Here is a 115011-nt window from a genome sequence, read left to right as displayed (position 1 = left end):
GGCCAGTAAAACCGCGCTCTTTGATCATCGCGATCAGGCTATCGCAGGACTGCTCGACCGTCTGACCCGAAGTGTCAAGCTGCGCCAGGGCGCGTCCATAAAGCGCTTCGCGGCTGGTCAGGATCGACCGTAGCTGTTCCATCGCCTCGGGGTTTCCAGCCATCGGGCGTTCGTCCCCTTGTGCGCGCACGCGGGCCATGTGCTCATCCGGGCGGGCCTTGACCCAGATGGTGTGAAAATGGGCTAGAACGTTGGCGTAGGTCTCAGGCTCGGCCACGATGCCACCGGCCACTGCCAGGATCAGGCTGTCGTGGGTCGCGATGATGCGATTGATCGCTTGCGCCTCCAGCTGGCGGTAGCCTTCCTGCCCGTAGAGAGCCATCAGTTCGGACACGGGCATGCCCGACTGGCTTTCGATCTCGCTGTTGAGTTCGACAAAGGGAATACCCAGAGTCTGTCCTGCCATGGCGCCAAGGGTAGACTTCCCGGCGCCGCGCAGGCCCACAAGGCAAACCCGGCCCGCACGTTGGGTTTCAGGGGGCTCGGGGGCCAGAAGATTCAGCACCGCTTGCTGCGTTGCACTGGTTGCCCCGCGATAGAGATCTGCAACCCGCAGCGCCTCCGATGTCCAGGGGTCTTCCTCCCCAATAAGCCACTCGATCCGGTGATCCAGCGCCACTGCAACCCGCTGCAAAAGCCCGATGGAGATATTGCCTTCACCCGCTTCAAGCTGGGCGAGATAACGCGGTGACACGCCCGAGCGATCCGACAGCACCCGGCGCGGAATACCTTTGCGTTCACGCGCCTTGCGCACGCGTTCACCAACCCGCGCAATCAGCGTCGGCACCGCATGGTCAATTTCGCCAGCAGTTTGTACCGGGCGTGTCTCGCCCCGGAAGTTGGTGATCTCACTCATTCGATGCCGCTTTGTGAAACATAATGCACAAACCTAAGGCGCTGGCGCATCTGGTTCAAATGAAAACCCGCAAGGTTCGGGCTTATCCATGCATTATCTTGCGGAACCCCGCGTCAGACGCGCAGGCGCCCCTTAGGCAGGACGCAACCGGGGCTCGATCACCGCGCGATAGTCATCTGGCGCGGCCTTTGAGGTGAAATTGGCAGGATCGATAAAGACGCAGGTAAAGGTACCTTCAAAGCACAACACCCCATCCTGACGCGCATCGACCCGGAAGGTGATCGATTTGGTGCCCAGCTTGCACGGCCAGACCTCGCACATCAGACGGTGGCGCGGCGTGACAGGAGAGCGGAAATCGATGCTCATATTGACAAATGGCGTGCCGGTGCCCCGGTCAAGCTCCATCTGGTACCAGCCGTCGCCATCGAGGTTATGCTCCCACCATGCGTCGATTGCTTCCAGCGCAAAGGCAGGCAGTCGGCCCGTATAGGCGATCTTGGCAGGATCGCAGTCCCCCCAGCCGACTCGAATTTCATGAACGAAGATGTCCTGTCCGGCATCGGATCCGGCGGGGGTGGTCTGATCTGTCATCCGGGATTTATCCTGCGGCTCAATAGGTTTCGACGTGATACCGTCCATCAGCGCGCATCGTATCCCGCAATTCTGCCCAGTTCAAACCATTGGCCCTGGCGATGTCGCGCAAGGCTTCCTCGACGCCTTGCTCCATCGCCTTGAGGCCGCAGATGTAGATATGGCCTGCAGGGCTTTTCATCAGATCAGCCACTCGGTCCGCCTCTTCGCGCAGACGATCCTGAACATATTGTTTGGGCGCATCTTCCTGCCGGGAAAAGGCAAAATGCTTTGCCATGAAGTCATCAGGTACCTTCTTGAGCGGGCCAAAGTATGGCAGCTCACCCGGACGGCGGGCACCGAAGACCAGAGTCATCTTGCCGGTCTCATGAGGCGCTTCGCGCAGGCGGCGCATCGTAAAGGCGCGGAACGGGGCCGATCCGGTGCCGGTGCAGATCATCATGATGTCCGCAGTCGGATCCGAGGGCAGCAGGAAGGTGGCGCCGAAGGGACCGGTCACCTGAACTTCGTCGCCCGCGTTCAGATCGCAGACGTAGTTGGAACACAAGCCCTGATCTTCGCGTTTCACGGTGAGCGAGATGTTGTGATAGCCGGGCCGCTCCCCGTCGCGGGGGCTGGAGACAGAATAAAGCCGGGGCAGGTGAGGCTTGCCGTCTGCATCAGTACCCGGGGGGATAATGCCGATGCTTTGCCCTTCAAGCACCGGAAAGGGCAGGCCTGCCGGGTCAAGGATGATGTGGCGCACATCGCTGTCGCTGTCCTTGTCGGTCAGCCGGTAGTTGCCCTGCACCTTGAGCGTGGCAGGCTTGCCGGGGGTGTACATGTTGATGACGGGCTTGCTGGCGCTGGCGGGGGCCACCGCCTTGCCGCCTGCACCGGCGTGGGCATCAGCCAAGAGAGCGGCGACCGCGTCATCCATGGCCTCCACATTGCCTTCGGCCGCATCGCCGCCGGAGATCTCTTCCTGTTCGGGCAGTTCCATCCATTCGAACTGTTCCTCCACCGAATAGGGGGTGTTCACCACCCGCCATTCGTCGATCGAGCCTGTCGGGCAGACCGGGATGCAGTCCATGCAAAAATTGCATTTCTCGGCATCGACGACGACGTTCATGTCGTCATGAATGATGGCCTCCTCCGGGCAGGTCATTTCGCAGGTGTAGCAGCGGATGCAGATCTCGGGATCGATCAGGTGCTGTTTTGAGGGCGCGATTGGGGCGTGGGTCATTCAGCTTCTCGGTGCTTTCTTGAGGATCGCATCGGGGACGGTCAGCGCATCGATCAGTGCGCGGCACATGCCCACGCAATCGGAACAGCCCACGCAGGGCCCTTTGAGGCCGTTGATCTGAACCGACACACGGTCGGCATTTGGCGTTTCAGCTTGGCTGCGGGTGATGTCCATTTCGTGATCCTCCGGTCTGGCTGGGATAAATCCGGCTGGGTAGTGCTCCGGTCTGGATGCCCGGCGCCTATCGGTCAGTGTGACAGGCGCCGGGAAAGAGAGGGTTAAGCTCTCATCGGCCTTTGGATCAGGCCATGTGCAGTTTGACGTATTCGAAATCGCCCGGCTTGTTGTCGATGCCAACCTTTGGCGGTGCGATCCAGCTGGCGTATTGGCCGGGCTCGTAGACCGGTTTCATCAGCGACTGGATGAAATCGCCATCCGCGTGGGTCGGCAGCCACTCCTGAATGCCCTTGTCGTATTCGGCGCCCGAAACGTGGTTGCCTTCGGGGTCGAAGTTCTTGTTGGCAAAGACGCCGATCTTGCGGTTGAAGGCCTGGTGGGGCAGCTTCATCTCGAACTCGATCCCGTACTTTTCGATTATCTTGTTCCAGCGGCCAACGCCCCCGGCCGCGTCTTTGACGTAATCGTCGCGCAGGCGCATGTTGATCGCGGTCAGGGCGGGAACTTCGCGTTCGACGATCGTGTCGCCTTCCAGATCCAGCACGTTGTAGGTATCGTTGGTCAGCTTGTGGTCGTCTTTCAGGCGCATCTCCATGTAGCGACCCTTGATGCCCGCGTTGAAGGCATTGGCGGCGTTGGTGGAGACTTCCTGGCCGAAGAGATCCAGCGACAGCGTGTAGTGCAGGTTCAGCTTTTTCTGGATGGTCGGCAGGTCGATCACGCCCAGATCACGGATCTTGTTGATGTCATAGGGATCGGTGATCCCGGCCTTCTTCATCGCCTCGCAGGTGGCCTGGATGGTGCGGCCCACCCCGGTTTCACCGACGAACATGTGGTGCGCCTCTTCGGTCAGCATGAAGCGGCAGGTGCGCGACAGCGGATCGAAACCGGATTGCGCCAGGCTTTCCAGCTGCATCTTGCCGTCGCGGTCGGTGAAATAGGTGAACATGAAGAACGACAGCCAGTCCGGCGTTTCCTCGTTGAAGGCACCCAGCATGCGTGGCGCCTCTTCGGAACCGGAAGAGCGGATCAGAAGATCGTTTGCCTCTTCGCGGCCATCGCGGCCAAAGTATTTCTGCAGCAGGTAGACCATCGCCCAGAGGTGGCGGCCTTCCTCGACGTTCACCTGGAACAGGTTGCGCATGTCGTAAAGCGAGGGCGCGGTCAGGCCCAGGAAGCGCTGCTGCTCGACCGATCCCGGCTCGGTATCGCCCTGGATCACGATCAGGCGCTTCAGCATGTTGCGGTATTCGCCGGGAACTTCTTGCCAGGCGGGCTCGCCATAGTGTTCGCCCATGGGAATGGTGCGGCCTTCGACCTGCGGCGCAAGCAGCACGCCCCAGCGGTATTCAGGCATCTTCACATAGTCGAACTTGGCCCAGCCTTTGGGATCCACCGACACGGCGGTGCGCAGGTAGACCATGGATTCCTGAAAGTTCTGCGGGATCAGGTCGTTCCACCAGTTGATGTAACCGGGGTGCCATTTTTCCAGCGCTTTCAGAACTTTCTTGTCGCTGGACAGGCCAACGTTGTTGGGGATCTGGGTGTCGTAGCTGACATTGATGAGATCAAGCATTTCGTTCCTCCGTCGTGCGGCGCCGCATTGGCCATCCGCTGAAAATCTTGGGTTACACGCGTTCCATGTTGTATTCGCCGCGCTGGCCGGTGCCGTAGCGCTGCAATGCACCGTCGCTGCCCACCGCGTTGGGGCGCTGGAAAATCCAGTTTTGCCAGGCGGTCAGACGGCCAAAGATACGGGTTTCCATCGTCTCGGGGCCGGCAAAGCGCAGGTTGGCCTCCATGCCGGTCATCGCATCGGGGCTGAAGCTGGCGCGTTCCTCCAGGAAGATGCGCACCTCGTCCTCCCAGTCGATGTCATCAAAGGCATAGGTGATGAGGCCCAGTTCCTCGGCCTTATCGGCCTCCAGTGCCTCACCCACGTGATCGCGCAGATCCTCGACCGCCTCAGGCGTGCCCAGGAAACGGGTTTGCAGGCGGGTCAGGTCGTTGCCCATCGGGTAGGTGCCAAAGTTTCCCTCGCTCAGGGTCACGGCGGCCAGCGGGCGATTGTCGCCTTCGAACTCTTCCAGCATCATGTAGGAGCGATCGACGGCCCACAGAAGCTCGGCCAGCGGCCCGGCAAAGCAGGAGCCATGTTCGACCACTGCCACCAGCGAACGCGAAGTCATGTCGATGCGTTTCAGCAGACGCTTCCAGTACATCAGGATTTCGTTTGCCAGCCAGTGATCGCGGTTGTTCAGCAGCAGGGCCTCATGGGCCAGCAGTTTTTCGCTTTCGCCTTGGGTCTGGAAGACCACGGTGCCCACCTCGCGCTCATTCAGGCGCAGATGCAGGATGGCGTCGTCCAGTTCGCGCGCCAGGCGCAGCATGTAGGTCTGATCGCCCTCGGCCTGCAGCGCTGCTGTATCCGCTGGGGCGTCGCCGTCGGGGCCTTTCAAGGTGATGGTGGCACGGCCACCGTCGCGGTCGATCTCGACCTCGACCAGCGAATAGGTGATGGCATTGTCACCAAAGCTGCGCGAAATCGGACCCAGGGTGATGCCGGTCAGCCCGTCTGCCTTGGTACTGGCTTCGGCAAACTCTTTGGCACGCTCGGCCACGGTGTCCGCGAACTTGGAGTTCGGCACCACCTCGTCCACCAGACGCCAGTCGACGGCGCGCTGGCCTTTCACGCCTTCCTCGATCGAGCAGAAGACATCCGCCAGATCGCGGCGCACCTTGCGTTTATCCGTGACGCGGGTCAGACCACCGGTGCCGGGCAGAACTGCCAGCAGCGGCACCTCGGGCAGCGCGACGGAGGACGTGCTGTCGTTGGTCAGCATGATGTAGTTGCAGGCCAGCGCCAGCTCGTAGCCTCCACCGGCGCAGGCGCCCTGCACGGCTGCGATGTATTTCTGGCCCGAGTCCGCCTCGGCGGCCTCAAATGTGTTGCGGGTCTCATTGGTGAATTTACAGAAGTTCACCTTGTGAGCGTGGCTGGCGCCGCCCAGCATGCGGATGTTGGCGCCCGCGCAGAAGACCTTTTCCTTGCCGGACTGCATGACCACCACCTTCACCTCGGGGTGTTCAAAGCGCATCCGCTGCACGATGTCGGCCAGTTCGATATCGACGCCCAAGTCATAGGAGTTGAGCTTCAGCTGGTAGCCGTCGAACAGACCGCCGTCTTCGTCCACGTCCATGTAGAGATTGGCGATGGGCCCATCATATTCCACCCTCCAGTGACGGTACTTGGAAGGGTCGGTCTGAAAATCGATCGCCTGGGACATATCGCGCTCCTGAGTTCTATTACTTGCAACTTACCGCACCTTTTTCATGTGGCAAAGAAAAAGATGCATAATAATGCCCAATATTGGTATAATAATGCAGGAAATCTGGTGGAAATCGACAAGTTCGGGTCGAAGAAATGCATTATATTGCACAATTCGAGTGTTCTGCATCTGATTTCTGTAGCTCGGAGATCCGGTGTCGAATCTTCGGCTCTTGTAACTCTGCCTGACTCCATATCGCCTGCGGCAGGTCATGCAGATGGCGAAGGCAGATGTCACATAGCCGCATAACAGCACGCGGTCGCTGCATCCGATGCTTCAGTTCGGCATTGGCAAGTTGGATCATCCCCTGAACAAGGCGTTTTTCCTCCGAGCCTTCGGGCAAGGCCATCCAGACCGCCTCCCAGACCTCATGGGCCTCCCAAAAGTATTTCGTCTCCAGGAATTGCAGTCCCGCGCGCCACGCATCCGACGCGAAAACAGCCCCGCAGGGCTGTTCAGGTCTGGCTGTTTCACACAGAGCATCAAATGTGCCTTCCGGATGCCGTGGCGTCTTTCCCGGAATGTGGGCATGGGGGGGATCCGGAAAGAGGGCCATGTCAGGCGATCTCGACCTCGGCGGCTTCGATCCGCGCCAAACGGCTGGTAAACTCCGCTACCGCCGCGATCACTTGGTCGGGCTGGTCCTGATGCGGGCTGTGCTTGCAGTCATCAAGCACCAGCATATCGCAGGGACAATAGGTGCGCTCCTCGATCACCTCGACCTGGGCGAGGCTGCCGTATTGATCTTCGCGGCCCTGGATCGCCAGCACGGGAATGCGCAGGTAATCGATGACATCCGCAACGTCCCAATCCCGGAACCCGTCGTCCAGCCAGACATCGTTCCAGCCGCGGAAGGCGCCGTCGGGATCCCTGTGGTATTTCCCCAGTTTTTCCTTCAGATCACCGCTGTCATAGGCCTCTTTCGCCTTGGCGATTTCGGCGAGGCCACCGGCTTCGGTGAAGAAATGCGGCGCCATCAGGATCAGACCGCGCACCCGGTGATCAATCACGCTGCCGCCATAGATCGCCGCGATGGTGGCGCCGTCGCTGTGGCCCAAAAGAACGCCATGTTCGAGCCCGATGGTATCGAGCAGCCCTGGCAGCACATCCTTGGCTTCGCGCGTCATGAAATCAAGCGGGCGGGGCAGGCTCACCGGATCGGACTGCCCATAGCCCTGGCGCGAATAGACAAAGACGCCCCAGCGGGTCGCCGCTGCCAGTTTTTCCGGGAAATCCCGCCACAAGGCGACGCAGCCCAGCCCTTCATGCAACAGAACCAGTGTCGGCGCCTTGTCAGGTGCCGGTCCATAGCTTGCGCATTCCAGAGTGGCACCGCCTGCATCGATTGTACCGCTAGAGCCCCATTCAAAAGCCATCATGCTTCCTTTCGCAGTTTGAAACGCTGGATCTTGCCGGTTGCCGTCTTGGGCAGATCCTCGGCAAAGACGATCCAGCGCGGGTATTTCCACTTGCCGATTTTCTCTTTCACAAATCCCTGAAGTTCATTTGCAAGCGCGTCGTTTCCGGTGCCTTCCTTCAGAACGATATATGCCTTGGGTTTCTCGAGACCGTCGTCATCGCGGGCAGGCACCACCGCAGCTTCGAGCACGGCAGGGTGCGAAACCAGTGCCTGCTCAACCTCGAAGGGCGAAAGCCAGATGCCGGAGACCTTGAACATGTCGTCTGTTCGGCCACAGTAGATGAGACGACCGCCGTCGCCACGTTCGTATTTGTCGCCAGTGCGGGTCCATTCGCCCTCGAAGGTGCCCCGGCTTTTGCCCCGCTGGTTCCAGTAGCCTTCGGCCGCTGAGGCGCCACGCACCAGAAGCTCGCCAATTCCGCCCTGCTCTGTCACCTCGTTGCCATCCTCATCCACAAGGCGCAGCTCGTAGCCCGGCACCGCAACACCGGAGGTGCCATAGACCACGTCACCAGGCGTATTGGACAGGAAGATGTGCAACATCTCGGTCGAGCCGACACCATCAAGGATCTCTACGCCCCAGATCTGCTCCCACTTGCGGCCAACCTCTTCGGGCAATGCTTCGCCCGCAGAAATGCAGCGGCGCAGGGGCGCATCCGGTTTCTTTGCGGTTTCCAGGGCCGCGACGGTTGCCGCGTAAAGGGTCGGTACGCCGCAATAGATGGTGGGCTTTTGCTCGTCGAGGATCGACAGGACGACGTCTGGAGTGGGGCGTCCATTGAACAGGATGGTCGTCGCTCCAACTGCCATTGGGAAGGTCATCCCGTTGCCAAGACCATAGGCAAAAAAGAGTTTTGCGGCGGAGAACACCACGTCGTCTTCAGCGATCTGCAGCACCTTGTCGCCGTAGGTTTCTGCCGTCGCGGCCAGAGCGCCGTGGACATGACGCACGCCTTTTGGCTGCCCGGTAGAGCCCGAAGAATAGAGCCAAAAGGCGGTCTCATCGGGGCAGCAGTCGATAGCTGGCTGTGGCTCGGCTCCTGCAAGGAAGTCGTCGTAGCGTATGCAGTCCTCGGGGGTGTCACCGCCAATAACCACGATTTTCCGAAGGTCTGGGCAGGCGCTTGTTGCGGGATGCACCACGTCCCAGAGTTCGGCGCTGACAAAAAGGATGGTCGCGCGGCTGTCTTTTAGGATGACTTCATAGACCGAGGTCGCAAGCAGGGTGTTCAATGGCACGGGCACCACACCCGCCTTGAGCGCACCCCAGAAGATCTGTGGGAATTCGATCTGATCGAGCACCAGCATCGCGGCGCGAGTCTCTCGTGCAATCCCGGCGCGGCGAAACGCGCCCGCAACACGGTCCGTTGCCTCCGCGAGGGCGCCGTAGGTGATCTGCCGCTTGGCCCCGGCGGCCTCCTTGAACGCAGGTTTGTCCGGGCGCTCAGCCCGGTGGCGGTCCACAAAATATTCCGCCGCATTGCCGCTGGGTATCATCCTTGCTCCTCCCTTGTCCGTCCTGCGGGCCGGTGAGGCCAGCGGACCTGCGCAGCCCTCCCCGGCGGCGCAGTGGTGTTCATGAGGCAGATTAATGCACTGGTCGCAGAATAATGCAACATATTGCGCAAGATAAATGCATTATTGTGCATAAATCGACCGAACGGCCCGCTTCACTGCGGTGCACTGTCAGGACGATGGCCCCGTTTGGAAGGCAAAGACGCAAAGAAGCCCCCGCCAGATGTCTGACAGGGGCCTTTTCTGTGTGTTGATTCTGATGCGGTTGTTAGTGCAGCCACATCAGCGGCAAAAGGGTGATAATCGGGAAGGCCACAAGGATGATCACCCGGATGATGTCGGAGGCGACAAAGAACATCACGGCCTTGTAGGTATCGACCATCTTGGTGGTGCGGTCCATTGCGTTGATGATGAAGAGGTTCATCCCCACCGGCGGGGTGATGAGGCCCACTTCGACCACGATCAGCACCAGAATGCCGAACCAGATGGCGACATATTCTGCTTCGATCCGGTTCACGCGGCCTTCGGTGACGCGAATGCCCAGTTCCTTCATCTGTTCGCGCGTCAGCTCCATGCCGCTTGCGATGGCCTCCTGGATCGAGGCCAGCATTTCGGCGCCCATGCCTTCGGGAACGCCGTTGCGCAGAACCTCCATCGCGGCGTCGGCCTGCATGGCGGGCAAGGACAACAGGCCGAAATCCATCGCGGAGATCACCGGGAAGAAGATCGGGATCGTCAGCAGGATCATAGACAGGCTATCCATCAGGCAGCCGAACAGCAGGTAGAAGGCCAGGATCAGGGCCAGCACCACCCACGGGCTAAGGCCCTGGCTAACGACGAAATCTGCCAGCTCCTGAGGGACCTGTGTAAGCGCAAGAAAGCCGTTATAGAAACCAGCGCCCAGAACAATGAAAAAGATCATTGCGGTGGAGCGTGCCGTGACAAGGAAGCTTTCGACCAGAGTGTCCCGATTCAAACCGCCATTCACCCAGGCGATGAAACCGGTGCCGAACGCACCTACGGCGGCCCCTTCTGTCGGGGTGAACCAGCCCGCATAGATACCGCCAACCACCAGGGCAAAGACAAGAAGAACAGGCCAGACCTTGACCAGGTTCTCAAACCTTTCGCTCCATGGAATTGCGGGGCGGGTTCCTGCGCTGTCAGGGAACATGCGCACATAGATCGAAATGGCAACGACATATCCGATGGCAGCCAGAATGCCGGGAATAAAGGCGGCCAGGAACAGCTTGGCGATGTTCTGTTCGGTCAGGATCGCATAGATCACCAGCACCACCGAGGGCGGTATGAGGATGCCAAGGGTGCCGCCTGCGGCAAGGGTCGCTGTGGAAAAGCCGCCCGCGTAGCCATAGGCGCGCAGTTCGGGCAGGGCGACACGGCCCATGGTCGCTGCCGTTGCCAGCGAGGAACCGCAGATCGCGCCAAAGCCGGCGCAGGCCCCGATCGAGGCCATGGCGACACCGCCTTTTCGGTGCCCCAAAAAGCCGGCTGCGGCTTTGAATAGGGCCGAGGACATACCGCCGAGCGTGGCGAAATGCCCCATCAAAAGGAACATCGGCACGATGGTCAGTGAATAGGATGAGAAGGTCGAATAGGTTTCGCTTTTCAACCGACCAAAGGCGACCTGGGTGCCTCCAGTGACCAAAATCAGCCCGACAAGACCAACCAGGAACATTGACAACCCGATCGGGACCCGCAGGAAGATCAGAACCATCAGGATGGGGAACGAGGTTATTCCGATTTCAAGAGCTGTCACTGCTCACCCTCCACACCGTCCCACACCTGGATGCGGCCGGTCATAAATTCAGTTGTGCGCACGATGGCCATGTAGATTCCAACAATGGCGGCCATGGTTGCGCCGAACAGGCTGGCGGCATAGGCCCACCAGGTCGGAAACTCGAGCAAGAACGAGGTTTCGCCATTGTGGTATTTTCCGATCATCCCGTCGGCGAGCTTGACCGTGATCAGCCCCAGAACACCGGCAAACAGGATGGCAATCACCATGCGCAGGAACCTGTTGACCTTGCGCGGGAACGCGTTGGCCACCACATCGACCGAGGCATGTCCCGAGGTAATCTGGCACAGGGGAATGAAGGCGAAGATCGCAAACGCGACCCCAGCTTCAACCATTTCAAAATCACCGTTGATTGGCCCGATGTAGTTGATCAGCCAGTTCGACAGATCCGGCGCCAGTCCTTGCATGAAGTCTCCGTGCAGAACGCCGTTCAGCAGACGACCGATGATAGACAGGCAGGTCAGGAGGATCAGGAGAACCAGGACCATACCGCCCAGAATGGCCATCTTTCTGGCCAACCCCATCATGAGCTTATGCATGGTGTTTACCTCTTTCTGAGTACACAAAGGGCCGCGGCACAAGTGCGCTGCGGCCCTTTGGCTATGCTATCGCTTACTTCACGTATTGCGGAGTGTATTTTTCGATCAGGTAGGTTGCTTCTTCAAGCAGTGCCTGTCCGTCGATACCTTTTTCCGCCATGTCAGCCAGCCAGTCGTTGTAGATCGGCTGTGCCAGTGCGCGCCATTCGTCGGTCTGCTCCTGGCTGAGAGTGATCACGTTGTTGCCGTTGTCCAGCGCGAATTCACGGGCCGGATCATCCGAGTCGGCCTGGGTGCCGCCGGCGAAAACCGAGAATTCGAGACCCGAGTTGTCGTCGATGGCTTTCTTCAGGTCGTCGGGCAGGCTCTCATACTTCTCTTTGTTCATAGCCAGAACGAAGGTCAGGGTGTAAAGCGCCTTGCCGGTGAACTCGGTGTGGTTTTCGACCAGCTCCGGAACCTTCAGGGCGGTGGTGACTTCCCACGGAATGGTGGTGCCGTCGATCACGCCTTTGGACAGACCTTCCGGGATGGCGGGAACAGGCATACCAACCGGGGTCGCGCCCAGCTGGGTCAGCAGTGCGTTGACTGAGCGGGAGCCGCCGCGGATTTTCATGCCCTGCAGGTCGTCTGCGGTTTCAACCGGGTCGGTGGTGTGGATCATGCCAGGGCCATGAACCCAGGTGCCGAGGATGTGAACGTCCTTGAATTCCGTATCCTTCATATGGCGCTCGAACATTTCCCAATAGGCGTGCGAGGTGGCGCGCGCATTGGTCATCATGAAGGGCAGTTCGAAGACTTCGGTCGAAGGGAAGCGGCCCGGCGTGTAGCCGACCACGGTCCAGACGATATCCGCAACGCCGTCGATTGCCTGGTCCATAAGCTCTGGCGGCTTACCGCCCAGCTGCATCGAGGGATACCGGTCGATCTTGATACGGCCGTTCGAGGAGGCCTCAACGTTGTCGGCCCAGACATCCAAGACCAGCTTCGGCACATTTGCCTGTGCCGGCAGGAACTGGTGAAGCTTCAGCGTCACCTCCTGAGCGAAGGCGGACGTAGCGCACATCGCGGCAATTGCCGCCGCGCCTGCTGCACCAAGAATCTTTCTGCGAGTGGTCATGTGATTCCTCCCTTTGACCCTATTTCCAAGCAACATAATGCCGTCAACTAAGAATATTGCAATATATTGCCTATTTCTTTCTGCTTTGGTCCCGTCCACACCCCTGCGGTTCACAAAACAAACCTTAGCGACCCTCTGCTATTTGGTGCATTTGTAACCATCAACAGCAGATCATGCATTTTTCACTCATGAATTGGCTGGTCCCAAATCAGCCACAGACCGTTTGCAGAAATGTTACAAAATTTCCACAACCTTGGACTGCGTGATACATTCCAGCATTTCGTTACGTGAAGATCAATCACTGATTGGCGTTTCAGCGTCGAAAAACGCCTTTCAGACCACTTGCCGAGTGGTTCACGTGATCTAATTTTAGACCGTCCCCCATTCTAACTCGTGCGATTTGCGCGCGCTTATGTAAGTCATAGGCGTAGTTGGATGGCGTCAGGAATGGACCCAGCGCACATCTTCTTGACGATATCGAACCTTTGGCAACGCGGGCAGTTACTCTGTGGCCTTTTGAGCTGGCAACAGGGTGAGCTTGACTGGCGAAAGGCCGTCGATTCCCCCTTCAATCACCTGTCCGGCCGTGACCGGACCAACTCCAGCCGGAGTGCCGGTCATGATTATGTCTCCCGGACGCAGATGATAATAACCTGACAGATGGCAAAGTATGTCCGTCACCGCCCAGATCATTTCATTCAGATTCGCATCCTGACGCGGCGCATTGTCCACGGTGAGCCAGATTCGTTTGTTGTCAGGGCCATCCCAGTCTGCGCTGCGGGTCAGGGGGGCAAAGACACTACCCTGTTCAAGGTCTTTTCCCAGATCCCACGGGCGGCGTTTGTCCTTCGCCTGTCCCTGTAGATCCCGCCGGGTCATGTCGAGCGCGCATCCATAGGCAAAGACCGCGGCCCGCGCCTGTTCCGGACTTGCCCGGAACAGGGAAGCGCCCAAGGCCACGGCCAACTCCATTTCATGATGGTAGTCTTCCGTCCCCGGTGGATAGGGAACCGAAGCGCCACTCAGCACCGCGTTGACGGCGGATTTGGTGAAGTAGAACGGCGCTTCGCGATCGACTTCATTGCCCATTTCGGCGGCATGGGCGGCGTAGTTGCGCCCAACGCAAAAAATCCGACCGATCGGGTAACTGCGTTCTTCGCCAATAACGGGAATCGCGGGAGGTTGAGGCAGGTCGAATAGGGGGGATGACATCCGGGGCGCTCCTTTGAGATCGCAGCAATGGCTGCGGATTGCAGCAGAGACGTAGCACAGGCAAGCGCCCGACCACAGCCCCCGGACCACGCCGAATGCCGGTGTGACGACCAACACGGTCGATTATTTCTCGTCTGTGTTTTGGGGATGGTGCCCAGGAGAGGACTCGAACCTCCACGTCCATACGGACACTAGCACCTGAAGCTAGCGCGTCTACCAATTCCGCCACCTGGGCAGGTGTCGTGCAGCGGCGTATACGCATGGGTGATCGGCCCGTCAAATGGATTCTCACTGAACCTCTGCAAGATCAAAGTGGTATCTGGTTGGCAAAAGAATTTGACGATGTCGCTTCAAGGGCGTGTGGCCTGGTCCATAAGCCATGATTTATGACGAAACTGCCGGTTGAAGAGCGATTTGCGCCTTGTTTGACAGCCTCTGGCCCGGTAGATCGGGACAAGAGCAAATTGCAGGAGCCAACAGATGTCCAAGCTGGTTACGATCTACGGCGGGTCCGGTTTTGTCGGTCGTTACATCGCGCGCCGCATGGCAAAGGAAGGCTGGCGCGTGCGCGTCGCCGTGCGTCGTCCGAACGAGGCAATGCATGTGAAGCCCTACGGGGTGCCCGGCCAAGTCGAGCCGGTCTTCTGCAACATCCGCGACGATGCCTCTGTTGCAGCGGTCATGCAGGGTGCAGATGCTGTGGTGAACTGCGTTGGAGTATTGAACGAGCTTGGCAAGAACACCTTTGACGCGGTTCAGTCTGATGGAGCGGGCCGGGTCGCACGGATCGCCGCCGAGCAGGGTGTGGAGCAGATGGTGCATATCTCGGCCATCGGCGCCGATGCAGAAAGCGATAGCGACTATGCGCGCAGTAAGGCTGCGGGCGAAACTGCCGTGCAAGAGGCATTTCCGGCAGCCGTGATCCTGCGTCCTTCGATCATTTTTGGCACCGAAGATCAGTTCTTCAACCGCTTTGCCGGGATGACTCGCCTCTCGCCGTTGTTGCCGATTGCTGGCGGCTCCACCCGTTTTCAGCCGGTCTATGTGGATGATGTGGCCCGCGCGGCAGTGGCGGGCGTGCTGGGCCAGGCCGAGCCGGGCGTTTATGAGCTTGGCGGCCCCGAGGTCAAAACTTTCGAAGAGCTGATGCAGGATATGCTGGCGGTAATTCACCGCCGCCGTATCGTTGTCTCGCTGCCGAATTTCGTGGCCAGTATCATCGCGCTTGGATTTGATATTCTGCAGTTTGTCAGCTTCCAACTGATCGAGAACAAGATGCTGACCCGCGATCAGCTCAAGAACCTTTCCCGCGACAACGTGGTGGCCGATGGCGCCAGGGGGTTTGCGGATCTTGGAATTGAACCCACACTGATGGGGCCTGTGCTGTCCGACTATCTGTGGAAATTCCGCCCCTCGGGACAGTATGACGAAATGACAGCCTCCGCCCGTAACCTGCGCGGCGACGTCTGACACCGAACAGGGCAACGGATATTGAAATGGCGCGGGGCATTGGCTCCGCGCTTTTTCTTTCGCCTGATGACTTGCTTCAGCTGTAGGCCACGACCAGCAGGATGACGCCAAGGATCACCCGATAGATCACATAAGGTGTGAAGCTGACTGAGTGCAAAAGGCGCATCATCAGGCTCAGCGCTGCAAGAGCCGACACAAAGGCAAAGCTGGCGGCGATCAGCCCGTCACGCATCAGCGCTGTATTGGCTTCGACCGCGACCTCTGCGCCCAGGAGGATGCCCGACGCAAGGATGGTGGGGATCGACATCAGCATGGCGATGCGTGCGCCTTCGGTTCGGGTATAACCAAGCTGCCGTGCGCCGGTGATGGTGATGCCCGACCGCGAGGTACCCGGGATCAGTGCGATCATCTGCCACAGACCCATGATCAGTGCATCGCGCAGGCCCCAGTCGCTGGCCGTCTTCACCTGCGCGCCTCTCTGGTCGGCAACATAAAGGACGATCCCAAAGATCAGCATTGTCCAGCCGATCACTGCGGTGGAGCGCAGCATATCGCTGAGGCCGGTGAAATGCAGAACAGCGCCCAGGATCACCGTGGGGATGGTGGCGATGACCAGGCCAAGGGCCAGGCGGGCGCCCTCGGTATCTACACGACCAACAAGAAGGCGCGGTAGCCCCAGCAAACCTGTGCGCACGTCCTGCCAAAAATACATGACGACAGCGGCCAGGGTGCCGACGTGGACGGCAACGTCGATGACCTGTCCTTGATCGTCCATCCCACTCAGGGCCGGTAGCAGAATCAGGTGACCGGAGGAGGAAATGGGCAAAAATTCCGTAATTCCTTGGATCAGGGCCACCAAGACGAGGTGAAACAAAGACATGGCAGGCAGCTCCTATGGGGGCCGGAAAGAACCTAAATATTCTTTTTCCTTATTGAATTTGCTCCTGAATGGGAAGGTGGCAGCTTAGGTCCGTTTCGGACCCAAAATTGCTGTACTTTTCCGCTGTGGCGAGTATCAGGAGTAAACCGCTGGCAAAATAGGTCAGCACAGTTGACTTTTAATCCGCCGCGCTTCGAACTATGACACTCGTAGCAAGCTAATAAGGGAGTCCACCCGTGGCCAAGCAACCGATGCTCAAATTCGTGAAAATCGAACGCGACATGCCCGAAAAACGGGCCGCTGAAGATCGCAAAGATGACTTTCACGAGATCTATGCGGAGTTCGCACAGGCAAAAGCGGAGGAGCAGGCGAGCCGCTGCAGCCAGTGCGGTGTGCCATACTGCCAGTCCCACTGCCCGCTGCACAACAATATTCCCGACTGGCTCCGCCTGACCGCAACTGGCCGTCTGGAAGAGGCCTACGAGACCAGTCAGGCCACCAACACCTTTCCTGAAATCTGTGGGCGCATCTGCCCGCAAGACCGCCTTTGCGAAGGCAACTGCGTGATTGAACAATCCGGCCATGGTACCGTCACCATTGGCGCGGTCGAGAAATACATTACCGACACCGCCTGGGACAAAGGTTGGGTCAAGCCCGTTGCACCGCTGCAGGAACGCAGCGAAAGCGTCGGCATCATCGGTGCGGGGCCTGGCGGTCTGGCGGCGGCGGACATGCTGCGCCGCGCTGGTGTGCAGGTCACGATCTATGATCGTTATGACCGCGCGGGCGGTCTGCTGACTTATGGCATTCCCGGCTTCAAGCTGGAAAAAGATGTGGTCATGCGCCGCAACAAGTTGCTTGAGGACAGCGGTGTCAAATTCGTCATGAACTGCAATGTGGGCGAGGACATCACGTTCGAGGAAATCCGCAGCAAGCATGACGCTGTGATCATTGCGACTGGCGTCTACAAATCGCGCGATCTGTCCATGCCGGGCAGCGGCGCTGCGGGTATTGTCAAGGCGATCGACTTCCTGACCGCGTCCAACAAGCGCAGCTTTGGCGACACGGTGCCCGAATTCGAAAGCGGTGAACTGAATGCCGAAGGCAAGAAGGTCGTGGTGATCGGCGGTGGGGACACAGCGATGGACTGCGTGCGTACCTCGATCCGCGAAGGCGCGACCTCGGTCAAATGTCTCTATCGCCGTGACCGTGCCAATATGCCCGGCTCGCAGCGGGAAACCCAGAACGCCGAAGAAGAAGGCGTGGTCTTTGAATGGCTGTCGGCTCCCAAGGGGTTTGTCGACGACGGTGGCAAGGTGTCCGGCGTGATGGTGCAGAAGATGCGTTTGGGCGCTCCGGATGCCACTGGCCGTCAGGCGCCCGAGGTGATCGAAGGTGCCGATTACGTGGAAGAAGCCGATCTGGTGATCAAGGCCCTAGGCTTTGAGCCCGAAGATCTGCCCACCCTCTGGGGCCAGCCGGAACTGCCGGTCACCCGCTGGGGTACAGTCAAGGCTGCGTTCAAGTCAGGCGCGACCGATCTGCCGGGTGTCTATGCGGTGGGTGACATCGTGCGCGGCGCCAGCTTGGTGGTCTGGGCCATCAAGGATGGTCGCGATTGTGCCGAAGCGATCCTGGAGCGCTTCAACGCCAAGGCTGTCGTGGCAGCGGAATAACAAAAGATTTGCATCCCACGCGGTTGCGCGCCCCTGACACAGGTGAGGTGCCACCGCCAGGCAAAGGAAAAACGATATGACAAAATATGATGCAGAATGGGTCCGCGCCGAGGAAGCCAAGCGCAAGTGGATGGCCGAAAACGGTCTCTATTCAGAGGAAGAAGAACATTCCTCCTGCGGTGTGGGTCTGGTTGTCTCTCAGGATGGCAGCGCTAGCCGCAAGGTCGTTGAGGCCGGTATCGATGCGCTGAAGGCGATCTGGCACCGCGGCGCGGTTGACGCCGACGGCAAGACTGGCGACGGCGCCGGTATCCATGTGCAGATCCCGGTTCCCTTCTTCTATGACCAGATCAAGCGCACCGGCCACGAGCCCCACAAGGATCAGTTGATCGCGGTTGGTCAGGTCTTCCTGCCGCGCACCGACTTTGGCGCGCAGGAGAAATGCCGGACTATTGTGGAAACCGAAGTACTGCGTATGGGCTATTACATCTATGGCTGGCGCCACGTGCCGGTCGATGTAACATGCCTTGGTGAAAAGGCTAACGCGACCCGTCCCGAGATCGAGCAAATCCTGATCTCCAACTCCAAGGGCGTGGACGAGGACACCTTTGAGCGCGAGCTTTATGTGATCCGTCGTCGGATCGAGAAGGCAGCCGCCGCCGCTGGCATTGGCGGGCTGTATATTGCTTCGCTGTCCTGTCGCTCGATCATCTACAAGGGCATGATGCTGGCCGAGCAGGTCGCCGTTTTCTACCCCGACCTGATGGACGAGCGCTTTGAGTCCGCCTTTGCGATCTATCACCAGCGCTATTCCACCAACACCTTCCCGCAGTGGTGGTTGGCGCAGCCCTTCCGCATGCTGGCTCACAACGGTGAGATCAACACCCTGAAGGGCAACATCAACTGGATGAAGAGCCATGAGATCCGCATGGCTTCTTCGACCTTTGGTGACTACGCTGAGGACATCAAGCCGATTATCGCGGGCGGCTCCTCCGACTCGGCGGCGCTGGATTCGGTGTTCGAAGTTCTGGTGCGGGCAGGCCGCTCTGCGCCCATGGCCAAAACCATGCTGGTTCCGGAAAGCTGGTCCAAGCAGGCAGTTGAATTGCCGCAGGCCTGGCGTGACATGTATTCCTACTGCAACTCGGTGATGGAGCCTTGGGACGGTCCGGCTGCGCTTGCCATGACCGATGGTCGCTGGGTCTGTGCCGGTCTGGACCGCAATGGTCTGCGCCCGATGCGCTATGTCGTCACCGGCGACGGGCTGGTGATCGCTGGCTCCGAGGCGGGCATGGTGCCGATCGATGAGGCCACCGTCGTTGAGAAGGGCGCCCTTGGTCCAGGTCAGATGCTGGCCGTGGACATGAAAAAGGGTAAGCTCTACCACGACACCGAGATCAAGGACAAACTCGCCGCTGCGCTGCCCTTCGGCGACTGGGTGCAGAAGATCAACGATCTGGACGAAACCCTGGCAACCGTCAACGAACAGCCTCTGTTCCAAGGTGAGGAGTTGCGCCGCCGTCAGATCGCAGCTGGCTACACCATCGAAGAGCTGGAGCAGATCCTGGCGCCAATGGCCGAGGACGGCAAGGAAACGCTGGCGTCGATGGGCGATGACACCCCATCTGCGGTTCTCTCGAAGAAATACCGCCCGCTGTCGCATTTCTTCCGTCAGAACTTCAGCCAGGTGACGAACCCGCCGATCGACTCCCTTCGCGAATACCGCGTGATGTCGCTGAAAACGCGCTTCGGGAACCTCAAGAACGTTCTGGATGAGGACAGCTCACAGACCGAGATCATCGTGCTGGAAAGCCCCTTTGTCGGCAATGCCCAGTGGGACAAGCTGATCGAGAACCTCAACGCGCCGCTGGTCGAGATCGACTGTACTTTCGCGTCCGGTACGGGTTCTCTGAATGCCGCGCTGCAACGGATCCGCGCCGAAGCCGAGGAGGCCGTGCGCTCGGGCGCTGGGCATATCGTGCTGACCGACCAGCATTCGAATGCGGACAAGATTGCGATGCCGATGATCCTGGCGACCTCGGCGGTGCATTCGCATCTGACCCGCAAGGGTCTGCGGACCTTCTGCTCGCTCAACGTGCGCTCGGCCGAGTGTATCGACCCGCATTACTTTGCGGTGCTGATTGGCTGCGGTGCCACCGTTGTGAACGCTTACCTCGCCGAGGATTCGCTCGCCGACCGGATCGAGCGTGGCCTCCTCGATGGCTCGCTGACCGAAAACGTGGCGCGCTACCGCGAAGCCATCGACCAGGGTCTGTTGAAGATCATGGCGAAGATGGGCATCTCGGTGATCTCCTCCTATCGCGGCGGTCTGAACTTCGAAGCCGTGGGCCTGTCCCGCGCCATGTGCGCCGAGTATTTCCCCGGCATAACCAGCCGGATTTCCGGCATCGGTGTCTCGGGTATCCAGGTCAAGGCCGAAGAGATGCACGCCGCCGCCTGGGGCGCGCAGCAGAACGTGCTGCCCATTGGCGGGTTCTACAAGGCGCGCAAATCGGGCGAGACCCACGCCTGGGAAGCGACCTCGATGCACATGCTCCAGATGGCCTGCAACAAGGCCTCCTACCAGATGTGGCAGCAGTACTCGAAGAAGATGCAGGCCAACCCGCCGATCCATCTGCGCGACCTTCTGGACATCAAGCCGCTGGGCAAGCCGGTGCCGCTGGAAGAGGTGGAAAGCATCACCGCGATCCGCAAGCGGTTCGTGACGCCGGGCATGTCCCTCGGTGCGCTGTCGCCCGAGGCGCACAAGACGCTGAACGTCGCGATGAACCGCATCGGCGCCAAGTCGGATTCCGGCGAAGGCGGGGAAGATCCGGCACACTTCGTGCCAGAGCCCAATGGCGACAACCCCTCGGCCAAGATCAAGCAGGTGGCCTCGGGCCGCTTTGGTGTGACCGCTGAATACCTGAACCAGTGCGAAGAGCTGGAGATCAAGGTGGCGCAGGGCGCCAAGCCGGGTGAGGGTGGCCAGCTGCCGGGAATGAAGGTCACCGACCTGATCGCGCGCCTGCGCCATTCGACCAAGGGTGTGACGCTGATCTCGCCGCCGCCGCACCACGATATCTACTCGATCGAGGACCTGGCGCAGCTGATCTATGACCTGAAGCAGATCAACCCGCGCTGCAAGGTGACGGTGAAACTGGTGGCCTCCTCCGGTGTCGGCACCATCGCAGCTGGCGTCGCCAAGGCGAAGGCAGACATCATCCTGATCTCGGGCCACAACGGCGGCACCGGGGCCTCGCCTGCGACCTCGATCAAATATGCGGGTCTGCCATGGGAAATGGGCCTGACCGAGGCACATCAGGTTCTGGCGATGAACAACCTGCGCGACCGTGTGACCCTGCGCACCGACGGGGGCCTGCGCACGGGTCGTGACATTGTCATGGCCGCGATGATGGGCGCCGAGGAATACGGCATCGGCACCGCTGCTCTGATCGCCATGGGCTGCATCATGGTGCGCCAGTGCCAGTCCAACACCTGCCCCGTGGGCGTCTGTACGCAGGACGAGAGCTTGCGCGCCAAATTCACCGGCAACGCGGACAAGGTGGTGAATCTCATCACCTTCTATGCGCAGGAAGTGCGGGAAATCCTTGCCTCCATCGGTGCGCGCAGCCTGGATGAGGTGATTGGCCGTGCGGATCTGCTGGCGCAGGTCTCGCGTGGGTCGGCACATCTGGACGATCTGGACCTCAACCCGCTGCTGATCACTGTCGATGGGTCTGCCAGCATTGTCTACAACCGCGACAAGGAGCGCAACGCGGTGCCCGATACGCTGGACGCGGAGATCGTGCGCGATGCGGCCCGCTTCCTGCAGGATGGTGAGAAGATGCAGCTGTCTTACGCGGTGCAGAACACGCATCGGACCGTGGGGACGCGCACCTCGAGCCATATCGTGCGCAACTTTGGTATGCGCAATTCCTTCCAGCCGGACCACCTGACGGTGAAGCTGCAGGGCTCGGCCGGCCAGTCCCTCGGTGCCTTTGCCGCGCCCGGTCTGAAGCTCGAGGTTTCGGGCGATGCCAACGACTATGTGGGCAAGGGTCTATCGGGGGGTACGGTCGTGGTGCGTCCGCCCATGGCCTCTCCGCTGGTGGCGAGCGACAATACTATCGTTGGTAACACCGTGCTTTATGGCGCGACCGATGGCTACCTCTTTGCGGCGGGCCGTGCAGGTGAGCGTTTCGCTGTGCGTAACTCTGGCGCCAAGGTGGTGATTGAGGGCTGCGGATCGAACGGTTGTGAGTACATGACCGGTGGCGTCGCGGTGATCCTTGGGTCGATCGGTGCGAACTTTGGCGCGGGCATGACCGGGGGTATGGCCTACCTTTACGACCCCGATGGCAAGGCCGAGACCATGATGAACATGGAGAGCCTTGTTACCTGTGCGGTGACCGTCGATCATTGGGAAGCTGAGCTTAAAGGCCTGATCGAACGCCATCTGCAGGAAACCGGGAGCCGCAAGGCAGCCGATATCCTGCAGCATTGGGAGACCGAGAAAGCCAATTTCGTGCAGGTCTGCCCGAAGGAGATGCTGGACAAGCTGGCCCATCCGCTGTCGCTGGAACAGGCCGCAGTACCGGCGGAGTAAGGTCTCTGTTGACGCTGTCAAATTGTCCCGCAGGCTGACCGCCTGCGGGGCTTTTTTGTTTGGTGGGACGCTTCCTGAGTCACCCGAGCAGCAAGCCCCGGCGCCCTCATCGCTTGATGCCCTGTCTGCCACGACCCACAGCCGGTTCAAGCACAATGGCGGTTTCCACGCCTGCGGCGCGGAGCCTCCGCAATTCTGCCTGAGCCGTCTGTCTGGTCCGCGCCTATACATGGGTAAGCGATGAGGGCTCCGGAGCAGCAGGCGTATTTCCATGTGGCGGCAAGGGTCTGCTCTGCCCTATAGAGGTGGTATGGCGAAGGCAGCAAAGAAGACGGCAGGCAAGAGCAGCCCATCCTTGATGCGCAGGATCACCTGGCCTCTCAGGTGGGTGCGCAAGTGGGTGCTGCGCGCCTGTCTGCTGGCTATCGTTCTTGCTGTTGCGCTGGTTGCTCTGTTTTCCGTGGTGAACCCGCCGATCACCCATACGATCTGGTCCGAACAGCGTCGTCTGGGCGAGGTGGACCGCGAATGGGTGCCGCTTGAGGATATTGCTCCGGTTCTTGCGCGCTCTGTGGTGGCCGCGGAGGATGCCCGGTTCTGTCAGCACTGGGGGATTGACGTCACCGCAATACGCGCTGCCATTGCCGAAGGCGGGCAACGGGGTGGGTCGACCATTTCTCAGCAGGTTGTGAAGAATGTCTTCCTTTGGCAGGAGCGCAGCTGGTTCCGCAAGGCGCTGGAGACCGCCCTGACCCCCTTGGTTGAGGCGATCTGGAGCAAGCGTCGCATTCTTGAAGTTTATCTGAATGTAGCCGAGATGGATGAAGGGATTTTTGGGGCCGAAGCGGCGGCTCGGCATTACTTTGGGGTTGGTCCGGATGCGCTGACGGCGCGGCAGGCCGCCCTGATCGCGGCGGTCTTGCCGAACCCGAAAGGACGGTCAGCTTCGCGCCCATCCAAGAGCCTGCGCCAGCGGGCTGTGCAAATTCAGGACGGGGCGGCCACCATCCGCGCAGATGGGCGTTCGGACTGTTTCGAGGATTGAAGTTTTTGCCACAAGCGGGCATTGCTGGTGTCATCCCGCACGCATCAGGAGCACCCATAAGCCAATGGCACGCCTGTATCACGTTCCCCTGTCTCCCTTCTGCCGCAAAGTTCGCCTGTCGCTTGCGGAAAAGAAGATCGAGGTCGAACTGGTCGAAGAACGTTATTGGGAAAAGGATCCCGATTTCCTGCGCCGAAACCCTGCGGCCAAGATCCCGGTGGTGCGGCTTGACGGTAAGATGATGTCCGAAAGCGCTGCGATCTGCGAATACCTTGAGGAAACCAGACCTGAGCCGTCGCTGATGCCGTCGGATCCCGATGGACGCTACGAGGTGCGCCGCCTCGTGACCTGGTTCGATGACAAGTTCCACAATGAGGTGACGTCAAAGCTGCTTTATGAGCGGGTGAACAAGAAAGTCACCGGAGAGGGTTATCCCGATAGCCGCAACGTCAAGGCCGGGGCGCGGGCGATCAAATATCACCTCGATTACATGGCCTGGCTGCTGGATCACCGGCGCTGGCTGGCCGGGGACAGCATGACGCTGGCGGATTTTGCCGCGGCGGCGCATTTGTCCTCTCTCGACTATATTTCGGACGTCGATTGGAACCGGTCGGCAACGGTGAAGGACTGGTACGCCAAGATCAAATCGCGCCCGGCGTTCCGGTCGATCCTTGCCGACCAGATCCCCGGCTTCCGCCCACCACCGCATTATGCCGACCTCGATTTCTGATTCTGTTTTGAAGGTGTGGTTATGAGCGCCGCGCTGAAGGAAAAGCTGGTTCGGCAGGCGCTGGCAGAAGGTTTCGTGGCCTGCCGCATCTGCCGCCCCTGGGATGTGCCCGAGGTGCCGGAACGGCTGCAGGCCTTCCTTGCGGCGGGCTATCACGGGCAGATGGGCTGGATGGCAGAGCGCAGCCATTGGCGCGGGGATCCTGCGCAGCTTTGGCCTGAGGCGCGTTCGGTGATCATGCTGGCCGAAAGCTATACGCCCGACGAGGATCCGATGGCTGCTGTCGGAATGGCGGACCGGGGCGCAGTGTCGGTTTATGCGCGCGGCAAGGATTACCACGATCTGGTCAAGAAGCGCCTGAAGCGCCTGGCGCGCTGGCTGATTGGCGAAGCACAGAAGGACGGTGATGCAGCCGAGGTGAAGGTCTTTGTCGATACAGCCCCGGTGCCGGAAAAGCCGCTGGGGCAGGCGGCGGGCCTTGGTTGGCAAGGCAAGCATACAAACCTTGTCAGCCGGGATTGGGGCAATTGGGCCTTTTTAGGCTCTGTTTTCACCACGCTGGAGCTGCCGGCGGATGCGCCCGAGGTTGATCATTGCGGTTCTTGCCGGTCCTGCCTTGATGCCTGTCCGACCGATGCTTTTCCGGCGCCCTATCAGCTGGATGCGCGGCGCTGCATTTCCTACCTCACGATTGAGTACAAAGGGCCGGTGGATAATGACCTGCGCGCCAAGATGGGCAACCGGATCTATGGTTGCGACGATTGTCTGGCCGCCTGCCCGTGGAACAAGTTTGCCGTTGCCGCCAGCGACATCCGCTATGCCGCGCGCGAAGGCTTGGTAGCGCCAAAGTTGGCGGATCTGGCCGCGCTGGACGATGCGGGTTTTCGCGAGAAATTCTCTGGCTCCCCGATCAAGCGCATCGGGCGGGATCGGTTCGTGCGCAATGTGCTTTATGCCATCGGCAACTCAAACGATCCCTCACTGGCCCCGGCAGCTGCGCGGCTGACCGAGGATCCCGATCCTGTGGTGGCCGAGGCCGCGCGCTGGGCGGTGCAGCGTCTGAGGAACGCCTAGCGCCCCTTCCAGACCGGATCACGTTTCTCGGCAAAGGCGCGCGCGCCCTCCATCTGATCCTCGCTGTCATAAAGCACATCGACCGACCGCAACTGCCGTTTGGTGATCCGGTTCATTGCGTCCTGAAATTTGGAATCCTCGGCATCGCGCACGATCTCTTTGATGGCGGCATAGACCAGTGGTGGGCCAGAGGCGAGAAGGCGCGCCAGCTCCCAGGCGCGGTCCATCAGTTGATCTGCGGGGACGATCTCGTTCACGAGACCCCAGCGGTTTGCCTCTTCCGCGTCGAACCATCGCCCCGTCAGCAAAAGCTCCATGGCGATGTGATAGGGGATGCGCTTGGGCAGCTTGATCGAGGCGGCATCGGCCACGGTGCCTGAGCGGATTTCCGGCAGGGCAAAGGTGGCGTGATCGGCGGCAAGGATCATATCGGCGGACAAGGCCAGCTCGAGCCCACCGCCGCAGGCGATGCCATTGACGGCGGCGATCACTGGCTTGTTCATGTCGCGCATCTCCTGAAGGCCGCCAAATCCGCCAACGCCATAGTCGCCGTCCACCGCATCGCCATCGGCAGCGGCTTTCAGATCCCAGCCGGGGCAAAAGAATTTCTTTCCTCCGCCGGTCAGGATGGCGACGCGCAGTTCGGGGTCGTCACGAAAGCCGCGGAACACCTCGCCCATGGCAACGCTGGTTTTGAGGTCGATGGCGTTGGCCTTGGGCCGGTCCAGCGTTACCTCAAGGATGGCACCCTCGCGGCGGGTTTTGACGGGGTTTTGAGCAGGTTCGGTCATATCACCAGTCCTTTCTGCGCATCAGCGCATCCGCTGCAATGGCATCCAGAGGGGTGCAAATCAGCGGGTTGATTTCAATCTCTTCCAGACCTTCGGCATGGTCCAGTACATAAGCCTCCACCGCGCGTATGGCGCGGAGGATGGCGGCGCGGTCCGCGGCGGGTTTGCCGCGATAGCCGTTCAGCACGGTATTGATGCGCAAGGAGGAGAGCGCCTCTTCGATCATCGCATCACTTGCGGGCAGCAGAAGTGATGCGCTGTCCTGCAGGATTTCGGTCAGGGTACCGCCGGCGGCGAGCGTCAGCACGAAACCATGGGCGGGATCCTTGACGACGCCGATCAGCAGTTCGGCGACGGTGCCGGTGATCATTTCTTCTACCAGGAACGATCTGGCGTCCATGTGGTTCGCCGCATCGCTGACTTCGCCGCCCGATTGCAGGCTGAGCACCACGGCTCCGGCTTCGGATTTATGCGCCAGACCTTCGCCCTTCAGCACCACGGGATAGCCGATATCAGCGGCGCAGGCACGGGCGGCGCCGGGGGTTCGGGCGCGGTGAGAGATCGGAATGCGAAGGCCATAGTCAGACAACCGCCGTTTGGCCTCTGCCTCTGGGATCAGATTTGGCTCGACCGTGGGGGTCGGTAGCAAGAGCGGCTCGGTGCTGGAGGCTGCGGGTCGACCTGCGGCTTCGCAGGCCTTGATCGCCTCGCTTAGGCCGCAGAAGGGCACGACGCCAGCTTGCATAAGCCGGGCTGCGACATCCTCGGGCAAAAGCTCGGGCAGGGTGGCGACCATCCCCACATTGGCGCCGGTCTGCTGGCGCGCCGCCACGGTGGCCTCGATGGCGCAGTCCCAATCGGCAGCCGAGCAGCGATCGGGGCGCGGGAAATCCACGATCAGCAGGGTCATGGCAAGGCTCGGGTCCATCATGGCGGCAAAGGCGCGGGTCATCGCGTCGACGTCGCGCCAGATATAGGTGTGGTAATCAAGCGGGTTTGCCAAAGCCACCATCGGCCCTAGGGAGGCGCGGAGGTTCTCGCTCTGGCGCGGGTTCAGGGGCGGGAAGATTATATCGCGCCCATGGGCGGTATCGGCGGCCAGGCTTGCCTCGCCCCCGGAACAGCTGATCGAGGCGATCCGGTTCGAGGGCAGCCACCCCGCCACATGCAGCAGCTTCAGGGTTTCTAGGAAGGTGGGCAGATCATCGACCCGCGCAATGCCTAGCCGCGCCAGCAGAGCGGCAGCCCCGGCATCGCCGCCGGCAACCGAGGCGGTGTGCGAAACAGTTGCCGCCCGCGCCTGGTCGGACTTGCCGACCTTCAGCGCCACGATGGGCTTTCCCAAGGCGCGGGCCCGGGCCGCCAGCGCTTCGAACGCGCGCAGATCCTTGATACCCTCGATATGCAGGCCAAGGGCTGAAACACGGTCATCTTCCAGCAGGGCTATTCCGATATGGGAGATATCTGCCTGCGCCTGGTTTCCCGCGGTGACGATATAGGCCAGCGGTAGGCTGCGCTGCTGCATGGTGAGGTTGATGGCGATATTCGAGCTTTGGGTGATGATGGCAACACCGCTGGAGCAACGCTGACCTCCATGCTGGTCTGGCCATAACAGTGCCCCATCCAGATAGTTGATCAGCCCATAGCAGTTCGGCCCCAGGATTGGCATTTCTCCGGCAGCCTTTAGCAGCCGGTTCTGAAGATCGGCGCCGTCGGCGTCTTCGGCCTGCGCTTCAAGGAAGCCCGAGGCGAAACAGACCGCGCCGCCAGCGCCCCTGTCAGAAAGTTGCTGGACCACATCGATGGTGGTCATGCGATTCACGCCGATGAACGTCGCGTCCGGCGCTTCGGGCAGATCCACAACGGAGGCAAAGGCGGGCAGACCCGCGATTTCTTCGGCCTTGGGGTGAACGGGCCAGATTTGCCCCTCGAATCGCATGGCCTGACACTGTTCGATCACCAGTCGGCACCAGTCTCCGCCACCGACAACTGCGATGTTTTTCGGCCGTAGCAGCCTCGAAAGGTCAGGTATCACCGTGAAACCCCGTGCAATTTCATGGAAAGTGGTTTTTCACTCGGTTTTTCTTCGAGTCGGTAACCTTTGGTTAACATTTTCAACCCTTTATGGTTGTGCGGAACGAGTAGGGATGCTTTAGACCGCACATTTAGGAGGCCCCCCGGACCGTAATGGTGCCGGGGGGTCGACTTTTTCAAGAGCACCGATTTTAAGGCCTCCATTGCACATATCAGCGGTCTCTTCAGGACAGGTGCGATGCGCGTGATCTCGCCGGGCACGACCGACAGGTATGCAAGGCTGACCAAATTGCACAACTCGCCTAAAACGCGCAGGGCTTTGCTATGGCCAAAGCCGCATTTGCATGTGTCTGGCACCATTTCGTTTACCCGCCAAGCGGGCGCAGCAGTTCGCGGCTGATGATGTGGCGCTGGATCTCGCTGGTGCCTTCCCAGATCCGTTCGACCCGGGCATCGCGCCAGATGCGCTCCAGTGGCAGCTCGTCCATCAGGCCCATGCCGCCATGGATCTGGATTGCCTCATCGGCGACCATGGCGAGCATTTCGGTCGCTTTCAGCTTTGCCATGGACATGTCGCTTTCGGTAACGGTGCCTTGATCGAACTTCCAGCCCGCCTCCCATGTCAATAGGTTCGCTGCCTTCAGCTCGAGCGCCATATCCGCCAGTTTGAAGGAGACACCCTGGAACTTGCCGATCTGCTGGCCGAACTGCTTGCGCTCGGCGGCGTACTCCACCGCGTGCTGCAAGGCGCGCTCGGCGCGGCCAAGGCAGGTGGCCGCCACTTGCAGGCGGGTGGCCCCCAGCCAGGTGTTCGCCACCTCGAAGCCCTTGTCCACTTCGCCCAGGATCGCCGATTTCGGCAGGCGGCAATCATCGAACTCAAGCACCGCGTTGGTATAGCCACGGTGGCTGACGTTCCGGTATCCGTCCCGCACGCTGAACCCCGGCGTTCCTTTGTCCACGAAAAAGGCAGTGATCTTCTTCTTCGGCCCGCGCGGCGTCATCTCCTCGCCCGTGGCCATAAAGACGATGGCGAAATCGGCAATATCGGCGTGGCTGATGAAATGCTTTGTGCCATTGAGGACATAATCATCGCCATCGATCCGTGCCGTCGCTGTCATGCCACGCAGGTCGGATCCAGCGCCCGGTTCAGTCATCGCCAGACAGTCCCACTTTTCGCCTTTCATGCAGGGGTAGAGGTACTTTTCTTTCTGCTCCTGCGTGCCGGCCAGTAGGATGTTCGACGGGCGCGCAACGCAGGTCCAATGCAGCGCATAATTTGCGCGGCCCAGCTCCTTTTCGTACATCAGCCAGCTGAGCGTATCGAGGCCCGCACCGCCGACCTCTTCGGGCATGTTGGCGGCATATAGCCCGGCCTCCATCGCCTTGGCCTGGATCTCCTTGATCAGCTCCATTGGCAGATGGCCGCTGCGCTCCACTTCCAGCTCGTGCGGGTAGAGCTCCTTTTCGACAAAGGCGCGGGTGGTGTCGACGATCATCGCCTGTTCTTCGCTCATGCCAAACTGCATTACGGGATCCTTCTTGCTCGCTTGCGGGAAAGCCTATGATGCTAGTAAGCTCACATCATGCAGTGACAGGCAAAACCGTGCAGAGATGGATTAAAGATACCGCCGCGCCGCAGCAAGTCGATCTGCTGCTGTTCGATGCCTTTTCCGGTCACTGCCTTGCCAATACGGTCGAACCCATGCGCGCTGCCAATACGCTGGCGGGGCGGCGGATCTACGGTTGGCGGTTCCTGACGTTGGATGGGGACACGGCAACTTCCTCGGCCGGGATGGAGGTCAAGGCCCACGCGCGCCTAGCCGATTGCAGCGGCGATATGCTGATCGCCATGCCGAGCTACGACTACCGCCGATTGGCGAGTGAGGCGACGGGCCGTGCCCTGCGGGCTGCCGCGCAACGCTATGGTGTGATGGCGGGGTTTGATGCGGGCGCATGGCTATTGGCGGCGGCGGGGCTACTGGATGGGTATCACGCCACGATCCACTGGGAGGAATTGCCGGGATTTGCCGAGGCATTTCCCTCTGTGGATGCGCAGCGCTTGCGTCATGTGCGCGACGGGGAACGGATCACCTGTTCCGGTGCGCTGGCGGCGTTTGAGCTGATGCTGGATCTGATCGCAGAACGGCACGGGCAGGCCCTGCGGCTTGAGCTTGCAGCCCTCTTCATGAGTCCTGAGGCCACGGGCGGGCAGGTTATCCCGCTGGCGCGCAGCCGGTCCTTGGTGCGGGCGATCGAGGCAATGCAGGCCAACCTTGAAGAGCCATTGACGATCGGCACCATTGCCCGGCAGATCGGACGCAGCCAAAAGGATCTTGAGGCGCGGATGAAAGCAGAACTCGGGGCCTCTCCGCAGACTGTTTATCGCAGGCTCCGGCTGATACAGGCGCGCAAGCTGGTTCTGGAGACGACGCTCACTGTGGCCGAGATCGCCTTTCGCTGCGGATATGAGGACCCCAGTGCCATGACCCGCGCCTTTCGCCGTGAGTTCGGGACCACGCCGCAGAAATTGCGGCGTGCCTAGCCGCTGTATTGCCGCGCGCTGATCCAGCCGTTTAGGCGCCAGATCCCCCAAGCAAGCGGAATGGCCGCAAGGCCCCCTATCACATAAGCCAGCGGCTCATCCGCGAAGCTCTCGAACAGTTGTGTGTAGGCATGGATCCCACCAAAGGTGAGCGAGGCATTGAACAGCCCGCGCTCGCCCCGCTGGGCGGACCAGATGACCATGCCCGCAAGAACCAGCGCCCAAAGAACGGAATAGAGCCCAGCAGTGAGCTCAAAGGCATGGTGGCGGAAGGCACTTCGTGCAGCGTCGAAACTCTCCCAATCCTCATAGGAGCTGTGGGAATAGCGCCCCGGTCCCCAGATGGTTTCACCCACGAAATCGCCCCAGAGCGAACCAACAAGCGCGCAGAGGTTGGCCACTACGAAGGCCAGCATCACAAGGGTCCGAAGGTGGCGGGAGATCCGCTCTGGCTGGCGGCGGGACAGCCAAAGGCACAGGGCAATGAGCAATGCCATCTGCAGGATCGAAAGCGTCGGCTCGGGCGAATAGAACACATAGGCTGCGTGAAAATAGGCGCTGCCGGTTTCAAGCGCCTGCGCAAAGGGCGCCAGGGCCAGCGCCGTGATCAGCCGCACATCGATCAGCACGCCGATACCTGCCAGCAGTGCTGCATAATAGAGCATCTCGAAATTGCGCAGGGGGGAGCCAATGTCGTTCTGATGGCTCAGCGCCTCGATCCCGATGATATGGACGGCCAGCGCCATCAGGATCAAAGACCCCAGCACGAAAGGAGAGGTCAGACTTCCGCGCCAGTACCTCAAGGCAAGTCCTGCAAGAAGAACGCCCCCGGCGGGCATCAGAAGCAGGCCTGCGATGTCCTCGTAATTCTCCATCAGCTCCAGCGTGGCGCCGCCGATCAGCATGCCAGCTCCGATCAAGGTGGCGGCATTGCCGAACATACGGAACATCTCAGCGGTGCGCGCAAGGATCAAAAGGCCACCTGCGGTCATCAGAAGCCCCGCAATCGCTACCGGGACCGGTTCGGCCAGCCAGAAGATGAAGCCGCCTGTTGCGGCCAGAATGCCCAGGCACAGGATTACATTGACGCCAAGAGTAATCATCGCCTCGCGCGCACGGGACTCGATGATGCGCGCCTGATCGGCGGTGATCACGCCGTCTTGGATCAGCTTGGTGGTATCGGCAATCGCGTGCATATGTACTGCGCTCCTGTGCCTTGGTGCATATCAGCTGGCGTAGGTGGATCCTTCACCGTCCAGAACGGCTTTGATCTCGCGCAGATGCGCCTCGGCCTGACCGGGGTAGTCGTCCAGCTCGGCTGCGGTCTTTTCGGCGATCTCATCGGAAAGGCGGCGCAGGGGCAGGCCGGTTTGCAGCGCGCGGATATAGGTCTCGGCCGCGCGTTCAAAGTAATAAAGCCGGTTGAACGCATCGCCCGGATCATCGCCGATCACAAGAACGCCGTGATTGCCCATGATCATCACCTTCTTCTTGGGATCGCTCAGCATCGCAGCGCAGCGGGCGCCTTCGTCTTCAAACGCGAGCCCGCCATAGCCGTCGTCGATCACGTAGCGGTTGAAGAAGGTCGCCGTGTTCTGGTCGATCGGCGGCAGGGTGCTGTCAGCAAGCGAGGCGAGAACCGTGGCAAAGATCGAATGCACATGCATCACGCAACGCGCATGGGGGCAGAGCCGGTGGATCGAGCCGTGCAGCCCCCAGGCGGTGGGATCGGGTGCATCGGGCCGCTCCATCGTAGTGGGATCATCCGCGTCCAGCAGCAAAAGGTTCGAGGCGGTGATGCGGGCAAAATGCATCTGATTGGCGTTCATCAGGAACTGTGTGCCGTCGCGGTTCACCGCCAGGCTGAAATGGTTGGCGACGCCTTCGTGCATGTTCAGCCGCTCGGCCCAGCGGAAGGTGGCGGCAAGGTCCACCCGGTCCTGCCAGTGATCGATATTCTGTCTGTCCATATCGGGGCGCAGGTCGGTAACGGTCATGGATTTCACTCCGGTTGTCGTATCGTGATGCTTTGCGCTCAGCCTCACGCGTCGGGCCAGCGCTGGCAAGGGGGAAACCGGCACCGGTTTGTTTCACGGCAGAGCATTCTTCGCTTCTTTCAGAAGGTGATCCTTTGATGACAGAGTCCCGCCGGCCCTTGCACTCGTGAGCGCAATCAGAACAATTGGCGCATGACACAGACCGCATTTCCCACATGGCCCGATTCCGCCCCGAAACTGATTGATGTTGCCGCAGGCCGCGCCCCGGCGGACATGGTGATCCGGCAGGGCAAATGGGTGAATGTGCACACCCGCGAGGTGCTGGACGATCACGACATTGCCATCGTTGCGGGCCGGATTGCCTATGTCGGCCCCGATGCCTCCTACTGCACCGGGCCGGACACAAACGTGATCGAGTCAAATGGCCGCTACATGATCCCCGGCCTGTGCGATGCGCATATGCATATCGAAAGCGGCATGCTGACCCCGGCGGAATTTGCTCGGGCGGTCATCCCCCATGGTACCACCACCATGTTCACCGACCCGCATGAGATCGCCAATGTGCTGGGCCTCGAAGGCGTGCGGATGATGCATGACGAGGCACTGATGCAGCCGGTCAATATCTTCACCCAGATGCCCAGTTGCGCCCCTTCGGCGCCCGGACTGGAAACCACGGGCTATGAAATCTCGCCCGAGGATGTCGCCGAAGCGATGGCATGGCCAGGTATCATCGGTCTGGGCGAGATGATGAACTTCCCCGGCGTTGCCAATGCGGACCCTAAGATGCTGGCAGAGATCGCCGCCACCCAGCGCGCCGGAAAGACGGTGGGCGGTCACTATGCCTCGCCTGATCTCGGTCCCGACTTCGCCGCCTATGTGGCAGGCGGCCCGGCGGATGATCACGAAGGCACCTGCGAAGCGGATGCCATCGCCCGGATGCGCCAGGGCATGCGTGCCATGGTGCGGCTTGGCTCCGCCTGGTACGACGTCGAAGCGCAGATCACCGCGATCACCGAAAAGGGGCTCGATCCGCGCAATTTCATCCTGTGCACCGATGATTGCCACTCGGGAACGCTGGTGCATGATGGCCATATGAACCGGGTGGTGCGCCATGCGATTGACTGTGGCTGCGATCCAGTGGTGGCCCTGCAGATGGCGACGATCAACACGGCAACCCATTTCGGGCTGGAGCGGGAACTGGGATCCATCACCCCCGGTCGCCGCGCCGATGTGATCCTGACGTCCGACCTGCGGACGCTGCCTATCGAACTGGTGATTGCACGGGGGCAAATCGTGGCCGAAAATGGCTCTGTATTGGTGGAATGCCCGCATTTTGACTGGCCGGACAGCGCGACCGGGACGGTGCATCTGGGCCATACCCTGACGGCAGCCGACTTCGAACTGAAAGCGCCCGAGGGTGCAAATTCGGTTACGGCCAATGTGATCGGGGTGGTGGAAAACCAGGCCCCGACCAAGGCGCTCAAGGCTGAGCTTCCGGTCGTGGACGGCTTGGTCGAAGGCACCGGCGAGGTCTGCCAAATCGCCCTGGTCGAACGTCACCGTGCCACGGGCGGTGTCACCAATGCCTTTGTTTCCGGGTTTGGGTACGAGGGACCTGTGGCCATGGCCTCAACCGTGGCCCATGACAGCCACCATATGATCGTTGTCGGCACCGACAGGGAGCAGATGGCACTGGCGGCCAATCGATTGGCCGAGGTGGGCGGTGGCGTGACCTTGTTTCGGGACGGAGAGGAACTGGCGCTGGTCGAACTGCCCATCGCGGGCCTGATGTCGAACCGCCCCGCCACCGAGGTCGCCGCCAAGGCGCAAAAACTGGTCGAGGCGATGGAAGCCTCCGGCTGCAAGCTGAACAACGCCTATATGCAGCATTCGCTATTGGCGCTTGTGGTGATCCCGGAGCTCAGGATCTCGGATCTTGGGCTGGTGGACGTCCGTACGTTCCAGAAAATTCCTGTATTAGAGCCTATTCAATGACGACAATCCGCCTTCCTGAACACCCTCAGCCCGAAACATTCACCGATCCTGCAAAGGCGGTAGAGAGGCTTGAGCTGCTTTATCGTCAGGCCACCGATTTCCTGTGTGACGGGTTCATGCAAGTGATGGCGGGCACGGCTGTGCAGGACCAGCGTATCCGTGCGTTCTACCCTGAGATCCGCTTTACCACCTCTTCATATGCGCAGGTGGATTCCCGACTCAGCTTTGGTCATGTCTCGATGCCCGGCACCTATGCCACCACGGTGACGCGACCGGATCTGTTCCGCCACTACCTGACGCAGCAAATCGGGCTTTTGATCGAAAACCACGGACAGCCGGTAACCATTGGTGCGTCCGACACCCCGATCCCGGTGCATTTTGCGGTGGCCGCACGGCCCGACCTGACGGTGCCGCAAGAGGGGGCGGCGGGGTTCACACTGCGCGATGTCTTTGACGTGCCGGATCTGTCGACCACCAATGATGACATCGTCAACGGGACCCATCAGCCCAGCAACGGCACCGGGCCGCTGTCACTGTTCACCGCTCAGCGCATTGACTATTCGCTGGCGCGACTGGCGCATTACACCGCGACCGATCCGTCACATTTCCAGAACCACGTGCTGTTCACCAACTATCAGTTCTACGTGGCCGAGTTTGAGGCCTATGCCCGCGCGCAACTGGCTGATCCTGCTTCGGGCTACACTAGCTTTGTCAGCACCGGCGATCACGAGATCACCGATGCCGATGGTGAGATCCCGACCGTGGCCAAGCTGCCGCAGATGCCGACCTACCATCTGAAGCGCGAAGACGGCAGCGGTATCACTTTGGTCAACATTGGTGTCGGCCCGTCAAACGCCAAGACCGCCACAGATCATATCGCGGTGCTGCGGCCCCATGCCTGGCTGATGGTGGGGCATTGTGCTGGCCTCAGGAACACTCAGGCGCTGGGTGATTTCGTTCTGGCGCATGCCTATTTGCGCGAGGATCACGTGCTGGATGATGACCTGCCGGTCTGGACCCCGATTCCGGCGCTGGCGGAAATCCAGATTGCGTTGGAGCAGGCCGTGGCCGAGGTAACCGAGTTTGAAGGCTACGATCTGAAACGGATCATGCGCACTGGCACCGTGGCCACCATCGACAATCGCAACTGGGAACTGCGCGACCAGTCTGGGCCGGTGCAGCGGCTGAGCCAATCGCGCGCCATTGCGCTGGATATGGAAAGCGCCACGATCGCCGCAAATGGCTATCGTTTCCGTGTGCCCTACGGCACGTTGTTGTGCGTGTCGGACAAACCGCTGCATGGCGAACTGAAGCTGCCCGGCATGGCGTCCGATTTCTACCAGACCCAGGTTTCGCGTCATTTGCAGATCGGAATTCGCGCGATGGAACAGCTGCGTGGTATGCCTTTGGCGCGCCTTCATAGCCGAAAACTGCGCTCTTTTGATGAAACCGCCTTCCTTTGAGGGTAGTTTTCCCCAGTTTTCTGCGGAAAATCGCTTGTTTTGGCCGTCTTTGGCATCTCTATGCGTTGTGTTGACGCACAACATAACGATACAGTCCCGCCATGAGGCCCCAGAGTTCGGGCAGTTTTAAGGAGAGCTAAGAATGTCCAAACCGATGACCAAAACCCAGCTTGTCGCAGCACTGGCTGAGGAAATGGGCAGCGATAAGAAAGCCGCCGGCGCAGCACTGGATGCTGTCTGTGCGCTGATCACGCGCGAAGTCTCGAACGGCGGTGCCGTGACCCTGCCCGGTGTCGGAAAGATCTATTGCCGCGAGCGCCCCGAGCGTGAAGTGCGCAACCCTGCCACTGGCGAGAAGTTCATGAAAGAGGCCGATAAGGTCGTCAAGATGACCATCGCCAAGGCTCTGAAGGACAGCGTCAACGAGGGCTAAGTCCAAGGGCTGATCTGGTGATCAGGTATCAACAAGGGCCGCCCCGGGGGGGTGGCCCTTTCTTTCTGCGGGATGGTTGTTGCCTTCTGACAGCGGCATGGCTTGCAACACCGGATCATTTGCGGGACTGTCCGAGCTAAGTTGTGGAGGGCAGGTCTTGGATATTCGCGCAATCGCTATGGGGCTGACCTTTGCCCTGATGTGGTCCTCGGCCTTCACTTCGGCAAGGATCATTGTGGTGGATGCATCACCGCTGTTTTCGCTGGCAGTGCGGTTCCTGATCTCAGGGCTGATCGGCGTCGCCATTGCCGCGGCCATGGGGCAAACTTGGCGGCTGACTCGGGGTCAGTGGCGGGCGACGGTGATCTTCGGCATCTGTCAGAACGCGCTGTACCTAGGCCTCAACTTTGTCGCCATGCAGACAATTGAAGCTTCTTTTGCTGCTATCATCGCATCCACCATGCCGCTGCTTGTCGCCTTGGCCTCCTGGGTGATTTTTCGGGAGCGGCTGAAACCGCTTGGGATCGTCGGCCTTTTTGCCGGTGTCGTGGGGGTTGCGCTGATCATGGGTACACGGATCAATGCGGGGGTGGATCTGTTCGGTGTACTTCTTTGCGTGATTGGGGTCGTTGCGCTGACCACAGCAACCTTGGCCCTGCGCGGGGCGACATCGGGGGGCAACTTCATGATGGTTGTTGGGCTGCAGATGCTGATCGGTTCGGTCATCCTGTTTGCCGCAGCGCCGGTTTTTGAGGATATCTTTGTCAATCCGACGCTGCCGCTGGCGATTGCCTTTGCCTATACCACTTTGGTTCCGGGTTTGGCCGCGACCTTTATCTGGGTACTGCTGCTGAACCGCATCGGAGCATTGCGGGCCGCGACCTTTCACTTCCTGAATCCGGTTTTTGGCGTTGCAATCGCAAGCGCTCTTCTTGGCGAGAAACTGGGCCCGCTTGATATCATTGGCGTGCTGATCGTGACCGGCGGTATTCTGGCGGTGCAATTGTCACGCCAGCCGTCTCGTCCCGAGAAAGGGACAGTCAGAGCCTGATTTCATGGTAAAAGGCGCTCGATTGCGCTGGTGATCTGACCGGATAAAGGCCGTGCGACTGAACCCCAGGTGCCTGCCACGGATCCATCTGGAGCAATCAGGATCTTGTTGAAGTTCCAACCCGGCTCAAACCCGGTTTCTGCCCGGACGGCCTGAAAGAATGGGTGTGCGTTTGCACCTTTCACCGGCGTGATATCGGTCATCGGCAGGGTCAGGTCATAGTTCAATTCGCAGAACTGTTTGACTTCTTCGGCGCTTCCCAGCTCTTGCTTGAAGTCGTTCGAAGGAACAGCCAGAACCACGAGCCCCCGGTCCCGGTAGCGATCATATAGGGTTTGCAGCCCCGAATACTGCTTGGTGAAACCGCAGCGCGAGGCGGTGTTCACCACCAGAACCGGCTGTCCTCGCATGGTGGCAAGGTCAATCACGCCGCCGTCTATCGAGGCAAACTGCCCTGAAACCGGAGCAGCCTGCGCCATCTGCCCCACCATGACCAGAGCGGCCAAAATCCACATCCTGAACATCTGTACCCTCCACATCTGTTTCAAAGGATACGGGCAAAGGCGGCCAAGGGATCAATCTACCGTTTGACGTGACGCACAAGCACGCGATCACCTGCAATAATCACTTTGCATTTGCCGCGCATCGGACCATGTATCAGATAGCAGAGATCCGCCGGAGGAATGACATGACGCGCTACACCAAGGACCCGGATGCCATCGCCGCCCTGTCGGACGAGGAATATTACGTGACGCAGAAATCGGGTACCGAGCGCCCAGGCACGGGCAAACTGCTGTATAACAAGGAACCCGGCATCTACGTCGATATCGTCTCGGGCGAGCCGCTGTTTGCATCGTCCGACAAATACGAATCCGGCTGTGGCTGGCCCAGCTTTACCAAGCCGATCGAGCCTGCCCATGTGCAGGAGCTGGAGGATCGTACCCTCGGCATGATCCGTACCGAGGTCCGCTCGACCCACGGGGACAGCCATCTGGGGCACGTCTTCCCGGATGGTCCGCTGGACCGGGGCGGTCTGCGCTACTGCATCAACTCCGCCTCGCTGCGGTTTATCCATCTCGACGACATGGAGGCTGAAGGCTATGGCGATTACATCGATCAAGTGGAGGACCACAGATGAGCAATCCTGAACGCGCCGTTCTGGCAGGTGGCTGTTTCTGGGGCATGCAGGACCTGATCCGCAAGCGCCCAGGCGTGATCAAGACCCGCGTCGGCTATACCGGCGGCGACGTGCCGAATGCCACCTATCGCAACCACGGCACCCATGCCGAAGGGATCGAGATCTTGTTCGATCCGGCCAAGACATCTTATCGGGAACTGCTGGAGTTCTTCTTCCAGATCCATGACCCAACCACGGTCAACCGTCAGGGCAATGACATCGGGATGAGCTATCGCTCGGCCATCTACTATGTGGACGAGACCCAGAAACAGATCGCCGAGGATACCATCGCCGATGTGAACGCCTCGGGCATCTGGCCCGGCAAGGTCGTCACCGAGGTAGAACCTGTTGGCGATTTCTGGGAGGCCGAGCCAGAGCATCAGGATTACCTGGAGCGGATCCCGAACGGCTACACCTGCCATTTCCCGCGCCCCGATTGGGTCCTGCCCAAGCGCAACGCGGCTGAATAAATTCGGGGCAGTTCCCCCTGTTAGAGACTGATTTGACCCGCCTTCGCCCTGGCTGAAGGCCGGTTTCTTATGACTCGTCGTCCTTTGCCACCCGTGGACGGCCACTGGCTTCGGCGGTCAGGAAGGCTTCGACAAAGACCTCGCGCGCTTCCACGTCGGCGGTGCGGATGTCGCGGGTCACATGGACATGGATATCCACCGCCCCGGCGGCCTGCGCCTCCTGCCGGGCCTCGGCGGTCAGGTGATCCTCAAGCGTTTTCAGCGCCTGTTCCGATGACGTGAAATCCTGCGGCCCGCCCTCAAGATGCACCCGGAATTTGCCTTCCGCCGGTGAGGTCACGCTGCCGCTGCGGCGCATGGTTACACGGCCCACAACCGCGCCGATGGCATTGGCGACGCCTGCATGTTCCGGCAGGATCATCCGGCAATGAAGCCGCTTGCCCACCGCCGGGTAGTAACTAGGCGCCGAGGCGCCAAGCCCGACCACATCCACATTCAGCGCCGCATCCAGCGCCAACATGCCGCGATGCTTCTTCAGACCCCGATGCAGCAGGATGTGCCGCGCCAATTGGTCTGGCGGTAGGCCGAAATCCTCGACTTCTTCGGCAAAAGCAGTCTCTAACAAGGTCAAAGCCGTCTGCTCGGTTAGCTGGTCGATGATCATCCCGGCAAGCGTTCCGGCATCGGGTGCCAAGGTGTCGCCGCTGCCGATACGGCGGCGGGAAAACAGGGCAAGCGCCTTTTCCGCCGCCTCCCGATCCCAGGTATCAAGCCGCCCCAGCACGTGGGACGCATCCGAGGGGGTGACCCCGGCGACCTGCACCAGCCCCCGGTCCACCAGCCGATTGAGCGCACCCTGTTCCATGCGGGTGCGCAGCACGGCGCCAAGGGGGTGTACCTCGGTCCCGATGCGATCCAGCAGAGCCGTTTCCCGGTCGCCGAGGCCAGCCGCAGGCAGGCCCGGCACCACGCGCAGGAACTTGCCATCGTGTTCGCCCACCACCGGGGCGTTCATCTGCCGGTCCAGCGCGGTATGCACCACATCAGGTGCCTCGGTTGCAATCAGCGAAATAGGCACGACCCGGCGGGGGCCGAGCGTCAGACCGCCTTGCAGCCCTTCGGTTCGGATCTGCACCTGACTGTCGCCGCCAAGGCCGCTCGTGCGCATGGCAACCGCCTCCACCATGGTGCGATAGCCCCCGACGCGGGCACCCTCGGGGTCAATCGCGGGCCTGCCATCCCGGATCAGCGCCACATCGGTGGTGGTGCCGCCGATATCGCTGACCAGCGCAGTGTCGACCCCGGTCATCCAGCGCGCCCCAACGATAGAGGCTGCGGGGCCACTGAGGATCGTCCCGATGGGCCGCTCCCGTGCCTGCTCAGCCGACATCAGGGCGCCGTCACCGCGCACCACCATCATCGGGGCTGTGATGCCGATCTCTGCCAGCGTGTCCTGCGCGCGCCCGATCAGCCGGTCGATCATCCCGATCAGCCGCGCATTGAGCACCGCCGTCAGCGCGCGTTTTGGCCCGTTTAGTTTGGCGGACAGTTGGTGTGAACATGTGACGGGTGCACCGGTCGCTTCGGTGATGATGCGGGCCGCCTCAAGCTCATGCGCCGGGTTGCGGGTGGCAAAGACACCGGCCACCGCATAGCCGCTGACACCTTTGGATTCAGTCTCTAAAAAGGCTTTCAACGTGCCTGTATCAAGCGGAGCCGCCTCGCTGCCCGCATGGGTATGCCCGCCTGCCAGCACCAGCGCCGGGTCGCCTTTCAGGGCGTCGCTCAACCCGTGGCGCTCAAGATCCTCAGGCGCAAATCCGACATAGACCAGCGCCACCCGCCCGCCTTGCCCTTCGACCAGCGCATTGGTGGCCAGGGTGGTGGATAGCGCCGCCATCGAGACATCCTGCGCGGCCACGCCCGATTGCGCCAGTACTGCGCGCACCGCACCGCCCACACCAATGGCCAGATCGTGGCGGGTGGTCAGGGACTTGGCCGAGGCGATCACCTCCTCTTCATCGCGGATTAGCACCGCATCCGTATAGGTCCCGCCCGTATCCACACCCAGTAGCAGCGCCATCGCCTGTTCCTTTTCTGCTCGCTGCCCATCGGTGTAGCGTCGAATTTGTGCGGGTCCATCCTGTTTGCGTCATTGCTGCGGTTTCCACCCTTGCCGGGGCGCGTTTTGCGGCGCATCTATAGCGGCATGACAAAGACACTTCTCTGTATTGGCTATGGCTATTCGGCACGGGCACTGGCGCGGCGGGTGCTGGCGCGGGGCTGGCGTGTGATTGGCACAACGCGGGATCTGGACAAGGCTCAAGCGGATGAGGGCGTGGAACTGCGCCAATGGCCCGGCTCCGATATCCCGCTGGATGGTGTGACCCATGTGCTGTCCTCGGTCGGTCCAAATGAAGAGGGCGATCCGGTGATTGCGGCATTGCGGGACGAGTTGGCCAAACGCGCCGCTGCAGGGCAGTTCGATTGGGTTGGTTATCTGTCCACCACCGCCGTCTATGGCGATCAGGGCGGTGCTTGGGTGGATGAGGAGACGCCCGTTTCCCCATCGTCGCGTCGCGGAGACTGGCGCGCGCAGGCCGAGGCGGAATGGCAGGCGATCCCCGATCTGCCGCTGCATATCTTTCGCCTTGCGGGTATCTACGGCCCCGGTCGCGGCCCCTTTGCCAAGCTGATGGCGGGCACGGCGCGGCGCATCGTGAAGCCAGGACAGGTGTTTTCGCGCATCCATGTGGAGGATATCGCGACGGTGCTTGAGGCCTCGATCGACCGCCCCAATCCGGGTGCGATCTACAATGTCTGCGATGACGAACCCGCCCCGCCGCAGGATGTGCTGGGCTACGGGGCTGAATTGCTGGGTCTGCCGGTGCCCGCCGAGGTACCCTTTGACGAGGCCGGCATGACCCCCATGGCGCGCAGTTTCTACGGAGAGAACAAGCGCGTGCGCAACACCCGGATCAAAGAAGAACTTGGCGTGACGCTGGCCTATCCCGACTACCGCGTGGGCCTGCGCGCGGTAAAGGCTGCCGAGGATCTGGAGAACTATACGCCCCCAGCCGCGCCGCCTGCGTTGTAAGGGTCTTCTTTGGCCGGGATGCTTGCGGCCCGGCCTGCGCCTGCCTACCCCCTTGGCAGGCGCATTCGCGCCTCTCCAAGCAGCCACAGGCCTATCCGTGGCGTGTCAGGCCCGCTTTTCGCCGATTGTCGCTACCCCCAGAACCTCCAGCACCTTGGCTTCGATCTGGGGTGCGTTCATGGCGGCGACGTCGTACATGTCCTTGGGGCTGGCCTGATCGATAAATGTATCGGGCAGCACCATGGAGCGGTATTTCAGGCCGCTGTCGAACACGCCTTCCTCCGCCAAGAGCTGCGCCACATGGCTGCCAAAGCCCCCGACAGCGCCTTCCTCGATGGTGATCAGCGCCTCGTGATCACTCGCCAGCTGCAGGATCATGTCGCGGTCCAGCGGTTTTGCGAACCTTGCATCGGCGATGGTGGGGGTGATCCCTTTGGCAGACAGGGACTCGGCGGCCTTTTTCACCTCGCCCAGGCGGGTGCCGAAAGAAAGGATCGCAACGCGGGCGCCTTTCTGGATCATCCGGCCCTTGCCGATTTCCAGCACTTGCGCCTCTTCGGGCATTTCGACACCTTCGCCCTCACCACGGGGATAGCGGAAGGCGATGGGGCCGTCATCATAGGCGGCGGCGGTGGCGGTCATGTGCTTCAGCTCGGCCTCGTCGGCAGCGGCCATCACCACCATGCCGGGCAGGTTGGCCATATAGGCGATGTCATAGCTGCCCGCGTGGGTGGCGCCGTCCGCGCCCACCAAACCGGCGCGGTCTATGGCGAAACGCACCGGAAGGCGCTGGATCGCGACGTCATGTACCACCTGATCATACCCGCGCTGCAGGAAGGTCGAATAGATGGCGCAGAAGGGCTTCATCCCGCCCGCAGCCAGGGCGGCGGCAAAGGTCACGCCATGCTGTTCGGCGATCCCCACATCGAAAGTGCGCGAGGGGTAGCGTTCCGCCATCAGGCTGAGACCGGTGCCATCGGGCATCGCGGCGGTCACGGCGCAGATCTTGTCGTCCGTGGCGGCGAGCTTCACCAGCTCATTTCCAAAGACCGAGGTATAGGAGGGCGCGTTTGACGGCGGCTTGTTCTGCTTGCCGGTCACCACGTCAAAGGTTGCCGTGGCATGGCCCTTGTCGTCAGCGCGTTCGGCGGGGGCGTAGCCCTTGCCCTTTTTCGTCAGCACATGGATCAGGATCGGACCCGAGGCGCGTGCCTTGACCGTGCGCAGCACCGGTAGAAGCTGGTCCATGTCATGCCCGTCGATGGGGCCGAGATAGGAGAAGCCAAGGGATTCAAACAGGGTGCCGCCCACCGCCATGCCCTTGAGCATGTCCTTGGCGCGTTTGGCGCCCTCGCGGAAGGGCTCCGGCAACAGGGAGGCGGCGCCCTTTGCGACGGCCTTCAACTCTTGGAACGGCTCCTCCGCATAAAGGCGGGACAGGTAAGAGGATAAAGCACCAACAGGGGGCGCGATGGACATCTCGTTGTCGTTGAGGATTACGATCAGCCGCTTGCCCAGGTGGCCTGCGTTGTTCATCGCCTCGAACGCCATGCCACCCGAAAGGGCCCCGTCGCCGATCACTGCGATAGCATCGCCCAGACCTTCGGGGATATTGCCGCCCAGATCACGCGCCACCGAAAAGCCGAGCGCCGCGCTGATCGAGGTGGAGCTATGGGCCGCGCCAAAAGGATCGTATGGGGATTCAGATCGTTTTGTGAAACCTGACAGGCCACCCTTTTTGCGCAGGGTGCGGATGCGGTCCCGGCGCCCGGTCAGGATCTTGTGCGGGTAGCTTTGGTGTGAGACGTCCCAGATCACCTTGTCGCGCGGCGTGTCGAACACCGAATGCAGCGCCACGGTCAGTTCCACCACGCCAAGACCTGCCCCAAGGTGGCCACCGGTTTCAGATACGGCGGCAATGGTTTCCTGGCGCAGCTCGTCTGCAACCTGCACCAACTGGCGGTCGCTGAGGCCCTTCAGATCCGCCGGGCGGGCGATCTGGTCCAAAAGCGGGGTGTGGGGCCTCTCTGACATGGCTCCTCCTCGGGAGTGGCGCGGCGCGGGGGCTACGCTGGTTTAGCTGTCGCGCGAGATAACGAAGCGCGCGGCGTCCTTCAAGGTTTCGCCCTCTCCTCCGTAGGGGGAAAGTGCGGCGCAGGCGGCGTCACACAGTTCTTCTGCGCGTAGTTTTGCTGCGTTTAGCCCCAGAAGGGAAACAAAGGTGGCCTTTCCGGCGGTTTCGTCCTTGCGAAGAGCTTTGCCGACGGTTGCGACATCGCCCTCTACGTCCAAGATGTCGTCGGCGATCTGAAAGGCAAGGCCAAGGGCGCCTGCATAGGCGCGCAAAGCGGTGGTATCTGCACCGGCCAGAACTGCGCCAGCGGTTGCAGACCATTCGATCAGGCAGCCGGTCTTGCGGGCCTGAAGCCGGGTGATTTCTTCGAGGGTCAGCGGGGTGTCGGCGGTCTCCGCAGCGATATCCAGCATCTGGCCGGAGACCATCCCGTCTTTGCCGGCCGACTGTGCCAGCGCCCGGATCAGGGGCAGGGCCTGTGGCCCCATGTGGCCCGCAGAAAGCAGCTCGAAGGCAAAGCTCTGCAAGGCATCCCCTGTGAGCGTTGCCGTTGCCTCGTCCCATTTGCGGTGCAGGGTGGGCTGGCCGCGGCGCAGATCGTCATCGTCCATGCAAGGCAGATCGTCATGCACCAGCGAATAGGCATGGATACATTCGATGGCCAGCGCGGCGTCCAATGCGGCGGTGTCATCCACAGCGTGGAGGCGGGCGCTTTCCAGCACAAGGAAGCCGCGCAGCATCTTGCCGCCCACCATGGCATAGCGCATGGCCTCATGCAGCAGATCCGAGCCGCCGAGCCGGGCATGCATATGCGTCGTGATGCGCGCTTGCGCCTCCAGAAGCGCAGGTTTGAAGGTCCGCACGTCGGTCTTGGTATCGGCGGTCATGCCGTCAGCCTGCATCCAGTGGCTGGGTACCGGTGGGGGTGCCATTGGCATCAAGAGTGATCGCCGCTACCTTTTCCTCGGCGCGCTTCAGCTCGTCCTCGCAACGTTTTTTCAGCTTGGCGCCGCGTTCATAAAGGTCGATCGACTTGTCGAGCGCCACGTCGCCGCGCTCCAGCTGGTCCACCACGCGCTCCAGTTCGGCCATGGCCTGTTCAAAGCTCATCTCTTCGACGGGGATCTGGGTTTCGCTCATCTCACTGCCTTTGTCGATCTCGCTATGTCCACCCATGCCAAGAGCGTGCGCAGCTCAAATGGGCAGGGCGTTCAGATCATATCCGAGACGCAAAGTCGAGGTGCCAGAGCGCGATTGGCTCCCCCAACCTCACTTTATCCGGTAGAAAGTGGGGGCTTCAGTCGGGGGCGAGCATGTAGCCTGCACCGCGTACGGTCTGCAGGTATTTCGGCTGTTTGGGGTCGGCCTCGATCTTGCGGCGCAGGCGGGTGATCTGAACATCCACCGCGCGTTCCTGCGCCTGGCCCCGATCGCGGCCCAGATCCTCCACCAGTTTGGCGCGGCTAATCGGCTCACCAAGGCAGGTCGAGAAGATCTTCATCAGTTGACTCTCGGTCGCGGTGAGGCGGATCAGATCTTCGCCCTGCCACATCTCTCCGCGTTCGATGTCGTAGCGGATATCGCCAAGATGCAGGACCTTGGGTGCGCTGTCTTCGGCCACCGTATCGGGCATGCGCCGCAGGATCGCGTTGACACGCAACAGCAGTTCCTTGGGTTCAAAGGGTTTGGAAAGGTAATCATCCGCGCCGGCTTCAAGCCCTGCGATCCGGTCCGAAGTTTCGCCCTTGGCGGTGAGCAGCAGGATCGGCGTTGTCATGGTTTCGCGCAACGCGCGGGTCAGGCTGACGCCGTCTTCGCCCGGCATCATCACGTCCATGATGATCAGATCGAAGTCCAACCCCGCAAGAAGCCGTCTGGCATGGGCGCCGTCCCGGGCGGCGGTGACCAGGAACCCGGCCCGCATGAGGAACTTTTTCAGGAGGCTGCGAATACGTTCGTCATCATCGACGATCATCAGATGCGCGTCGGCCCCGCTCATGCGCCCGTCTCGCGCAGCTTGGTGTAGGCGCGGCGCATGTCGGCATCCATCATCGCCTCCAGCACCTTTTTGAAGCCTTGCACGGCCTCTGGGCCGGCTTCCTTATATGCTGTGCGCATGCGGGCGCGCTGGGCGTCGGACAAGGCGGTCTCCAGTGCGATGCCCTGTTCGGTAAGGTAGAGATGCCGCTCGCGCTTGTCGGCGGTGCCCACACGGCTTTCCACAAGGCCGTCTTCGATCAGGGTGCGCAGCACCCGGTTGAGCGACTGCTTGGTCACGCCAAGAATGGTCAGAAGGTTGTTCACCGTGGTTCCCGGCGCGCGGTTGATGAAGTGGATCGCCCGGTGGTGCGCCCGTCCGTAGGACATTTCGGCCAGGATCCTGTCGGGGTCAGCCGTAAAGCCACGGTAGGCGAAGAACATTGCCTCGATCCCCTGGCGCAGCTGCTCATCCGTCAGGAACAGAAGACTTTCGCCGCCAAATCCCTGGCCTGATCGTCCTTCCGGCATGGCTCTCCCCCTTTGGTCCTTTTGTGGCTGGTCTTATGGCCCGCTCTCACGGGCACTTTAAGTCAGCGTTATTGACATTCCAAGGGTGAAGATGTATCGAATCGCAGCTTTGGCGCAACAATATGTCCGGTTCGGTCATTTCAGGCGCAACTTATGAAAATATCGATGGGTTTAATGGAGGTGCGGCATGGCCGGATATGATGACCGTGACGGATTGATCTGGATGGACGGGGAAATGGTCGAATGGCGGGATGCCAAAGTGCATATCCTGACCCATGCGATGCATTACGCTTCTTCCGTGTTCGAGGGCGAGCGCGCCTATAACGGCAAGATCTTCAAGAGCCGCGAGCATTCCGAGCGTCTGATCGCCTCGGCCGAGGCGCTGGACATGCCGATGCCCTACACCGTCGATCAGATCGAGGCGGCCAAGGAAGAAACCCTCAAGGCCTCCGGGTTGACCGATGCCTATGTACGCGCGCTGGTCTGGCGCGGCGCCGGTGAGGACATGGGCGTTGCTTCGGCCAAGAACCCGGTACGGATGGCCATCGCTGTCTGGGGCTGGGGCGCCTACTATGGCGATGCCAAGATGCAGGGCGCCAAGCTGGATATCGCAGAATGGAAACGCCCGAGCCCGGAAACCATCCCGGTGCATGCCAAGGCTGCCGGCCTCTACATGATCTGCACCATCTCCAAGCATAAAGCGGAGGCCAAGGGCTGCTCGGACGCTTTGTTCATGGATTACCGCGGCTACGTGGCCGAGGCGACCGGCGCCAACATCTTCTTCGTGAAGGACGGCGAGGTTCATACGCCGAAACCCGATTGCTTCCTCAACGGGATCACCCGGCAGACCGTGATCCAGATGCTGAAGGACAAGGGTATCACCGTGCATGAGCGCCATATCATGCCCGAGGAAATGGAAGGGTTTGAGCAGTGCTGGCTGACCGGCACCGCCGCTGAGGTGACCCCGGTGGGCGAGATCGGCCCCTACACGTTCGAGGTCGGCGCGCTGACCCGCGAGATCGCCGAAGCCTATGAGGCGCTGGTGCGCAGCTGATCCTATCGGGCTGTTATTAAAGTGCAAAAGCGCGGACCGGATGGCCCGCGCTTTTTCAGTTTCAGCACCTGCGGTGCCGCTGGTGCCGAGTGGCGATCTGTCAGACCACCTCGGTGGTGACCTCGATATTGCCACGGGTGGCGTTGGAGTAGGGGCAGATGGCGTGGCCGGCATCGGCAATGCGCTGCGCCTCGGCCTTGTCCACGCCCGGCATCGAAACCTTGAGCTTTACCGACAGGCCAAAGCCGCCCTCGGCGCGGGGGCCGATGCCCACCTCGGCGTCTACGGAGACGTCATTCGGGACTTTTGCAAGGGTGCTGTCCTGGGTGGTCGCGAACTTCATCGCGCCGATATAGCAGGCGGCGTAGCCGGCAGCGAACAGCTGCTCGGGGTTGCTGCCTTTGCCGCCGCCGCCCATTTCCTTTGGCGGGTCGAGATCAAAGCTCACCTCGCTGCCGTGGATGCTGGCCTTGCCGTCGCGCCCGCCGGTTGCGGTGGCGCCTGCAGTGTAGATCGCTGTGATGGACATCTCGTCTCCTTTCGAATCGTGTACGATTAAATCGTGCACGATATAAATAGTCGTCCTGTCGCGAAATTCAACCGCTTGCGATAAAAGCGTGCGCGACATAAATTTCCGCCATGGATCACCTGCTTAAAATCGATGACCTTCTGTGTTTTTCGCTCTACTCGGCGAACCATGCGCTGACGCGGCTTTATCGCCCGCTTCTGGCGCCGTTCGGGCTGACCTATCCGCAGTATCTGGTGCTTGTCGCCCTGTGGGAGGAGGACGGCCAAAAGGTCAGCGATCTGGGCAGGAGACTTGATCTGGAAACCAATACACTGACGCCGCTGTTGAAACGGATGGAAAGCGCGGGATACGTGACCCGCCGCCGCAACCCCGAGGATGAGCGCAGCCTGATCGTGGCCCTGACCGAAAAGGGACGGAAGTTGCAGGCCGAGGCAAAGGAGATTTCCGCCTGCGTGATCGAGGCGATGGGCGGCGATCTGAAAGAGCTGATCGAGCTGCGCGACCGGGTGAATGCCCTCCGCGTGCGGCTGGATGCCTCCTGATCGGATCGCGAACCGTCGGTCACAAAAGATTTGCCAAAGTTTCATTTTGAGGCGGATCAGATTTTACATTCGCGCGGTTTGACTGGCGCCACCTATCCAATTGCAACAGACAGGGTTTTATCATGTCTTCTCATCGCTTTATGCGCCCCTGCCGCCGGGCCTTCCTGGCGGGCGGTACCGCTTTTGCTGCCTCGCTGGCAGCGCCTTCGATCTCGCGCGCGGGTGTGCGTCCGATCTTTACCCACGGTGTTCAGTCCGGCGACGTGGATACCATGTCCGGCATGATCTGGACCCGCACCGACCGCCCCGCGCGGGTGATGATGGAGGTTTCCACTACCGAAAGCTTTGCCAACGCCCGCCAATTGGCGCCGATGACTGCGATGCCCGCAAGCGATTTCGCGGTAAAGCGCCTGATCGATGGTCTGCCCTCGGATCAGGATATCTTCTACCGTTTCGTGGCGGCGGATCTGAATGACATGCAGGCCACCTCGGAACCCATCGTGGGCCAGTTCCGCACCGCGCCCACCGCGCGCCGCGATGTGCGTTTCGCCTGGTCGGGCGACACCGCCGGTCAGGGCTGGGGCATCGACGATGAGGGCATGCGCACCTATGCGACCATGGCCCAGCACCGCCCCGATTTCTTCATCCATTCGGGCGACACCATCTATGCCGATGGCCCGATGCAGGATGAGGTGGAAAAGGACGGCAAGCTGATCTGGAAGAACTCCACCCTGATCGAGGAAAAGCGCAAAGTCGCCGAAACGCTGGACGAATTCCGCGGCCAGTGGAAATACAACATGATGGACGAGCACGTGCGCGCCATGAACGCCATCTGCCCGACCTTCTTCCAGTGGGATGACCATGAGGTCGTGAACAACTGGTCCGATGCCAAGGACCTGATCTCGGATGACCGCTACACCGAGAAATCGGTGCATGTTCTCCAGGCCCGCGCCGCCCGTGCCTTCCACGAGATGACGCCGCTGCGCATCACCCCGGCCGAGCCGGGCCGCGTCTACCGCAAGATCTCTTACGGTCCGATGCTGGATGTCTTCTTCCTGGATCTGCGCAGCTATCGCGGGCCGAATGGCGCCTCGATGGAAACCGAGATGACAGACAAGTCCCGCATCCTGGGCGCCGAGCAGCTGGCATGGCTCAAGCGCGAGCTGGCCAATTCCAAGGCGACCTGGAAGGTGATCGCATCTGACATGCCGATTGGTCTGATCGTCTGGGACAACTGGAAAGAACAGGCTGGCGCCGAGGCGATCTCGAACGGCGATCATGGCGCCGCCAAGGGCCGCGAGCTGGAAATCGCGGACCTTTTGCGCTTCATCAAGACCGCAGGCATCGACAACACTGTGTGGTTTACCGCCGATGTGCACTACACCGCCGCGCATTACTACAATCCGGACAAGGCGGCCTTCCAGGACTTCGACCCCTTCTGGGAGTTCGTTTCCGGCCCGCTGCATGCCGGTACATTCGGCCCGAACGCGCTGGACGGGACCTTTGGCCCCGAGGTCAAATTTGTCAAAGCGCCGGAAGAGGGCCAGGGCGTGAACCTGCCGCCCTCCGAAGGGTTGCAGTTCTTTGGCCTGGTGGACATCGACGGCGCCACCCAGCAGATGACCGTGCGCCTGATGGACCGCGCCGACAAGGAGTTGTGGAAAGTGACGCTTGACCCCAAGGGCGCAAGCATCTGATCTTGAGATCATAGTAGGAAACAAGGACTGGCCTCGGCGCATATGCCGGGGCCAGTTCCTATCCCCCTTTGGGATCCGTGAGGGAGCGGGCCTTGCCGCGCTCGAGACCCAGACGGCTTTCGCGCCAGATCACCAGCCCGTTGCCCGCGATGACCAATGTCGCGCCCGCCAGCATCACCAGTGTGGGAAGCTCATCGAACCAGAAATACCCCAGCAAGATGGCAAAGACCATCGACACATAGTCATAGGGCGCCAGCATCGAAGCAGGCGCAAACCGGTAGGAGGAGGTCACAAGGATTTGCGCGATCCCACCCACTAGCCCCGCACCGATCAGCATCGCCAGAACCTCGGCGCTGGGCATGACCCAGCCAAAAGGAAGCGTCAGCAGCGACAGGGCCGAGGCGGTCAGCGAGAAATAGAAGACGATGGCGGCGGTCGGCTCGGTCATCACCATGCGGCGCACGTGGATCTGAACGAAAGCGCGGGCAATCGTGGCGCCAAGGACCAGAAGCGCCCCCAGCGTCGCGCCGTCCGACAGGTCCGCGCCAGAGCCAAGGCGCGGCCAGATCATGATCATCACCCCGATCAGGCCGATGGCGACAGCGGTGATGCGCACCAGTCGAATGGTCTCACCCAGAAAAAGCGCCGCAAGGATCAGCGTGAAAATCGGCGTGCCATAGCCGATGGCCGTGACCTCAGGGAGCGGCAGCAGACCCAGACCCAGAAAGGTCATCCCCATGGCCGAGGTTCCGACCAGCCCCCGCCAAACATGCACCATGGGGTTCTTCGTCTTCAGCCCGTCCCGCAGATCCCCGCGCAGGGCCAGCCAGACAACAATGACGGGAATCGCAAAGAAGGAGCGGAAGAATACCGCCTCCCCAGCCGGAACCTCTTCGGTCGCCGCCTTGATCAGGGCCGAGAGCATGGTGAACAGCCCGATGGCCGCCACTTTGAGCAAGATGGCCAGAACAGGTCGATGCGATGTTAAGGGTTTCGTCATGGCCCGCAACCTGCGCCTGTGGGCGGCAAAGATCAAGGACATCTCTGCAAGTCGTGTTGGGTGGCAGTGTGGGCGAAATGGGCAATTGCGACGACCGCAGCAATAAATACTTTGCCTGCTGTTTCAGAGGTACTCTCGGAAGCGTCATAGCAACGCGGGTTTCACTTAGAGTTATTCCTCAAGCCAAGCCAAATCGGCGTATGCTCCGCATACACACTCTTCAAGACTGGCGTAGTATCCTGACATGTTCTGGCAGGACCAGTAGCCGCCATCTGGATGGTAGAGCAGCCCGTCTTCATTTACATCAATCCAAAGGTTTTCGTGGTAGCGAAACAACTTGCGATCAGGACTGGCACGTATCTCTACGTTGCGTGTTCCATTCTCACTATTTAGCGTTTTCTCTAACGTCCAGATTTCCATGAAGCCAAACTACCATGCTCGTTGCTGAAGCACTTCTCAAAAGAAGCACAAATCTAGCCTACACTCGCTACACAGCAAAGACATGGCAAAGTGGCCTCAAAACGAACCAACAGGATTTGCAGACCCGGCCAGGATCAACGGCTTGATTTCCGGCCCTGCTCTGGCGCAGATAGCGGCATTTGACGAAGGATGCTGCCGATGTATGACGCTAACCACCTGATTTCCCGGCTGCGCGCGGCCTCGATCAGCCATGAGACGCGCAATTTCGCCACCTTCCCGGCGCGGGCCAGCATGACCTTTGGCGAGCTGTTCGCAGGCGCCGAGCGCAATGCGGCGGCCTTGGTCGGGATGGGCGTCAAACCCGGTGACCGGGTTGCGGTGCAGGTGGAAAAGACCATCGAGGCGATCCAGCTTTACCTTGGTACGGTGATGGCGGGGGGCGTCTTCCTGCCGCTCAACACCGCCTATACCACGCCCGAGGTGGCTTATTTCCTGGGCGATGCCAGCCCTCGCGTGGTGGTTTGCGACCCTGCGCGCGAAGATGACATCGCCGAAATCGCAGGCGATGCCCTGGTGGTGACGCTGGATGGCAAGGGGCTGGGCAGCCTGACAGACGCCGTCGTGGGGCGTGGCGGCTTTGATCCGGTGCCGCGCGGACCCAATGATCTGGCAGCGATCCTATATACCTCGGGCACCACGGGGCGCTCCAAGGGCGCGATGCTGAGCCATGAGAACCTTGCCTCCAATTCGGAGATGCTGCGCGATTACTGGCAGTTCACCGACAGGGATGTGCTGATCCATGCGCTGCCGATCTTTCACACTCATGGTCTGTTCGTGGCGACCAATGTGGCGCTGCTGGCCGGGGCGCGTGTGGTGTTCCTGAAGGGCTTCAACGCAGATGAGATCCTGGATGCCATGCCACGCGCCACCGCGCTGATGGGGGTTCCGACCTTCTACACACGCCTGCTGGCGGATGAGCGCCTAACGCGGGAGCGGGCCTCGAACATGCGCCTGTTCATCTCTGGCTCGGCGCCCTTGCTGGTGGATACGCATGAGGCCTGGGAGGCCCGCACCGGCCATCGCATCCTGGAACGTTACGGGATGACCGAAACGAACATGAGCACCTCGAACCCCTATGACGGAGAGCGACGCGCGGGCACCGTGGGCTTTCCCCTGCCGGGGGTCGAGGCGCGGATCATTGCGGATGGCATGGAGGTTGCGCAGGGCGAGATCGGCGTCCTGCATGTGCGCGGGGCCAATGTGTTCCAAGGCTACTGGCAGATGCCCGAGAAAACCGCCGAAGAGCTGCTGTCCGATGGCTGGTTCATCACCGGTGACATGGCCCGGATGGACGAAGACGGCTATATCACCATCGTGGGCCGGGAAAAGGATCTGGTGATCACCGGCGGTTTCAATGTCTACCCCAAAGAGGTGGAAAGCCTGATCGACGATCTGCCCGGCGTGCTGGAAAGTGCTGTGATCGGCGTGCCGCATCCCGACTTTGGTGAGGCGGTGGTGGCCGTCGTTGTCCCCACGGGCGAAGGCACCAGTGCCGAGGCTGTGAAGGCCGCACTTTCGGGTCAACTGGCGAAGTTCAAGCAGCCCAAAGAGGTGATCCTGACGGGCGCCCTGCCGCGCAACACCATGGGCAAGGTACAGAAAAAGGCCCTGCGCGAGGATTACGCCGGGCTGTTTGCCTGAGAGGCCTATCCTTCTGACCGCCTGGGCCAAAGGCTCGGGCAGCGCCCGAACCGCCCCCCCACGGGGCGGGCGCTTCACGCCCACCCCGCCGGTTCGTGCACTCCCCTAATGCTGATGCGCCAGATCCTCGCGGCGCTCTGCGATGGCCTGCACCAGGATTTGCCAGGCGGAGTTCAGGAACAACCCGGCCATGATCCCGGCCACGATCAGGTCTGGCCAGCCGGTGGCAGTGCTCCAGACTCCCAAAGCCGCGATCATCACCGCCACATTGCCGATGGCATCGTTTCGCGAACACAGCCAGACCGAACGCACGTTGGCGTCCCCATCCTTGTAGGCCGCGAGCAGCAGCACCGAAGTCACATTAGCAGCCAGCGCCATGAACCCGATGACGCCCATGACTTCGGCCTGCGGCATGCCCAGCACAAACACGTGGTAGACGGTCGATCCGAACACCCAAAGCCCCATCATAAGCAGGCTGACCCCCTTGGCCAGCGCAGCCAGCGCGCGGGTACGCAAGCTGGCGCCGATCACGGCCAGCGAAATCCCGTAGGTGAGAGCGTCGCCAAGGAAATCCAGCGCGTCCGCCTTCAACGCCTGACTGCCTGCCATCTGGCCCGCGCCCATCTCCACTGCGAACATGCCCGCGTTGATCGCAATCACGATCCACAGGCGTCTTTTGTAGGCCGCCGACATCCCGTCAAATCGCGCCTCATGCCCGCAACATCCTGCCATTGCTCTTGTCCTTTGTTCCGATTCGAGGTCAACCTAGGGCCTCTAGTCACTAGAGGTTCAAGAGGGATCGCGATGTTTTCCATTGGCGCGCTGTCCAAGGCCACCGGGGTAAAGGTGCCCACCATCCGATACTATGAGGAAATCGGCCTGCTGCCGCCTGCCGGGCGCAACGCGGGCAATCAACGCCGTTATGGGCAGGACGGGCTGGAGGCGCTGGGTTTCATCAAGCACGCCCGCGACCTTGGCTTTGCGCTGGAGGATATCAAGGTGCTGATGGCGCTTGATGGCGAACTTGGCACCGATTGCGCCGAAGCCAACCGCATCGCCCGCGCCCAGCTTGATCAGGTGCGCGCGCGCATTGCCCGGTTGCAGCAACTGGCAACTGAGCTGGAGCGGATTGCTCATCTTTGTGACGGCGGCAATGGCGGTCATTGCAAGGTGCTAACGGCGCTGGGCGATCACAGCCAATGCGCCGCCGATCATGGGGCGGTCTAGGCTTTAGCCGGTGACAAGTGTCCGCTGTGCGTCATCGCCCATGGAGATCAGCAATGGCGTCTCCGCCTGACGCTTCTTGAAGGCCTCCTTGCCCGTCATCCTTTGCCAGCCTGTGTGGACCAGCGATTGCGCGACCGCGCCGCCCAGCGTGGTGCCGGGGCCGGTGACGATGAACAGATCCGGCGCAAACTCCAATGCAGCGTTCTGCACCGCGCGGGTGAAATCGTAAGGCTCCACCACCTGATGCCCCAGCGTGTAACTCCAAAGCGCCTGCGTGTCCGTGGCGCCGGGCCACCAGAGATGGCCGCGCCCGTCGATAAGTGGAACTTCGGGCTGGTTGAACATCTTCGCGCCCAGCCGTTTGCGCCCTTCGGCAGCGACGGGGGCTTGCAGGGATGTATGGAAGGCCGCGTGATTGGCAAGGCGCATGGGGAAACGCTCATCCATCACCGGAACGGCGGCTTCAAAGGCAGACAGACCCGCTTCGTTCCCGGCCAAGACCAGCATCCCGCCCAGATCGATCGACAGCGCCAGATCGTGGCCCGCGCGGGCGTCGGTCTCGGCCACGATCTCAAGCAGCTCCGCCTTGCGGGTGGGATCGTTCTGCCAGTCACCGCCAGCAAAGGGATAGACCAGCTGCCCGCCGATCAATTGCTCCTGCATCAAGGTGCCCATGGTGTTCACGACCTTGAAGCCGTCGTCCGCGCTCAGCGCCCCGGCGGCGGCTAGGGCGATATACCAGCCCATCGAGTTGCCGGTGACCGCGACCACCTCGATATCACCCGCCAGCGACTGCGCATCGGCGAGCGATGCGGCATATATCAGCGGCGATGCGATATCTCCGCGCGAATACTTCGCGACTGAGAACCGGGTGGCCCCGTCCAGCGTGGTGACCTCCTCCTGACCGGCGGCGGCGCGCTGGGCGTCAAAGCCTGCGAACAGGTCTGCTTTGTCGCCGTGATGGCGGTGCAGGTAGCCGAGTTCGGGTTTGTTGTAGGTGCCCCGTCCGGGGCAGATCAGAACAGCTGTGCGGGTCATTTGGCACCTCCGGTCAGGTCAAGGGCTGCGGCCACAATGCTTTCCTTCGAGGGAAGCGTCGCCGCATAGGCAGGCCCCGTTGCGATGAAGCAATCGCCTGCCGCGTGGCGGGCAAGCGAGGTGACTCCAGCCTCGGTAAACAGCGCCATCAACCCTTCGGATTGGCTGCCGGTGGTGCGGCATTCATCGACGATCAGCACATGTTTGCAGCCCTTGGTGGCCTCCAGCAGCGCCGCCGTAGGGAGCGGTGCCAGCCAGCGTAAGTCAACAATGCGGGTCTTGATGCCTTTGGCCTCCAATTCGGCCTTGGCTTGGGTCGAAAGATACCTACCGTTGCCATAGGTGACGATGGCCAGATCGGTGCCGTCTCCGTGAACGCCGACCTCGCCAATTCCGATCCGCTGATCGGGCGCAGGGTAGGTCCGAATCCAGCCGCTATCCTTATCGCCATGCAGATCCCGCATCGGATAAAGCGCGATGGGTTCCACGAAGACCACCACCCGCTGTTCCTCGCGCGCAAGGCGCACCGCTTCGCGCATCATCATCGCGGCCTCGGCCCCGTCCGACGGGCAGGCAATCACGAGCCCCGGAATGTCGCGCAGCACCGCCAGCGAGTTGTCGTTGTGAAAATGCCCGCCAAAGCCCTTTTGAAAGCCAAGTCCGGCAATGCGCAGCACCATCGGGTTTGAGAACTGCCCGTTCGAGAAGAACGGCAGGGTCGCCGCCTCGCCGCGGATCTGGTCTTCTGCATTGTGCAGATAGGCAAGGAACTGGATCTCGGGCATCGGCAGGAAGCCGTTGTGGCCCATGCCAATCGCCAGCCCGAGGATGGATTGTTCGTCCAGCAGCGTGTCGATCATCCGGTCCGGGCCGAACCGCTGGTGCAGCTTTTGCGTCACGCCATAGACGCCGCCCTTGCGGCCCACATCCTCGCCCATCATGACGATCTCGCCATGTTCCAGCATCAGGTCGGTCAGCGCCCAGTTGATCAGGCGGGACATGGGCTGGGGGTCTTCCATGGCGCGCATGTCGCTGCCGAAGACCTCGGCGCGTTTTTCGGGCGGCACGCCATTCGTGGGCGCGCAGGCCCGCGGGGGCGGGATCAGGCTGGCCGCCACATCGGCGCCGCTCTTCAGATGCGGGCGGGTGATGACCTCGGCCCTTATGCGTTCGACGCGGGCGCAGGTGTCATTGTAGATCTTCAGCGCCTTCTGCGGTGCCAGCACGCCTGCCTCGGCCAGGAGACGCACGGAATGAAGCAGGGGGTCGTTTGCTTCATCCGATTCCACCTCGGATTTCGACAGATAGGTCGTGGGCACATCGGCGCCCGCATGGCCGTAAAGGCGTACGGTACGCAGGTGCAGGAAGGCGGGCTTGCGACGGGTGCGCACGTAGTCTGCGGCTTCCAGCGCGGTGGCGTAGGCCTCATACAGATCCAGCCCGTCGGTCTTGAAATACTTGATGCCGGGCCGCCCCGCCATCGAGGATTCGATCCAGCCCTTGGGCGTCTTGGTGGAAATGCCGATGCCGTTATCCTCGCAGACGAACAGCAGCGGCAGCGGAATTGACTGCACCGAGGTCCAGCCCGCCGTGTTGATCGCGCCCTGTGCGGTGGAATGATTGGCCGAGGCATCCCCGAAGGAGCACATGACGATACTGTCATCGGCGAGCACCTGATGTTCGGGGCGGTGCCGTTTGGCGGCACCCACCGAATAGGCCGCCCCCACCGCCTTGGGCAGGTGGCTGGCGATGGTCGAGGTCTGCGGCGGGATCATCAGCGCCTTGGAACCCAGCACCTTGTGCCGCCCGCCCGAGGTGGGGTCTTCGGAAGAACAGGCGAAGGACAGAAGCATGTCCCAGGCGATGCGCTGGCCCGGCACCTGATCGGCGCGGGCGATCTGAAAAGCCGCATCACGGTAATGCAGGAAGGCCATGTCATCGGCCCGCAGGGCGCGGGCAACGGCGGCCATGCCTTCGTGACCGGAAGATCCGATGGTGTAGAACCCCTGACCCGCCTTCTGCATCGCGCGGCTGGTCAGGTCCAGTGCCCGGCTCAGAGCTTGGGCGCGGTAGATGGCAATGGCCATCTCCGGCCGCAGCCCGTCACGTGGCGAAGCGCCGGTTGGGAGTTTTCCGCTCGCCACCCGGTCCAGGAAATTCTGATGCACGATCTCGGCGCGATCCATATGACGTCCTCTTCCCTCGTTTGCCTGTGACACTGAGCAAACACGAGATTTTTCGGTTTTTCCACGATCTATGGGCTTTGTCTTTTGCGCATCCTTTGGAAAGCTGGCTTGAGATAAGTCAAAGCCAGATACATTAATTTCACTGAATGTGTCTCTCAATGCCGCTAATGTGCGCCTATTGTGCTGCGCTGAAAAGGCCATGAAGAGGAACGAATATGCGCTTGTTGATCCGAATTCTGTTTATGCCTGCCGCGCTGTCGCTGCTCTGCTTGCCGACGGTGCAGGGGGTCTCGGCCCAAGGCTTTGATGTCGAGGTGACCGAGGTTTCGGACTGGCGTCCCGTCTTTGGGAAGGTGCAGAGCGTCAAGCGCGCGCTGGCCCGCGCGCGCCTCTCCGGCAGCCTGGTGGAGCTGCGTGCGGAAGAAGGCGATAGCGTTGCCGCCGGTCAGGTTCTGGCCCGCGTCGAGGATGAAAAGCTGGCGCTGGAAATTGCCGGGGTAGAAGCGGGCATTCGCGCGCTTGAAGCACAGATTGCCCTGGCCGAGATTGATCTGTCACGTGTTCTGGAATTGCGGGAACGTGGCGCCTCGCCCAAAACAGCGGTGGACCAGGCGCAGACCGCGCTGAGTGTGGCCGAGGAAAATCATGCCGCCCAGCAAGCGCAGCGGGATCTGCTCCTGGCCCGCCAGGCCGAAGGTATCGTAAGAGCGCCCGAGGCGGGGCGGATCCTGAGTGTGCCGGTTGTTGAGGGCATGTTCGTCAATCCGGGCGAAACCATCGCCACCATCGCGACCGAGAATTTCGTGCTGCGCACCGAGCTGCCCGAACGCCACGCCCGCTATCTGGAAGCTGGGGAAACCGTTCGCATCCTGGCGCGCGGCGAGTTGACCAGCGCAGAGGCGCAAAGTGATGGCCGCATCGCCAAGATCTATCCCGAACTGGTTGCGGGTCAGGTCGTTGTAGATGTAGAGGCCGAGGGCCTTGGTGATTTCTTTGTTGGAGAACGCGTCCGCCTTCTGATCGCCACCGGCCAGCGCCCGGCTATAGTTGTGCCCGAGGTCTACCTGCAGCAGCGCAATGGCGTGACCTTTGCGCGGCTCGACAGCGGGGCAGAGGTGGTGGTCCAGCCCGGTGTGCGCGTCGACGGCGGGATTGAGGTTCTGGCGGGACTGAAACCCGGCGACCAGCTGAGCGCATATGAGGCGGTGCAGAAATGAGCACCAAGAACACGCCAAACGAGCGCGCCGAAGAGTCCCTTGGCATTGCCGGATCGATTTCCAGCGCCTTCATCAATTCACCCCTGACTCCCCTGTTGCTGATTGCCTCGCTGATCCTCGGCTTCGTGGCGCTTCTGCTGCTGCCGCGCGAAGAGGAGCCGCAGATCTCGGTGCCCATGGTGGATGTCTTCATCCAGGCCAATGGGCTGGCGGCAGATGATGCGGTGGAGTTGGTCGCCAAACCGATCGAGGCGCTGCTGACGCGCCTGCCTGGCGTCGAACATGTCTACAGCCAAAGCTTTGACGACCGGGTGATGGCCACTGCCCGGTTCGAGGTGGGCGTGCCCGAGGATGACGCCATCCTGCGGGTCCATTCCGAGATCCGCGCCAATTTCGACCAGCTTCCCATTGGCATCCCGGAGCCCCTGATCATCGGGCGCGGGGTCAACGACGTCGCTATTCTGGTGCTGTCACTCGCCCCGCGCGCGGATCTGCCCCGTGCTGAGGCAGAGCGGTGGGACAGGGCCAACCTGGGCGAGGTCGCATCGCAGCTGATGTCGGAGCTGTCCAAGGCCGAGGACGTGGGGCGCACCTACATCGTCGGTGACAGCCGCACTGAAATCCGGGTGGAGCCGGACACCGCCGCGCTGGCTCTTTATGGTGTCACGCTGGAGCAGCTGGCGGAAAAGGTGCGCAACGCCAACCGGTCCGAGCTGCTGGGCCGGGTGCGCCAGACCGGCGCCTCGCTGGATCTCTTGAGCGGTCAAAGCCTGGTGGGTCAACCAGATCTGGGTCTGCTTCTTGTCACCACGCGGGATGGACGGCCTGTTTATGTGAAAGACGTTGCCCGCGTTAGCATTGCGCCCGCAGATGCCGACAACCGCGCCTGGACCCTACACCCCGGCGAGGCGACGCCACGTCCAGCTGTCTCGCTCGCCTTTGCAAAGCGCGAAGGGGCCAATGCGGTAAACGTGGCGGATGAGCTGCTGGAGCGGCTGGAGACCGCCAAACGCGACTTCCTGCCCGATGCGCTGGAGGTCGAAGTCACCCGCAACTACGGTGAGACCGCGCAGAAGAAATCGGATGAACTGTTCTCGCACCTGGCCGGGGCCAGCGTGTCGATCTTCCTCTTGATCGTGATTTTCATCGGCTGGCGTGAAGGGGTGGTGACGCTGATCATCATTCCCGCCACCATTCTAATGACCTTTGCCGCGTCATACCTGATGGGTTTCACCATCAACCGGGTATCGCTGTTTGCGCTGATCTTCTCGATCGGGATCCTGGTCGATGATGCCATCGTGGTGGTGGAAAACATCGCCCGTCACTGGCGGCTGGATCCAACCGGCGACAAGACCAAGGTCGCCCTGCGCGGTGTCGCGGAGGTGGGAAACCCGACAATCATCGCAACGCTGACCATCGTATTCGCCCTGCTGCCGATGTTGTTCGTCTCGGGCATGATGGGCCCCTACATGAGCCCCATTCCCACCAATGCCTCGGCGGCGATGATCCTCAGCTTTTTCGTGGCGGTGGTCTTTGCGCCCTGGATCATGTTGCGGCTTCAGCGCAAGAAACCCGGTGCCGTCCCGGTGCATGGCGGGGATGAGGACGATCACGGCGAAAACACCCGTATGGCCCGGATCTATCGTGCCGTTGCGCGGCCTTTGCTGGCCAGCCGCATGGGCGCTGCGATTTTTCTGATCCTTGTCTTCGTCGGCACCGGGGCGTCGGTGTCGCTGTTTGGCACCCAGTCGGTGGTGGTGAAGCTTCTGCCCTTTGACGACAAGTCGGAGGTGCAGGTGATCGTCGACCTGGAAGAGGGCGCCACGCTGGAAGACACCGAGCGCGCCCTGTTCGCACTGGCCGCTGCCGCCGGAGAGATCCCCGAGATCGAAAGCATCCAGGCCTATGCGGGCACCGCCGCGCCTTTCAACTTCAATGGGCTGGTGCGGCACTACTTTGTGCGCCAGAACCCCGAGCTGGGCGATCTGCAGATCAACCTTGCCGATTCCGAAGAACGCGACCGCCAGAGCCACGCCATCGCGCTGGAGCTGCGCGAGCGTCTCGCGGCGGTCGATCTGCCCGCGGGCACCTCGGTCAAGGTGGTGGAGGTGCCACCCGGCCCGCCGGTACTGGCAACCCTTCTGGCCGAGGTCTATGGCCCCGACCCAGACACTCGGCGCGAGGTCGCGACGGGGTTGAAAGAGATCTTCACCGATGTGGATTTCATCGTCGATGTGGATGACAGCTTTGGCCGCCCGCCCGAACGGCTCAGGATCGAGATCGATCAGGCCAGCCTCGATTTCCACGGGGTCGAGCAAAGCGCGGTCTATGACACGCTGTCGCTGCTGTTCCACGGCACCACCGTCGGCTATTCCCAGCGCGGCGGCGGGGTGCGGCCCATCCCGATCAGCATGAAGCTGAGTGAGGAGCGCCGTCAGGTGACCGAGGCGCTCTTGGCGACGCCCTTGCCCGCCCGTGGCCCTGCCGGAATCGGTCAGGGCAACGTGGAACTGGGCGAAGTGGTACGCATCTCGGTAGAGCAGGGGTCTTGGCCGGTCTTCCGCAAGAATGGTCTGGACCTTGAGATGGTCACCGCCGATCTGGCGGGTCGGTTCGAGGCGCCGATCTACGGCATGATTGCGGTGCAGGAGGAGATCGACGCCCGCGACTGGCCCGAGGGCATGAAGCCCGAGGTCACGCTCTATGGCCAGCCCATGGACGAGAGTAAACCCATCCTTCTGTGGGACGGTGAATGGGAAGTCACCTATGTCACCTTCCGCGACATGGGCGCGGCCTTTGGGGCGGCCTTGGTGGGGATTTACTTCCTGATCGTCGGCCAGTTCCGCAGCTTCAAGCTGCCCCTGGTGATCATGACGCCGATCCCGCTGACACTGATCGGGATCACTCTGGGTCACTGGGCGCTCAATGCGCCGTTCACGGCCACATCGATGATTGGTTTCATCAGCCTTGCGGGCATCATCGTGCGCAACTCGATCCTGCTGGTGGATTTCATCCGGCGCGAACAGGAGAACGGTCGCTCCCTGCATGATGCGCTCTTGGCGGCGGGGGGCGTGCGTTTCCTGCCGATCTTTCTCACCGCGATCACGGCGATGTCGGGTGCGGCCTTTATTCTGGTGGATCCAATCTTTCAGGGGCTGGGGATCTCGCTTTTGTTCGGGCTTGCGACCTCGACTGCGCTGACGCTGCTGGTGATCCCGGCGATCTATTGGGTCGTGCGCGGCGGGCGGGAAAAGGCCTGACCGGATAACGGGCGAGAGAGGGACTGACACAGCTCCGAATACAGGGCCGGGGAATACAGGGCCGGGCCGGATTGTGAGCGAATTCTGCCTGCCTTGATCTCGGTCATCTGCGCCTGCGGATAATCGGCTAACCTTGCTGTGGTTGAACGTGGGGAGGGTGCCTATGCACGGGACGCGGATTGCCAAACCGGAGAGCTTCAAGACCGTCTCCAACATGACGGACTATCATGCCTTGCGCGCAGCTTTCGGCTGGGCGGATGCGCGGGCGCTGGTGGATGGCTTGCCGGACGGCAAGATGAACATCGCGCATGAGGCCATCGACCGTCATGTGGCGGCGGGGCACGGGGGCCAACTGGCGCTGCGATGGATTGCGAAATCCGGCGAGCGGCACGATTTCACCTATGCCGATCTGCAGCGCGAAGCGAACCGATTTGCCAATGTGCTGCGTGGCCAGGGTTTTCGGAAGGGCGACCGGGTCTATGCGTTGTTGGGGCGGGTGCCGCAGCTCTATATCGCAGCCCTTGGCACACTGAAGGCAGGGTGCACCTTCTGCCCGCTGTTCTCGGCCTTTGGTCCCGAGCCGATCCTCTCACGGATGGAGATTGGCGGCGCCAATGCCCTTGTGACCACTGCGAGGCTCTATAAACGCAAAGTCAAAGGCCTGCGGTCCGCGCTGCCGGATCTGCGGGAGGTGTTTGTCATTGATGATGCGTCCGAGGACACCCTACCGCTGGCGGATCTGATGCGCGATGCGGCGGATCACTTCGCCACCGAGCCGATGGACCCTGAAGAGACCGCGCTGTTGCATTTCACCTCCGGCACCACCGGCAAGCCGAAGGGCGTTGTGCATGTGCATGACGCCGTGGTTGCCCATAACTGGACCGGCCATATCGCACTCGATCTGCGGGCAGGGGATATCTACTGGTGCACCGCGGATCCGGGCTGGGTCACGGGCACCTCTTATGGGATCGTGGCGCCGCTGACCAATCGGGTTTGCATGATCGTGGATGAGGCAGAGTTCGATATTGCCCGCTGGTATGACATTCTGGAAGGAGAAGGTGTCAACGTCTGGTACACCGCCCCCACCGCCATCCGCATGCTGATGAAGGCCGGAACCGAAGCGATGAAGGGACATGATTTTGCGTCATTGCGCTTCATGGCCAGTGTCGGTGAACCATTGAACCCCGAGGCAGTCATCTGGGCGAACAAAGCCTTTGGAAAGCCCTTCCATGACAATTGGTGGCAGACCGAAACCGGCGGCATCATGATCGCGAACTATGCGGCGATGGATGTCAAACCCGGCTCCATGGGACAGCCGCTACCAGGGATTGAAGCCGGGATCGTCGAGATGGAAGGGGAAGGTGGCGCCCTGCGCGAGGTGACAGAGCCCGGCGCCATGGGAGAGCTGGCCCTGCGCGCGGGATGGCCTTCAATGATGCGCGGCTACCTAAATGAACAGGCGCGATACGACAAATGCTTCCGCGACGGCTGGTACCTGACCGGCGACCTCGCGATGCGCGACGAAGACGGCTATTTCTGGTTCGTGGGCCGCGCCGATGATCTGATCAAAAGCGCCGGTCATCTGATCGGGCCGTTCGAGGTGGAAAGCGCCCTGATGGAGCATCGCGCCGTGGCCGAGGTCGGCGTCATTGGCATTCCGGACGAAACTGCGGGTGAGCTGGTCAAGGCCTATGTGGCGTTGAAGCCGGGGGTGGAGCCGTCCGAGGATCTGCGCCTCGCCCTTCTCGGGCACGCCCGCAAGAAGTTGGGACCCGCTGTGGCGCCAAAGGAAATTGCCTTTCGCCAGAACCTGCCCAAGACCCGCAGCGGCAAGATCATGCGCCGCCTTTTGAAAGCGCGCGAGCTGGGCCTGCCCGAGGGTGATATCTCTACCTTGGAAAGCGACGAGTCATGAGCATCGACCACGTGAAACCCCGCCTCGATCACGCCCATCTGCGTGACCTTCTGAAAGCGATGATCCGCATCCGGCGCTTCGAAGACACCTGCGCCGAGATGTACACCCGCGAGAAAATCCGTGGTTTCCTGCATCTCTACGATGGGGAAGAGGCGATTGCCGCCGGCATCATCCCCTTGCTTGAAGAACGGGACCGGGTGGTCGCCACCTATCGCGAACACGGTCATGCGTTGATGCGCGGCATCCCCATGGGCAGCGTCCTGGCCGAGATGTACGGCAAGGCGGAGGGCTGCGCCGGGGGGCGGGGCGGCTCGATGCATCTGTTCAGCCGCGAGCACAATTTCTACGGCGGCAATGCCATCGTCGGGGGCGGCCTGCCCCTTGCGGCGGGGCTTGCCCTGGCCGACCGGATGCAGGGCACAGGCGCCGTCACTGCCTGTTTTTTTGGCGAAGGCGCCGTGGCCGAGGGCGAGTTCCACGAGAGCCTGAACCTTGCCGCGCTTTGGGACCTGCCGGTGCTGTTTGTCTGCGAAAACAACGGCTACGCCATGGGCACGGCTCTGGAACGTTCGGAATCCGAGACCGATATACACGCCAAGGCGGCCAGCTATGGCATCGACAGCCATGTGGTGGACGGCATGGATATCGTCGCCGTCGAAGGCGCGGCGCGCAAGGCGCTCAAGGCCATCGCAGAGAATGGCAAGCCGCAATTCCTTGAATGCCGTACCTATCGTTTCCGCGCCCATTCCATGTTCGACGCCCAGCTTTACCGGCCCAAGGACGAGGTGGAGGAGTGGCGCGCCAAGGGGCCTATTGTCCGCTTCCAGACCTGGGCCGAGGAGAACAATCTCCTGCATGCCGGAGAGGTGGAGGAGATCACCGCCGAGGTGGACGCCGAAATCGCCGAGGCGGTCGCCTTTGCCGAAGGCGGCACGGATGAGCCTGTCGCCGATCTCACCCGCTATGTGATGGCGCCGGACCGGCCTGCGCCGCCCGAGGTCACACCTCCCGGCAACACGGTGACCACCACCTACCGCGAGGCGGTGCGCGCAGGTATCGTGGGTGCGATGATCCGTGATCCGCGGGTGTTCCTGATGGGAGAGGACGTTGGGCGATACGGCGGTTGCTATGCGGTCTCCAAAGGCTTGCTTGATCAGTTCGGCGAGGATCGCATCCGCGACACGCCGCTGTCTGAATCCGGTTTCACCGGTGCCGGGATTGGCGCTGCGATGGCCGGGATGCGCCCCATCGTCGAGGTGATGACGGTCAATTTCTCGCTGCTCGCCTTGGACCAGATCCTCAACACCGCCGCCACCTTCCGCCATATGTCGAACAACCAGTTCGGTGTGCCCGTGGTGATCCGCATGGCCACCGGCGCGGGGCGGCAGCTGGCGGCGCAGCACTCGCATTCGCTGGAAGGTTGGTATGCACATATTCCGGGCCTGCGGGTGCTGGTGCCTGCCACGCTGGAGGACGCGCGCGGTATGCTCTGGACCGCGCTTGAGGATCCCGACCCGGTGCTGATCTTTGAAAACGTCATGCTTTACAATCGCGAAGGCGAGCTGGCTGAAAACGCCGGTCCGGTGGACATCGACCGCGCCGTGGTCCGGCGGCAGGGCACGGATGTCTCGCTCATCACCTATGGCGGATCCCTGTTCAAGACGCTCGATGCCGCCGAGGCACTTGCGCAGGAGGGCATCAACGCCGAGGTGATCGACCTGCGCTCCCTGCGGCCGCTGGATACCGAGACGATCCTGACCTCGGTGCGCAAGACCCGCCGGGCTGTGATGGTGGACGAGGGCTGGAAGACCGGGAGTCTTGCGGCAGAGATTGGTATGATCCTGGCGGAAGAGGCCTTCTGGGATCTGGACGCACCTCTGGCGCGCGTTTGTAGTGCCGAGGTGCCGATTCCCTATGCTGCCCATCTGGAGCAGGCCGCGATCCCGCAGGCGGCAGAGATCGCCGCAACCGCCCACCGCGTGATGGGGGAGGCGCCATGAGCGCGTTTCTCATGCCCTCTCTTGGGGCGGACATGGAGGCGGGCACGCTGATTGAGCAGGCGATCGCCCCGGGTCAACCCGTTTCACGTGGCGATATCATCGCCGTGGTGGAAACCCAGAAGGGCGCGATCGAGATCGAGTGCTATGAGAGCGGCACGGTTACGGAATGGCTGGTGGCCATCGGGGAGCGTGTTCCCGTGGGCACTCCACTGGCGCGGATCGATACGGGAGAGGCGGCAGAGCCAGTAGCCGCTGCCTCCAAGCCGGTGCCACCACCAGAGCCAGTAGAAATGGAACAAGCTCTGAAACCGCTGCCTGTCTCCACTGGCGCCCGTGTTCTTGCTTCTCCGGCGGCGCGGCGACTGGCGGCCAAGGAGGGCGTTGACATCAGCGCACTCCCGGTAACGCCCGGCCAGCCTATCCGTCATGCAGATGTGGCGGCGCATCTCAAGGCAGCTCCCGACCCTGAGCCACACACGGGCCTCAGCGCCATGCGGCAGGCTATTGCCGCCGCCATGTCGCGCTCCAAACGCGAGATCCCACATTTCTACCTCACTCATCAGGTGGAGATGACCGCGCTCACGGATTTCATTGCCGAAGTGAATGCGGGCCGTGCGCCTGAGGATCGCCTGTTGCCGCCGGTCTTTTACCTGCGCGCCATTGCGCGAGCGCTGCAGAAGTATCCTGAGTTCAACGGGCATTTCGAGAAGGGCACATTTTCCCCGGCGGGAGCTGCAAATATTGGCCTTGCCATCGCTCTGCGCGGCGGAGGGCTGGTCGCGCCGGCGCTGTTTGACGTGTCAGCGCAGGAGCGCGACGAGTTGATGGCACAGATGCGAGATCTGATTGGCCGCGTCCGCGCGGGGCGCTTCAAGGCGCGTGAATTGTCTGAAGCAACGATCACCCTGACCAGCCTTGGGGATCGTGGTGTTGATGGGCTCTTTGGTGTGATCTACCCGCCTCAGGTGGCCATCGTGGGCATCGGCACACCTGCGCTGCGTCCCTGGGTGGTGGCGGGAGAAGTGGTGTCACGCCAGATCGCAACCCTCACCCTGGCCGCTGATCACCGTGTCGGCGATGGCCATCGCGGCGCGCTGTTCCTGCGCGCCATCGACCGATTTCTGCAGGAGCCCGAAACCCTATGACACGTGACGACATCGAACAGGCCCTTGGCGAAGAACTGGCCCGGATCGCCCCGGATATCTCGCTGGGCGAGATCGATCGCAGCGAAGATCTGCGCGATGAGTTCGACATCGACTCAATCGATTTCCTGAACCTGGTGACTGCTTTGGCCAAACGCTTTGGCCTTGATATGCCCGAGACAGATTACGGTGAGATGGACAGTTTCAACCATCTGGCGGACTATCTTATGGCGCACCTTTCCTGATCATTTCAGGGTTTGCGCCAACCCGATGAGGCATAAGGCCAGCAAGAGCCAGAGGACCGCGCGGCGGAACTTCTGTTCGTGGACCACGGCCTGTGTACCTCCTGCTTCGGCCGCGCGGGCAAATCGGCGCCCTCCAAGCCATACGCCTACCCCAAGGATCGGCAAGGCGGCGGCAATATGCCAGAGTGTCTGCGCGCTGTAGTGGCCGGATAGGGCGAGCAACCCTCCGGCCCATATATCGGTGAAAAAGAAATAGGCGATCATTGTTGCTCGCATCGCGCGGGAGCTGATCGCGGTGGTCGAAAAGAACAGGCCCAGCACCAGGCCGCTCATGGCAGTTGCGCCGTTTGCAACTCCGGCTATGAAACCGGCCAGACACAGCAGGGCCGCAGTAGGTGTGTGCGGGCGCAGCGGGCGCAGCAGGAGCGTCAGCACCGCGCCAAGGATCAGGAAATGCACGCCAAGCCGCATGCTGTCGTCCGACACATAGCCCAGCAGCGCCACACCCAGAGGATTGCCGATCAGCCCCGCCAGCAGAAGCAACCATAGCGCGCGACGGTCCACGTCCAGCAACACGCTGCGCGACTGGCCAAGGGATGCGAGGATCTCAAGGGCTATGGACATCGGCACGATCTGGCTGGCGGGGAGCCAGAAGATCAGCCCGGCCATCAGGATGGTGGAAAATCCAAAGCCGGAATAGCCCCGCAGGATCGCTGCAGTGAAAACCACAGATCCGGCCAAGAGCAGATCAATCAGGTCCAAAGTTGCGCTCCTGAAAGGCCATGACGGGCTGTATCGTTTCGCGGGCTGCGCGCCTTTGTCGACGTTTGAAGAGCAGGACGATCTGTCCGGCAACGAGCGGCAGGAGGCTGAGCGCGCCGGCCAGCGCCAACCCGGCTGTGCCGGGGTCGGGCAGGCGCAGCAGGTCCGATAATCCAGGCAGCCACAGCGCCGCGGCAATCAAGCCAGAGCATAGGCCGAGTGCGCCCCAGACATATGGGTTTCCCGTGACCTCGTTGACCAAAAGTGGGCCGCCGATGCTGCGCACGTTGAAGACATTCCAAAGCTGCGCGAGCGCAAGGGTCAGGAATGCGACACTCACAGCCTGACCTTCTTCCAGACCCAGCCAAAACAGCGCAAGCACGAAACTGGTCAGGGTTGCCACGGTGATCGCAACGCTCAATAGGCCGATCAAAGACCACTCACGCCGACCGGCAATCGGCTCTTGGGGATTGCGCGGCGGACGGGACATGATGCCGTCATCCCCTTTGCCGAGGCCCAAAGCGAAGGCAGGAAAGACGTCGGTCACCAGGTTGAGGAACAGGATTTGCAGCGGCAAAAGCGGTGCGGGCAGGCCTGCGCCCACGGCGACGCCAACGACCAGAACCTCGCTGACGTTGCAGGACATCAGGTAGATGACGAATTTGCGGATATTGTCGAAGATCACCCGGCCTTGCCGCATGGCCGAGATTAACGTGCCAAAGGCGTCGTCCTTCAGCACCACATCGGCGGCCTCGCGCGCCACCTGCGTGCCGCGCTGGCCCATGGCGATCCCGATATCGGATTTCTTGAGTGCAGGCGCATCGTTCACCCCGTCCCCGGTCATCGCCACCACATGCCCTGCCTTTTGGAACATGCGGACCAGGCTCAGCTTTGTTTCCGGGGCCACGCGGGCAAAGACATCGGCCGAGAGCACCCGCGCGCGCAAGTCCGGGTCCGCCGTCTCGGGATCAAAGCCACGCAGTTCCTTGCCCTCGATCACGTGCAGGCCACCCTCGGCCAGCCCGGCCTGGCGCGCGATGGTCGCGGCGGTGTCGGCGTGATCTCCGGTGATCATTGCAACCCGCACGCCGGCCGCCAGACCCGAGCGGATCGCATCGGGCACATCGGCGCGCAGCGGGTCGAGGAAGCAGACCAGACCCACCAGGGTGAGCCCCGCGTAGGGGTCTTCATCAGCGGTCTTTGCCTGTTTGGTGGCGAGCGCCAATAGCCGCAGGCCTTCGCGCGCGGCGGCGCCCTGCCGGTCCGCCCAGACCTTGCGCGTTGCAGCATCCAAGGGCACGGAGCCTTCAGGCTGGTATTCATGGGAGCAGACCTCAAGCACGGCTTCGGGCGCGCCCTTGATCGCATAGAAAAAGCCATCACCCTGCGCATGGACACTGGCCATCATGTTGCGGGCAGGATCGAACGCGTGTTCGGCAACCCGCGGAAGATCCTCTTTGCTTTGGCGCGCGTCCGCTCGTGCTTCGTGGCTGGCGCGCAAGAGGGCAATTTCCATCGGCTCGCCGCTGGCCTCGCTATCGCCAGTGGCAAGGGTGGCGTTGTTGCAAAGGGCGCCGATCCGCAGTGCCATCTCTAGACGGGCATCGCCCGTTTCGGGGCTGCCGGGATCCAGCGCCCTATCACCATCCGCGAAAAGATAGCGCACCACCGCCATTTCGTTTTCCGTGAGCGTGCCGGTCTTGTCCGTGAGGATCATGGTGGTCGCGCCGAGGGTCTCCACTGACGAGAGGCGCGTGATCACCGCATTCTGCGCCGCCATGCGCCACATGCCGCGCGCAAGGCACAAGGTGGCGACGATGGGCAGCCCTTCGGGCACCGCTGCCACCGCTAAAGCGGTCCCGGTGCGGATCATGTCGATCAGGGCGTGGCCGCGCATCACCCCCACCGCGATCATCAGAATCGCAAGCCCAAGCGTCAGCCACACCAGCCGATGCCCCAACCGGTCCAGGCGCCGCTCCAAAGGAGAAACTTCGGCCTGAGCCTCCTCTGTCAGAGCGCTGATGCGGCCGATTTCAGTCTGCATTCCGGTGGCGGTGACAATGGCCTCTCCGGCGCCCTGGGTGATGGCGGTGCCTTTGAAGACCATGTTGCGGCGTTCAGGCACATCCGTTCCGGTTGGCAAGGGTGAAGTGTCCTTGGCGACGGGCAGGGATTCTCCGGTCAGAATCGATTCGTCGCTTTGCAGGTTCGAGGCCTGAAGAAGTCGCAGGTCGGCTGTGATTACATCGCCCGCATCAAGGATCACGATATCGCCCGGCACAAGGTCGCGGGCATCAACGCGTTGTATCTTGCCCTCCCGGCGCACCAGGGTCTGCACTTCGGCAATGCGCAGCAGCGCCTCCATGGAGCGCACCGCCCGCAGCTCGGTGAAAAAGCCTATTGCGCCGTTGAACAGAATAACGACAAGGATTGCGACCCCTTCGGCCAGGTCTCCGAAGGCAAACGATAAAAGGGCCGCCGCAGCAAGAAGCCAGATGATTATGCTGCGAAACTGGTGCACGATGAGCGACGACAGGCTTTGCGGCTTTTGCGCCGTCAGCCTGTTCACCCCATGTCGGGCGCGTCTTTCCTGGATCTCCGACGCTGTCAGGCCATGGGTGCGATCAACACTCAGCGCCGCGATGATTTCCTCGCACGCAAGAGCATGGGGCGCGGCGCCCGTGACTTCTGCCATGGTTTTCTCCGTCACGCGGCGGGTTAACTGTCACCTATGGTCCGGCTCAAACCGGAGTGGCATGGCGGTGGCCCGCATCCTTTACCGTGTCCGAAACAGCTTCCATGGTTTCCTTGTTCGCCGCAACCTCGGCCGAGGTAACGAGTTCGGCGCTACGGGTGCAAAGATCAATCCATTCCTGCACATCTTCGGTGATCCGTTCCGCCGATTTCATCTGCCAGTCGTGCAGGACCTTGGCAGCTGCTGCCGGATCGCTGGTGCCGGTTTCAAACATCGCAGCCGTTGTCTGCAGTGCCGTGCGTGCCGCCGTGTGGCGCCGCTCGAACCAATGTTTGCTGAAGGTCTCAACCTCGTTCAGTAGGCGTTCCTGCATGTCCCAGAACTGGTGTACTTGCGGGCCGACCAGCGGGCTGAGCGAGGAAAGTGCCTGTGCGGGACCTGTGGAAGCGGTGGATTTGTTCTTCGTTTGGCGTTTACTGGCCATGGGTGCACCTCGGTGTTTGGGTCAAAGACAACAAAGCCAGATCCGGGCCCAGAGACTTGCTCTGGCGGGCGCCTGACCAACCTATCACGGTCAAACTATCCCGACTCCAGAGCCATGACCTTGACCCGCATCAATGTCGCGATTGGGTTTGAACCTTAGCCTGCTGGTTCCGCACAGAGCCAACCCGGACCTGCCACGTGACCACATGAGGGCTCAGTAACAGATAACAAATGAGGCCACGGCTTCACTGCAACGGCCTGTTTTCTATCCGGTTTTTTGGGAAAGTGGTGAGCCGTGCAGGATTCGAACCTGCGACCCACTGATTAAAAGTCAGTTGCTCTACCAACTGAGCTAACGGCCCACTTCCTTTTCGCGGTCTAAGCGAAAACATCCCTAGGGATCAAGCGCTTATTTCGCATCGTCTCAGCTTGGATCTGACTTCCATACTGCCCCGATAGGCGGCGTATCTAGGGGGAGTAGCGCGGGGGGTCAACCCCCTTTTTTCAAGTTTATCCGCGCAAGACTGGATTCATTTCCACGCGGGGTCTATATGCCCGCCATGAGCATATCAGATCATACCGGATTCCCTTTCATGAAGATGCACGGGCTGGGCAATGACTTTGTCGTTGTTGACGCGCGCGTGCAGGATATTGCGATCACGCCAGCGCTGGCGAAGGGAATCGGCCATCGGCAATTCGGGGTGGGATTCGATCAGCTCGCGGTGATTTCAAACGGTGCCGGGGATGCGCATCTGACCTTCTACAATGCCGATGGCTCTACCTCGGCGGCCTGCGGCAATGCCACGCGCTGCATCGCCCGTCACCTGATGAACGAGAGCGGCAAGGATGCGCTGCATCTGACCACCGATCGCGGTGATCTTTATGCACGGGACGTGGGCGAGGGGCTGACCTCGGTCAACATGGGGCAGCCGCAGCTCGATTGGCAGGAGATTCCGCTTGCCGAAGAGATGGACACGTTGGAACTGCCCATCGAGGGTGCGCCGACAGCCACCGGTATGGGCAATCCCCATTGTACCTTTTTTGTCGAGGACGCCGATCTGATCCCGCTTGAAGACTTCGGGCCTCGCTATGAACACCACCCACTCTACCCTGAGCGCACCAACGTGCAGGTGGCCCATATCGTCGGCCCCGATCACATCCGCATGCGGGTGTGGGAGCGCGGCGTTGGTGTGACGCTGGCTTCTGGGTCGTCCTCCTGCGCCACGGCTGTTGCAGCGGCCCGCCGGGGGCTCACAGGGCGAATGGTGCGCATTGACCTTGATGGTGGAACCCTCCGAATTGACTGGCGCGAGGATGGTGTCTGGATGACCGGTCCGACGATGCATGTCTTCAGCGGCACCTTCACCGCCGAATTCCTGGAGTCGCTAGGATGACAGCGCCCAAGTTCACCACATTGGGTTGCCGCCTGAACGCCTATGAAACCGAGGCGATGAAAGAGTTGTCACGCGCGGCGGGGTTGGAAAACGCGGTGGTGGTGAACACCTGTGCGGTGACCGCCGAGGCCGTGCGCAAGGCGCGTCAGGAAATCCGCCGTCTGCGCCGGGAAAACCCTGAGGCGCCCATTATCGTCACCGGCTGCGCCGCCCAGACCGAGCCAGAAACCTTTGCCGCCATGGAAGAGGTCACCCGTGTCATCGGCAATACCGAAAAGATGCAGCCGGATACTTGGGCTGAAATCGCCAAGGGTCCCGATTTCATTGGCGAGACCGAGAAGGTTCAGGTCGATGACATCATGTCGGTCACTGAAACCGCAGGCCATCTGATCGACGGCTTTGGCACGCGCTCCCGCGCCTATGTACAGGTGCAGAACGGCTGCGATCACCGCTGCACCTTCTGCATCATCCCCTATGGCCGTGGTAATTCGCGCTCGGTGCCTGCGGGTGTGGTGGTGGACCAGATCAAACGGCTGGTGGACCGGGGCTATAACGAGGTGGTGCTAACCGGCGTGGATCTCACGTCTTGGGGGTCGGATCTGCCTGCGCAGCCGAAACTGGGCGATCTGGTGATGCGGATTCTGAAGCTTGTGCCGGACCTGCCACGCCTGCGGATTTCATCCATCGATTCGATCGAGGTGGACGAGAACCTGATGCAGGCCATCGCCACCGAGTCACGCCTGATGCCGCATCTGCACCTGTCCTTGCAGCATGGCGACGACATGATCCTCAAACGCATGGCGCGGCGTCATCTGCGCGATGATGCCATCCGCTTTGCCGAGGAGGCGCGCAAACTGCGCCCCGAGATGACCTTTGGCGCTGATATCATCGCCGGTTTCCCGACCGAGACCGAGGCGCATTTCGATAATTCCCTGAAGCTGGTGACCGACTGCGACCTGACCTGGCTGCATGTCTTTCCCTATTCGAAACGGGAAGGCACGCCAGCGGCCAAGATCCCGAAACAGGTGGATGGCAGGACCATAAAAGAGCGTGCTGCCCGCCTGCGCGCTGCAGGGGATGCTCAGGTACAGAAACATCTGGCCACACAGGTGGGGCAGACCCACCGCATCCTGATGGAAAACCCTCACATGGGCCGGACCGAGCAGTTCACAGAGGTGACCTTCGAGATACCCCAGGAGGAAGGGCAGATCGTAACAGCGGTCATTACTGGGGCAAGAGGTATGCAGCTTACGGCCTGATGTGTGCCGGTGTTCCGAAGCGGCTTGAACGTGACATCATCTGTCAAAAGAAAACCCCCGCCAGTGGCGGGGGTTCTTGTTTCTGCATCAGGGGCAGACCGATCAGGAGGTCTTCTTGCCCTTGTGCGGTGCCCAGAGGCGCTTATTGGTGAGGTACAGCAGCACCGACAGCACGGTCAGGATCAGCACACCGACGAAACCGGCTTGCTTGCGCTCCATCATCTTGGGCTCTGCGGTCCACATCAGGAAGGCAGCGACGTCGGCAGACATGCTTTTGACGTCGTTTGCGTGGCCGTCAGCGAATTCCACCTGTTCATCCGACAGCGGCGGAGCCATCGAGATCCAGCCGCCGGGGAAGGCGGTGTTCTCATAGAAAATGGTGCCTGCTTCTTCCTTTTCCTCACCGGTGTAGCCGTCCAGCAGGGAGGCGATGTATTCCGCACCACCCATACCTTTGAACAGCTGGTTGAGGCCCAGGCCATAAGGGCCGTGGAAGCCTGCGCGCGCCTTGGCCATCAGGCTGAGGTCGGGCGCGTTTGCTGCGGTGATTTCCGGGAAGTGGTCGACAGGTTTAGCCGGGCGGAAATCGTCCAGCTCTTCGTCGAAAACTTCGAAGTTTTCAGCTGCGTAGGCACGAACCTGATCCGCGGGCAGGCCGGGGCCACCCTCATCGGCGAGGGTGCGCAGAGGCACTTGCTTCAGTCCGTGGCAGGCTGCGCAGACCTCGGTGTAGATCTGAAGGCCGCGCTGCAGCTGGTTCTGATCATAGGCACCAAAGGGGCCTTCGAACGAGAACTGGAAGTCCTCGACTTCGCCCGCTGCGCCTGCCGCAAAACCTGCGGCAGGGATGAGCGCCAGAGCAAAGGCGGCACCGGTTGCGATTTTTTTCAACATTGGTAGCAGTCCTTCTGGCTTACTCGGCAGGAGTGGCTTCACCGGATTTCGTGCCGTAGTGGGCGTTGAAATCCTCTTCGATGGTTTCCGGGATTGCGTCCGGCTTCTCGATCACGCCCAGGAGCGGCAGGATCACCAGGAAGTAGGCGAACCAGTAGGCGGATGCGATCAGCGAGAATACGTCGTAGGGGTATTCTGCCGGCATTGCACCGAGCCACATCAGGGCAAAGAAGTCGATGACCAGGAGGTAGAACCACCACTTGAACATCGGGCGGTAGCGACCAGAGCGCACGCGGCTGGTGTCCAGCCAGGGCGCCAGAGCCATCACTGCGATCGCACCGAACATGGCCAGTACGCCGAAGAACTTCGCATCGATGATGCCACCGGTGACGAAGGAGGCGATCTGAACCACCCAGACGTCAGCGGTAAAGGCGCGCAGGATTGCGTAGAACGGCAGGAAGTACCATTCGGGCACGATGTGTGCAGGTGTCGCCAGCGGGTTGGCTTCGATGTAGTTGTCGGGGTGACCGAGGTAGTTCGGCATGAAGCCGACGATCGCCCAGAAGACCAGCAGCACAACAGCCAGACCAAGGAAGTCCTTGATCACGAAGTAGGGCCAGAAGGGCAGGGTGTCCTTGTTGGCTTCCTCTTTCGATCCGCGGCGCACTTCAACACCGGTGGGGTTGTTGTTGCCGGTGGTGTGGAAGGCCCAGATGTGAACGATCACGAGGCCCGCAATCACGAACGGCAACAGATAGTGCAGCGAGAAGAAGCGGTTCAGCGTCGCGTTGTCCACGGCGGGTCCGCCCAGCAGCCAGGTCTGAATGGCTTCGCCCACGAAGGGGATGGCGCCGAACAGGCCGGTGATCACGGTCGCGCCCCAGAAGGACATCTGACCCCATGGCAGCACGTAGCCCATGAAGGCGGTGCCCATCATGCAGAGGTAGATCAGCATACCGATGATCCACGTCACTTCGCGCGGAGCCTTGTAGGACCCGTAGTAGAGACCACGGAAGATGTGAATGTAGACCGCAACAAAGAACAGCGAGGCGCCGTTCTGGTGCAGGTAGCGGATCATGTGACCGCCATTCACGTTGCGCATGATATGCTCAACGGAGGCAAAGGCGAGATCCACATGGGGAGTGTAGTGCATCACCAGAACGATGCCGGTGATGATCTGCAGTGCCAGACAGAACGTCAGCACGATGCCCCAGATCCACATCCAGTTGAGGTTCTTTGGAGTGGGAATCATCAGGGTGTCATAGAGAAGGCCGACGATCGGCAGGCGGCTGTGAAGCCACTTTTCGCCGTCAGACTTCGGTTCGTAGTGGTCGTGCGGAATACCGGACATGATACGTCTCCTTATCCCAGCTTGATTGTGGTTTCGTCGACGAATTCGGCGACCGGCACGGGCAGGTTCGTCGGTGCGGGGCCTTTCCGGATCCGTCCGGCGGTATCGTAGTGCGAGCCGTGGCAGGGGCAGAACCAGCCGTTGAATTCACCGGCACCGTCACCCAGCGGCACGCAGCCGAGGTGGGTACAGACACCCATCATCACCAGCCATTCGCCGGCTTCGTCCATGGTGCGGTTTTCGTCGGATGCATCGGTGCCCGGCTTGTTCGGGTTTTCCGAACCCGCGTCAATCAGATCGCTCAGCGCAACCGCGCGGGCTTCGTCGATTTCGGCTTGGGTCCGGCGACGGATGAACACCGGCTTGCCAAGGAACATAACGGAAATCTGGGTTCCCACCTCAACGCCACTGATATCGACCAGGATCGAGGACAGCGCCTTGACGTCGGCAGATGGGTTCATCTGGTTGACGAGGGGCCAAACTGCGGCACCTGCGGTGACTGCCCCGGCGCCGGCAGTGGCGTAGTAGAGGAAATCTCTCCGGGTTCCTTCGTTGTCTTCTGCGTGGGACACGAGGTTTTCTCCAATTCCAGCGCCCGTTTAGGGCAAACATGCGCATACACTGCTCAAAGTCCGCAGTGCCTCAACGCGGGTATCTAGCGGGGAGAAGTCCTTTCGTCCAGCCGTCATATACGCGCACCGAGCCTGCCCGAGCAGTTTCTTTGGGCAAGCTGTCGCAAAAACCACTTATGATTTGGTTGATACGTGTTGGGACCAAATGGCGCAGTCAGCCGGCAGGCGGCTTTGTTTCCTGCATGGAGGGGCGCGATTCGAAGGACTTGAACCATTCAGCGAGGGCTTCGTTCCCGTGGCGCCAGTTTGACGTCGGATGCCGGAAATCGAGATAAGCCAAAGCGCAGCCTACGGCGATTTGTCCCATGTCCAATGGGCTTTTCAGATGCGCCATCCAGCGATCATTGAGCGCGGAGCAGGCGCCAAGAACCTTGTTCAGCTGGGCCTCCAGCCAGGGTTCGTAGATCATGTTCTCGGGGCGCAGGCGACGCTCGTAGGTCATCAGGACGGCGGCCTCCATGATTCCATCGGCGGTGGCCTCCAGCACCTTGGTATCCCAGGAACGACCATACAGATTGCTACCCGCGCGGTGGTCCAGATAGGCGCAGATCACCCGGCTGTCGTAAAGTGTCGGCCCATTGCCGCGCGACAGAGCAGGGATCTTCGCCAGGGGGTTGCTGGTCTTGAGGGCTTCGTCAGGATCAAGCGCAGTGGTGTGCACATCAATGATGTCAACGTCCTCCAGCTGCTCGGTTTCATGCAGCACCACCATCACCTTGCGCACGAACGGCGAGGCCGCCGAGTAATATAGCTTCACTGTCTCTCTCCCCTGTCTTTCCCGTAGCCTACAACCTCTAACGGCAAAGAAAAGAGGCGTGTCAGCGTTGGGCCCGTGATCAAGGCCTCTTGCAACTTCACTCTGGGGTCGGCAATGTCGTTGCGTTCTCAGGGCGGGGCGGAATTCCCCACCGGCGGTATGCGGGGCATGAACCCCGTAAGCCCGCGAGCGGCTTTTCGGGTCATGCACCCACAGCCAGTGAGACGAAGATCGGTTCCGGTGGCTTGGACAAGCGCGTCCACAGCCCGAAAAGGGAGAACCGGTTTTCGGATCAAGCTGTGGAGCAGTCAGGAAAGTGACAAGCAGATCTGGTGAGAGGCCAGAGCCGACGGTTACAGTCCGGATGAAAGAGAACGTACGACAGGGCCTGCCAGTGCGGCGGGTCTCCTGCCGTTCGTTATCGCCTTGGGTGACGTGTCGAACCTAAAGGAGATAACCATGACACACACCCGATATGCATTCATCAAGGCCAACTGGCACGCCGACATCGTTGATCGCGCACTCGAAGGTTTTCAGGAATTGATCCCGGCCGAACAGATCGATGTCTTTGACGTTCCCGGCGCGTTTGAGATGCCGCTGATGGCGCAGGAGCTGGCAAAGACCGGCCAATACGCCGCCGTGGCCTGCGCCGCGCTGGTGGTGGATGGCGGTATCTACCGCCATGACTTTGTCGCACAGGCCGTGGTAGATGGCCTGATGCGCGCAGGCATGGACACCGGCGTTCCGGTCTTGTCCGTCTCGCTGACGCCGCATCACTTTCAGGAAACCGATCACCACATGGCGATCTACCGCGATCACTTCGTCCAAAAGGGCCGCGAGGCCGCCCAAGCCGCGCTAATGATCACCAAAACGCGGGAACAGGCAAAAGGATTGGCGCATGCTGCGTAAACCTTCGCATGTGTGACCAACAGCCTGCCGCTTCAGCGGCAGGCACGCGTCCGCCCGCCCCCACGGCGGGCGCGTTCCGCTCCCACCTCGGTCGGACGCTGAACTGCCCTTCTGAAAACAAACTACCCCAGATAGGCTTTCAACGCAGGCGGCGGGTTGTCCAGCAGCTCTGCCGTTGGTTGAGGGGCCTGCGCTACGCCCTCGGCCACCAGAACCACCTGATCCGCGATCCGGCGGGCATCGCCGGGGTCATGGCTCACCATCAACAGTGTTGCGCCGCTTTCCTGTGCCAGTTCGGCGACCAGATCCAGCATCTCGGCCTTCAACGCCGGTCCAAGCGCCGCGAAGGGTTCGTCCAAGAGCAGAATATCCCGCGCCTGCACCAGCACCCGCGCCAGCGCCACCCGGCTTTGCTGTCCACCAGACAGTGCGGCGGGCTTGCGTGACTCCATGCCTTTGAGGCCGACCCGATCCAATGCTTGCGCGACAAGCGCGTGTTCTGCGTCGCTGAGGCGCAGATTTGGATTGAGGCCAAGGCCTACGTTCTGCGACGCCGTCAGGTGGGGAAACAGGTTGCCGTCCTGAAACAGCATCGCCACCGGGCGCTTTCCAGGCAGGCGGTCGGTCAGGTCCTTATCCTGCCATACAACACGGCCGGAAACGAGGGGCAGAAACCCCGCAATGGCTTCGAACAGGGTGGATTTGCCTGCGCCCGAGGGGCCGATCACCGCAACGCGCGCGCCGCGCGGGATCTCCAGATTGGCGGTCAGGGTGAAGCCACCGTTCTCGATTCGGGTGCGATCAAGCTTCAGCATGCCAGCGGCCTCCACGGTCGAGGATCCAGAATGCCCCCATCGACAGCACGAGCAGTAACAGCGCCGCCCCGGCCGCCGCTTGCATCTGGTAGGCACCCATCAGCCGGTAGACCTGCAAGGGCAGGGTGGCGACCTCAGGGTCTGCAAAAAGGGCGATGACCCCAAGATCCCCCATCGACAGCGCCGCGGCAAGCCCCGCGGCAAATCCGATCTGAGCGCGCAGGCGCGGCAAGACCACCCGGCGCAGGAAAGGCCAGCCGCGCATATCGAGCGTCAGCGCCAGTTTGCAATGCCGCGCCACCACATCGCGGCAGGCGGGCACCAGAATGCGCAAGGCGAAAGGCAGCGCCATCACCGCATTGACCAGTGCCGTTACAGGCAGCGCTAGCGCAAAGGGGCTGGCGATAGGGTAGATCAGGATGAACAACCCTGTGCCGATCACCAGAGGAGAGGCCGCAAGTCCTAGCAGCCCGGCGATCTCCATCGGCAGGGGGCGGCCAAGGGCAGCCGCAAGCGCCATTGGTAGGGCCAGTGCCAGCAGGATCAGGGTGCTCGCCCCTGCCACAAGGATTGAGGCCAATGCCGCCTGCCAGACGGATGCAGGCAATGAAAGCACGCCGGGTAGCCCGGACAAGACAACGGCGAGGAGGGGGAGCAGCAGGAACATACCTGAAAAGACAATCCAGAAGGTATCAAGGCTACGTGCCAAAGTGCTCTGCCCGTCCCAGCGGCGCAGGATCCGGTCCAGGCCCGTGCCAAACCCCTCACCCACCGGGGCGCGCAGGGCCAGCGTTGCCGCCAGCGCGGTCAGCACCAGTTGCAGCCCCGACAGAAGCGCAGCACGCCCGAGGTCGAAATCAAAGCTGAAGGCTTGAAAGATCGCCAGCTCGATGGTGGTGGCGCGCGGTCCTCCGCCCAGCGTCAGCGCCACGGCGAAACTCGACAGGCAAATGGCAAAGACCACGGCGAGCGCGCCCGGCACCACGCGGGCCAGCATTGGCGCTTCGAGCAATTGCCACATGGCGCGCGGACCTGCATCCAGCTGCGCAGCAAGGCGGAAGCGCTCGGCGGGGATCTCCTGCCAGCCTTGCAGGATCAGCCGGGTCGCCAGCGGCAGGTTGAAGAAAACATGCGCCAGCACCACGCCGTGCAGCCCGTAGATAGAGAGCGGCTCAAGCCCGAACAGCGCCAGCGCATCGCTGACCCAGCCCGCGCGGCCAAAAACCGCCAAAAGGCCAAGGATGGCAACGATCACCGGCAGGATGAAGGGCGCACCGAGAAGGGCGATCAGAACCGAGCGCCCCCTGAACCGTCTCCGCGCCAATGCGCGGGCAACGGGGACTGCCAAAGCGACGCTGAACAGGGCCGAAAGGCTCGCCTGTATCAGCGTGAACCGCACCGCCGCCCAATCGGCGGAGCTGAGGCCACGTCCGGCCTCGGCGCTAAAAGCAACGGCTGCCAGCGTGCCAAGGATCAGCGCCGCCACCAGGGCAGCGGCGCCATAGCCCGCAGCCGGGCTTAACGGCTGAGCGCGCCGCGCCATTCGTCCAGCGCCGCGTCACGCACTGCCGCAGCCTCATCAGCGGGCAGCAGCAGCGATTTTTCCGGGGTGATCAAGGTCTCAAACCCCTTGGGCAAACCGCCTGCAGGCGTCACGGCAGGATACATCCAGTTGGTCGTCGGGATGATGGACTGGAAGGCATCCGAAACCATGAACTGCAGGAACTGATCGGCCAGATCGGGCTGGTCGCTGGCGGCCAGTTTCCCGGCGACTTCGACCTGCATGTAGTGCCCTTCGGCGAAGGACGCGGCCGCCTTGCTGGTGTCTTCCTCGGCAATCAGGTGATAGGCGGGGGAGGTGGTGTAGGAGAGAACCATGTCCGCCTCGCCCTCAAGGAACATGCCATAGGCCTCGGACCAGCCCTTGGTGACGGTGACGATATTGTCCGACAGCCCTTCCCAGATTGCGGGGGCCTCATCTCCGTAAGCGGCTTTGACCCACATCAGCAGGCCCAGACCGGGGGTGGAGGAGCGGGGATCCTGAATCACGATCTTGGTGTCGCTGGCGGCCAGCGCTTTGAAATCGCCCGGCACATCGGCATCCGCATTGTGGACAAAGGCGAAATAGCCCCAGTCATAAGGAACGAAGGTGTCGTCACCCCATGCGATGGGCAGGTCGTAGTCGGCACTGACGGAATGCGGCGCAAACAGCCCGCTGTCCCTGGCGGCGGCAGTGAGGTTGGTATCGAGCCCCAGCACCACATCCGCGTCCGAACGCGCGCCTTCCAGCTTGATCCGCGCCAGAAGGGCGGCGCCATCGCCCGCGCCGACCAGTTTCAGGTCGCAGCCGCAGACTTCTTCAAAGGCCTTTTCAACCGCAGGGCCAGGACCCCAGTCAGAGACAAAGCTGTCGTAGGTGTAAACGGTCAATTCGGGCGTTTCGGCAAATGCCGCCGATGCGCCCAGCAGTCCCGCTGCAAAAACAGAATACTTCATGGCATCCTCCTTTGCGGCGACGGGCAAGGGGAGGGCCTTTTGTTCTGGCAGCTCCATAACCTTCCCTCCGCCGGTATGAGCCGGTTCAGGTTCAACGGGTGTACTCTCAGCGCCAATGCGCACCCCGAGGTGAAGCGCAACCTAAGCCGCGAGGGGGGCAAAGACAAGGAATGACGGAATGTTTCGCGCGCGAAACAGGTGACCGGGGCCTTGCCGCACCGTGCGCAGCAGGCGCAATTGCTCTTGAGCCATGCCCGCCCCGCCGCTAAGCACGTCTCGCAAAGGAGACCGCCCCCATGTCGATGAACAGCTTTGGCCATCTTTTCCGCGTCACCACCTGGGGTGAAAGCCACGGTCCCGCGCTGGGCGCCACCGTCGATGGCTGCCCGCCGAATGTGCCGATTGAGCCGGAGATGCTGCAACAGTGGCTCGACAAGCGCCGCCCCGGTCAGAACAAGAACATGACCCAGCGCAATGAACCCGATGCGGTCAAGATCCTGTCGGGCGTCTTCGAGGGCAAATCTACCGGCACCCCGATTCAGCTGATGATCGAGAACACTGACCAGCGCTCAAAAGACTACGGCGATATTGCCCAGACCTTTCGCCCCGGTCATGCGGATATCACCTACTATCAGAAATACGGCAACCGCGATTATCGCGGCGGCGGGCGGTCTTCGGCGCGGGAAACTGCGGCGCGGGTGGCAGCGGGCGGCGTTGCGCGCGAGGCGATCAAGGCGCTGGTGCCGAACCTCACGATCAAGGGCTACATGGTTGCCATGGGCGAGATGGAGATCGACCGGGAGCGGTTTGATTGGGACGCGATCGATCAGAACGACTTCTGGATCCCCGATGCGGGCGCGGTTCAGGATTGGGAAGACTACCTGCAGGCCCTGCGCAAGGCGCATGATTCCGTTGGCGCGGTGATCGAGGTTGTCGCGCGCGGTGTTCCCGCAGGCATTGGCGCGCCCATCTATGGCAAGCTCGATACCGATCTGGCGGCGGCGATGATGTCGATCAACGCGGTAAAGGGCGTCGAGATCGGCGAGGGCATGAATGCCGCGCGCCTGAAGGGCTCGGAAAACGCCGATGAGATTTTCATGGGCAATGACGGCCAGCCGGTCTACTCCAGCAACCACGCGGGCGGTATCCTCGGCGGGATTTCGACTGGGCAAGATGTGGTGGTACGCTTCGCGGTCAAGCCGACCTCCTCGATCCTGACGCCGCGCCAGTCGATCCGCAAGGATGGCTCCCCAGCCGAGGTGATTACCAAGGGTCGCCATGATCCCTGCGTCGGTATTCGTGCGGTTCCGGTGGCCGAGGCGATGATGGCCTGTGTTATTCTCGATCACCTGCTGCTGCATCGTGGGCAGATCGGCGAGAATCAGGGGCGGATCGGCTAAGAGGGTCGGTCCCATGGGCGCGATCCTTGCCATCACGTTTCCCATCTATGCGGCGCTTGCGCTTGGTTATCTTATCGTCTGGAAGAGCTGGTTCACGCCAGAGGACATGCGCCGGTTTGGTACCTATGTGCTGAACATCGCGCTGCCTGCGCTGATCTTTTCCGCTGTGGCCGCGCGCAATCCGGCAGAGGTATTTCAGCCGGGATATGTGTTGATCTACGCTCTTGGTGGATTCGCGACCATTGCGGTGGCCTATGGGCTGTTCACCTTTCGCGGCGTCGACCCGCGCCGCCGTGCGCTGGGGGTGATGGGATCGACCTGCCCCAACAACGGCTTTGTCGGCTATCCGATCATGCTTTTGGCCTTTCCGGACCTTGCCGGGGTTATTCTGGCGCTGAACCTTCTGGTCGAGAACCTGATCCTGATCCCGACCTGCCTGTTGTTGATGGAGCTTGCAGGGAGCGCGCCCGGTCAGCCGCTTCTGCCGAAACTGCGGGGGATCCTTTGGAACATGGCGAAAATGCCGATGCTGATCGCGCTGGCGCTGGGCATTGTGGTCTCGCTTTCTGGTCTGTCATTGCCGGGACCGTTCCTGCGGTTCGTGGATATGCTGGCGGCCTCGGCCGGGGCCTTGTCGCTGGTGGTGATCGGTGGCTCGCTGGTGGGGCTGCCAATGCACGGCAATCGCAGCCTTGCGGCCCAGATCGCGGCGAGCAAGCTGGTGTTGCACCCGGCCCTGGTGGCGGGGGTTGCGGCGGTTTTGCTCGGCGCGGGGCTGGTGACGCTGACGCCGGAATTGCACAGCGCGGTGATCCTGTCGGCGGCCATGCCGATGTTTGGGATCTACACGGTACTGGCCCAGCGGCAGGGGCTGGAGGGCGCCGCGAGCCTTGTCATGCTGACGGCCACGAGCCTCGCTTTCGTGACGCTGACAGTTCTGCTGTGGCTGCTGGTTTGATCTGAGTTGAGCTCCGGAAGCCTCCCGCGCCCGCAGGAGCCCGGCTGCGCCGGACCCCTTTCGTGCGGCCTTGGGCCCGGCGCTGCCCTTTGGGCAGCGGGAAAGGATCTGCTGAGAGGTCCGCTGAGGGGCAGATCTGCCCTCAGGCGGACCCGGTCGATGGTCGTACCCGCTGGTGACGCCTCAAGGGTGAACCGCGCTGTCGCGCGGCCGCGGCGCGGCCCTTGACCCACCACCAGCGCGCGGCGATCAGGTCGTCGGGATCGCGTAGCTGTTTACCGGGCGGGAGACGTTGTGCAGCTCGACCTCCCCCAGCGGGATGGCGCTTGAGGTATCCTTCAGCACGTCTGCACTGACCACGATCTGATGACCCAGCGACTTGCCGTAATCACCAAGCCGCGCTGCCACATTGGCGGCTTGGCCGATCACGGTGAAATCGAGCCGTTCCTGCGAGCCGACATTGCCGTAGGTGACCGACCCATAGGCGATGCCGGTGGAGCAGTGCAGCGCCTCAATCCCGGTCTCGTTGGCAAGACCGGGCAGGGCATCGACTATTGCGCGGGCCGACTTCAGCGCCTTGTTCCGAGCGCGATAGCTTTTCTGCGGATCGGCGGGAAAGACAGCCAGCACAGCGTCGCCGATGAATTTCAGCACCTCGCCACCATTTTCGTCCACGATGGTCGAGATGGTTTCGAAGAAGCCGTTGAGAAGCTGGATGTAGGCGCGGCGACCCAGCTCCTCTTCCAGCCGGGTGGAGTTGCGCAGATCGCAGAACATGATGGCGGCGTCGATCTCATCCCCGTCGCCGCGGCGGATCTCACCGCCCAGAACCCGCGCGCCCGAGCGTTTGCCCACATAGGTTTCCAAGAGCGACTGAGCGTTCTCGCGCTGCATGAAGACCTCATAGTAGCGGGCAATCACGGCAGAGCATTCGAAGATCAGGCCGAGGTTGGCGGTGGTGAAGCCGTCAGGGTGGTCGCTTGCCACGGTCATGACGTTGATGCGCCCGTCGGAAAAGGGCAGCGGCATGGCGACATAGTCGGTTGCACCCTGATCGCGCAAATCCTCGAGGATTGGAAAGGCGTCATCCGGCAGATCCCGGTGCAGCCGGTGGCGCACGCCGCCAAGTCCCTGCGAGACATGGCGCAGGGGGCTGTTCTGATATTCGGGCGAGCTGAGAATGTCGTAGCTGGGCGCAAGGACGTTGATGTCATCCGTGTTTTTCTTCCAGACGTAATTCTTCCCGGCGATCATCGGGTGCAGCGACCAGGACAGGACCGACAGGCGTGTCAGGTGCACACCCTGTTCGCGCAGTTTATCCGCCAGCGCCCTGGTGAAGTCTTCGGGCGTTGGCAGCATCGCTGCCTCGCGCAGGAGCCAGTCGATCAGCGGACCTGAGATATTACCGTGATCGAGTGGGGTGATCTCATTCTCACCAAGATCGATGTGAGTCTTTTCATCGCAGACAAAGCCCACATGGCCCGCAATCCCTGCGGCTTCGGGAAGGGTCTGTTCGTAGATCCAGACGGCATTGTCGACGCGCCCGTCCTGCAGCTTGAGATCATGGTAGCAGGCGGTCCCTTTGAAGGGACAGAAGGTCTGCAGGCCCACGTGATCCGACAGCGGGACCTGGATGGCCTCGCGCGGGAAATAGACAGTGGGCGGCAGGCGGGTTTCATACATCACCTTTGCGGCCGTGGTTTCCGCCAGCAAAATGCCATTGCGGTAAACCCGTACAGGACCGCTGAGCGGTTCAACGAGGATCCCATAGCCCCCGGTGGGCGGTGCAACATGAACATTCATTGGAAAACGACCTCTTCGGGCGGCAGGACGCCAATATGGACCCGTAACGTGCGGTTTTCCAGAGGTCGCGGCGGGCGCTCTCGCACAGGTGATGTGCAAAATGGGGCGGGTCGCAGGGTCAGACCATGCGGATCACGTCCTTGCTGATAGCCAGCACATAGCCGCGCTTGGCGATATTCTTGACCAGAAGTTCGCTGACCATCTGGTTGCCCAGCGTATCGCGCAGGCGTTTGATGCGGGTGGCGCCAGCCGCCTCATCGCAGTCGCTGCTGTGGCGCCCCGAAATCACCGACTCGATCTCTGCGCCCGAAAGTACATCGTCATCCATGCGCGCCTCCGCGAGGGCCGAAAGGGTTTCCATCGCCGCCGGGGTCAGCTTGAACCCCATGCTGTTGAGATAGACGGTGTTCTCTTCGCGGCTGATCAGCAGCTCGTTGACCTGGATGCCCGCCCGTTCGATCTGGGCCATGCGCCGGTTCAGCATCAAAAGCATCGCCAAAACCACGAGGGCGGCAATCAGCATCGCGGTGGCAAAGACCAGGAGCACAAAGATCACCACGCGATAACTCGCCAGAGTATCAGCAAAGGCGGTGCCGGACTGGGCGAGGATTTCCAGCAGCTTGATCTCGGCCTGGCTGGTGAGGTCGTTCTCGACAAAGACCCGCTCGACCCGCGCGTTGAAGGCGTTGGCGTCGGGCAGGGTCAAAAGCAGCACTGTGCCAGCAAGGATGAGAATGCCCACGATGGCGCCAATGCCAAGGGCGATCACCCGCACCCCGGCCGCGCGCATTTCAGAAACGGAGGAAGTAGGAGCCCGCATTGGCCTTCCTTTGTTGCAGGCCCTCGGGGCCAAAGACCGAGATCACATTCAAAAGCGTCCAACCCACTGAGGCAAGACGGGCGGCGACTTCCTGGCCTGCCTGGCCTTGGTCGCAGGGGCCGGAAAGCTGGATGACGCCGTAGTGCAGTTTCAGCGGGTTGTCCTGCTTGGCCTTGTAATCGGCATAGCACTCGGTGGCGCGGGCCTGCGGGGCAACTGCCACAAGGGCCAGAGCAAGAAGGGGGATCAAGAGGATCTGTTTCATGCCGCAACCCTGCGCCCGATTGCGCCGATATTCAATAACAACAGCGCGTTGTGCGGACGGATATCCGATAGCATGCCGCCGTTATTGCCTGTCCGGCGAGGGCGGGGTGAGGGTCGGATCACCGGCCCTGTGCCACACCCCTCTTTTTGGCCCATGCCCACGATTGGCATGCCCCCCACCGAAAGGCTTTGACATGTCTCTTTTCTCTTCGCCCCGCAATCAGCACCGCAAGTTCATCGCGCTGGTGCTGTCGCTCTCTCTTGCTGTGACCGGGTTCTCAGCGGCACCGGCCCGCGCCGATGAGGATGTCCTGAAGTTCATCGCCGGTGCGGCGCTGATCGGGATCCTTGGGGCGGCCATCAATGACGCGCGCCATGACAGACGCGCCAATCCGCCGGCTGTCACGCCGCCGCGCCCGCCCCATCCCGGTCCTCGCCCGCTGCCGCCGCATGTGGCGAGATACGATCTGCCGGCGCAATGCGTGCGCTACTTCCCGCGCTACAGCAATACGCGCACCCTGTTGGGCCAGAAGTGCCTGAGAAAGAACTATCGCCATGCGGATAGCCTGCCGCAATCCTGCCGCGTGACCTTCTGGAACGGCCAGCGCAATCGCGCGGGTTACAAGCCGCGCTGCCTGCAACGAAAGGGATATCGCATCGTACAAAGGTGAGCGGCCTTGCGCTTGGTTCCACGAGGGGCCCCTGGCCCCTCATTTTATGGTCACGGTCGAAGCATCCCTTGCAAATCGGCGCGGGTTTCGTTCTGACAGGGGCATGGATATGCCGGATTACAGCCTGGAAAGAGCGGCCCTTGAGCGGGGCCATGTGAGAATCGCCGGAGTGGACGAGGTGGGCCGCGGCCCACTTGCCGGGCCTGTGACGGCGGCGGCGGTAATCCTGGACCTTGAGAACATCCCCAAGGGCCTGAACGATTCCAAAAAGCTGAGCCCCAAAAAGCGCGAAGCGGTGGAGGCTGAGATCTTTGAGCGGGCCATCGTGTCCATCGCCCATGCATCGGTGGAAGAGATTGATTCCCATAACATCCTGCGCGCTTCGCATATCGCGATGGAGCGTGCGGTGGCCGCCCTTGACCCCCCGCCCGACTACCTGCTGATCGACGGAAACCTGATCCCCAAGGGCCTCAGTATTTCGGCCGAAGCGGTGGTCAAAGGGGACGGCAAATCACTCTCGATTGCGGCCGCCTCGATCGTCGCCAAAGAGGCTCGCGATCGGATCATGGTGGATTTGGCGCAACAGTTTCCAGGATATGGATGGGAGAAAAACGCAGGCTATCCGTCCAAACAACACCGCGAGGCGCTGTTGGAACTGGGCGTGACACCACATCATAGGCGTTCATTCAAGCCGGTCCACAAGATATTGTATCAAGAGTGAACCGTAGGCGGCTGTTCTAAAAAACAAATTGACCTCGAATCCGGGATGACTCATCCTGTGGATAACCAAAATGAGCGCAAAAAGCGCCGTGGTTATTGAGGCAGAGCAAATGAACAAAACCATGACGAAGGGCGCAGCCGCGCTCCCTCTAAACGCGATTCTTGGTGGCAATTGCATCGAGGTCATGGCCGGTCTTCCGGCAAATTCCATCGATCTGATCTTCGCCGATCCCCCCTATAACCTGCAGCTCAAAGGGCAGCTTCATCGCCCCGACAACAGCAAGGTGGATGCGGTCGATGATCACTGGGATCAATTCGACAGTTTCCGTGCCTATGACGATTTCACCCGCGCCTGGCTGCGCGAGGCGCGCCGGATTCTCAAGCCGAACGGCTCGATCTGGGTGATCGGCTCCTACCACAATATCTTTAGGGTCGGCGCGACGCTGCAGGACGAAGGCTACTGGATCCTGAACGATGTGATCTGGCGCAAATCGAACCCGATGCCGAACTTCCGGGGCAAGCGTTATACCAACGCCCATGAGACGATGATCTGGGCGTCAAAGTCGGAAGGCGCGAAATACACCTTCAACTACGAGGCGCTGAAGGCGCTGAACGAAGGCATCCAGATGCGCAGCGACTGGGTGCTGCCGATCTGCACCGGGCATGAACGCCTGAAGGATGAAAACGGCGACAAGGCGCACCCGACGCAAAAGCCGGAATCGCTGTTGCACCGTATCCTTGTTGGCTCGACCAACCCGGGCGACGTGGTGCTTGACCCGTTCTTTGGTACCGGCACCACCGGCGCCGTGGCTAAGATGCTGGGCCGCGAATTCATCGGGATCGAGCAGGAAGAGGCCTACCGCGAGGTGGCTGCCAAACGCATCAAGGCCGTGCGCAAGTTCGACCGCGAGGCGCTGCAGGTCTCGGCCAGCAAACGTGCCGAGCCACGCGTGCCCTTTGGCCAGTTGGTCGAACGTGGCATGCTGCGCCCGGGCGAAGAGCTGTTCTCTATGAACCAGCGCCACAAGGCCAAGGTGCGTGCTGACGGCACGCTGGTCGGTGGAGAGGTCAAAGGCTCGATCCATCAGGTCGGCGCCGCGCTCGAGGGCGCGCCGTCCTGCAACGGCTGGACCTACTGGTGCTTCCGCCGCGATGGCAAGACGGTTCCGATCGACGTTCTGCGTCAGCAGATCCGCGCGGAAATGCAGAACTGATTGGCACACAAGCCCTCTGACAATACCCAAAAGAACACCGCTGGTGCCTGCGCCCCGACCTTTGGTCCGGGGCCGGGTGCCTCACCTTGCCCCGCCCGTATCGGCGGGGCCTTTTTGTCTCAACTCCGCCGATAGGGGGTGCGCCGGGCCGGGGCGATGCCTATTGTTGAGATGGGAACGAAGGAACGGATCATGGCGGATACGGTGGCGAACACGGCGGCGGGTACGGCTCTGAACACACGGCAGGCGGATGCCGATCAGGCGCCTGACCCGGTCGGGGACAGCCAGTACGCGGCGGACGCTCTTGCGACGCACAAGCGGGAAGGACTGGAACTGGCAGTTCGGGCGCGCTTTGTTGCAATGGGGGTCATCTCGGTTTTTCTGGTGGCGGTCAATCCGGCCTGGGACGTCCTGTATTATCACTTCATTCTGTTCCTGCTTTGCGTGAACGGCTGGCTGATCCAGCGGTTCGGACGCGTGGGCCGGTCCCGCGCCGAGTTGTCTTTGATCTTCCTCGATCTGCTGATCATGACCGTGGGCATTGTGGCGCCCAACCCGTTCAGCCCCGATACCCTGCCGCTGGCCATGCAGTACAGGTTCGATAACTTTATCTATTTCTTCGTCATCCTTGCCGGAGGCACCCTGGCGTTTTCCTGGCGTACGGTAATTGCCATCGGCGTGTGGACCTCGGTGATGTGGGCGGTTGCTCTGGGGCTTGCCTGGTATTTCGCCAGACCTTTCCCCGAATTGGCCGCTGCTGCTGCCGCTGCTTTTGGCGCAGGGACCGAGCTGGCCATCGAGATGGACCCGAACAACTTTGATTTTCCGCTGCGAATCCAGGAGATCTTTGTCTTCCTGCTGGTGGCCGTGACGCTCGGCGTGTCTTCGCGTCGGTTCAGCACGCTCTTGATGAACAATGCGGGATTGGAGCGGGAGCGGGCCAACCTGTCGCGCTATTTCTCGCCCAATGTGGTGAATCAGCTGTCGCAGAATGACGAGCCTCTGAAACAGGTCCGTAGCCAGGATGTGGGAGTTCTTTTCATCGATATCGTCGGTTTCACCCGGATGAGCGCGGGGCAGGACCCCCACCGTGTGATCGAGCTGCTGCGCGAATTCCATGGCAGGATGGAGCGCGAGGTCTTTCGTCATCGCGGTACCTTGGACAAATACCTTGGCGATGGTTTGATGGCGACCTTCGGCACACCCATGGCAGGTCCGCAGGATGCGACTGATACCCTGGCCTGTGCCCTTGCCATGCAAGAGGCATTGGATGAGTGGAACCGGGATCGCCGCCGCCGTGGCGAGCCGGAGATCTGCGCGGGGATCGGCATTCACTACGGCGAGACGGTCTTGGGCGATATTGGCGCGAACCGTCTGGAATATGCCGTCATCGGGACTGCCGTAAACGTGGCAGCGCGTCTTGAAGAGATGACCCGCCCGCTCAAGGCCCGGATCGTCATGAGCGACGATCTGCGCAAACAGGTTCTATTCGAAAATGCGGCACCGGATTTGCTGGAGGCTTTCGTGGTGCGTGACGCGCAGGATATTCGTGGCCTTGATCAGGCCATGCGCGTCTGGTGCGTGCCATCGGCCCGCCCTCAACCCTCTGAGCAGGATCTGTTGCCACGCCACGTCAGCCAAAGCGTGGCGACCCTCTACCCATGTGAAAACCTGCCATGTGACGCAATCCTGCATGGCGCAAGTCTGGGTTGCCTGTGGCAGGCAAATTGCGCTGCGTTTCGATTTTTCGCAGAATTAAAATGCATAAAAATTGGCATCTTACGCCGAATAATCCATGCATCTGACGTATCACTTTAAGATGTTATAAAAGGTCTGGGTGGCAGAAGCTTTTTGAGACTTCACATTCTAAAGGTCATGCTATGTCATCTTCCGACCATAATAGTTTTTTTCAGTGGTTTTGCCTGGATACGGACTGCAAAGACTTGATCAGGGACACCAGAGACTCCCTAATCCCGCACATGGATCACGTTCTGGACCGCTTTTATGCTCGCGTTCTGGAACGGCCCGAAACTCGCCAATTTTTCCCCGATGACAAGACAGTTGCGCATGCCAAAGCGGCTCAGAAATCGCATTGGCAGAAACTGTTTTCGGGAAGCTTCGGTCAGGACTATTTCGAATCGGCAGCGCGGGTCGGCAAGGTTCATTACGAGCTGCGCCTGCCTTTCATCCAGTATCTTGGCGGCTACGCGTCAGCCGGGGCCGACATGATGGATCTTTTGATCCGTAAACGCATGACTGGCCGGGCGAAACTGTCCAAACAGATCCAGCTTCTCAACCGGTTGATGCTGGCTGATTGTGAGCGGGTGATTGATGCTTACTTTAAGGCTCAGCACGCCGAGCAAAGCAAAGCTCTGGATGTTCTGACTGCGGGTATTCACGAGCTGGAAAAAGGAAATCTGGCCAAACCGATCCGAGTTGAAGATGGTATTCCGCCCCGTTTTGATGGCATCCGCAAATCCTACAACAACCTGATCGCACATTGGTCCGGGATCCTGTCCGATGCCACGACTCGTTCGCATTCGGTTGCTGACAAGATCGCTTCGACGTCTGTCCTGACGCAAGAGATGGCCCACCGCGCCGAAGAACAGGCCGCCACACTGGAAGAGGCTGTCGCCGCAGTCAGCAACGTGACCTCGGGAACCACCGAGGCTACCGATATGGTGAAAAAGGCCACCGAACGATCCGAAACCAATCGCAAGGACGCTGAGCAGGGCGGACTGGTGGTAGAAAAGGCAATCGAGGCCATGGAGCGGATCGAAAGCTCCTCCTCCAAGATCGCAAAGATCGTGGACGTGATCGAGGACATCAGCTTCCAGACCAACCTTCTGGCGTTGAATGCCGGGGTTGAGGCCGCGCGTGCGGGTGAGGCCGGCCGTGGCTTTGCGGTGGTCGCCTCTGAGGTGCGCTCTCTGGCCGCGCGTGCCTCCGATTCCGCGACTGAGATCAAATCGCTGATCGCCGACAGCTCTGTCCATGTAAACGATGGCAGCGATCTCGTGCGCGCCACCGGCGATAGCCTGTCGGGGATCCGCGAAGGCGTGCTGGACGTGTCCCAGGTGATGACAGAGATCTCGGCCGTAATTACCCGCCAGTCGCTCAGCCTGCAGGAAATCGACACCAGCATGAACGAACTGGGTCGCACAACGCTGGACAATGCGACAAAGGCGAATGAGGTCTACGAGACCTGCTCCAAGCTGGTCGAGGATGCGGGGCAGTTGAAATCCACGATGGATGGTTTCAGCACAGCCATGGGAAGTGAAAACGCGCTGGACCGGGATTATGAGGCGCATCTGTCTGGTGAACAGGGCCGGTTGGGAGCTGCTGTTGCCTAGGAACCGCGGGCCATTCTGGCCTATCAGCGCGTGTTCCGGGCTCTGACAAGGACCTTTGAGCACGCCTGATGCGTTTGGTTTGGCGGGCGCCCTGATCGCCTGACCTGTGCATGCCTTTTCGGGTGGCGCCTGAGCTGATCCTGGCCTGTTTGGCCCTGCGCAAACTGTCGCATCAAAGGGACCCCATGTCGCGACACGGGTCCCTTTGTTTCCGCTTGAACCGATCGGCCTCCGTGGGTAAATGAACAAGCGATCAGCCTCAATAGCTCAGCTGGTAGAGCAGGTCCTTCGTAAGGACAAGGTCGGGGGTTCGAGTCCCTCTTGAGGCACCATCTTCCAATCCGTGCCGGACAGGAACCGTAACACCTTGAACGGAAAGGTGGTTTCTGAGGTTCGAAGTCCTTCATTTCTGCTGTGTGTGAGAGCGTGGGCGAAAACCAGTCGGAGTACTGTTTTCTTGGTCGCCAAATCCCCCTTTCCCCATATTTCATAAGGATTTGCGAGAAATCGCATTGAGAGTTCGAACATCTCGTCGAATTCTCGGCTGGGGCTGGCTGTTTTGGCGGCCGCTTCGTCTACCTTGACCTTTTCAGCTTGCAGTTCGGATATCCTGTTCTCGAGCGCTTTCACCACGGTTTCGTTTGTGGTCCGGACCGTGCGTTCGACGTATGCGGAAATGTCTCGATCAATCTGCCGAGATTTCCCGGACTTCTGCTTCGTAGGGGATCAATTGCTCATGCCCGCAGGCTTTCAGGCTGGATTAATAAGATGAATCCCCGACGTGGATTTGTGCAACAAAGCGGCTGCAAGGCCTTGTCGCCTTACCGAACTGGCAAGGCGACAAGACGAGGCTGCGTTAAAGGGCGGCCCGGAACAGCTCGGTCAGGTTGGCTTCGGTCAACTCAATCGGGTTACCGCCGCAGGAAGGGTCGATGATCGCGCCCTTGACCAGTTCTGGGATCGACTCTTCCGTGACCCCCAGATCCGACAGCTTGCGCGGAATGCCGAGGCTGTCGTTCAGCTCCTGTACATAGGTGCGGAAGCCGTCAAAGCCGCCCTCGATACCAAGATATGCCGCCGCCTGGTTGAACCGATCCGCGATCACGGGGGCGTTGAAGTCCAGCACCGCAGGCATGCAGACCGCATTGGTGGTGCCATGGTGGGTGTTGAAGACCGCGCCGATCGGGTGGCTCATCGCGTGGATGGCGCCAAGACCCTTTTGAAATGCCGTAGCGCCCATGGCCGCGGCCGACATCATCTGCGCGCGCGCCTCGATATCGGTGCCATCGGCATAGGCGCGGGGCAGGTAGTCCTTGACCAGCCGCATGCCTTCCAGCGCGATACCCTGGGACATGGGATGGTAATGGGGGCTGGAAAACGCCTCGACGCAGTGCGCAAACGCGTCAAGCCCGGTGCCCGCAGTGATGAATTTCGGCATGCCCACGGTCAGTTCTGGATCGCAGATCACCACGGTGGGCAGCACCTTCGGGTGGAAGATGATCTTTTTCTGGTGGGTGACGCTGTCCGTGATAACCGAGGCGCGGCCTACTTCGGAGCCAGTGCCGGCGGTGGTTGGCACGGCGATGATCGGTGCGATGGCGTCCGCGTCGGCGCGGGTCCACCAGTCGCCGATGTCTTCGAAATCCCAGACCGGGCGGGTTTGACCGGCCATGAAGGCGACCATCTTTCCAAGGTCCAGCCCCGAGCCGCCGCCAAAGGCAATCACGCCGTCATGGCCGCCCGCCTTGTAGGCTTCAACGCCCGCCTCAAGGTTCTTTTCATTGGGGTTGGGGTCGACTTCCGAGAACATGCCACGACCAAGGCCAGCCGCCTCCATTATGTCGAGCGTGCCTTGGGTCACCGGAAGATCCGCGAGACCCTTGTCGGTGACCAGCAGAGGTTTCTTGATGCCAGCCTGCGCGCAGGCCTCGGCGAGTTCCTGGATCCGGCCAGCGCCGAACTTGATTGCGGTCGGATAGGACCAGTTTCCAACGAGAGACATGTTGCTACCTTTCGAGATAAATGGCCCGGGGCGCTTGCGGCCCGGGCTGCGCCCGCCCGCCCCCACGGCGGGCGCATTCGCGCCCACCCGGGCGGTCGCCGCCCTTGGGTGTGAGGGAGGAAAGGATTTTCATGGTCAGCCCGTCACCTTTTTCAGGTGATAGGATTTCGGGCGAGTGAGGTTATGATAGCCGATCACAGACAGGCCGCCGCCGCGCCCGGTATTCTTGCAACCGGTCCAGCACAGGCCCGGATCCAGATAGTCTGCGCGGTTCATGAAGACGGTGCCGGTCTCGATCTGATCGCCGACGGTCTGCGCGCGCTCCACATCCTTGGTCCAGAGCGAGGCGGTGAGGCCGAACTCGCTGTCGTTCATCAGCTCGATGGCTTCCTCGTCGGATGAGACTTTCATGATGCCAACCACGGGGCCAAAGCTTTCGTCGCGCATCACCCGCATCTCGTGGGTGACATTGGTCAGGATCTGCGGGGTGAGGTAGGCGCCGCCATCATCCTCTGCAAAGGTGTCGATATGGGCCACGGCGCCCATCTCAAGCGCCTCGGCGATCTGGTCGCGCACTTCCTTGGCGAAGCGCACGTTTGCCATCGGGCCGATGGTGGTCTCAGCGTCCAGCGGATTGCCCAATTTGTAGCCTTTGACGATGTCGATCGCCTTGGCGAGGAAGGCATCATAGACGCTTTCGTGTACGTAGATCCGTTCGATCCCGCAGCAGCACTGGCCCGAGTTGAACATGGCGCCATCGATCAGCGTGTCGACTGCCGCGTCGATATCCGCATCTTCCATCACATAGCCCGGATCCTTGCCGCCCAGTTCGGTGCCAACGCCGGTGAAGGTACCCGCCGCTGCGCGCTCCATCGCCTGACCGCCGCCAACCGAGCCGGTGAAATTGACAAAGTTGAAGGCCCGTCGGGCAATCAGCTCGGACGTGGTGTCGTGATCAAGAAAGACGTTCTGAAACACGTCCTCGGGTACGCCCGCCGCGTGGAAGGCCGCAGCCATGCGTTCACCGACCAAGAGTGTCTGCGTTGCGTGTTTCAGCACCACGGTGTTGCCCGCAATCAGGGCTGGGGCCACGGTGTTGATCGCGGTCATGTATGGATAGTTCCAGGGCGCGACCACAAATACCACGCCATGAGGTACGCGCTTGATGTAGCGCTTGAAGGTCGCATCCTCGCCCACTTCGATATCGGCAAGCGAGTCCTTGGCGATTTCGGCCATGTAGGAGGCGCGCTCGTTGAAGCCGCCGAATTCGCCGCCATAGCGCACCGGGCGGCCCATCATATGGGCCAGTTCCGGAACGATTTCGTCGTTCATTTCGCCAACCTTGGCGACACCGGCCATCACGAGGTCGATCCGCTCCTGCAAAGGGCGGGCGGCCCAGGCGGCTTGCGCGGCGCGGGCGCGAGATGCTGCGGCAAAGGCGTCATTGCGGGGCAAGGTGTCTCGCGTGGCAAAGACCGATCCGTCGATCGGAGAGATACATTTCAGTGTCTGGCTCATGCCATCCTCTTTTGGTTGCGGGCAGAATGTTGTCCTGCCCGTGTCAGTCATTCAGGTGACGGGCAAGATCAGGCCCGCTCAAATCCGCGTGCGATCTCGTAGTCGGTCACAACACGCTCAAAGTCTTCGATCTCGACCTCGGCGGCGCGCACGTAGTGATCCACCACCTCGTCGCCAAAGGCGGCGCGCAGCATGTCGGAGCCTTTCAGGGTTTCACGAGACTCACGCAGGCTGCCGGGGAGCATCCCGGTGTCGCCCTGGTAGACGTCGCCCTTGGCGGCAGGGGCCAGTTCCAGCTCTTCCTCGATACCTGCGATGCCCGCCGCCAGCTGGGCGGCCATGGCCAGATAGGGGTTGATATCCGAGCCACCGACGCGGCATTCGACGCGCACTGCCTTGGTGCCATCACCGCAGAGGCGGAAGCCCGCGGTACGGTTGTCCACCGACCAGATGATGCGGGTGGGGGCAAAAGTGCCCTTCATGAAGCGCTTGTAGCTGTTGATGTAGGGCGCCAGGAAATACATGTAGTCGGGCGCGTATTTCAGCATCCCGGCCATGTAGTGTTTCATCAACTGGCTCATCCCCAGGGGGTCGCTTTCGTCATAGAAGGCAGGCTTTCCGTCCTTCCAAAGCGATTGGTGCACGTGCGAAGAAGAGCCGACCTTGTCCTGGTGCCATTTCGGCAGGAAGGTCGCGGCATGGCCCTGCTGCCAGGCGATCTCCTTGACTGCATGTTTGGCGATGGTGTGGTGATCGGCGGTGTTGAGGGCCTCATCGTATTTGATGTTCAGCTCTTCCTGGCCCGCTTCGGCCTCACCCTTGGTGTTTTCGACCGGAATGCCTGCGTCCCACAGGTGATTGCGCAGGGGGCGCATCACGTGTTCTTCCTTGGTGGTCTGCAGGATGTGGTAGTCTTCGTTATAGGCGGAGATCGGCGTCAGATCGCGGAAGCCCGATTTGGCAATCTCGCCAAAGCTTTTCTCGAACAGGAAGAACTCCAGCTCGGTGGCCATCATCGCGTCATAACCCAGTTCGGCCAGGCGTTTGATCTGTTTCTTGAGGATTGCGCGCGGGGAGTGCGGGACTTCCTTGTGGGTATGGTGGTCCAGCACATCACAAAGCACCATGACGGTGCCCTCAAGCCAGGGCATCGGGCGCAGGGTCGACAGGTCCGGCTTCATCACATAGTCGCCATAGCCGCCTTCCCAGCTGGTGGAGGCATAGCCATCGGGCGTTGCCATCTCCAGATCGGTGGCCAAAAGGTAATTGCAGCAATGGGTTTCTTCCCAGGCGCTGTTGACGAAATGCTTGGCGTGGAAGCGTTTCCCCATCAGGCGTCCCTGCATGTCCACAAGGCACACAAGAACGGTGTCCACGGTGCCATCGGCAACCTGGGATTTGAGCGTGTCGAAGGAGAGCATGAGGTAGGCCCTTTCAGGTTGCGGCCCGCAGGGCCAAGCTGCTGTCAGAGTGGCGCCTGCGGGCAAAGTCTCGGTTCCGGTTCCCGGCCCGCAAGGATAAATCGCGGGCCGGAGAGTGTGTTACAATGCGTGCCGATCAGCCGTAGCGGTAGGGGCGGCCAGCCTTGGTCATGTCGGCGTTATATTTCTTGAAGATCTCGACGACCTTGGCCTTGGTTGGGCTTTCGGCTGCGATCTCGTCCCAGAACTTCACGGCGGCGTCTTCGACCTGCTGCCATTCGGCATCGGGGATCGAGGTCAGCTCCATCTTGGTGCCATTGACGCGCAGGGAGGCTTCGCCGCCCCAGTACCACCACTGACGATAGTAGTGCGACTGGTCACAGCAGACGCGGAACAGGGTCTGCAGATCTTCCGGCAGCTCGTTCCAGCGGCCCTGGTTGGCAAAGAAGCTGCCTGCCCATGCGCCCGAGATGTTGTTGGTCAGGAAGTAGTTGGTCACGTCGGCCCAGCCAACGGTATAGTCTTCGGTGATGCCCGACCATGCGATCCCGTCCAGCTCGCCCGTTTGAACGGCGACTTCGATGTCTTCCCAAGGCAAGGTGACCGGCACCACGCCGAACTGGCTCAGGAAGCGGCCTGCGGTCGGGAAGGTGAAGACGCGCTTGCCCTTGAGGTCCGCGAGAGAGCGGATCGGGTCCTTGGTGGCAAAGTGGCAGGGATCCCAGGCGCCAGCCGAGATGTGCTTGACGCCGACCTTGGAGTATTCCTCGTCCCAGATCTCATTAAGGCCGTACTGGTTGAACAGCACCGGCACATCGAGGCTGTAGCGCGAAGCAAAGGGGAAGTAGCCGCCAAAGACGGTGACTTCGGTTGGCGATGCCATGGAGTCGTCATCGGACTGCACCGCATCAATGGTGCCGCGCTGCATGGCGCGGAACAATTCGCCCGTGGGCACCAGCTGGTCGGCATAGAACAGTTCGATCTGCATGCGGTCGCCTGCGATCTTGTTGAACATGTCGATGGCGGGTTTCACCACATGTTCAGCCAGCGCCGCACCGGCATAGGTCTGCATGCGCCACTTGATGGTGGACTGGGCCAGGGCCGGGGTCGCCAGCGGGGCGGCCATGGCGCCAGCGCCAGCGGTGGTCAGAAACTTACGTCTTGTTGTCATCACTTCTCTCCTTGTTGAAATAGGGCCCCCGACCGGGGCTCTTGTTGATTATTTTCCGTAAACCAGTTCCGGCAGCCACAAAGCGATTTGCGGGAACAGCATCACAAGCGTCAGCGCCACCACCATCACCGCTACGAAGGGGATGATGGAGACATAAATATCCTTCAGCCCGATCTCGGGCGGCGCCATGGCGCGCATCAGGAAGAGGTTGTAGCCAAAAGGCGGCGTCATATAGGCGATTTGGGTGGTGATCGTGTAAAGCACCCCGTACCAGATCAGATCAAAGCCAAGCGCCCCCACCAGCGGCACATAAAGCGGCGCGACGATTACCAGCATGGCGGTGTCATCTAGGAAAGTGCCCATCACGATGAAGCTGAGCTGCATCAGGATGAGGATCATCCAAGGCGACAGACCCAGTTGCGTGGTGAACAGATCCTCGATGGCTTTTACGGCGCCGAGACCATCAAAGATCGCCCCAAAGCCAAGCGCAGCGAGGATGATCCACATGAACATGCAGGAAATCCCAAGGGTGGAGCGCACCGAGGTCTCAAACACTTCCTTGTTCATGCGTCCCTTGAGGACCGCAGCGATAAAGGCTGTCATCGCACCGATGGCCGAGCTTTCCACCAGAGAGGTCCAGCCGTTGACGAAGGGGATCATCATCGCGGCAAAGATCGCCAGCGGCAGCACGCCGGAAAACAAGAGCCGATATTTCTCTTTCAGGAACAGGTCCGTGTAGAACAGCGGGATCTTGCGGGTGACAAAGGACAGCGCCGCAGCGCCAAGGGCGAGGCCGATGGCGGATTTCGGCGCCACGATGCCCAGTTTCACCACCAGCGGGATCACCACAAGGGCCGCCAGAACGATGTGATTTAGGCGCAGCGGATGGTCGCTGACGCGGTCGTATTCGGCCAGATCCTCGGGCGTCATGGCGGGGCCAAGGTTCGGCTGCATCCGCGCGCGAATGTAGATGTAGACGATGAACATGGTCGCCATCAAAAGGCCGGGGATCACACCGGCGAGCCAGAGCTGCCCAACCGGCTGGCGCGCGATCATCGCGTAAAGCACCAGCACCACCGAAGGTGGCACCAGAATGCCCAGACTGGATCCCGCCTGAATGGTGCCCGTCACCAGTATCTTGTCATAGCCGCGCCGCAAAAGCTCAGGCAGGGCGATGGTGGCGCCAATGGCCATGCCCGCGACCGACAGACCGTTCATGGCCGAAACCAGCACCATCAAGCCGATTGTGCCGATGGCAAGCCCGCCTTTCACCGGTCCCATCCAGACGTGGAACATGCGGTAGAGATCGTCAGCAATCTTGGATTCCGACAGAACGTAGCCCATGAAGATGAACATCGGCAGGGTCAGCAGCGGATACCATTTCATCAGCTTCATCGCGGCCGAAAACGGAATCTCCACCCCGCCGGTGCCCCACAGAAGCAGGCCCGCAACCGCACCGACGAATCCGATGGCGCCAAAGACGCGCTGGCCGGTCATCAGCATCAGCATCATGCCGGCAAACATCACGAGAGCGATCATTTCATAGGGCATCAGAGGTCCACTCCGCGCAGGCGTCCGATATCCCGGAACAATTCGGCAAGGCATTGCAGCAGCATCAATAGGACACCGAAGCAGAGGATGAATTTGACGGGCCACAGGAAGGGCCGCCAAGCGGTGGAGCTGCGCTCTAGATATCCGATTTTCTCAGCGGCGGCGGTTGGCCCCTCGGTGATCAGCGTCCAGACCAGATCCCCGAAAAAGGAGAAAGGCTCCATCCCGAAATAGCCAAGGCTATAGGCGGTGGAGCTGACAGCGCCGTAAAAGAGGATGCCGAGATAAACCATCAGGAACAGCACTGTGAATCCATCGACCCAGGCCTTGGTCCGGGCGGACCAGCCACCATAGAAGAGATCCATTCGCACGTTCGATCCCATCTGGATCGAGTATGGCCCGCCGAGGATGTAATAGGCGACCATCACGAATTGCGCGGTCTCCAGCGTCCAGAGCGAAGGGGTGAAAAAGGTCTTTGACACCGAAGACCACAAAAGCACGCCGATCAGGGCGAAGATCAGGTACATGGCAAAGCGGCCGATGAACCGGTTCATCGCATCAATGCCCCGCACATATGCGTGAATGAAACTAGGCATCTGCCTGCCTTTCGCTCTGAAGTGCAGCTAGCGCCGGACGCAGCAGGGTGAGCAACTCCTCGGCCATGGCGGCCTCGTCCCTGGTATTGTGCAAGAGGTCGTTGCGCACTTCGATCATCACGTTCGCAAGACCATTTTCCAGCCCATGCAGACGTAGGGAGTGCGTGACCCCATCCTCGGGCCCATAGGGTTCGTTGCGCGCGATCTGTCGATCGGGCAGGCGGTGTGCTTCGGCCAGCATGGCATCTGCCAGACGGCTGTCACTGTCGTGCAAGATGCCGATTTCAACGGCGCGATGGGTGCCGAAATAGACAGGGGTAAAGCTGTGCACGGTCACCAGAACGGTTTCGCGCCCTGCTGCCTTGCGCGCTGCCAGAACAGCACTTACGGCGTTGCAGAAGGGCTTGTAGACAGTGCGAACCCGCTCTTCGCGTGCCTGCGCTGTGAGGCCGACATTGCCGGGAACCTCGATCACTTCGGATTTGACCGGCATGGCCGAGCGTGCCTCGGGGGGGCGGTTGCAGTCGTAGACCAGCCGCGACACCGTACTTGCCACCATGGGTGCATCCAGAGCCTTGGCAAGCGCCAAGGACACTGCCCGCGCGCCCGGGTCCCAGGCTGCGTGGCTGGTCCGGTCCGCTTCGGCAAGACCTAGCCCGTTGTAACGGTCTGGAATGTCGTAACTGGCGTGCTCGCACAGGATCAGCACATCCCCCGCACCATCGGCGTTGAAGATCTCCACGGCTTCTTTTTGAGCGTTGGACTCGCCCGATGACATGCAGCACTCCCCAGATTTGGAAAAATGTTTTCATGCATTGGTATTTCTGTCAATATCCTTCCAGTCAAGTTTTTCCTGCGATCCCTCTCGAGACCATGTAGGGTGCCGCGGCTGCCTGTTTTTTGACCGACGACCAGATGTGGAGGTGATCGCCTGTGTCCAAACCCGCCCCCAGCGTGCGCGAGTTGATCCGCGAACAATATTCCACTCTGACACAGTCCGAGCGCAAATTCGCGAACTCCCTGCTTGAGAACTATCCGGCGGCTGGGCTGGCCTCGATCACCATCGTCGCGGCCAACGCGGACGTCTCGACCCCGACCGTGGCGCGCATGGTGCAGAAGCTGGGTTTCAAGGGTTATCCGCAGTTTCACCAGGCCTTGCTGAAAGAGCTTGAGGCGCAGGTCTCCGGACCTACGCAGCGGCGCGCCAACTGGGCCGCCGAGGCGCCCGAAGGGCATCTTTTGAACAGATTTGCACAGGCCGTGACCGACAACCTTGGCCAGACCTTTTCCAATCTTGACTACGAACAATTCGACCTTGCCGTACGCCAGCTTTCCGATACCGAGGGCAGGCTTTACGTGGTTGGCGGGCGAATCACGCGGGCGCTGGCAGACTATGCCTTTACCCACTTCCAGGCGATCCGGCAGCATGTGACGCATATGACATCCTCATCTGCCACCTGGCCGCATTACGTGCTGGATATGGAGGCGGGCGATACGCTGTTGATGTTCGATGTGCGGCGCTATGAGACTAACCTGCAACGTCTGGCAGAGCTTGCCGCCGAGCGGGGCGTCAAGATCATCCTGATCACAGATCAATGGGCCAGTCCCATCACCTCGGTCGCGCAGCATACGTTCAACTGCTGGGTGGAAATTCCCTCGGCTTGGGATTCGAACATCTCCACGATGATGCTCTTGGAGGCGATGATTGCCGCCACCCAGGAGGAGGGCTGGGATGAGACCCGCGAACGTTACGAGCGGCTGGATGAGCTGTTCGACATGACCCGGCTGTTCCGCAAGTTTACCTGAGAGACGACCTCTGGTGGACAAAGAGCCACCATTGCACCACATTACCGGCGAGATCAGATTTCACATCGAGGCCACAGCTTTATGACCCCTTTTGCCAAGACCCTTGCCGCCCTGAGTGTTGCCATGCTGGCCGCAGCGCCCGTCGTCGGCAAGCCGCTGAGCCGTATCCTGTCGCAATCGGGCTTTACCCCGGTGGATCTGGAAATGATGATCCAGGCAGAGGCTGTGCTCTACGGTGTGGCGCAGCCCCGAAAAGGCACCTCCGAGGCATGGAGCAACCCTGACTCTGCCGCCTATGGGAAGGTCACGGTTGTCGATCAGCAGGGCAATTGCATCGTTCTGCAGCATAAAGCCCACCCCAAGGGGGCGGAACAAGCCAGCTTGATCAATCGCAAGTTTTGTAAGGACGTGAACGGGGCTTGGCGCCTGTCCATCTAAGGCTGTCAGCGATAAGTGCGATCCTCGATCGGGGTGGCTTCGATAGCGTCGAGCAGCCCGCCGATCAGCAGCTCTTCGGCGCGGTTCTTGGCCGCGTGGCGGTTCCACACTACGTGCACGTCGAGCGCGGGCAGATCGTCATAGGGGGGCACCTGCCACAATAGACCATCCCGCACATCACGTGCCGCCACATGGACGGGCAGGGGGCCGATCCCGATCCCGGCCACGATCATACGGTGCACTTCCTCAAGGTGGCTGGAAAGACCTGTCACCTTGTCGCCAAGTTCCGCCTGCGCCCGCATGACAGTCACGGGTTTCAGCACATCATGCAGCCGGTCGGTTTCAAAACTGACCGAACTTTGACCCGCAAGGTCGGCAACGGTCAGATCCTTGCGTCCGAACAATGGATGGCGCGGCCCGCAGAACAGCCCAAAGAATTCGCGGTAGAGACGGCGATACTCAAGCTTGGGGTTGTGGTCCCGCACGAGGCAAAGCGCGAATGAGGCGCGTTTGGCGGCCACCTCCGCAATGGCATCGGCGCTGGAGCGCACATCAATCGACAGCGTCGCCTTGGGGTGATTGCTGTGAAACTCGGCCAGAACTTCGTCAAACAGCGGGCAAACCACATGGCTGGCGACCGCGATCTTGATATGTCCCTGCACCTCATCCGTGAGTTCCCGCATCAGGGTCGAAAGACGCAGAATTGACCCGTTGATATCAAGCGCTTCGCGGTACAACAGCCGCCCCGCATCAGTCAGTTGGTAGTGGCCTGGTGAGCGGTTGATCAGCTTGCGCCCGATGCGGTCCTCCAGCTTTTTCAGCGCCGCGGAAACCGAGGGCTGTTTCAGCCGCAGCTGCTGCGCCGCTTCTGTGATGGAATGGCTTTCTGCAAGCACCACGAAGGTGCGCAAGAGATTCCAGTCCAGCTCGCGGGCGATGCGGTCGGGGGCGAAACGGGCCTCATTGGTCATAGATCTCATCTATATTCACAATTTTGATTATCTATTTGATCTATACTGGGCAGGTTTTGCATGGTCTCGTCAAGCCCGGGTATCACGGGCATCAACAGGGAAAGACCATGTCCGTCGAAAAACGAGAGGCGCGTCAGCCTTGGATTCTGCTGTCCCCAGCCTTGACTGCAGTGACGTTGCTGTTGTTCGTTCCGCTGCTGTTCATTCTGGTCTACAGCTTCTGGCTGCGCACCGCCACCGGCGCCGATGTGGCGGGGTTTCACCTTGATAACTGGGAAGAGGCGCTCACTGATCCCTTTTACCGGGACATCCTGATCAGCACCCTGCGTATTGCAGCGATCACCACAGTGGCCTGCGCGCTGATGGGCTATCCGTCAGCCTATTTCATCGCCCGTTCGCAAGGCAACAAGGCGGTGCTGCTTCTCTTGCTGATGCTGCCCTTCTGGATCAGCTACATCATCCGCACGATGAGCTGGATCAACATCCTTGGCGTCTCGGGCGCGCTCAACTCGGCGCTGATGGCGATGGGCATCATCAATGAGCCGATCCAGATGCTTTATAACGAGGTCACGGTGATCCTGGGCCTGGTGCATTTCCTCCTGCCCTTCATGATCCTGAATATCTTTGTCAGCCTTGATGGCATCGACACCAATCTTGAAAACGCCGCCAATTCTCTGGGCGCGACCAAGTGGCAAGCGTTCCTGCAGGTGACGCTGCCGCTGTCGCTGCCCGGCCTGGCAGCGGGTGGCCTGTTGTGTTTCGTCCTTGGTGCCGGAACTTACATCACCCCGCTGGTTCTGGGCGGGCCGCGCGATGCGATGTTCGCCAACCTCGTCTTTGAGGCCATCATCACCCAGCTGAACTGGCCCCTTGGCTCGGCCCTGTCGCTGATGCTGCTCGCGGTGCTCGGCGCGCTGGTGATGATCTATAACCGCTACCTGGGCATGGCCCAGCTGATGAAGGGGCTGGGCTGATGGAAACTCGTTTCAACATGGGCTGGGCCCTGATCCGTGGCTGGGCCGTTCTCGTCTATATCTTCATGTTCCTGCCGGTGGCCGTCGTCGTGCTCTTGAGCTTCAACGCCAGCCAGTTCGGCAACTTCCCGATGACCGGCTTTTCCTTCCGCTGGTTCGTCGAACTGGCCGGCAATGAGGCGATCCTGCGCGCCTTTCGCACCTCGATCATTCTGGGGCTGCTGACCGCGCTGATTTCGACCACGCTGGGGGTTCTGGCAAGCCTTGCGCTGGTGCGCTACCGGGTGCCGGGGGCCAATGCGATCTCGACTCTGCTGATCGCGCCCATTCTGGTGCCCGAGGTGGTGCTGGCCGTCGCGCTCCTCTTGTTCTTGAATTTCCTCGGAGTGAACAAGAGCTTTGGCCTTTTGCTGGCGGGGCATGTGATCTTTACGCTGCCCTTTGTCATTCTAGTGGTGCAGGCGCGGCTTGTGTCGATCAAGCGCGACGTCGAAGAAGCCGCGATGAGCCTTGGCGCCTCCCCGGTGCAGACCTTTTTCCAGATCACCCTGCCCCTGATGATGCCGGCGGTTCTGGCAGGCGCGCTTTTCGCCTTCACCATCAGCTTTGATGACATCACCGGCACACTGTTCTGGAAACCCGGCGGCGTTGAAACCGTGCCAACGCAGATCTTTGCCATGCTGAGAAACTCGATCAGCCCGGAAATCAACGCGCTGGGCACAGTGATGATCGTAATGACCGTTGGCCTTCCGCTCCTCGGTTTGGCCATCGCCCGGGCCATGGCCCGCAAAAGCGGCACTTAGAACCGCACCCAACTTCATAAAAAGACAGACCAACACGGAGACTGAAATGACCAAGAAAATGGATAATACAACCCGTTATGAGCGCGCCCGCGAGCGCTATATGAACGGCGATCTGGATCGCCGCAGCTTTCTGGGACTGATCGGCGCGGCGGGCCTCGCCTATGGCGTCTCCACGCCTTTCGCCAAATACGCCCATGCGGCGACCACCGATCAGGTGCGGTTTGACGGCTGGGGCGGCGTTGTCAGTGAAGCCTTCCGTAAGCACGCCTTTGACCCCTATACCGCCAAGACCGGCATCAAGGTGGTCGATGGCACCTTTGGCGGCGGCGACGAGTACCTGTCGCGCGTCAAGGCGAGCCAGCCAGGCGAATACAACATTGCACACCTTTCCGGCGTCTTCGACTATGCCCGCTATCACGCGCTGGGTCTCAGCTCCGAGCTGAACGAGGCGAATATCCCCAACCTCGAATACGTGATCCCGAAACTGGTCGATGTGTTCCGTGGTGTCTCGGGCGGCAAGCTGTCCTGCGTGCCTTATGACTATGGCACAACCGGTCTGGCCTATAACCGCAAGTACATCTCGGATGACGAGATGAAGGAAAAAGGCGCCAAGATCCTGATCGACGAGGCCCACAAGGGCAAGATTGCCGGTTGGAGCGACTGGCGCACCCGCATGTGGTACGCGGCCCTGCAGACCGGCCAGAACCCGAACGAGATCTCGGACGAGGATGCGGCCTGGGATGCGGTGCGCACCCACCGGGATCTGAGCCTTAAATACTGGGGTTCGGGCGCCGAGCTGATGAGCCTTCTGGCAGAAGAAGAGATCTACGTGACCGAAGCCTGGTCGGGCCGCATCTTCGCGCTGCAAGAGCAGGGCCACGACATCGGCTACATGGATCCGCCCAACGGCTTTGGCTGGCAGGAATGCCTGTTCGTCATGAAAGGCTCGCCCATGGAGGCTTGCGAGGAGCTTCTGAACTTCATGCTGGCGCCGGAAACCTCTATCGCGGTTGCCGAAGGTCAGAACTACCCGACCGCTCTGGACCCGACCAAGGTGGATCTGGGCGACAAGATCCCGACCCTGCCGGCCTTTGATCCCACCGGCACCCTGTCGGGCCTGACCTTTGCTGATCCGGACTTCTGGAACGGTCACGAGGCCGCCTGGTCCAAGACCTTTGGCCGCGTCCAGAAGGGCTACTGATCCCTCCCGCCCTCTCCCCACTCGGGGAGGGGGCACCCATGAACTTCCATCCGGAGAGCGCCCCCGTGAGTTCCGTTACCCTGAACAATATCGTCAAACGCTTTGGCACCTTCACGGCTGTGCACAAGGCCAACCTTGAGATCCCCGAGGGCGCCTTTGTCACGCTTCTGGGGCCATCCGGCTGTGGCAAGACCACCAACCTGCGCATGATCGCGGGTCTCTTGGACCCGAGCGAGGGCGAAATCCTGATCGGCGGCAAACGCGTCAACGACGTGCCGATCCACAAGCGCAACCTCGGCATCGTGTTCCAGAACTATGCGCTGTTCCCGCATAAAACCGTGGCCGAAAACATCGCCTTTGGCCTCAAGTACCGCAATGTCCCGAAATCCGACGTGGCCCGCCGCGTACAAGAGGCGCTGGAGCTGGTGCAGCTGCCGGACGTGGGGCACCGCTATCCCAAGGAATTGTCGGGCGGCCAGCAGCAGCGCATCGCCCTGGCCCGCGCCATCGTGATCGAACCGGAGGTTCTTTTGCTCGACGAACCCCTGTCGGCGCTGGATGCCAACCTGCGCGAAGACATGCGGGTCGAGTTGAAGCGCATCCAGTCCAAGATCGGTGTGACCACCGTTTTTGTGACCCATGACCAGTCCGAGGCGCTCGCCATGTCGGATAAGATCGTGGTGATGAGCGCTGGCCGCATCGAGCAGGTCGGCACCCCCGAAGAGGTCTATAACACTCCGGCCAGCGAATTCGTGGCGAACTTCCTGGGGGCTTCGAACATCCTTGCCGGTGGCTGCGTCACCAAGGACGCGGAAGCGGCCATGTTGGATGTGCCGCTATTCGGCAGCGTTTCGGTGCCCGCGGGCAAGGCGCCTGCCGTCACTGCGGGGGACGCCGCCAAACTGGTGCTGCGGGCTGAAAAGCTGGTTTTGATGGCGCCGGGCAGCGACACCGCTGGCATGGTCACCGCCGAAGCCGTGGTCGAAACTGTCGATTATCAGGGCCAGACGGTGCGATATTTCCTGCGCGTGGGCGACACGCAATTGCAGGCGATCAACATGATCGATGGCCGCCCCTTTGCCGAAGGGCAGAGTGTAACCGCCGCCTTCCGCCCGCAGGACTGCGCGGCACTGGCGGGCGCCTGAATCTAACCAGACAAGACAAGTTCGCGATCGGGATCACAGCATGAGCAATCTCTTTTATCAGGGCCGCGGCCGCAAACCGGTGCTGGAACAGGCGCGCGGCGTCTACATGTGGGACAAGGATGGCAAGCGCTATCTGGACGGCTCCTCTGGCGCGATGGTCTGCAATATCGGCCATTCGAACGAGACTGTGCTGGCGGCGATGCAGCGGCAGATGGAGAAATCCACATTCGGCTACCGGCTGCATTTTGAAACCGAAGCCTCAGAGCAGCTGGCGGCGCGTCTGGCCGGCTTAATGCCCGAGGGGCTCAGTAAGGTGTTCTTCGTCTCCGGTGGATCGGAAGCAGTGGAAAGCGGTATGAAGATGGCCCGGCAATATGCGCTGGCCACCGGGCAGGAGAGCCGCTGGAAAGTGATATCCCGCAGCCCCTCCTATCACGGTTGCACGCTGGGCGCGCTGGCAGTCACCGGCTATACCACTTTGTCAGCGCCCTTTGCACCGATGATGCAGGACATGCCAAAGGTGCCCGCTCCGCGCGCCTATCTCGACGGGCTTGATCCAAATGATCCCGCCACCGGGGAGCATTATGCTAACTTGCTGGAGGCGAAGATACTCGCCGAAGGGCCTGAAAGCGTCCTCGCCTTCATCCTGGAGCCCGTTGGTGGCGCATCCACCGGGGCGCTGGTCCCGCCTGTGGGATATATGGAGCGGATCCGCGAGATCTGTGACCAATATGGAGTCCTCTTGATCATGGACGAGGTGATGACCGGTGCCGGGCGCACGGGCACCTTCCTTGGCTGTGAACACTGGGGCACACGCCCCGATATCGTGGTGATGTCCAAGGGGATCGGCTCTGGCTACGTGCCGCTGGGGGCGATGATCGCCGATGAACGGCTGGTCGATCCGGTGCTGGATGCGGGCGGTTTTGCCCATGGCTTCACCTATGCCGGGAACCCTCTGGCCTGCGCGGCGGGGCTGGCCGTGGTGGAAGAGATCGAGGCGCAGGGTCTATGCCAAAACGCGGCAGAGATGGGCGACAAGCTGATCGCACGCCTACACGGTCTGATGCAGAAGCATGAGATCCTTGGCGACGTGCGCGGCAAGGGGTTGTTGACCGCCTTTGAGTTCATGTCGGATCGCACCACAAAGGCGCCTTTGCCCAAGGCGATGAACGCCTATCAACGCTTTGTGGACATCGCTTATGACAAGGGGCTGATCGTCTACTCGCGCCGCACCCGCGACGGGGTGGAAGGGGACCATATCCTTGTCTGCCCACCCTTGATCGTGAGTGACACCCATCTGGATGAGATCATCGAAGGGCTTGATGCCTCGCTTGTTCAACTCACCGACGAAATACACCCCGCACTGAAAGCCGGTTAAGACATGTCCAAGATCCTGATCACCTGCGCCATCACCGGCTCGATCCATACGCCGTCGATGTCGCCCTATCTGCCGGTGACGGCGGATGAGATCACCGAGCATGCGCTGGGCGCCGCCGAAGCGGGGGCGGCGATCCTGCATCTGCATGCGCGTGATCCCGAAACCGGCCAGCCTTCGGCCAGCAGTGACCACTTCAAGGCTTTTCTGCCGCGCATCAAGCAGGCGAGCGATGCGGTGCTGAACATCTCGACCGGGGGCAGCGCGGTGATGACGCTGGAGGATCGTCTGGCAGCGCCCAAGATGGCCGAGCCGGAAATGTGCAGCCTCAATATGGGCACGATGAACTTCGCGCTCTATCCCGCGGCGGAGCGGATCACCGAGTGGAAGCACGACTGGGAAAAGCCGTTTCTGGAAAACTCTGACGATCTGGTCTTCAAGAACACCCCGCGCGACATGGCGCAGATCCTGACCGAGCTCGGACAGCAGCGCGGCGCGCGGTTTGAGTTCGAATGCTATGATGTCAGCCACCTTTACATGCTGAAGCATTTTGTGGATCGGGGGCTGGTACGGGCGCCCTTGTTCATCCAGTTCGTCTTTGGTGTCCTGGGCGGAATTGGACCAGACCCGGAGAACCTCACCCATATGAAACTGATCGCTGACAAGCTGTTTGGCGACAGCTACATGTTCTCGGTGCTGGCGGCAGGGCGTCACCAGATGCCATTGATCACAATGGGCGCGGCCATGGGCGGGCATGTGCGCGTGGGGCTGGAGGACAGCCTGATGATCTCGCGCGGGCAACTGGCCAAGACCAACGCCGAACAGGTGAGCAAGATCCGCCGTATCGTCGAGGACCTGGGCCGCGAGGTCGCCAGCCCGGATGAGGCGCGCCTGATGCTGGATCTGAAAGGCGCGGACCGGACGGCGATCTGATGGAGGTCCGGTTTCGCAATGCCACCGCCGAAGATGTGCCTGCGCTGCAAAAGGCGTTGGAGCATCTTTCGGCAGACCTTGGCGATACGCACCATGGCACCGAAGCGGATCTTTTGCGTGCGGGCTTTGGGGATGATCCAATCTTTGGTGCCATCCTGGCCGAAGACGGGCCGCCTTCGGCGGCGCGCATGGTCGGGGTGAGCGTTTTCACGCCGCTGTTTTCCACCATGCGCGGAGCAGCGGGGGTCTATGTGTCTGACCTATGGGTGAGCGAGGACATGCGCGGGCAAAAGCTGGGCCAGCGCCTGCTGACGGCTGTGCTCGAAGAAGGTCGGCGCCGGTGGCAGGCGAAGTTCCTCAAGCTCAACGTCTATGACATCAGCGAGGATTCGCGCAGGTTCTACGAGCGGCTGGGCTTTGCCCCGGTCATCACTGAGACGGAAATGAAATTGGATGAGGCCGGATGCGCGGCCCTGAGAGGAGAGCGATGAAAGCCATATTCGACGAGCGTCAGTGGAACCACGACCCCAAGCATTTCATGGCCAATGGCGCCATTCTGCCCAACCCAGAACAGCCGAAACGGATCGAGGTCCTGCATGCGGGTGCGGTTGCGGCAGGTTGTAGCTTTGAGGCGCCCAAAGATGCAGGCCTTGGCCCCATAGCAGCGCTGCATTCGGCGGAATACCTTACCTTTCTTGAGACCATCTACACCCGCTGGCAGCGCATCCCCGGCGCGGGCGAAGAGGTGATCCCCAACATCCATCCCGCGCGCCGCACCGATGGCTATCCGAAATCCGCGGTGGGGCAGGCGGGGTTTCATCAGGCAGACACGGCTTGCCCCATTGCAGAAGGCACATGGGAGGCCGCCTATTGGTCGGCCCAATCTGCCGTGACCGGCGCGGACCTGATCCGGGACGGGGAGCGCGCGGCCTATGTCCTGTCGCGCCCGCCGGGGCACCATGCATTCGGCGATCTGGCGGGGGGCTTTTGCTTCCTCAACAACTCCGGCATCGCGGCCGAACGTCTGCGTGCCGCCGGTCTGCGCCCGGCGATCCTCGATGTGGATGTGCATCACGGCAACGGCACCCAGGGCATCTTCTATGACCGCGACGATGTGCTGACCGTCTCGATCCATGCCGACCCGGCGCGGTTCTATCCCTTCTTCTGGGGGCACGCGCAGGAGCGCGGCGAGGGGCGCGGCCTCGGCTATAATCTGAACCTGCCTCTGCAGCGTGGCACCGGGGACGACGACTACCTCAAGACGCTGGACACCGCCCTGCAGCGCGTCAAGAGCTTTGGCACCGATGTGCTGGTTGTTGCGCTGGGCCTTGATGCCTCGATCGACGATCCCTTCGAAGGGCTGGCCGTCACCAAAGAGGGCTTCGCTCGCATTGGCGCGGCCATCGCGGCGACGGGCCTGCCGGTCCTCTTCGTGCAGGAGGGTGGCTATCTCTCCGATTCCCTGGGTGAAAACTTGACCCGAACCCTGACGGGGTTTCAGGAGGGCGCGTGAAGAGCTTTGATGTCATCGTGATTGGCGGCGGCATAGCCGGAATCTCTGCCGCTGCGGAACTCGCGCGCGACATGTCGGTGCTGGTGCTCGAGGCGGAGCCGCAGATTGGCTATCACGCCACGGGACGCTCGGCTGCGATCTTCATTCGCAACTACGGCAACGAAACCCTGCGGGCGCTGAATGCCGCCTCGGCCCCGGTGCTGGAGGCGCCCGAGGGGATCTCGGACCGCTCGCTTCTGTCCCCGCGCGGCGAAATGCTGGTGGCAGATGAGAGCGAACTGGCCGCCCTGGAAGACTACGCCAAGGGCGCCACCGGGCTGGAACGACTGACGGCTCAGCAGGCGGTGGAATTGGTCCCGATCCTGCGCCCCGAACGTATCATGGGGGCCGTGATTGAATGGGACGCGCAGGATATCGACGTTGATCGAATGCTGTCAGGCTATGCCACAGCGCTGAAGCGCCAAGGGGGGCAGGTCAAGACTGCGGCACGCGTGGGGAACCTGACCCGTCGCTCAGGCGTTTGGGAGGTAACGGTGGGCGAAGCGCTCTATTCGGCACCCATTGTGATCAACGCGGCCGGAGCTTGGGCGTCTGGCCTCGCAAAGATGGCAGGTGCCACAGCGATTGAGGTCTGTCCCTTGCGCCGCTCTGCCGCGATTCTGCCTGCACCAGACGGGCAGGACCCATCACGCTGGCCCCTTTTCGCTTCGGCCTCCGAAGCCTGGTACGCCAAGCCCGAAGCGGGCAAACTGATGGTGTCCCCCGCCGACGAAGACCCGGTGGATCCGCATGACGCCTGGGCCGACGATATGGTTCTGGCCGAGGGGCTGCATCGCTACGAGCAGGCGGTCACGGTCCCAGTGACACGGGTCGAGGCTTCATGGGCCGGCCTGCGCAGTTTCGCCCCTGATCGCACTCCGGTTGTGGGCTTTGACACGCGTGCCGACGGCTTTTTCTGGCTGGCAGGGCAGGGCGGCTACGGAGTGCAAACAGCCCCCGCGCTTGCGGCCATGACTGCGGCATTGTGCAAGGGCGCTCAGCCCGCTATCGGTGAAGCCATAACATCTGCCGTCAGTCCGCAGCGTTTTGAGCGCTGACTGGCCGCAGGCTCAGATCACTTTCACAGACAGGGATATAAAACCATGAGTGAGATCACCCGCAAACACACCGGCCCCCGTATGAGCCAGATCGTCACCCACGGTGACACCATCTATCTTGCCGGTCAGGTGGGCACCGCAGGTGCAAGCGTTGCCCAGCAGACCAAAGATTGCCTTGAAAAGATCGATGCGCTTCTGGCTGAGGTCGGCAGTGACAAGACCCGGATCCTCCAGACGGTGATCTGGCTTGCGGACATGAAAGACTTTGCCGAGATGAACGAGGTCTGGGATGCATGGGTGCCCGAGGGCCACACGCCTGCCCGCGCCTGCGGAGAGGCAAAGCTTGCCACACCTGAGTACCTGGTGGAGTTCATCGTCACGGCGGCCAAAGCCTGACCGACTGCGTCATGCTGTTTGGTGAAAGTTCAAAGCCCGGCGGAGTCGTTGGGCTTTGTTCGTTTGTGGGGCCCTTCAGAAAGGGGCCTATCATCTGACAAAGCTGGTTCAGAAGGCGGAAATCGAGAGTGTTCCTGCAGCGCGAATTGTGACTCGCGGGGATTCTTCCGAGTCGTGTCGTTGAACGGTCCGATTCCTGCAGTCCACGGCAGTATGTTTCCCATCTTATTCGAGTGAAATATCGTTAAGTTATTGATTGTATTTGGTAATTAAAGATTTTCTATTTTCACTGATTTTTGGG

Annotated in this window: 100 protein-coding genes, 3 tRNA genes and 2 riboswitches (1 of these 105 cut by a window edge); of the genes, 48 read left to right on the top strand and 55 right to left on the bottom strand. The window is 61.2% G+C overall.

Annotated elements, in window-relative coordinates:
* The 14 genes from INS80_RS06810 to INS80_RS06745 all read right to left on the bottom strand — a co-directional run.
* Positions 1-916, bottom strand: partial view of a helix-turn-helix transcriptional regulator gene (locus INS80_RS06810; RefSeq protein WP_192964912.1) — the 5' portion only. 14 nt of this gene lie to the left of the window's left edge; 916 of the gene's 930 nt are visible here — the first part of the coding sequence; the start codon lies at positions 914-916; its stop codon lies off the left edge, out of view.
* 132 nt (positions 917-1048) lie between these two features.
* Entirely contained in the window at positions 1049-1507 is a 459-nt protein-coding gene (locus INS80_RS06805; RefSeq protein ID WP_192964911.1) for an acyl-CoA thioesterase, read from the bottom strand.
* A gap of 19 nt (positions 1508-1526) precedes the next feature.
* Entirely contained in the window at positions 1527-2732 is a 1206-nt protein-coding gene (boxA, locus tag INS80_RS06800; RefSeq protein ID WP_192964910.1) for a benzoyl-CoA 2,3-epoxidase subunit BoxA, read from the bottom strand.
* Positions 2733-2906 carry a hypothetical protein gene (locus tag INS80_RS06795; RefSeq protein ID WP_192964909.1) on the bottom strand — a complete coding sequence of 58 codons (174 nt, stop codon included), beginning with the start codon at positions 2904-2906 and terminating at the stop codon, positions 2733-2735.
* 127 nt (positions 2907-3033) lie between these two features.
* Complete coding sequence (boxB, locus tag INS80_RS06790; RefSeq protein WP_192964908.1) at positions 3034-4485, bottom strand: benzoyl-CoA 2,3-epoxidase subunit BoxB; 1452 nt, start codon at positions 4483-4485, stop codon at positions 3034-3036.
* 52 nt (positions 4486-4537) lie between these two features.
* Positions 4538-6196, bottom strand: a complete 1659-nt coding sequence (gene boxC / locus INS80_RS06785; RefSeq protein ID WP_192964907.1) for a 2,3-epoxybenzoyl-CoA dihydrolase — start codon at positions 6194-6196, stop codon at positions 4538-4540.
* Positions 6197-6338: 142 nt separating this feature from the next.
* Positions 6339-6794 carry a DUF309 domain-containing protein gene (locus tag INS80_RS06780; RefSeq protein WP_192964906.1) on the bottom strand — a complete coding sequence of 152 codons (456 nt, stop codon included), beginning with the start codon at positions 6792-6794 and terminating at the stop codon, positions 6339-6341.
* A gap of 1 nt (position 6795) precedes the next feature.
* Positions 6796-7614 carry an alpha/beta fold hydrolase gene (locus tag INS80_RS06775; protein WP_192964905.1) on the bottom strand — a complete coding sequence of 273 codons (819 nt, stop codon included), beginning with the start codon at positions 7612-7614 and terminating at the stop codon, positions 6796-6798.
* Entirely contained in the window at positions 7614-9155 is a 1542-nt protein-coding gene (locus tag INS80_RS06770; RefSeq protein WP_192964904.1) for a benzoate-CoA ligase family protein, read from the bottom strand. Before INS80_RS06770 ends, INS80_RS06775 begins: the two co-directional genes overlap by 1 nt.
* Before the next feature lie 286 nt (positions 9156-9441).
* Positions 9442-10947 (bottom strand): TRAP transporter large permease, encoded by a 1506-nt coding sequence (locus INS80_RS06765; RefSeq protein ID WP_192964903.1) that lies wholly within the window; start codon positions 10945-10947, stop codon positions 9442-9444.
* A complete protein-coding gene (locus INS80_RS06760; protein WP_192964902.1) occupies positions 10944-11525 on the bottom strand; it encodes a TRAP transporter small permease in 582 nt (193 codons plus the stop codon). The genes INS80_RS06765 and INS80_RS06760 overlap by 4 nt, the downstream gene beginning before the upstream one ends.
* Positions 11526-11598: 73 nt before the next feature.
* Positions 11599-12645, bottom strand: coding sequence for a TRAP transporter substrate-binding protein (locus tag INS80_RS06755; RefSeq protein WP_192964901.1), 1047 nt, complete (start codon positions 12643-12645; stop codon positions 11599-11601).
* A 501-nt stretch (positions 12646-13146) separates the two neighbouring features.
* Positions 13147-13857: a fumarylacetoacetate hydrolase family protein gene (locus tag INS80_RS06750; protein ID WP_192964900.1), complete on the bottom strand. Its 711-nt coding sequence runs from the start codon at positions 13855-13857 to the stop codon at positions 13147-13149.
* A 148-nt stretch (positions 13858-14005) separates the two neighbouring features.
* Positions 14006-14092, bottom strand: a tRNA-Leu gene (locus INS80_RS06745).
* Between the two features lie 245 nt (positions 14093-14337).
* Between INS80_RS06745 and INS80_RS06740 the strand changes: the two genes are divergently transcribed.
* Positions 14338-15327: a complex I NDUFA9 subunit family protein gene (locus INS80_RS06740; RefSeq protein WP_192964899.1), complete on the top strand. Its 990-nt coding sequence runs from the start codon at positions 14338-14340 to the stop codon at positions 15325-15327.
* A 76-nt stretch (positions 15328-15403) separates the two neighbouring features.
* On the opposite strand, the gene INS80_RS06735 is transcribed toward INS80_RS06740, so the two are convergent.
* A complete protein-coding gene (locus tag INS80_RS06735) occupies positions 15404-16207 on the bottom strand; it encodes an undecaprenyl-diphosphate phosphatase (RefSeq protein ID WP_192964898.1) in 804 nt (267 codons plus the stop codon).
* A 236-nt stretch (positions 16208-16443) separates the two neighbouring features.
* Between INS80_RS06735 and INS80_RS06730 the strand changes: the two genes are divergently transcribed.
* The 5 genes from INS80_RS06730 (at position 16444) to queG (ending at position 25341) form a co-directional block, all read left to right on the top strand.
* Positions 16444-17883: an NAD(P)-dependent oxidoreductase gene (locus INS80_RS06730; RefSeq protein ID WP_192964897.1), complete on the top strand. Its 1440-nt coding sequence runs from the start codon at positions 16444-16446 to the stop codon at positions 17881-17883.
* A gap of 76 nt (positions 17884-17959) precedes the next feature.
* The gene (gene gltB, locus INS80_RS06725) at positions 17960-22492 is read left to right on the top strand and encodes a glutamate synthase large subunit (RefSeq protein ID WP_192964896.1); all 4533 of its coding nucleotides are present in this window, start codon (positions 17960-17962) and stop codon (positions 22490-22492) included.
* Between the two features lie 310 nt (positions 22493-22802).
* Positions 22803-23537 (top strand): monofunctional biosynthetic peptidoglycan transglycosylase, encoded by a 735-nt coding sequence (mtgA, locus tag INS80_RS06720; protein WP_192964895.1) that lies wholly within the window; start codon positions 22803-22805, stop codon positions 23535-23537.
* 64 nt (positions 23538-23601) lie between these two features.
* Positions 23602-24267 carry an FtsZ-binding protein FzlA gene (gene fzlA / locus INS80_RS06715; protein ID WP_192964894.1) on the top strand — a complete coding sequence of 222 codons (666 nt, stop codon included), beginning with the start codon at positions 23602-23604 and terminating at the stop codon, positions 24265-24267.
* Between the two features lie 21 nt (positions 24268-24288).
* Positions 24289-25341 carry a tRNA epoxyqueuosine(34) reductase QueG gene (gene queG, locus INS80_RS06710; protein ID WP_192964893.1) on the top strand — a complete coding sequence of 351 codons (1053 nt, stop codon included), beginning with the start codon at positions 24289-24291 and terminating at the stop codon, positions 25339-25341.
* Here the strand turns inward: queG and INS80_RS06705 are convergent.
* From INS80_RS06705 to INS80_RS06695, 3 genes are all read right to left on the bottom strand, one after another.
* Positions 25338-26132: a carnitinyl-CoA dehydratase gene (locus INS80_RS06705; protein WP_192964892.1), complete on the bottom strand. Its 795-nt coding sequence runs from the start codon at positions 26130-26132 to the stop codon at positions 25338-25340. The genes queG and INS80_RS06705 overlap by 4 nt on opposite strands.
* 1 nt (position 26133) lies before the next feature.
* Positions 26134-28164, bottom strand: coding sequence for an acetate--CoA ligase family protein (locus INS80_RS06700; RefSeq protein ID WP_192967215.1), 2031 nt, complete (start codon positions 28162-28164; stop codon positions 26134-26136).
* A 367-nt stretch (positions 28165-28531) separates the two neighbouring features.
* Entirely contained in the window at positions 28532-29695 is a 1164-nt protein-coding gene (locus INS80_RS06695; RefSeq protein WP_192964891.1) for an acyl-CoA dehydrogenase family protein, read from the bottom strand.
* Between the two features lie 77 nt (positions 29696-29772).
* Here INS80_RS06695 and INS80_RS06690 point away from each other — a divergent pair, with 77 nt between their 5' ends.
* Complete coding sequence (locus INS80_RS06690) at positions 29773-30711, top strand: GlxA family transcriptional regulator (RefSeq protein ID WP_369411375.1); 939 nt, start codon at positions 29773-29775, stop codon at positions 30709-30711.
* On the opposite strand, the gene INS80_RS06685 is transcribed toward INS80_RS06690, so the two are convergent.
* Both INS80_RS06685 and INS80_RS06680 read right to left on the bottom strand, forming a co-directional pair.
* Positions 30708-31907, bottom strand: coding sequence for a hypothetical protein (locus INS80_RS06685; RefSeq protein ID WP_192964889.1), 1200 nt, complete (start codon positions 31905-31907; stop codon positions 30708-30710). The two genes, INS80_RS06690 and INS80_RS06685, sit on opposite strands and share 4 nt — an antisense overlap.
* A gap of 30 nt (positions 31908-31937) precedes the next feature.
* Positions 31938-32708, bottom strand: coding sequence for a class II aldolase and adducin N-terminal domain-containing protein (locus tag INS80_RS06680; RefSeq protein ID WP_192964888.1), 771 nt, complete (start codon positions 32706-32708; stop codon positions 31938-31940).
* Between the two features lie 192 nt (positions 32709-32900).
* Here INS80_RS06680 and ade point away from each other — a divergent pair, with 192 nt between their 5' ends.
* From ade to INS80_RS06660, 4 genes are all read left to right on the top strand, one after another.
* A complete protein-coding gene (ade, locus tag INS80_RS06675; protein WP_192964887.1) occupies positions 32901-34703 on the top strand; it encodes an adenine deaminase in 1803 nt (600 codons plus the stop codon).
* Positions 34700-36166, top strand: a complete 1467-nt coding sequence (locus INS80_RS06670; RefSeq protein WP_192964886.1) for an AMP nucleosidase — start codon at positions 34700-34702, stop codon at positions 36164-36166. The genes ade and INS80_RS06670 overlap by 4 nt, the downstream gene beginning before the upstream one ends.
* A gap of 142 nt (positions 36167-36308) precedes the next feature.
* A complete protein-coding gene (locus tag INS80_RS06665; protein ID WP_192964885.1) occupies positions 36309-36599 on the top strand; it encodes an HU family DNA-binding protein in 291 nt (96 codons plus the stop codon).
* 157 nt (positions 36600-36756) lie between these two features.
* Positions 36757-37650 carry a DMT family transporter gene (locus INS80_RS06660; RefSeq protein ID WP_192964884.1) on the top strand — a complete coding sequence of 298 codons (894 nt, stop codon included), beginning with the start codon at positions 36757-36759 and terminating at the stop codon, positions 37648-37650.
* A 2-nt stretch (positions 37651-37652) separates the two neighbouring features.
* Here the strand turns inward: INS80_RS06660 and INS80_RS06655 are convergent, their stop codons facing one another.
* The gene (locus tag INS80_RS06655; RefSeq protein WP_192964883.1) at positions 37653-38174 is read right to left on the bottom strand and encodes a glutathione peroxidase; all 522 of its coding nucleotides are present in this window, start codon (positions 38172-38174) and stop codon (positions 37653-37655) included.
* 164 nt (positions 38175-38338) lie between these two features.
* Here INS80_RS06655 and msrB point away from each other — a divergent pair, with 164 nt between their 5' ends.
* Positions 38339-38788 carry a peptide-methionine (R)-S-oxide reductase MsrB gene (gene msrB / locus INS80_RS06650; protein ID WP_192964882.1) on the top strand — a complete coding sequence of 150 codons (450 nt, stop codon included), beginning with the start codon at positions 38339-38341 and terminating at the stop codon, positions 38786-38788.
* Complete coding sequence (gene msrA / locus INS80_RS06645) at positions 38785-39297, top strand: peptide-methionine (S)-S-oxide reductase MsrA (RefSeq protein ID WP_192964881.1); 513 nt, start codon at positions 38785-38787, stop codon at positions 39295-39297. The genes msrB and msrA overlap by 4 nt, the downstream gene beginning before the upstream one ends.
* A gap of 67 nt (positions 39298-39364) precedes the next feature.
* On the opposite strand, the gene INS80_RS06640 is transcribed toward msrA, so the two are convergent.
* Positions 39365-41380, bottom strand: coding sequence for a hydantoinase/oxoprolinase N-terminal domain-containing protein (locus INS80_RS06640; protein ID WP_192964880.1), 2016 nt, complete (start codon positions 41378-41380; stop codon positions 39365-39367).
* Between the two features lie 126 nt (positions 41381-41506).
* On the opposite strand from INS80_RS06640, the gene INS80_RS06635 reads away from it, so the two are divergent.
* Positions 41507-42394, top strand: coding sequence for an SDR family oxidoreductase (locus INS80_RS06635; protein ID WP_192964879.1), 888 nt, complete (start codon positions 41507-41509; stop codon positions 42392-42394).
* Between the two features lie 105 nt (positions 42395-42499).
* Here INS80_RS06635 and dxs read toward each other — a convergent pair whose 3' ends face one another.
* The 5 genes from dxs to INS80_RS06610 all read right to left on the bottom strand — a co-directional run bounded on the left by dxs (position 42500) and on the right by INS80_RS06610 (position 46976).
* Positions 42500-44428 (bottom strand): 1-deoxy-D-xylulose-5-phosphate synthase, encoded by a 1929-nt coding sequence (gene dxs, locus INS80_RS06630; protein WP_192964878.1) that lies wholly within the window; start codon positions 44426-44428, stop codon positions 42500-42502.
* Positions 44429-44470: 42 nt separating this feature from the next.
* Positions 44471-45355 (bottom strand): polyprenyl synthetase family protein, encoded by an 885-nt coding sequence (locus INS80_RS06625; RefSeq protein WP_192967214.1) that lies wholly within the window; start codon positions 45353-45355, stop codon positions 44471-44473.
* A 4-nt stretch (positions 45356-45359) separates the two neighbouring features.
* Positions 45360-45608, bottom strand: a complete 249-nt coding sequence (locus tag INS80_RS06620) for an exodeoxyribonuclease VII small subunit (RefSeq protein WP_192967213.1) — start codon at positions 45606-45608, stop codon at positions 45360-45362.
* A gap of 157 nt (positions 45609-45765) precedes the next feature.
* Positions 45766-46467 (bottom strand): response regulator, encoded by a 702-nt coding sequence (locus tag INS80_RS06615; RefSeq protein ID WP_192964877.1) that lies wholly within the window; start codon positions 46465-46467, stop codon positions 45766-45768.
* A complete protein-coding gene (locus tag INS80_RS06610; protein ID WP_192964876.1) occupies positions 46464-46976 on the bottom strand; it encodes a MarR family winged helix-turn-helix transcriptional regulator in 513 nt (170 codons plus the stop codon). The genes INS80_RS06615 and INS80_RS06610 overlap by 4 nt, the downstream gene beginning before the upstream one ends.
* Positions 46977-47163: 187 nt before the next feature.
* On the opposite strand from INS80_RS06610, the gene INS80_RS06605 reads away from it, so the two are divergent.
* Positions 47164-48030 carry a branched-chain amino acid aminotransferase gene (locus tag INS80_RS06605; RefSeq protein ID WP_192964875.1) on the top strand — a complete coding sequence of 289 codons (867 nt, stop codon included), beginning with the start codon at positions 47164-47166 and terminating at the stop codon, positions 48028-48030.
* 100 nt (positions 48031-48130) lie between these two features.
* Here INS80_RS06605 and INS80_RS06600 read toward each other — a convergent pair whose 3' ends face one another.
* Positions 48131-48559 carry an organic hydroperoxide resistance protein gene (locus INS80_RS06600; protein WP_192964874.1) on the bottom strand — a complete coding sequence of 143 codons (429 nt, stop codon included), beginning with the start codon at positions 48557-48559 and terminating at the stop codon, positions 48131-48133.
* Positions 48560-48669: 110 nt separating this feature from the next.
* Between INS80_RS06600 and INS80_RS06595 the strand changes: the two genes are divergently transcribed.
* Both INS80_RS06595 and INS80_RS06590 read left to right on the top strand, forming a co-directional pair.
* Entirely contained in the window at positions 48670-49101 is a 432-nt protein-coding gene (locus tag INS80_RS06595) for a MarR family winged helix-turn-helix transcriptional regulator (protein WP_192964873.1), read from the top strand.
* 122 nt (positions 49102-49223) lie between these two features.
* Positions 49224-50798 (top strand): alkaline phosphatase D family protein, encoded by a 1575-nt coding sequence (locus tag INS80_RS06590; protein ID WP_192964872.1) that lies wholly within the window; start codon positions 49224-49226, stop codon positions 50796-50798.
* Between the two features lie 58 nt (positions 50799-50856).
* On the opposite strand, the gene INS80_RS06585 is transcribed toward INS80_RS06590, so the two are convergent.
* Both INS80_RS06585 and INS80_RS19270 read right to left on the bottom strand, forming a co-directional pair.
* A complete protein-coding gene (locus INS80_RS06585; protein ID WP_192964871.1) occupies positions 50857-51798 on the bottom strand; it encodes a DMT family transporter in 942 nt (313 codons plus the stop codon).
* 171 nt (positions 51799-51969) lie between these two features.
* On the bottom strand, positions 51970-52218 hold the full coding sequence (locus tag INS80_RS19270; RefSeq protein WP_226892578.1) for a hypothetical protein: 249 nt from the start codon (positions 52216-52218) through the stop codon (positions 51970-51972).
* Between the two features lie 198 nt (positions 52219-52416).
* Here INS80_RS19270 and INS80_RS06580 point away from each other — a divergent pair, with 198 nt between their 5' ends.
* Positions 52417-53919 carry a malonate--CoA ligase gene (locus INS80_RS06580; protein WP_192964870.1) on the top strand — a complete coding sequence of 501 codons (1503 nt, stop codon included), beginning with the start codon at positions 52417-52419 and terminating at the stop codon, positions 53917-53919.
* Positions 53920-54024: 105 nt separating this feature from the next.
* Here INS80_RS06580 and INS80_RS06575 read toward each other — a convergent pair whose 3' ends face one another.
* Complete coding sequence (locus INS80_RS06575; protein ID WP_192964869.1) at positions 54025-54651, bottom strand: cation efflux transmembrane domain-containing protein; 627 nt, start codon at positions 54649-54651, stop codon at positions 54025-54027.
* Positions 54652-54723: 72 nt separating this feature from the next.
* On the opposite strand from INS80_RS06575, the gene INS80_RS06570 reads away from it, so the two are divergent.
* The gene (locus tag INS80_RS06570) at positions 54724-55146 is read left to right on the top strand and encodes a MerR family transcriptional regulator (protein ID WP_192964868.1); all 423 of its coding nucleotides are present in this window, start codon (positions 54724-54726) and stop codon (positions 55144-55146) included.
* A gap of 3 nt (positions 55147-55149) precedes the next feature.
* Here INS80_RS06570 and INS80_RS06565 read toward each other — a convergent pair whose 3' ends face one another.
* Positions 55150-56184, bottom strand: coding sequence for an ACP S-malonyltransferase (locus INS80_RS06565; protein WP_192964867.1), 1035 nt, complete (start codon positions 56182-56184; stop codon positions 55150-55152).
* A complete protein-coding gene (locus tag INS80_RS06560) occupies positions 56181-58370 on the bottom strand; it encodes a dehydrogenase E1 component subunit alpha/beta (protein WP_192964866.1) in 2190 nt (729 codons plus the stop codon). Before INS80_RS06560 ends, INS80_RS06565 begins: the two co-directional genes overlap by 4 nt.
* A gap of 215 nt (positions 58371-58585) precedes the next feature.
* Between INS80_RS06560 and INS80_RS06555 the strand changes: the two genes are divergently transcribed.
* From INS80_RS06555 to INS80_RS06530, 6 genes are all read left to right on the top strand, one after another.
* Positions 58586-59587 (top strand): efflux RND transporter periplasmic adaptor subunit, encoded by a 1002-nt coding sequence (locus INS80_RS06555; RefSeq protein ID WP_192964864.1) that lies wholly within the window; start codon positions 58586-58588, stop codon positions 59585-59587.
* Entirely contained in the window at positions 59584-62847 is a 3264-nt protein-coding gene (locus INS80_RS06550) for an efflux RND transporter permease subunit (RefSeq protein WP_192964862.1), read from the top strand. The genes INS80_RS06555 and INS80_RS06550 overlap by 4 nt, the downstream gene beginning before the upstream one ends.
* 163 nt (positions 62848-63010) lie before the next feature.
* The gene (acsA, locus tag INS80_RS06545; RefSeq protein WP_192964861.1) at positions 63011-64762 is read left to right on the top strand and encodes an acetate--CoA ligase; all 1752 of its coding nucleotides are present in this window, start codon (positions 63011-63013) and stop codon (positions 64760-64762) included.
* Positions 64759-66762 (top strand): pyruvate dehydrogenase (acetyl-transferring) E1 component subunit alpha, encoded by a 2004-nt coding sequence (gene pdhA / locus INS80_RS06540; RefSeq protein WP_192964860.1) that lies wholly within the window; start codon positions 64759-64761, stop codon positions 66760-66762. The genes acsA and pdhA overlap by 4 nt, the downstream gene beginning before the upstream one ends.
* Positions 66759-67907: a dihydrolipoamide acetyltransferase family protein gene (locus INS80_RS06535; RefSeq protein WP_192964859.1), complete on the top strand. Its 1149-nt coding sequence runs from the start codon at positions 66759-66761 to the stop codon at positions 67905-67907. Before pdhA ends, INS80_RS06535 begins: the two co-directional genes overlap by 4 nt.
* Entirely contained in the window at positions 67904-68149 is a 246-nt protein-coding gene (locus INS80_RS06530; protein ID WP_192964858.1) for an acyl carrier protein, read from the top strand. Before INS80_RS06535 ends, INS80_RS06530 begins: the two co-directional genes overlap by 4 nt.
* Here INS80_RS06530 and INS80_RS06525 read toward each other — a convergent pair whose 3' ends face one another.
* The 4 genes from INS80_RS06525 to INS80_RS06510 all read right to left on the bottom strand — a co-directional run bounded on the left by INS80_RS06525 (position 68150) and on the right by INS80_RS06510 (position 72451).
* Positions 68150-68911, bottom strand: a complete 762-nt coding sequence (locus INS80_RS06525; protein WP_192964857.1) for a sulfite exporter TauE/SafE family protein — start codon at positions 68909-68911, stop codon at positions 68150-68152. It lies immediately after the preceding gene.
* Positions 68898-71606 (bottom strand): cation-translocating P-type ATPase, encoded by a 2709-nt coding sequence (locus INS80_RS06520; protein WP_192964856.1) that lies wholly within the window; start codon positions 71604-71606, stop codon positions 68898-68900. Before INS80_RS06520 ends, INS80_RS06525 begins: the two co-directional genes overlap by 14 nt.
* A 46-nt stretch (positions 71607-71652) precedes the next feature.
* On the bottom strand, positions 71653-72090 hold the full coding sequence (locus tag INS80_RS06515) for a hypothetical protein (RefSeq protein WP_192964855.1): 438 nt from the start codon (positions 72088-72090) through the stop codon (positions 71653-71655).
* Positions 72091-72375: 285 nt separating this feature from the next.
* Positions 72376-72451 (bottom strand) — tRNA-Lys (locus INS80_RS06510).
* Positions 72452-72640: 189 nt separating this feature from the next.
* Here INS80_RS06510 and dapF point away from each other — a divergent pair.
* Complete coding sequence (dapF, locus tag INS80_RS06505; RefSeq protein WP_192964854.1) at positions 72641-73483, top strand: diaminopimelate epimerase; 843 nt, start codon at positions 72641-72643, stop codon at positions 73481-73483.
* On the top strand, positions 73480-74742 hold the full coding sequence (gene mtaB / locus INS80_RS06500) for a tRNA (N(6)-L-threonylcarbamoyladenosine(37)-C(2))-methylthiotransferase MtaB (protein ID WP_192964853.1): 1263 nt from the start codon (positions 73480-73482) through the stop codon (positions 74740-74742). Before dapF ends, mtaB begins: the two co-directional genes overlap by 4 nt.
* Positions 74743-74844: 102 nt before the next feature.
* On the opposite strand, the gene INS80_RS06495 is transcribed toward mtaB, so the two are convergent.
* The 4 genes from INS80_RS06495 to INS80_RS06480 all read right to left on the bottom strand — a co-directional run bounded on the left by INS80_RS06495 (position 74845) and on the right by INS80_RS06480 (position 78376).
* A complete protein-coding gene (locus INS80_RS06495) occupies positions 74845-75636 on the bottom strand; it encodes a cytochrome c1 (protein ID WP_192964852.1) in 792 nt (263 codons plus the stop codon).
* 19 nt (positions 75637-75655) lie between these two features.
* Complete coding sequence (gene petB, locus INS80_RS06490; protein ID WP_192964851.1) at positions 75656-76987, bottom strand: cytochrome b; 1332 nt, start codon at positions 76985-76987, stop codon at positions 75656-75658.
* 11 nt (positions 76988-76998) lie between these two features.
* Positions 76999-77559, bottom strand: coding sequence for a ubiquinol-cytochrome c reductase iron-sulfur subunit (gene petA / locus INS80_RS06485; RefSeq protein ID WP_192964850.1), 561 nt, complete (start codon positions 77557-77559; stop codon positions 76999-77001).
* 214 nt (positions 77560-77773) lie between these two features.
* Positions 77774-78376, bottom strand: a complete 603-nt coding sequence (locus tag INS80_RS06480; RefSeq protein ID WP_192964849.1) for a glutathione S-transferase — start codon at positions 78374-78376, stop codon at positions 77774-77776.
* 120 nt (positions 78377-78496) lie between these two features.
* Positions 78497-78756: riboswitch (FMN riboswitch) on the top strand.
* Positions 78757-78835: 79 nt separating this feature from the next.
* On the opposite strand from INS80_RS06480, the gene INS80_RS06475 reads away from it, so the two are divergent.
* Positions 78836-79285: a 6,7-dimethyl-8-ribityllumazine synthase gene (locus INS80_RS06475; protein ID WP_192964848.1), complete on the top strand. Its 450-nt coding sequence runs from the start codon at positions 78836-78838 to the stop codon at positions 79283-79285.
* A gap of 122 nt (positions 79286-79407) precedes the next feature.
* On the opposite strand, the gene INS80_RS06470 is transcribed toward INS80_RS06475, so the two are convergent.
* From INS80_RS06470 to thiB, 3 genes are read right to left on the bottom strand one after another with little or no spacing between them, the layout of a single operon-like run.
* On the bottom strand, positions 79408-80100 hold the full coding sequence (locus INS80_RS06470) for a thiamine ABC transporter ATP-binding protein (RefSeq protein ID WP_192964847.1): 693 nt from the start codon (positions 80098-80100) through the stop codon (positions 79408-79410).
* The gene (locus INS80_RS06465) at positions 80087-81643 is read right to left on the bottom strand and encodes an ABC transporter permease family protein (RefSeq protein WP_192964846.1); all 1557 of its coding nucleotides are present in this window, start codon (positions 81641-81643) and stop codon (positions 80087-80089) included. Before INS80_RS06465 ends, INS80_RS06470 begins: the two co-directional genes overlap by 14 nt.
* Positions 81619-82596, bottom strand: coding sequence for a thiamine ABC transporter substrate binding subunit (gene thiB, locus INS80_RS06460; RefSeq protein WP_192964845.1), 978 nt, complete (start codon positions 82594-82596; stop codon positions 81619-81621). Before thiB ends, INS80_RS06465 begins: the two co-directional genes overlap by 25 nt.
* A gap of 45 nt (positions 82597-82641) precedes the next feature.
* A riboswitch (TPP riboswitch) is annotated at positions 82642-82733 on the bottom strand.
* A gap of 159 nt (positions 82734-82892) precedes the next feature.
* Here thiB and aroC point away from each other — a divergent pair.
* Positions 82893-83996: a chorismate synthase gene (gene aroC / locus INS80_RS06455; protein ID WP_192964844.1), complete on the top strand. Its 1104-nt coding sequence runs from the start codon at positions 82893-82895 to the stop codon at positions 83994-83996.
* Between the two features lie 13 nt (positions 83997-84009).
* The gene (locus INS80_RS06450) at positions 84010-84954 is read left to right on the top strand and encodes an AEC family transporter (protein WP_192964843.1); all 945 of its coding nucleotides are present in this window, start codon (positions 84010-84012) and stop codon (positions 84952-84954) included.
* A 249-nt stretch (positions 84955-85203) separates the two neighbouring features.
* On the opposite strand, the gene INS80_RS06445 is transcribed toward INS80_RS06450, so the two are convergent.
* From INS80_RS06445 to INS80_RS06435, 3 genes are all read right to left on the bottom strand, one after another.
* Positions 85204-86757, bottom strand: a complete 1554-nt coding sequence (locus tag INS80_RS06445) for a DUF427 domain-containing protein (RefSeq protein ID WP_192964842.1) — start codon at positions 86755-86757, stop codon at positions 85204-85206.
* A gap of 118 nt (positions 86758-86875) precedes the next feature.
* The gene (locus INS80_RS06440) at positions 86876-87577 is read right to left on the bottom strand and encodes a winged helix-turn-helix domain-containing protein (RefSeq protein ID WP_192964841.1); all 702 of its coding nucleotides are present in this window, start codon (positions 87575-87577) and stop codon (positions 86876-86878) included.
* Positions 87549-87842, bottom strand: a complete 294-nt coding sequence (locus INS80_RS06435) for a hypothetical protein (RefSeq protein WP_192964840.1) — start codon at positions 87840-87842, stop codon at positions 87549-87551. The genes INS80_RS06440 and INS80_RS06435 overlap by 29 nt, the downstream gene beginning before the upstream one ends.
* A gap of 193 nt (positions 87843-88035) precedes the next feature.
* Between INS80_RS06435 and INS80_RS06430 the strand changes: the two genes are divergently transcribed.
* The 6 genes from INS80_RS06430 (at position 88036) to INS80_RS06405 (ending at position 94131) form a co-directional block, all read left to right on the top strand.
* Positions 88036-88512, top strand: a complete 477-nt coding sequence (locus tag INS80_RS06430) for a hypothetical protein (RefSeq protein WP_192964839.1) — start codon at positions 88036-88038, stop codon at positions 88510-88512.
* 103 nt (positions 88513-88615) lie between these two features.
* Entirely contained in the window at positions 88616-89233 is a 618-nt protein-coding gene (gene rnhB / locus INS80_RS06425; protein ID WP_192964838.1) for a ribonuclease HII, read from the top strand.
* A gap of 109 nt (positions 89234-89342) precedes the next feature.
* Positions 89343-90446 carry a site-specific DNA-methyltransferase gene (locus INS80_RS06420; protein ID WP_192967212.1) on the top strand — a complete coding sequence of 368 codons (1104 nt, stop codon included), beginning with the start codon at positions 89343-89345 and terminating at the stop codon, positions 90444-90446.
* 192 nt (positions 90447-90638) lie between these two features.
* Positions 90639-92264, top strand: coding sequence for an adenylate/guanylate cyclase domain-containing protein (locus tag INS80_RS06415; protein WP_192964837.1), 1626 nt, complete (start codon positions 90639-90641; stop codon positions 92262-92264).
* Positions 92265-92326: 62 nt separating this feature from the next.
* The gene (locus INS80_RS06410) at positions 92327-93799 is read left to right on the top strand and encodes a globin-coupled sensor protein (RefSeq protein WP_226892577.1); all 1473 of its coding nucleotides are present in this window, start codon (positions 92327-92329) and stop codon (positions 93797-93799) included.
* Positions 93800-94055: 256 nt separating this feature from the next.
* A tRNA-Thr gene (locus INS80_RS06405) sits at positions 94056-94131 on the top strand.
* A 524-nt stretch (positions 94132-94655) separates the two neighbouring features.
* On the opposite strand, the gene INS80_RS06400 is transcribed toward INS80_RS06405, so the two are convergent.
* The 7 genes from INS80_RS06400 to INS80_RS06370 form a co-directional block, all read right to left on the bottom strand.
* Complete coding sequence (locus tag INS80_RS06400) at positions 94656-95801, bottom strand: iron-containing alcohol dehydrogenase (RefSeq protein WP_192964835.1); 1146 nt, start codon at positions 95799-95801, stop codon at positions 94656-94658.
* A gap of 135 nt (positions 95802-95936) precedes the next feature.
* Positions 95937-97319 carry an aldehyde dehydrogenase family protein gene (locus INS80_RS06395; RefSeq protein WP_192964834.1) on the bottom strand — a complete coding sequence of 461 codons (1383 nt, stop codon included), beginning with the start codon at positions 97317-97319 and terminating at the stop codon, positions 95937-95939.
* 68 nt (positions 97320-97387) lie between these two features.
* Entirely contained in the window at positions 97388-98740 is a 1353-nt protein-coding gene (locus INS80_RS06390) for a glutamine synthetase family protein (RefSeq protein ID WP_192964833.1), read from the bottom strand.
* Between the two features lie 136 nt (positions 98741-98876).
* On the bottom strand, positions 98877-99911 hold the full coding sequence (locus INS80_RS06385) for a TRAP transporter substrate-binding protein (protein ID WP_192964832.1): 1035 nt from the start codon (positions 99909-99911) through the stop codon (positions 98877-98879).
* Between the two features lie 48 nt (positions 99912-99959).
* The gene (locus tag INS80_RS06380) at positions 99960-101462 is read right to left on the bottom strand and encodes a TRAP transporter large permease (protein WP_192964831.1); all 1503 of its coding nucleotides are present in this window, start codon (positions 101460-101462) and stop codon (positions 99960-99962) included.
* Positions 101462-102058, bottom strand: coding sequence for a TRAP transporter small permease subunit (locus INS80_RS06375; protein WP_192964830.1), 597 nt, complete (start codon positions 102056-102058; stop codon positions 101462-101464). The genes INS80_RS06380 and INS80_RS06375 overlap by 1 nt, the downstream gene beginning before the upstream one ends.
* Complete coding sequence (locus INS80_RS06370) at positions 102051-102836, bottom strand: N-formylglutamate amidohydrolase (RefSeq protein WP_192964829.1); 786 nt, start codon at positions 102834-102836, stop codon at positions 102051-102053. Before INS80_RS06370 ends, INS80_RS06375 begins: the two co-directional genes overlap by 8 nt.
* 155 nt (positions 102837-102991) lie before the next feature.
* Here INS80_RS06370 and INS80_RS06365 point away from each other — a divergent pair, with 155 nt between their 5' ends.
* Positions 102992-103864, top strand: coding sequence for a MurR/RpiR family transcriptional regulator (locus tag INS80_RS06365; protein WP_192964828.1), 873 nt, complete (start codon positions 102992-102994; stop codon positions 103862-103864).
* An 81-nt stretch (positions 103865-103945) separates the two neighbouring features.
* Positions 103946-104302 (top strand): hypothetical protein, encoded by a 357-nt coding sequence (locus INS80_RS06360; protein ID WP_192964827.1) that lies wholly within the window; start codon positions 103946-103948, stop codon positions 104300-104302.
* 5 nt (positions 104303-104307) lie between these two features.
* Here the strand turns inward: INS80_RS06360 and INS80_RS06355 are convergent, their stop codons facing one another.
* Positions 104308-105282 carry a LysR family transcriptional regulator gene (locus tag INS80_RS06355; RefSeq protein ID WP_226892576.1) on the bottom strand — a complete coding sequence of 325 codons (975 nt, stop codon included), beginning with the start codon at positions 105280-105282 and terminating at the stop codon, positions 104308-104310.
* Between the two features lie 98 nt (positions 105283-105380).
* Here INS80_RS06355 and INS80_RS06350 point away from each other — a divergent pair, with 98 nt between their 5' ends.
* From INS80_RS06350 to INS80_RS06305, 10 genes are all read left to right on the top strand, one after another.
* The gene (locus INS80_RS06350; protein ID WP_192964826.1) at positions 105381-106247 is read left to right on the top strand and encodes an ABC transporter permease; all 867 of its coding nucleotides are present in this window, start codon (positions 105381-105383) and stop codon (positions 106245-106247) included.
* A gap of 17 nt (positions 106248-106264) precedes the next feature.
* Positions 106265-107050: an ABC transporter permease gene (locus INS80_RS06345; protein WP_192967210.1), complete on the top strand. Its 786-nt coding sequence runs from the start codon at positions 106265-106267 to the stop codon at positions 107048-107050.
* Positions 107051-107108: 58 nt separating this feature from the next.
* Positions 107109-108251 carry an ABC transporter substrate-binding protein gene (locus INS80_RS06340; RefSeq protein WP_192967209.1) on the top strand — a complete coding sequence of 381 codons (1143 nt, stop codon included), beginning with the start codon at positions 107109-107111 and terminating at the stop codon, positions 108249-108251.
* A 65-nt stretch (positions 108252-108316) separates the two neighbouring features.
* The gene (locus tag INS80_RS06335; RefSeq protein WP_192964825.1) at positions 108317-109396 is read left to right on the top strand and encodes an ABC transporter ATP-binding protein; all 1080 of its coding nucleotides are present in this window, start codon (positions 108317-108319) and stop codon (positions 109394-109396) included.
* Positions 109397-109436: 40 nt separating this feature from the next.
* On the top strand, positions 109437-110774 hold the full coding sequence (locus INS80_RS06330; protein WP_192964824.1) for an aminotransferase family protein: 1338 nt from the start codon (positions 109437-109439) through the stop codon (positions 110772-110774).
* A gap of 3 nt (positions 110775-110777) precedes the next feature.
* Positions 110778-111704 carry a 3,5-dioxohexanoate:acetyl-CoA acetone transferase gene (gene kce / locus INS80_RS06325; protein ID WP_192964823.1) on the top strand — a complete coding sequence of 309 codons (927 nt, stop codon included), beginning with the start codon at positions 110778-110780 and terminating at the stop codon, positions 111702-111704.
* Entirely contained in the window at positions 111704-112195 is a 492-nt protein-coding gene (locus INS80_RS06320) for a GNAT family N-acetyltransferase (RefSeq protein WP_192964822.1), read from the top strand. Before kce ends, INS80_RS06320 begins: the two co-directional genes overlap by 1 nt.
* Positions 112192-113217, top strand: coding sequence for a histone deacetylase family protein (locus tag INS80_RS06315; protein ID WP_192964821.1), 1026 nt, complete (start codon positions 112192-112194; stop codon positions 113215-113217). The genes INS80_RS06320 and INS80_RS06315 overlap by 4 nt, the downstream gene beginning before the upstream one ends.
* Positions 113214-114314 (top strand): NAD(P)/FAD-dependent oxidoreductase, encoded by a 1101-nt coding sequence (locus INS80_RS06310; RefSeq protein WP_192964820.1) that lies wholly within the window; start codon positions 113214-113216, stop codon positions 114312-114314. Before INS80_RS06315 ends, INS80_RS06310 begins: the two co-directional genes overlap by 4 nt.
* 45 nt (positions 114315-114359) lie before the next feature.
* Positions 114360-114710, top strand: a complete 351-nt coding sequence (locus tag INS80_RS06305) for a RidA family protein (RefSeq protein ID WP_192964819.1) — start codon at positions 114360-114362, stop codon at positions 114708-114710.
* Positions 114711-115011: the final 301 nt, after the last annotated feature.

Source organism: Phycobacter azelaicus, assembly GCF_014884385.1.
GTDB classification, from domain to species: domain Bacteria; phylum Pseudomonadota; class Alphaproteobacteria; order Rhodobacterales; family Rhodobacteraceae; genus Phycobacter; species Phycobacter azelaicus.
Note: the sequence above shows the minus strand (reverse complement) of the source record. Positions and strands in the feature narration are given on the sequence as shown.

Coding starts and splice junctions, on each gene's coding strand:
- INS80_RS06360 (WP_192964827.1), top strand. CDS start 103,946: ATGACCCCTTTTGCCAAGACCCTTGCCGCCCTGAGTGTTGCCATGCTG.
- INS80_RS06685 (WP_192964889.1), bottom strand. CDS start 31,907: ATGCACGCGATTGCCGATACCACCAAGCTGATCCAAGACGGCGTGATC.
- INS80_RS06315 (WP_192964821.1), top strand. CDS start 112,192: ATGAAAGCCATATTCGACGAGCGTCAGTGGAACCACGACCCCAAGCAT.
- kce (WP_192964823.1), top strand. CDS start 110,778: ATGTCCAAGATCCTGATCACCTGCGCCATCACCGGCTCGATCCATACG.
- INS80_RS06805 (WP_192964911.1), bottom strand. CDS start 1,507: ATGACAGATCAGACCACCCCCGCCGGATCCGATGCCGGACAGGACATC.
- INS80_RS06760 (WP_192964902.1), bottom strand. CDS start 11,525: ATGCATAAGCTCATGATGGGGTTGGCCAGAAAGATGGCCATTCTGGGC.
- dxs (WP_192964878.1), bottom strand. CDS start 44,428: ATGTCAGAGAGGCCCCACACCCCGCTTTTGGACCAGATCGCCCGCCCG.
- INS80_RS06515 (WP_192964855.1), bottom strand. CDS start 72,090: ATGGCCAGTAAACGCCAAACGAAGAACAAATCCACCGCTTCCACAGGT.
- rnhB (WP_192964838.1), top strand. CDS start 88,616: ATGGATATGCCGGATTACAGCCTGGAAAGAGCGGCCCTTGAGCGGGGC.
- INS80_RS06665 (WP_192964885.1), top strand. CDS start 36,309: ATGTCCAAACCGATGACCAAAACCCAGCTTGTCGCAGCACTGGCTGAG.
- INS80_RS06740 (WP_192964899.1), top strand. CDS start 14,338: ATGTCCAAGCTGGTTACGATCTACGGCGGGTCCGGTTTTGTCGGTCGT.
- INS80_RS06775 (WP_192964905.1), bottom strand. CDS start 7,614: ATGGCTTTTGAATGGGGCTCTAGCGGTACAATCGATGCAGGCGGTGCC.
- aroC (WP_192964844.1), top strand. CDS start 82,893: ATGTCGATGAACAGCTTTGGCCATCTTTTCCGCGTCACCACCTGGGGT.
- fzlA (WP_192964894.1), top strand. CDS start 23,602: ATGGCACGCCTGTATCACGTTCCCCTGTCTCCCTTCTGCCGCAAAGTT.
- INS80_RS06440 (WP_192964841.1), bottom strand. CDS start 87,577: ATGCGGGCTCCTACTTCCTCCGTTTCTGAAATGCGCGCGGCCGGGGTG.
- INS80_RS06795 (WP_192964909.1), bottom strand. CDS start 2,906: ATGGACATCACCCGCAGCCAAGCTGAAACGCCAAATGCCGACCGTGTG.
- INS80_RS06655 (WP_192964883.1), bottom strand. CDS start 38,174: ATGTTCAGGATGTGGATTTTGGCCGCTCTGGTCATGGTGGGGCAGATG.
- INS80_RS06320 (WP_192964822.1), top strand. CDS start 111,704: ATGGAGGTCCGGTTTCGCAATGCCACCGCCGAAGATGTGCCTGCGCTG.
- INS80_RS06670 (WP_192964886.1), top strand. CDS start 34,700: ATGACGACAATCCGCCTTCCTGAACACCCTCAGCCCGAAACATTCACC.
- msrB (WP_192964882.1), top strand. CDS start 38,339: ATGACGCGCTACACCAAGGACCCGGATGCCATCGCCGCCCTGTCGGAC.
- INS80_RS06305 (WP_192964819.1), top strand. CDS start 114,360: ATGAGTGAGATCACCCGCAAACACACCGGCCCCCGTATGAGCCAGATC.
- INS80_RS06495 (WP_192964852.1), bottom strand. CDS start 75,636: ATGTTGAAAAAAATCGCAACCGGTGCCGCCTTTGCTCTGGCGCTCATC.
- INS80_RS06430 (WP_192964839.1), top strand. CDS start 88,036: ATGTCTCTTTTCTCTTCGCCCCGCAATCAGCACCGCAAGTTCATCGCG.
- INS80_RS06680 (WP_192964888.1), bottom strand. CDS start 32,708: ATGACCGTTACCGACCTGCGCCCCGATATGGACAGACAGAATATCGAT.
- INS80_RS06390 (WP_192964833.1), bottom strand. CDS start 98,740: ATGCTCTCCTTCGACACGCTCAAATCCCAGGTTGCCGATGGCACCGTG.
- INS80_RS06450 (WP_192964843.1), top strand. CDS start 84,010: ATGGGCGCGATCCTTGCCATCACGTTTCCCATCTATGCGGCGCTTGCG.
- INS80_RS06535 (WP_192964859.1), top strand. CDS start 66,759: ATGAGCGCGTTTCTCATGCCCTCTCTTGGGGCGGACATGGAGGCGGGC.
- INS80_RS06750 (WP_192964900.1), bottom strand. CDS start 13,857: ATGTCATCCCCCCTATTCGACCTGCCTCAACCTCCCGCGATTCCCGTT.
- INS80_RS06735 (WP_192964898.1), bottom strand. CDS start 16,207: ATGTCTTTGTTTCACCTCGTCTTGGTGGCCCTGATCCAAGGAATTACG.
- INS80_RS06380 (WP_192964831.1), bottom strand. CDS start 101,462: ATGCCCTATGAAATGATCGCTCTCGTGATGTTTGCCGGCATGATGCTG.
- INS80_RS06375 (WP_192964830.1), bottom strand. CDS start 102,058: ATGCCTAGTTTCATTCACGCATATGTGCGGGGCATTGATGCGATGAAC.
- INS80_RS06330 (WP_192964824.1), top strand. CDS start 109,437: ATGAGCAATCTCTTTTATCAGGGCCGCGGCCGCAAACCGGTGCTGGAA.
- INS80_RS06615 (WP_192964877.1), bottom strand. CDS start 46,467: ATGAGCGGGGCCGACGCGCATCTGATGATCGTCGATGATGACGAACGT.
- INS80_RS06695 (WP_192964891.1), bottom strand. CDS start 29,695: ATGCAGTTTGGCATGAGCGAAGAACAGGCGATGATCGTCGACACCACC.
- INS80_RS06410 (WP_226892577.1), top strand. CDS start 92,327: ATGTCATCTTCCGACCATAATAGTTTTTTTCAGTGGTTTTGCCTGGAT.
- INS80_RS06625 (WP_192967214.1), bottom strand. CDS start 45,355: ATGACCGCCGATACCAAGACCGACGTGCGGACCTTCAAACCTGCGCTT.
- INS80_RS06470 (WP_192964847.1), bottom strand. CDS start 80,100: ATGCTGAAGCTTGATCGCACCCGAATCGAGAACGGTGGCTTCACCCTG.
- INS80_RS06560 (WP_192964866.1), bottom strand. CDS start 58,370: ATGGATCGCGCCGAGATCGTGCATCAGAATTTCCTGGACCGGGTGGCG.
- INS80_RS06640 (WP_192964880.1), bottom strand. CDS start 41,380: ATGGCGCTGCTACTGGGTGTGGATACGGGCGGGACCTATACGGATGCG.
- dapF (WP_192964854.1), top strand. CDS start 72,641: ATGCCCGCCATGAGCATATCAGATCATACCGGATTCCCTTTCATGAAG.
- INS80_RS06475 (WP_192964848.1), top strand. CDS start 78,836: ATGACACACACCCGATATGCATTCATCAAGGCCAACTGGCACGCCGAC.
- mtgA (WP_192964895.1), top strand. CDS start 22,803: ATGGCGAAGGCAGCAAAGAAGACGGCAGGCAAGAGCAGCCCATCCTTG.
- thiB (WP_192964845.1), bottom strand. CDS start 82,596: ATGAAGTATTCTGTTTTTGCAGCGGGACTGCTGGGCGCATCGGCGGCA.
- INS80_RS06605 (WP_192964875.1), top strand. CDS start 47,164: ATGGCCGGATATGATGACCGTGACGGATTGATCTGGATGGACGGGGAA.
- INS80_RS06550 (WP_192964862.1), top strand. CDS start 59,584: ATGAGCACCAAGAACACGCCAAACGAGCGCGCCGAAGAGTCCCTTGGC.
- INS80_RS06520 (WP_192964856.1), bottom strand. CDS start 71,606: ATGGCAGAAGTCACGGGCGCCGCGCCCCATGCTCTTGCGTGCGAGGAA.
- INS80_RS06420 (WP_192967212.1), top strand. CDS start 89,343: ATGAACAAAACCATGACGAAGGGCGCAGCCGCGCTCCCTCTAAACGCG.
- INS80_RS06565 (WP_192964867.1), bottom strand. CDS start 56,184: ATGACCCGCACAGCTGTTCTGATCTGCCCCGGACGGGGCACCTACAAC.
- INS80_RS06435 (WP_192964840.1), bottom strand. CDS start 87,842: ATGAAACAGATCCTCTTGATCCCCCTTCTTGCTCTGGCCCTTGTGGCA.
- INS80_RS06385 (WP_192964832.1), bottom strand. CDS start 99,911: ATGACAACAAGACGTAAGTTTCTGACCACCGCTGGCGCTGGCGCCATG.
- INS80_RS06415 (WP_192964837.1), top strand. CDS start 90,639: ATGGCGGATACGGTGGCGAACACGGCGGCGGGTACGGCTCTGAACACA.
- INS80_RS06755 (WP_192964901.1), bottom strand. CDS start 12,645: ATGACCACTCGCAGAAAGATTCTTGGTGCAGCAGGCGCGGCGGCAATT.
- INS80_RS06465 (WP_192964846.1), bottom strand. CDS start 81,643: ATGGCGCGGCGCGCTCAGCCGTTAAGCCCGGCTGCGGGCTATGGCGCC.
- INS80_RS06575 (WP_192964869.1), bottom strand. CDS start 54,651: ATGGCAGGATGTTGCGGGCATGAGGCGCGATTTGACGGGATGTCGGCG.
- INS80_RS06635 (WP_192964879.1), top strand. CDS start 41,507: ATGACAAAGACACTTCTCTGTATTGGCTATGGCTATTCGGCACGGGCA.
- boxB (WP_192964908.1), bottom strand. CDS start 4,485: ATGCTTGATCTCATCAATGTCAGCTACGACACCCAGATCCCCAACAAC.
- INS80_RS06355 (WP_226892576.1), bottom strand. CDS start 105,282: ATGAGATCTATGACCAATGAGGCCCGTTTCGCCCCCGACCGCATCGCC.
- INS80_RS06620 (WP_192967213.1), bottom strand. CDS start 45,608: ATGAGCGAAACCCAGATCCCCGTCGAAGAGATGAGCTTTGAACAGGCC.
- INS80_RS06610 (WP_192964876.1), bottom strand. CDS start 46,976: ATGCCGGAAGGACGATCAGGCCAGGGATTTGGCGGCGAAAGTCTTCTG.
- INS80_RS06395 (WP_192964834.1), bottom strand. CDS start 97,319: ATGAGCCAGACACTGAAATGTATCTCTCCGATCGACGGATCGGTCTTT.
- ade (WP_192964887.1), top strand. CDS start 32,901: ATGACACAGACCGCATTTCCCACATGGCCCGATTCCGCCCCGAAACTG.
- INS80_RS06350 (WP_192964826.1), top strand. CDS start 105,381: ATGTCCGTCGAAAAACGAGAGGCGCGTCAGCCTTGGATTCTGCTGTCC.
- queG (WP_192964893.1), top strand. CDS start 24,289: ATGAGCGCCGCGCTGAAGGAAAAGCTGGTTCGGCAGGCGCTGGCAGAA.
- boxC (WP_192964907.1), bottom strand. CDS start 6,196: ATGTCCCAGGCGATCGATTTTCAGACCGACCCTTCCAAGTACCGTCAC.
- INS80_RS06770 (WP_192964904.1), bottom strand. CDS start 9,155: ATGATACCCAGCGGCAATGCGGCGGAATATTTTGTGGACCGCCACCGG.
- INS80_RS06345 (WP_192967210.1), top strand. CDS start 106,265: ATGGGCTGGGCCCTGATCCGTGGCTGGGCCGTTCTCGTCTATATCTTC.
- INS80_RS06555 (WP_192964864.1), top strand. CDS start 58,586: ATGCGCTTGTTGATCCGAATTCTGTTTATGCCTGCCGCGCTGTCGCTG.
- INS80_RS06780 (WP_192964906.1), bottom strand. CDS start 6,794: ATGGCCCTCTTTCCGGATCCCCCCCATGCCCACATTCCGGGAAAGACG.
- INS80_RS06445 (WP_192964842.1), bottom strand. CDS start 86,757: ATGAATGTTCATGTTGCACCGCCCACCGGGGGCTATGGGATCCTCGTT.
- INS80_RS06400 (WP_192964835.1), bottom strand. CDS start 95,801: ATGTCTCTCGTTGGAAACTGGTCCTATCCGACCGCAATCAAGTTCGGC.
- INS80_RS06570 (WP_192964868.1), top strand. CDS start 54,724: ATGTTTTCCATTGGCGCGCTGTCCAAGGCCACCGGGGTAAAGGTGCCC.
- INS80_RS06585 (WP_192964871.1), bottom strand. CDS start 51,798: ATGACGAAACCCTTAACATCGCATCGACCTGTTCTGGCCATCTTGCTC.
- gltB (WP_192964896.1), top strand. CDS start 17,960: ATGACAAAATATGATGCAGAATGGGTCCGCGCCGAGGAAGCCAAGCGC.
- INS80_RS06580 (WP_192964870.1), top strand. CDS start 52,417: ATGTATGACGCTAACCACCTGATTTCCCGGCTGCGCGCGGCCTCGATC.
- acsA (WP_192964861.1), top strand. CDS start 63,011: ATGCACGGGACGCGGATTGCCAAACCGGAGAGCTTCAAGACCGTCTCC.
- mtaB (WP_192964853.1), top strand. CDS start 73,480: ATGACAGCGCCCAAGTTCACCACATTGGGTTGCCGCCTGAACGCCTAT.
- INS80_RS06705 (WP_192964892.1), bottom strand. CDS start 26,132: ATGACCGAACCTGCTCAAAACCCCGTCAAAACCCGCCGCGAGGGTGCC.
- INS80_RS06370 (WP_192964829.1), bottom strand. CDS start 102,836: ATGTCATCGGGCGAGTCCAACGCTCAAAAAGAAGCCGTGGAGATCTTC.
- INS80_RS06595 (WP_192964873.1), top strand. CDS start 48,670: ATGGATCACCTGCTTAAAATCGATGACCTTCTGTGTTTTTCGCTCTAC.
- msrA (WP_192964881.1), top strand. CDS start 38,785: ATGAGCAATCCTGAACGCGCCGTTCTGGCAGGTGGCTGTTTCTGGGGC.
- pdhA (WP_192964860.1), top strand. CDS start 64,759: ATGAGCATCGACCACGTGAAACCCCGCCTCGATCACGCCCATCTGCGT.
- petB (WP_192964851.1), bottom strand. CDS start 76,987: ATGTCCGGTATTCCGCACGACCACTACGAACCGAAGTCTGACGGCGAA.
- INS80_RS06600 (WP_192964874.1), bottom strand. CDS start 48,559: ATGTCCATCACAGCGATCTACACTGCAGGCGCCACCGCAACCGGCGGG.
- INS80_RS19270 (WP_226892578.1), bottom strand. CDS start 52,218: ATGGAAATCTGGACGTTAGAGAAAACGCTAAATAGTGAGAATGGAACA.
- INS80_RS06340 (WP_192967209.1), top strand. CDS start 107,109: ATGGATAATACAACCCGTTATGAGCGCGCCCGCGAGCGCTATATGAAC.
- INS80_RS06530 (WP_192964858.1), top strand. CDS start 67,904: ATGACACGTGACGACATCGAACAGGCCCTTGGCGAAGAACTGGCCCGG.
- boxA (WP_192964910.1), bottom strand. CDS start 2,732: ATGACCCACGCCCCAATCGCGCCCTCAAAACAGCACCTGATCGATCCC.
- INS80_RS06590 (WP_192964872.1), top strand. CDS start 49,224: ATGTCTTCTCATCGCTTTATGCGCCCCTGCCGCCGGGCCTTCCTGGCG.